Annotated in this window: 106 protein-coding genes, 1 tRNA gene and 1 pseudogene (2 of these 108 cut by a window edge); 40 read left to right on the forward strand and 68 right to left on the reverse strand. The window is 60.2% G+C overall.

All coding sequences use genetic code 11. The features are described 5' to 3' along the window. Positions 1 to 1,125, forward strand: the 3' portion of a protein-coding gene (locus tag BT204_RS14055) for a virulence factor family protein (RefSeq protein ID WP_034128631.1). 156 nt of this gene lie to the left of the window's left edge; only the last 1,125 of its 1,281 coding nucleotides appear in the window; its start codon lies beyond the left edge, outside the window; it ends in the stop codon at positions 1,123 to 1,125. A gap of 135 nt (positions 1,126 to 1,260) precedes the next feature. On the opposite strand, the gene recJ is transcribed toward BT204_RS14055, so the two are convergent. Further along, the gene (recJ, locus tag BT204_RS14060; RefSeq protein ID WP_072447182.1) at positions 1,261 to 2,970 is read right to left on the reverse strand and encodes a single-stranded-DNA-specific exonuclease RecJ; all 1,710 of its coding nucleotides are present in this window, start codon (positions 2,968 to 2,970) and stop codon (positions 1,261 to 1,263) included. A 156-nt stretch (positions 2,971 to 3,126) separates the two neighbouring features. Next, the gene (locus tag BT204_RS14065; protein WP_003193952.1) at positions 3,127 to 3,669 is read right to left on the reverse strand and encodes a YaeQ family protein; all 543 of its coding nucleotides are present in this window, start codon (positions 3,667 to 3,669) and stop codon (positions 3,127 to 3,129) included. Between the two features lie 137 nt (positions 3,670 to 3,806). Between BT204_RS14065 and BT204_RS14070 the strand changes: the two genes are divergently transcribed. Next, a complete protein-coding gene (locus tag BT204_RS14070; RefSeq protein ID WP_072447184.1) occupies positions 3,807 to 5,006 on the forward strand; it encodes a CaiB/BaiF CoA transferase family protein in 1,200 nt (399 codons plus the stop codon). A 172-nt stretch (positions 5,007 to 5,178) separates the two neighbouring features. Here BT204_RS14070 and BT204_RS14075 read toward each other — a convergent pair whose 3' ends face one another. Then, positions 5,179 to 5,463: a DUF3509 domain-containing protein gene (locus tag BT204_RS14075; protein WP_020301357.1), complete on the reverse strand. Its 285-nt coding sequence runs from the start codon at positions 5,461 to 5,463 to the stop codon at positions 5,179 to 5,181. A gap of 207 nt (positions 5,464 to 5,670) precedes the next feature. On the opposite strand from BT204_RS14075, the gene BT204_RS14080 reads away from it, so the two are divergent. Continuing rightward, entirely contained in the window at positions 5,671 to 6,333 is a 663-nt protein-coding gene (locus tag BT204_RS14080) for a response regulator (RefSeq protein WP_034128635.1), read from the forward strand. Here the strand turns inward: BT204_RS14080 and BT204_RS14085 are convergent. The 6 genes from BT204_RS14085 to xerD form a co-directional block, all read right to left on the reverse strand. Next, on the reverse strand, positions 6,302 to 7,546 hold the full coding sequence (locus BT204_RS14085; RefSeq protein ID WP_072447186.1) for an EAL domain-containing response regulator: 1,245 nt from the start codon (positions 7,544 to 7,546) through the stop codon (positions 6,302 to 6,304). The two genes, BT204_RS14080 and BT204_RS14085, sit on opposite strands and share 32 nt — an antisense overlap. 273 nt (positions 7,547 to 7,819) lie before the next feature. Further along, on the reverse strand, positions 7,820 to 11,392 hold the full coding sequence (locus BT204_RS14090; protein ID WP_054918323.1) for a transporter substrate-binding domain-containing protein: 3,573 nt from the start codon (positions 11,390 to 11,392) through the stop codon (positions 7,820 to 7,822). Positions 11,393 to 11,657: 265 nt separating this feature from the next. Continuing rightward, a complete protein-coding gene (gene thrC / locus BT204_RS14095; protein WP_072447188.1) occupies positions 11,658 to 13,067 on the reverse strand; it encodes a threonine synthase in 1,410 nt (469 codons plus the stop codon). Between the two features lie 67 nt (positions 13,068 to 13,134). After that, a complete protein-coding gene (locus tag BT204_RS14100) occupies positions 13,135 to 14,439 on the reverse strand; it encodes a homoserine dehydrogenase (protein WP_003193959.1) in 1,305 nt (434 codons plus the stop codon). A 128-nt stretch (positions 14,440 to 14,567) separates the two neighbouring features. Next, the gene (locus tag BT204_RS14105) at positions 14,568 to 15,299 is read right to left on the reverse strand and encodes a thioredoxin fold domain-containing protein (protein ID WP_072447190.1); all 732 of its coding nucleotides are present in this window, start codon (positions 15,297 to 15,299) and stop codon (positions 14,568 to 14,570) included. A gap of 148 nt (positions 15,300 to 15,447) precedes the next feature. Further along, entirely contained in the window at positions 15,448 to 16,344 is an 897-nt protein-coding gene (gene xerD / locus BT204_RS14110; RefSeq protein WP_072447192.1) for a site-specific tyrosine recombinase XerD, read from the reverse strand. A 107-nt stretch (positions 16,345 to 16,451) separates the two neighbouring features. Between xerD and BT204_RS14115 the strand changes: the two genes are divergently transcribed. After that, positions 16,452 to 18,260, forward strand: a complete 1,809-nt coding sequence (locus BT204_RS14115) for a cation:proton antiporter (RefSeq protein ID WP_072447194.1) — start codon at positions 16,452 to 16,454, stop codon at positions 18,258 to 18,260. Here BT204_RS14115 and BT204_RS14120 read toward each other — a convergent pair whose 3' ends face one another. The 6 genes from BT204_RS14120 to ffh form a co-directional block, all read right to left on the reverse strand. Next, a complete protein-coding gene (locus BT204_RS14120) occupies positions 18,261 to 18,674 on the reverse strand; it encodes an acyl-CoA thioesterase (protein ID WP_003193963.1) in 414 nt (137 codons plus the stop codon). Between the two features lie 82 nt (positions 18,675 to 18,756). After that, positions 18,757 to 19,107, reverse strand: coding sequence for a 50S ribosomal protein L19 (gene rplS, locus BT204_RS14125; protein ID WP_003175895.1), 351 nt, complete (start codon positions 19,105 to 19,107; stop codon positions 18,757 to 18,759). Positions 19,108 to 19,152: 45 nt separating this feature from the next. After that, positions 19,153 to 19,926, reverse strand: coding sequence for a tRNA (guanosine(37)-N1)-methyltransferase TrmD (gene trmD / locus BT204_RS14130; RefSeq protein ID WP_153475158.1), 774 nt, complete (start codon positions 19,924 to 19,926; stop codon positions 19,153 to 19,155). Next, on the reverse strand, positions 19,908 to 20,444 hold the full coding sequence (rimM, locus tag BT204_RS14135) for a ribosome maturation factor RimM (protein WP_072447195.1): 537 nt from the start codon (positions 20,442 to 20,444) through the stop codon (positions 19,908 to 19,910). Before rimM ends, trmD begins: the two co-directional genes overlap by 19 nt. A gap of 5 nt (positions 20,445 to 20,449) precedes the next feature. Continuing rightward, positions 20,450 to 20,701, reverse strand: a complete 252-nt coding sequence (gene rpsP, locus BT204_RS14140; protein WP_003175899.1) for a 30S ribosomal protein S16 — start codon at positions 20,699 to 20,701, stop codon at positions 20,450 to 20,452. Between the two features lie 251 nt (positions 20,702 to 20,952). Beyond that, complete coding sequence (gene ffh, locus BT204_RS14145; protein WP_003193965.1) at positions 20,953 to 22,329, reverse strand: signal recognition particle protein; 1,377 nt, start codon at positions 22,327 to 22,329, stop codon at positions 20,953 to 20,955. Positions 22,330 to 22,570: 241 nt separating this feature from the next. Here ffh and ccsA point away from each other — a divergent pair, with 241 nt between their 5' ends. The 3 genes from ccsA to BT204_RS14160 all read left to right on the forward strand — a co-directional run bounded on the left by ccsA (position 22,571) and on the right by BT204_RS14160 (position 26,301). Then, the gene (gene ccsA / locus BT204_RS14150) at positions 22,571 to 23,374 is read left to right on the forward strand and encodes a cytochrome C assembly family protein (protein WP_169918754.1); all 804 of its coding nucleotides are present in this window, start codon (positions 22,571 to 22,573) and stop codon (positions 23,372 to 23,374) included. A gap of 12 nt (positions 23,375 to 23,386) precedes the next feature. Continuing rightward, positions 23,387 to 24,625 (forward strand): transporter associated domain-containing protein, encoded by a 1,239-nt coding sequence (locus BT204_RS14155; RefSeq protein WP_072447197.1) that lies wholly within the window; start codon positions 23,387 to 23,389, stop codon positions 24,623 to 24,625. Between the two features lie 365 nt (positions 24,626 to 24,990). Further along, on the forward strand, positions 24,991 to 26,301 hold the full coding sequence (locus BT204_RS14160) for an MFS transporter (RefSeq protein ID WP_003193968.1): 1,311 nt from the start codon (positions 24,991 to 24,993) through the stop codon (positions 26,299 to 26,301). Between the two features lie 121 nt (positions 26,302 to 26,422). Here BT204_RS14160 and purT read toward each other — a convergent pair whose 3' ends face one another. From purT to BT204_RS14185, 5 genes are all read right to left on the reverse strand, one after another. After that, a complete protein-coding gene (purT, locus tag BT204_RS14165; RefSeq protein WP_054918313.1) occupies positions 26,423 to 27,604 on the reverse strand; it encodes a formate-dependent phosphoribosylglycinamide formyltransferase in 1,182 nt (393 codons plus the stop codon). Between the two features lie 70 nt (positions 27,605 to 27,674). Continuing rightward, the gene (locus tag BT204_RS14170; RefSeq protein ID WP_003193971.1) at positions 27,675 to 28,142 is read right to left on the reverse strand and encodes a preQ0 transporter; all 468 of its coding nucleotides are present in this window, start codon (positions 28,140 to 28,142) and stop codon (positions 27,675 to 27,677) included. 148 nt (positions 28,143 to 28,290) lie between these two features. Beyond that, complete coding sequence (locus BT204_RS14175) at positions 28,291 to 28,506, reverse strand: DUF1289 domain-containing protein (RefSeq protein WP_072447199.1); 216 nt, start codon at positions 28,504 to 28,506, stop codon at positions 28,291 to 28,293. Next, a complete protein-coding gene (locus tag BT204_RS14180; protein ID WP_034115859.1) occupies positions 28,503 to 29,027 on the reverse strand; it encodes a gamma carbonic anhydrase family protein in 525 nt (174 codons plus the stop codon). Before BT204_RS14180 ends, BT204_RS14175 begins: the two co-directional genes overlap by 4 nt. Before the next feature lie 35 nt (positions 29,028 to 29,062). Next, positions 29,063 to 29,665: a CoA pyrophosphatase gene (locus BT204_RS14185; protein ID WP_072447201.1), complete on the reverse strand. Its 603-nt coding sequence runs from the start codon at positions 29,663 to 29,665 to the stop codon at positions 29,063 to 29,065. Between the two features lie 147 nt (positions 29,666 to 29,812). Here BT204_RS14185 and BT204_RS14190 point away from each other — a divergent pair, with 147 nt between their 5' ends. The 7 genes from BT204_RS14190 (at position 29,813) to nagE (ending at position 38,310) form a co-directional block, all read left to right on the forward strand. Beyond that, on the forward strand, positions 29,813 to 30,361 hold the full coding sequence (locus BT204_RS14190) for an NUDIX hydrolase (RefSeq protein ID WP_057975073.1): 549 nt from the start codon (positions 29,813 to 29,815) through the stop codon (positions 30,359 to 30,361). A 36-nt stretch (positions 30,362 to 30,397) separates the two neighbouring features. After that, positions 30,398 to 30,901: a L,D-transpeptidase family protein gene (locus BT204_RS14195; protein ID WP_014719790.1), complete on the forward strand. Its 504-nt coding sequence runs from the start codon at positions 30,398 to 30,400 to the stop codon at positions 30,899 to 30,901. A 262-nt stretch (positions 30,902 to 31,163) separates the two neighbouring features. Beyond that, positions 31,164 to 31,910 (forward strand): GntR family transcriptional regulator, encoded by a 747-nt coding sequence (locus BT204_RS14200; RefSeq protein ID WP_072447202.1) that lies wholly within the window; start codon positions 31,164 to 31,166, stop codon positions 31,908 to 31,910. Between the two features lie 22 nt (positions 31,911 to 31,932). Continuing rightward, entirely contained in the window at positions 31,933 to 33,039 is a 1,107-nt protein-coding gene (nagA, locus tag BT204_RS14205) for an N-acetylglucosamine-6-phosphate deacetylase (RefSeq protein WP_054898909.1), read from the forward strand. Continuing rightward, positions 33,020 to 34,042, forward strand: a complete 1,023-nt coding sequence (locus tag BT204_RS14210; protein WP_087149524.1) for an SIS domain-containing protein — start codon at positions 33,020 to 33,022, stop codon at positions 34,040 to 34,042. Before nagA ends, BT204_RS14210 begins: the two co-directional genes overlap by 20 nt. Before the next feature lie 30 nt (positions 34,043 to 34,072). Next, positions 34,073 to 36,586: a phosphoenolpyruvate--protein phosphotransferase gene (ptsP, locus tag BT204_RS14215; RefSeq protein WP_072447205.1), complete on the forward strand. Its 2,514-nt coding sequence runs from the start codon at positions 34,073 to 34,075 to the stop codon at positions 36,584 to 36,586. Between the two features lie 26 nt (positions 36,587 to 36,612). Next, positions 36,613 to 38,310, forward strand: coding sequence for an N-acetylglucosamine-specific PTS transporter subunit IIBC (nagE, locus tag BT204_RS14220; RefSeq protein WP_072447207.1), 1,698 nt, complete (start codon positions 36,613 to 36,615; stop codon positions 38,308 to 38,310). 115 nt (positions 38,311 to 38,425) lie between these two features. Here the strand turns inward: nagE and BT204_RS14230 are convergent, their stop codons facing one another. The 3 genes from BT204_RS14230 to purL all read right to left on the reverse strand — a co-directional run bounded on the left by BT204_RS14230 (position 38,426) and on the right by purL (position 43,241). Continuing rightward, entirely contained in the window at positions 38,426 to 38,719 is a 294-nt protein-coding gene (locus tag BT204_RS14230; RefSeq protein ID WP_233453285.1) for a DUF6124 family protein, read from the reverse strand. Positions 38,720 to 39,028: 309 nt separating this feature from the next. Next, a complete protein-coding gene (locus tag BT204_RS14235) occupies positions 39,029 to 39,340 on the reverse strand; it encodes a YqfO family protein (protein ID WP_034128003.1) in 312 nt (103 codons plus the stop codon). A gap of 4 nt (positions 39,341 to 39,344) precedes the next feature. Beyond that, complete coding sequence (gene purL, locus BT204_RS14240) at positions 39,345 to 43,241, reverse strand: phosphoribosylformylglycinamidine synthase (RefSeq protein ID WP_072447211.1); 3,897 nt, start codon at positions 43,239 to 43,241, stop codon at positions 39,345 to 39,347. A 286-nt stretch (positions 43,242 to 43,527) separates the two neighbouring features. Between purL and mltF the strand changes: the two genes are divergently transcribed. Beyond that, positions 43,528 to 44,988 carry a membrane-bound lytic murein transglycosylase MltF gene (gene mltF, locus BT204_RS14245; protein ID WP_072447213.1) on the forward strand — a complete coding sequence of 487 codons (1,461 nt, stop codon included), beginning with the start codon at positions 43,528 to 43,530 and terminating at the stop codon, positions 44,986 to 44,988. A gap of 136 nt (positions 44,989 to 45,124) precedes the next feature. On the opposite strand, the gene BT204_RS14250 is transcribed toward mltF, so the two are convergent. The 5 genes from BT204_RS14250 to treP all read right to left on the reverse strand — a co-directional run bounded on the left by BT204_RS14250 (position 45,125) and on the right by treP (position 52,748). Next, positions 45,125 to 45,403 (reverse strand): PTS sugar transporter subunit IIB, encoded by a 279-nt coding sequence (locus BT204_RS14250; protein ID WP_072447215.1) that lies wholly within the window; start codon positions 45,401 to 45,403, stop codon positions 45,125 to 45,127. A gap of 2 nt (positions 45,404 to 45,405) precedes the next feature. Continuing rightward, positions 45,406 to 47,940 (reverse strand): phosphoenolpyruvate--protein phosphotransferase, encoded by a 2,535-nt coding sequence (gene ptsP, locus BT204_RS14255; protein ID WP_072447216.1) that lies wholly within the window; start codon positions 47,938 to 47,940, stop codon positions 45,406 to 45,408. A 209-nt stretch (positions 47,941 to 48,149) separates the two neighbouring features. Then, positions 48,150 to 49,370 (reverse strand): maltoporin, encoded by a 1,221-nt coding sequence (locus BT204_RS14265; protein WP_054918301.1) that lies wholly within the window; start codon positions 49,368 to 49,370, stop codon positions 48,150 to 48,152. Between the two features lie 166 nt (positions 49,371 to 49,536). Next, positions 49,537 to 51,183, reverse strand: a complete 1,647-nt coding sequence (gene treC, locus BT204_RS14270) for an alpha,alpha-phosphotrehalase (protein WP_054918300.1) — start codon at positions 51,181 to 51,183, stop codon at positions 49,537 to 49,539. 122 nt (positions 51,184 to 51,305) lie between these two features. After that, complete coding sequence (gene treP, locus BT204_RS14275) at positions 51,306 to 52,748, reverse strand: PTS system trehalose-specific EIIBC component (RefSeq protein ID WP_054918298.1); 1,443 nt, start codon at positions 52,746 to 52,748, stop codon at positions 51,306 to 51,308. A 254-nt stretch (positions 52,749 to 53,002) separates the two neighbouring features. On the opposite strand from treP, the gene treR reads away from it, so the two are divergent. Continuing rightward, on the forward strand, positions 53,003 to 53,707 hold the full coding sequence (gene treR / locus BT204_RS14280; protein ID WP_054918297.1) for a trehalose operon repressor: 705 nt from the start codon (positions 53,003 to 53,005) through the stop codon (positions 53,705 to 53,707). Between the two features lie 129 nt (positions 53,708 to 53,836). Beyond that, on the forward strand, positions 53,837 to 54,148 hold the full coding sequence (locus BT204_RS14285) for a hypothetical protein (protein ID WP_054897803.1): 312 nt from the start codon (positions 53,837 to 53,839) through the stop codon (positions 54,146 to 54,148). Positions 54,149 to 54,289: 141 nt separating this feature from the next. Here BT204_RS14285 and guaA read toward each other — a convergent pair whose 3' ends face one another. The 4 genes from guaA to BT204_RS14305 all read right to left on the reverse strand — a co-directional run bounded on the left by guaA (position 54,290) and on the right by BT204_RS14305 (position 59,142). Beyond that, positions 54,290 to 55,867, reverse strand: coding sequence for a glutamine-hydrolyzing GMP synthase (gene guaA, locus BT204_RS14290; protein ID WP_014719806.1), 1,578 nt, complete (start codon positions 55,865 to 55,867; stop codon positions 54,290 to 54,292). An 80-nt stretch (positions 55,868 to 55,947) separates the two neighbouring features. Next, positions 55,948 to 57,417, reverse strand: coding sequence for an IMP dehydrogenase (gene guaB / locus BT204_RS14295; protein ID WP_034128014.1), 1,470 nt, complete (start codon positions 57,415 to 57,417; stop codon positions 55,948 to 55,950). A 271-nt stretch (positions 57,418 to 57,688) separates the two neighbouring features. Next, positions 57,689 to 58,237 (reverse strand): hypothetical protein, encoded by a 549-nt coding sequence (locus BT204_RS14300; RefSeq protein WP_005791157.1) that lies wholly within the window; start codon positions 58,235 to 58,237, stop codon positions 57,689 to 57,691. A gap of 137 nt (positions 58,238 to 58,374) precedes the next feature. Then, complete coding sequence (locus BT204_RS14305; protein WP_072447220.1) at positions 58,375 to 59,142, reverse strand: sulfite exporter TauE/SafE family protein; 768 nt, start codon at positions 59,140 to 59,142, stop codon at positions 58,375 to 58,377. Between the two features lie 100 nt (positions 59,143 to 59,242). Between BT204_RS14305 and BT204_RS14310 the strand changes: the two genes are divergently transcribed. From BT204_RS14310 to BT204_RS14325, 4 genes are all read left to right on the forward strand, one after another. After that, positions 59,243 to 60,133, forward strand: coding sequence for a LysR family transcriptional regulator (locus BT204_RS14310; protein WP_072447223.1), 891 nt, complete (start codon positions 59,243 to 59,245; stop codon positions 60,131 to 60,133). Positions 60,134 to 60,143: 10 nt separating this feature from the next. Then, positions 60,144 to 61,523, forward strand: a complete 1,380-nt coding sequence (gene xseA / locus BT204_RS14315; protein ID WP_072447225.1) for an exodeoxyribonuclease VII large subunit — start codon at positions 60,144 to 60,146, stop codon at positions 61,521 to 61,523. A gap of 3 nt (positions 61,524 to 61,526) precedes the next feature. Beyond that, the gene (locus BT204_RS14320) at positions 61,527 to 62,348 is read left to right on the forward strand and encodes a M23 family metallopeptidase (protein WP_034128018.1); all 822 of its coding nucleotides are present in this window, start codon (positions 61,527 to 61,529) and stop codon (positions 62,346 to 62,348) included. 330 nt (positions 62,349 to 62,678) lie between these two features. Then, a complete protein-coding gene (locus tag BT204_RS14325) occupies positions 62,679 to 66,692 on the forward strand; it encodes a dermonecrotic toxin domain-containing protein (protein WP_175550970.1) in 4,014 nt (1,337 codons plus the stop codon). Between the two features lie 133 nt (positions 66,693 to 66,825). On the opposite strand, the gene BT204_RS28150 is transcribed toward BT204_RS14325, so the two are convergent. Continuing rightward, on the reverse strand, positions 66,826 to 67,047 hold the full coding sequence (locus BT204_RS28150) for a hypothetical protein (protein ID WP_229999534.1): 222 nt from the start codon (positions 67,045 to 67,047) through the stop codon (positions 66,826 to 66,828). 43 nt (positions 67,048 to 67,090) lie between these two features. Here BT204_RS28150 and leuA point away from each other — a divergent pair, with 43 nt between their 5' ends. Further along, complete coding sequence (gene leuA / locus BT204_RS14335) at positions 67,091 to 68,770, forward strand: 2-isopropylmalate synthase (RefSeq protein WP_014719812.1); 1,680 nt, start codon at positions 67,091 to 67,093, stop codon at positions 68,768 to 68,770. A 168-nt stretch (positions 68,771 to 68,938) separates the two neighbouring features. Here the strand turns inward: leuA and BT204_RS14340 are convergent, their stop codons facing one another. From BT204_RS14340 to trmJ, 21 genes are all read right to left on the reverse strand, one after another. Next, a complete protein-coding gene (locus BT204_RS14340; protein ID WP_054897810.1) occupies positions 68,939 to 69,730 on the reverse strand; it encodes an amidohydrolase in 792 nt (263 codons plus the stop codon). Then, complete coding sequence (locus BT204_RS14345; RefSeq protein ID WP_072447227.1) at positions 69,718 to 70,866, reverse strand: pyridoxal phosphate-dependent aminotransferase; 1,149 nt, start codon at positions 70,864 to 70,866, stop codon at positions 69,718 to 69,720. The genes BT204_RS14340 and BT204_RS14345 overlap by 13 nt, the downstream gene beginning before the upstream one ends. A gap of 135 nt (positions 70,867 to 71,001) precedes the next feature. Continuing rightward, positions 71,002 to 72,471, reverse strand: a complete 1,470-nt coding sequence (gene der, locus BT204_RS14350; protein ID WP_016977675.1) for a ribosome biogenesis GTPase Der — start codon at positions 72,469 to 72,471, stop codon at positions 71,002 to 71,004. A gap of 139 nt (positions 72,472 to 72,610) precedes the next feature. Beyond that, positions 72,611 to 73,762, reverse strand: a complete 1,152-nt coding sequence (gene bamB, locus BT204_RS14355; protein ID WP_057975060.1) for an outer membrane protein assembly factor BamB — start codon at positions 73,760 to 73,762, stop codon at positions 72,611 to 72,613. Then, the gene (locus tag BT204_RS14360; RefSeq protein WP_014719816.1) at positions 73,755 to 74,396 is read right to left on the reverse strand and encodes a YfgM family protein; all 642 of its coding nucleotides are present in this window, start codon (positions 74,394 to 74,396) and stop codon (positions 73,755 to 73,757) included. The genes bamB and BT204_RS14360 overlap by 8 nt, the downstream gene beginning before the upstream one ends. A 41-nt stretch (positions 74,397 to 74,437) precedes the next feature. After that, a complete protein-coding gene (gene hisS, locus BT204_RS14365) occupies positions 74,438 to 75,727 on the reverse strand; it encodes a histidine--tRNA ligase (protein WP_034128022.1) in 1,290 nt (429 codons plus the stop codon). A 23-nt stretch (positions 75,728 to 75,750) separates the two neighbouring features. Continuing rightward, positions 75,751 to 76,860, reverse strand: coding sequence for a flavodoxin-dependent (E)-4-hydroxy-3-methylbut-2-enyl-diphosphate synthase (gene ispG, locus BT204_RS14370; RefSeq protein ID WP_003175952.1), 1,110 nt, complete (start codon positions 76,858 to 76,860; stop codon positions 75,751 to 75,753). 2 nt (positions 76,861 to 76,862) lie between these two features. Then, positions 76,863 to 77,849 carry a RodZ domain-containing protein gene (locus BT204_RS14375; protein ID WP_034128023.1) on the reverse strand — a complete coding sequence of 329 codons (987 nt, stop codon included), beginning with the start codon at positions 77,847 to 77,849 and terminating at the stop codon, positions 76,863 to 76,865. Continuing rightward, positions 77,849 to 78,607, reverse strand: a complete 759-nt coding sequence (gene pilW / locus BT204_RS14380) for a type IV pilus biogenesis/stability protein PilW (RefSeq protein WP_034128024.1) — start codon at positions 78,605 to 78,607, stop codon at positions 77,849 to 77,851. The genes BT204_RS14375 and pilW overlap by 1 nt, the downstream gene beginning before the upstream one ends. Before the next feature lie 12 nt (positions 78,608 to 78,619). After that, positions 78,620 to 79,768 carry a dual-specificity RNA methyltransferase RlmN gene (gene rlmN, locus BT204_RS14385; RefSeq protein WP_003194014.1) on the reverse strand — a complete coding sequence of 383 codons (1,149 nt, stop codon included), beginning with the start codon at positions 79,766 to 79,768 and terminating at the stop codon, positions 78,620 to 78,622. Between the two features lie 29 nt (positions 79,769 to 79,797). After that, a complete protein-coding gene (ndk, locus tag BT204_RS14390) occupies positions 79,798 to 80,223 on the reverse strand; it encodes a nucleoside-diphosphate kinase (RefSeq protein WP_003175956.1) in 426 nt (141 codons plus the stop codon). A 92-nt stretch (positions 80,224 to 80,315) separates the two neighbouring features. Next, on the reverse strand, positions 80,316 to 80,516 hold the full coding sequence (gene iscX, locus BT204_RS14395) for a Fe-S cluster assembly protein IscX (RefSeq protein WP_034128025.1): 201 nt from the start codon (positions 80,514 to 80,516) through the stop codon (positions 80,316 to 80,318). Between the two features lie 14 nt (positions 80,517 to 80,530). Continuing rightward, a complete protein-coding gene (fdx, locus tag BT204_RS14400; protein ID WP_032895388.1) occupies positions 80,531 to 80,872 on the reverse strand; it encodes an ISC system 2Fe-2S type ferredoxin in 342 nt (113 codons plus the stop codon). 3 nt (positions 80,873 to 80,875) lie between these two features. Next, positions 80,876 to 82,738, reverse strand: coding sequence for a Fe-S protein assembly chaperone HscA (gene hscA, locus BT204_RS14405; protein ID WP_034128026.1), 1,863 nt, complete (start codon positions 82,736 to 82,738; stop codon positions 80,876 to 80,878). Between the two features lie 51 nt (positions 82,739 to 82,789). Continuing rightward, the gene (hscB, locus tag BT204_RS14410; RefSeq protein WP_034128027.1) at positions 82,790 to 83,311 is read right to left on the reverse strand and encodes a co-chaperone HscB; all 522 of its coding nucleotides are present in this window, start codon (positions 83,309 to 83,311) and stop codon (positions 82,790 to 82,792) included. A gap of 8 nt (positions 83,312 to 83,319) precedes the next feature. After that, the gene (gene iscA / locus BT204_RS14415) at positions 83,320 to 83,643 is read right to left on the reverse strand and encodes an iron-sulfur cluster assembly protein IscA (RefSeq protein ID WP_003209680.1); all 324 of its coding nucleotides are present in this window, start codon (positions 83,641 to 83,643) and stop codon (positions 83,320 to 83,322) included. A 28-nt stretch (positions 83,644 to 83,671) separates the two neighbouring features. Then, positions 83,672 to 84,058 (reverse strand): Fe-S cluster assembly scaffold IscU, encoded by a 387-nt coding sequence (gene iscU, locus BT204_RS14420; protein WP_003175965.1) that lies wholly within the window; start codon positions 84,056 to 84,058, stop codon positions 83,672 to 83,674. A gap of 99 nt (positions 84,059 to 84,157) precedes the next feature. Continuing rightward, on the reverse strand, positions 84,158 to 85,372 hold the full coding sequence (locus BT204_RS14425; RefSeq protein ID WP_003194019.1) for an IscS subfamily cysteine desulfurase: 1,215 nt from the start codon (positions 85,370 to 85,372) through the stop codon (positions 84,158 to 84,160). 50 nt (positions 85,373 to 85,422) lie between these two features. Next, entirely contained in the window at positions 85,423 to 85,914 is a 492-nt protein-coding gene (gene iscR / locus BT204_RS14430) for a Fe-S cluster assembly transcriptional regulator IscR (protein ID WP_003194020.1), read from the reverse strand. A 286-nt stretch (positions 85,915 to 86,200) separates the two neighbouring features. After that, positions 86,201 to 86,986 carry a serine O-acetyltransferase gene (gene cysE, locus BT204_RS14435; protein ID WP_034128028.1) on the reverse strand — a complete coding sequence of 262 codons (786 nt, stop codon included), beginning with the start codon at positions 86,984 to 86,986 and terminating at the stop codon, positions 86,201 to 86,203. 2 nt (positions 86,987 to 86,988) lie between these two features. Next, positions 86,989 to 87,759, reverse strand: a complete 771-nt coding sequence (gene trmJ / locus BT204_RS14440) for a tRNA (cytosine(32)/uridine(32)-2'-O)-methyltransferase TrmJ (protein ID WP_054922019.1) — start codon at positions 87,757 to 87,759, stop codon at positions 86,989 to 86,991. Positions 87,760 to 87,904: 145 nt separating this feature from the next. Between trmJ and suhB the strand changes: the two genes are divergently transcribed. Continuing rightward, positions 87,905 to 88,720 (forward strand): type III secretion system regulator SuhB, encoded by an 816-nt coding sequence (suhB, locus tag BT204_RS14445; RefSeq protein WP_005791195.1) that lies wholly within the window; start codon positions 87,905 to 87,907, stop codon positions 88,718 to 88,720. 206 nt (positions 88,721 to 88,926) lie between these two features. Here suhB and BT204_RS14450 read toward each other — a convergent pair whose 3' ends face one another. From BT204_RS14450 to queA, 6 genes are all read right to left on the reverse strand, one after another. Beyond that, positions 88,927 to 89,469, reverse strand: a complete 543-nt coding sequence (locus tag BT204_RS14450) for a glycine zipper 2TM domain-containing protein (protein WP_003194023.1) — start codon at positions 89,467 to 89,469, stop codon at positions 88,927 to 88,929. 123 nt (positions 89,470 to 89,592) lie between these two features. Next, entirely contained in the window at positions 89,593 to 90,507 is a 915-nt protein-coding gene (gene secF / locus BT204_RS14455) for a protein translocase subunit SecF (protein ID WP_003194024.1), read from the reverse strand. Between the two features lie 9 nt (positions 90,508 to 90,516). Then, on the reverse strand, positions 90,517 to 92,385 hold the full coding sequence (secD, locus tag BT204_RS14460; RefSeq protein WP_003194025.1) for a protein translocase subunit SecD: 1,869 nt from the start codon (positions 92,383 to 92,385) through the stop codon (positions 90,517 to 90,519). A 62-nt stretch (positions 92,386 to 92,447) separates the two neighbouring features. Continuing rightward, positions 92,448 to 92,786, reverse strand: coding sequence for a preprotein translocase subunit YajC (yajC, locus tag BT204_RS14465; RefSeq protein ID WP_003175975.1), 339 nt, complete (start codon positions 92,784 to 92,786; stop codon positions 92,448 to 92,450). A gap of 43 nt (positions 92,787 to 92,829) precedes the next feature. Continuing rightward, positions 92,830 to 93,945 (reverse strand): tRNA guanosine(34) transglycosylase Tgt, encoded by a 1,116-nt coding sequence (gene tgt, locus BT204_RS14470; protein ID WP_175550971.1) that lies wholly within the window; start codon positions 93,943 to 93,945, stop codon positions 92,830 to 92,832. 5 nt (positions 93,946 to 93,950) lie between these two features. Next, positions 93,951 to 95,000 (reverse strand): tRNA preQ1(34) S-adenosylmethionine ribosyltransferase-isomerase QueA, encoded by a 1,050-nt coding sequence (gene queA, locus BT204_RS14475; protein WP_034128030.1) that lies wholly within the window; start codon positions 94,998 to 95,000, stop codon positions 93,951 to 93,953. Positions 95,001 to 95,108: 108 nt separating this feature from the next. On the opposite strand from queA, the gene BT204_RS14480 reads away from it, so the two are divergent. Beyond that, positions 95,109 to 95,193 (forward strand) — tRNA-Leu (locus tag BT204_RS14480). Positions 95,194 to 95,276: 83 nt separating this feature from the next. Next, entirely contained in the window at positions 95,277 to 95,606 is a 330-nt protein-coding gene (locus tag BT204_RS14485) for a hypothetical protein (protein ID WP_072447231.1), read from the forward strand. A 7-nt stretch (positions 95,607 to 95,613) separates the two neighbouring features. Here the strand turns inward: BT204_RS14485 and BT204_RS14490 are convergent, their stop codons facing one another. Then, entirely contained in the window at positions 95,614 to 96,249 is a 636-nt protein-coding gene (locus tag BT204_RS14490) for a LysE family translocator (RefSeq protein WP_054897816.1), read from the reverse strand. A gap of 156 nt (positions 96,250 to 96,405) precedes the next feature. On the opposite strand from BT204_RS14490, the gene BT204_RS14495 reads away from it, so the two are divergent. Then, a complete protein-coding gene (locus BT204_RS14495) occupies positions 96,406 to 96,777 on the forward strand; it encodes a PH domain-containing protein (protein ID WP_014719840.1) in 372 nt (123 codons plus the stop codon). An 80-nt stretch (positions 96,778 to 96,857) separates the two neighbouring features. On the opposite strand, the gene BT204_RS14500 is transcribed toward BT204_RS14495, so the two are convergent. Then, positions 96,858 to 97,433, reverse strand: coding sequence for a PIN domain-containing protein (locus BT204_RS14500; protein ID WP_072447233.1), 576 nt, complete (start codon positions 97,431 to 97,433; stop codon positions 96,858 to 96,860). After that, the gene (locus tag BT204_RS14505; protein WP_054922011.1) at positions 97,430 to 97,900 is read right to left on the reverse strand and encodes a helix-turn-helix domain-containing protein; all 471 of its coding nucleotides are present in this window, start codon (positions 97,898 to 97,900) and stop codon (positions 97,430 to 97,432) included. Before BT204_RS14505 ends, BT204_RS14500 begins: the two co-directional genes overlap by 4 nt. Positions 97,901 to 98,093: 193 nt before the next feature. Between BT204_RS14505 and BT204_RS14510 the strand changes: the two genes are divergently transcribed. From BT204_RS14510 to BT204_RS14520, 3 genes are read left to right on the forward strand one after another with little or no spacing between them, the layout of a single operon-like run. Next, complete coding sequence (locus BT204_RS14510; protein WP_072447235.1) at positions 98,094 to 99,248, forward strand: S-type pyocin domain-containing protein; 1,155 nt, start codon at positions 98,094 to 98,096, stop codon at positions 99,246 to 99,248. Between the two features lie 7 nt (positions 99,249 to 99,255). Then, positions 99,256 to 99,513 carry a colicin E3-like toxin immunity protein gene (locus BT204_RS14515; RefSeq protein ID WP_072447236.1) on the forward strand — a complete coding sequence of 86 codons (258 nt, stop codon included), beginning with the start codon at positions 99,256 to 99,258 and terminating at the stop codon, positions 99,511 to 99,513. Positions 99,514 to 99,568: 55 nt separating this feature from the next. Beyond that, entirely contained in the window at positions 99,569 to 99,976 is a 408-nt protein-coding gene (locus tag BT204_RS14520; protein WP_345769710.1) for a barstar family protein, read from the forward strand. Positions 99,977 to 99,996: 20 nt separating this feature from the next. On the opposite strand, the gene BT204_RS14525 is transcribed toward BT204_RS14520, so the two are convergent. Continuing rightward, positions 99,997 to 100,371, reverse strand: coding sequence for a c-type cytochrome (locus BT204_RS14525; protein WP_034128041.1), 375 nt, complete (start codon positions 100,369 to 100,371; stop codon positions 99,997 to 99,999). Positions 100,372 to 100,401: 30 nt separating this feature from the next. Next, on the reverse strand, positions 100,402 to 100,833 hold the full coding sequence (locus BT204_RS14530; protein WP_072435022.1) for a bleomycin resistance protein: 432 nt from the start codon (positions 100,831 to 100,833) through the stop codon (positions 100,402 to 100,404). Positions 100,834 to 100,995: 162 nt separating this feature from the next. On the opposite strand from BT204_RS14530, the gene BT204_RS14535 reads away from it, so the two are divergent. The 8 genes from BT204_RS14535 (at position 100,996) to BT204_RS14565 (ending at position 110,285) form a co-directional block, all read left to right on the forward strand. Continuing rightward, entirely contained in the window at positions 100,996 to 101,358 is a 363-nt protein-coding gene (locus BT204_RS14535; RefSeq protein ID WP_003194033.1) for a response regulator, read from the forward strand. Between the two features lie 212 nt (positions 101,359 to 101,570). Next, on the forward strand, positions 101,571 to 102,185 hold the full coding sequence (locus BT204_RS14540) for a biliverdin-producing heme oxygenase (RefSeq protein ID WP_054897819.1): 615 nt from the start codon (positions 101,571 to 101,573) through the stop codon (positions 102,183 to 102,185). Next, positions 102,182 to 104,425, forward strand: a complete 2,244-nt coding sequence (locus BT204_RS14545; protein ID WP_057975057.1) for an ATP-binding protein — start codon at positions 102,182 to 102,184, stop codon at positions 104,423 to 104,425. The genes BT204_RS14540 and BT204_RS14545 overlap by 4 nt, the downstream gene beginning before the upstream one ends. A 267-nt stretch (positions 104,426 to 104,692) precedes the next feature. Continuing rightward, complete coding sequence (locus BT204_RS27445) at positions 104,693 to 104,914, forward strand: hypothetical protein (RefSeq protein ID WP_125919832.1); 222 nt, start codon at positions 104,693 to 104,695, stop codon at positions 104,912 to 104,914. A gap of 157 nt (positions 104,915 to 105,071) precedes the next feature. Next, positions 105,072 to 106,970, forward strand: a complete 1,899-nt coding sequence (locus tag BT204_RS14550) for an alkaline phosphatase D family protein (protein ID WP_072447238.1) — start codon at positions 105,072 to 105,074, stop codon at positions 106,968 to 106,970. 137 nt (positions 106,971 to 107,107) lie between these two features. Continuing rightward, on the forward strand, positions 107,108 to 108,121 hold the full coding sequence (locus tag BT204_RS14555) for a sensor domain-containing diguanylate cyclase (protein WP_054922000.1): 1,014 nt from the start codon (positions 107,108 to 107,110) through the stop codon (positions 108,119 to 108,121). A gap of 109 nt (positions 108,122 to 108,230) precedes the next feature. Continuing rightward, on the forward strand, positions 108,231 to 109,484 hold the full coding sequence (locus tag BT204_RS14560; RefSeq protein ID WP_054921996.1) for a 2-aminoadipate transaminase: 1,254 nt from the start codon (positions 108,231 to 108,233) through the stop codon (positions 109,482 to 109,484). Between the two features lie 84 nt (positions 109,485 to 109,568). After that, the gene (locus BT204_RS14565; RefSeq protein WP_034128720.1) at positions 109,569 to 110,285 is read left to right on the forward strand and encodes a hypothetical protein; all 717 of its coding nucleotides are present in this window, start codon (positions 109,569 to 109,571) and stop codon (positions 110,283 to 110,285) included. Between the two features lie 49 nt (positions 110,286 to 110,334). Here BT204_RS14565 and BT204_RS14570 read toward each other — a convergent pair whose 3' ends face one another. From BT204_RS14570 to BT204_RS14580, 3 genes are all read right to left on the reverse strand, one after another. Further along, entirely contained in the window at positions 110,335 to 111,534 is a 1,200-nt protein-coding gene (locus BT204_RS14570) for an MFS transporter (protein ID WP_169918863.1), read from the reverse strand. A gap of 175 nt (positions 111,535 to 111,709) precedes the next feature. Then, positions 111,710 to 112,381: a helix-turn-helix transcriptional regulator gene (locus BT204_RS14575; RefSeq protein WP_219857398.1), complete on the reverse strand. Its 672-nt coding sequence runs from the start codon at positions 112,379 to 112,381 to the stop codon at positions 111,710 to 111,712. A 120-nt stretch (positions 112,382 to 112,501) separates the two neighbouring features. Continuing rightward, positions 112,502 to 113,584 (reverse strand): pyoverdine biosynthesis transaminase PtaA, encoded by a 1,083-nt coding sequence (locus BT204_RS14580; RefSeq protein WP_072447240.1) that lies wholly within the window; start codon positions 113,582 to 113,584, stop codon positions 112,502 to 112,504. Between the two features lie 211 nt (positions 113,585 to 113,795). Between BT204_RS14580 and BT204_RS14585 the strand changes: the two genes are divergently transcribed. The 3 genes and pseudogenes from BT204_RS14585 to BT204_RS28155 form a co-directional block, all read left to right on the forward strand. Next, positions 113,796 to 114,401, forward strand: a complete 606-nt coding sequence (locus BT204_RS14585) for a helix-turn-helix transcriptional regulator (protein ID WP_080757657.1) — start codon at positions 113,796 to 113,798, stop codon at positions 114,399 to 114,401. Further along, a complete protein-coding gene (locus BT204_RS14590; RefSeq protein ID WP_014719862.1) occupies positions 114,388 to 115,251 on the forward strand; it encodes a queuosine precursor transporter in 864 nt (287 codons plus the stop codon). Before BT204_RS14585 ends, BT204_RS14590 begins: the two co-directional genes overlap by 14 nt. Then, positions 115,244 to 115,343 (forward strand): annotated as a pseudogene (locus BT204_RS28155) (outer membrane lipoprotein carrier protein LolA) (its annotated part continues 8 nt past the right edge of the window); the annotation flags it as partial. The gene BT204_RS14590 and the pseudogene BT204_RS28155, both read left to right, overlap by 8 nt.

Here is a 115,343-nt window from a genome sequence, read left to right on the forward strand (position 1 = left end):
GCCAGCAACGCGAAAGCCCGCGTGGCCGTGGCGGTGATGGCCGACGAAACCCTGACCGACAGCCAACTGATTGCCCTGAGCCAGGGCGGTTCAGCGCAACTGGTTCAGGTGGTGCTGCCAAAAGATGACTGCGCACTGCAGGAAAAAGCCCTGCAAGGCGCCCTGGCCCAGCTGAAAGGCCCGGCAACCCTGGTCAGCGGCATCGGCCCTGGCGCCGCACTCGCCTGGCGCTGGCTGGCCACCCAGAACGACGACAAGGCCAACGCCATCTCCGTGGGCTTCGCCCTGAAACAGGAAGGCTGCAACGACCCGCTGCCGAAAACCGCCGCCCATGGCAGCTGGCTGGTGGCGTGGAACGATAACCCCGACGATGAAAGCGCCAGTTTCGTACGCGACACACCGCGCGCCACCACCAGCATCAGCGACTACGACATTCATTACCCACAGGTGCTGAATAACGAACTGCGCAAGCAACTGGTCGGTTCGGACAACGGCGGCCTGGCGATTCCGGTAGTGGAAGTACCCGCCGGCCAAGCCAAGGACACCGTGACCCTGTTCCTCTCCGGTGACGGCGGCTGGCGCGACCTGGACCGCGACGTGGCGGGCGAGATGGCCAAGATCGGCTACCCGGTGGTGGGCATCGACACCCTGCGCTACTACTGGCAGCACAAGACGCCAGAGCAAAGTGCCAAGGACCTCACCGAGCTGATGCAACACTACCGGCAAAAGTGGGGCACCAAGCGCTTCGTGCTGACCGGTTACTCGTTCGGCGCCGACGTATTGCCGGCGATCTACAACCGTATGCCAGAGAACGAACAGCAACGGGTGGACGCGATCATCCTGCTGGCCTTCGCCCGCACCGGCAGCTTTGAAATCGAAGTGGAAGGCTGGCTGGGCAACGCCGGCAAAGAAGCCGCCACCGGCCCGGAAATGGCCAAGCTGCCGCCTGAGAAAGTCGTGTGCATCTACGGCGCCGAAGAAGTCGACGAGAGTGGCTGCACCGACAAGACCGCCGTGGGCGAAGCCATGAAGCTGCCGGGCGGGCATCACTTCGATGAGAACTACCCGGCGCTGGCCAAGCGGTTGGTGGATATTATCGTCAAGCATCAGGCCAAAGCCGAATAATTCCAGCTTAATCCAAGACCCAATGTGGGAGCGGGCTTGCCCGCGATAGCGGTGGCTCAGTCACAGTAGCGTTGACTGACACTCCGTCATCGCGGGCAAGCCCGCTCCCACAGTGGTACGTGGTGTTGATGAAAACTAGCGCGGTTCGATGTGCGCAATCATCAGTTGCACCGTCTCATTGCCACGAAATTCATTCACATCCAGCTTGTAGGCCAATTCCACCCAACGCACCGTCGGGTTTGGCCACACTTCGCGGTCCACACCAAAGGCGATGCCATCGAGCTTCACCGACCCGCATTCGCTCTTGAGCACCACTTTCAAATGCCGCTCACCCACCACCCGCTGCTCCACCAACTGGAATACCCCGTGAAACAATGGCTCGGGAAAGTGCTGCCCCCACGGGCCGGCATGGCGCAGGGCGCGGGCCAGTTCCAGGTGAAACTCTTCCACCGCCAGGGTGCCGTCTGAAAGCAGGCGACCGGTGAGGTCTTCTTCGCGCAGTTGCCGGCGCACTTCGGCATCGAAGGCTTGCGCAAACAATGGGAAGTTGGCCTCGGGCAAAGTCAGCCCCGCCGCCATGGCGTGGCCGCCGTACTTGGTGATCAGGTTGGGGTGCTGGCTGGCGACGACCGCCAGCGCATCGCGGATATGAAAGCCTTGCACCGAGCGTCCAGAGCCCTTGAGCAGGCCATCACCGGCATCGGCGAAGGCGATGGTCGGGCGGAAATAACGCTCCTTCATACGTGACGCGAGGATCCCGATCACCCCTTGGTGCCACTCCGGGTCAAACAGGCACAGACCGTACGGCATCGACTCCACCGGCAGGTCCTTGAGCTGGGCCAGGGCCTCGCGTTGCATGCCTTGCTCGATGGATTTACGGTCCTGGTTCATGCCGTCCAGTTGCGCGGCCATTTCCCGTGCGGCAGCGAAGTCCGTGGTAAGCAGGCATTCAATGCCCAGGCTCATATCGTCCAGGCGCCCGGCGGCATTCAGGCGCGGGCCGAGGATAAAACCCAGGTCGGTGGAGGTGATACGCGCATGATCACGCTTGGCCACTTCCAGGATCGCCTTGATCCCCGGCCGCGCCCGACCGGCCCGAATACGCTCCAGCCCCTGGTGCACGAGGATGCGGTTGTTGGCGTCCAGCGGCACCACGTCAGCGACGCTGCCCAGGGCCACCAGATCAAGCAGTTCACCGATGTTCGGCTGGGGCTTGTTGTCATACCAACCCAGGCTGCGCAACCGTGCACGCAGGGCCATCAATACATAGAAGATCACGCCGACGCCGGCCAGGGCCTTGCTGGGAAATGTGCAGCCCGGCTGGTTAGGATTGACGATGGCGTCAGCGGCCGGCAGTTCATCGCCGGGCAAGTGGTGGTCGGTCACCAGCACCTGCAACCCCGCCGCTTTCGCCGCCGCCACGCCTTCGACGCTGGAGATACCGTTGTCCACGGTGATCAGCAACTGCGGCTCGCGCTCCAGCGCCACCGCGACGATTTCCGGGGTCAGGCCGTAGCCGTATTCGAAGCGGTTGGGCACTAGGTAATCGACATGGGCCGCGCCAAGCAAACGCAGGCCCAGGGTGCCCACGGTACTCGCCGTGGCGCCATCGGCGTCGAAGTCACCGACGATCAGGATGCGCTGACGCTGCTCCAGGGCCGTCACCAGCAAGTCCACCGCGGCGTTGATGCCCTTGAGCTGCTGATAGGGAATCAACCGCGCCAGGCTCTTGTCCAGCTCGGCCTCCGACTGCACCCCGCGTGCGGCGTAAAGGCGGGTCAACAGCGGCGGCAGTTCACCGAGAAAAGGCAGGACGGCGGGCAATGGGCGGGGATCGATACGCATGGGGTGACGGGAGCTTCTCTTCTAATACATCGGTTAAACACAGATAGTGAACGCAACAAGATCAAATGTGGGAGCTGGCTTGCCTGCGATGCATACGACTCGGTACATCAGACACACCGAGTGGATGCCCTCGCAGGCAAGCCAGCTCCCACCTTTTCAACCGCGCTCGCCGACCAGCCATTGCAGTTGCACTTCATGCTGGCCACGGTCATCGGTCACAAAGATCGTGCCTTCGCTGATCATCACGTCCCACTTGATCACCCGCGGCATGTCCTTGGCCAGGGTCTCCAAGACTTCCTGGGGCACGGCAGCGATGTGCACGTTTTTCAGGTTGTTGGCCACCGGCACCACCTTGCCTTCCCACACGCGCAGGCTGCCATAGGCCAGCAGGCTGGTGCGTTCGGTGCGGCGCGAGCACCAGGTCAGGCGGTCGGCATCCGGCTGGCCGACTTCGATCCAGTGCAAAACCCGATCATCCAGGCTCTTTTCCCAAAGGGCCGGTTCGTCCACATCCGACAGGCCACGCCCGAACGCCAATTGCTCGTTGTACCAAAGGGCGTAGGCCAGCAGGCGCACGGTCATGCGCTCTTCGGTTTCCGAAGGGTGGCGGGCGATGGTCTGTTTGACGCTCTCGTACACCGAGCGGTCGAGGTCGGTGAGGTTGAGTTCGAATTTGTAGGTCGTGGACGGCTGGGCCATGAACGGGCTTCTAAAGACAAGGAAAGGCGGCCAGTCTAACCGATGGCGAGGGCATTGAACGAATACTGCGCTGCATCCGCGCGGCTCGCCTATGTTAAAAAGCAGTACATCAACATCCCGCGCTTGTAAGGATCCCCATGTCGCTCACTGCCAAACCACTTGCCGGCCTGAAAGTCATCGAGCTGGGCACTTTGATCGCCGGCCCGTTTGCCTCACGCATCTGCGCCGAATTCGGCGCCGAGGTGATCAAGGTCGAATCCCCGGACGGCGGCGACCCGCTGCGCAAATGGCGCAAGCTGTATGAAGGCACTTCGCTGTGGTGGTTTGTGCAGGCGCGCAACAAGCAGTCGCTGACCCTCAACCTCAAGCACCCTGAGGGGCTGGCGATCCTCAAGCAACTGTTGGCCGACGCCGACATCCTGATCGAAAACTTCCGCCCAGGCGTGCTGGAGAAACTCGGCCTGAGCTGGGAAACCCTGCACGCCCTCAACCCCAAGTTGGTGATGGTGCGCCTCTCGGGCTTCGGCCAGACGGGGCCGATGAAGGACCAGCCGGGGTTTGGCGCGGTGGGCGAGTCCATGGGCGGCTTGCGCTATATCACCGGCTTCGAGGACCGCCCGCCCGTGCGCACCGGTATCTCCATCGGCGACTCGATTGCCGCGTTGTGGGCAGTGATCGGCGCGCTGATGGCGCTGCGTCACCGCGAAGTCAACGGCGGCCTGGGCCAAGTGGTGGATGTGGCGCTGTATGAAGCCATCTTCGCCATGATGGAAAGCATGATCCCCGAGTTCGATGTGTTCGGGTTTATCCGTGAGCGCACCGGCAACATCATGCCTGGCATCACCCCGTCCTCGATCCACACCACCGCAGACGGCAAGCATGTGCAGATCGGCGCCAATGGCGATGCGATCTTCAAGCGCTTCATGCGGGTGATCGGCCGTGACGACCTGGCGAACGACCCTGCACTGGCCAGCAATGACGGGCGTGACGCTCGCCGCGACGAGCTGTACGGCGTGATTGATCGCTGGGTCAATTCGCTGTCGCTCGACCAGGTGATTGAACATCTGAATAAAGCCGAGGTACCCGCCAGTCGCATCTACAGCGCCGAAGACATGCTGGGCGACCCGCAATTCCTGGCCCGGGAAATGTTCCTCAAGGCGCAGTTGCCGGGCGGCAAGGATTTCAAGATGCCCGGCATCGTGCCCAAGCTCTCGGACACACCGGGCAGTTGCGAATGGGTCGGCCCGCAACTGGGTGAACACAACAGCCAGGTGCTCAATGCCCTGGGCTACGACGCGGCGGCTATCACTCGCCTGCGCGAGGATGGCGCGATCTGACAAATCCCAGGCAAAAAGAAACCCCGAGCAGTGGGGAGACAACTCGGGGTTAAACGTGGTCTACAAAAAGACCCGCACAGCAAGCGACAAACACCGGAGCACAATGCCTGCTCTTGCTGTTACAAACTCTGACTGACCACCTTGTAGGAAGGTTCCGAAGAAAAATAATGTTTCATGCCAGTGCGCCGCCACGGGTTTGGGAGGCGTTGCGCAAGGCAGCGATGACTGAAGGTTCCAGGCGCCCTTCGGCGATTTTCAGGTCGCGGAGCAGGCAATCCACCACATCCACCAGCGCGCGCTTGTCGCTCAATTGCGCACGATCGACTTCACGTTCAACCACGATGGCGCCACCGGGGTTCTTCACGGTTACCAGGCAGTCGTCGCGCATACCGGCAGAGGTCAGCGTAACCTGATAAGGGCTCAGTGCTTGGCTGAGCAATAGGTTGATACTTTCCATCTCGATCACCACTCAATCATTCGAAAAAGGTTCGAAAAACAAAAATGTCACGAAGAGGCTGACATTCAAGTGACCCGTGCTCAAAGCAGAAAGTTCTACCTTTTGTGTAATCCACTGCTTGAGGAAAACGAGCATGCACGGAAAAGATGACAGAGAAAAAACAACGGCGCACAGGCTAGAATCCCTGGATTGTCCCGGGAGCCTGCCTTGAGAGCTGCGTCTGAACCGCCCTTGCGTATCGTGATTGCCGACGATCACCCGATTTTCCTGATTGGCCTGCGCGCCGTGCTCGAACGTGACCCGCACATCAGCATCGTCGGCGAGGCCAATTCCCCCCAGGCCCTCAGTGCGTTGTTGCAACACTGTGCCTGCGATGTGGTGGTGACCGACTTCATGATGCCCGTCGAGCCCCAGGCCGACGGGCTGCGCTTGATCGAGCAACTGCGCCGGCACTATCCGCACTTGCCCATTGTGGTGGTGACCATGCTCAACAACGCCGGGTTGTTTCATTCCATCCTGGCATTGGGTGTGATGGGCTTGCTGAGCAAGGCCAGCCTGGCCGATGAGCTGCCCCAGGCGATCCGCCAGGTGCGCCAGCAACGCACCTATGTGGCCCAGACCATCCGCCAGGCGCTGAGCCTGGCCGGGGAAGTCGGCGCTGATCGCCTGCACTCCCAGGAGCACCTGTCACCCCGGGAACTGGAGGTGATTCGCCTGTTGGCCAGTGGCATGACGGTGGGCGAGATCGCCGCGCACCTGCATCGCAGCAAGCAGACCGTCAGCGCGCAAAAAGTCAGCGCCATGCGCAAGCTGGGGCTGGCCAACGATGCCGCCCTGTTTATTTACGTGCAGGAACACGGGCTGGCCTAGCCTGGAACGCGATCCATTGCTTGAGCGCCGCGGCGTCCATCGGCCGGGCGATAAAGCAGCCTTGCAGCCACGCCGCGCCCAGTTCGCCCACAGCGTGATAGTCGGCGGCGGTTTCCACGCCGGTGACCACCACGGCAACGTCCAGGCGCGCCGCCATGTTCATGGCGCCCGCTACCACAGCGGCCTTGCGGTCATCATTGGCCATCCCACAGGCAAACGCCGGTGGAATTTTCAGCTCGGTAAAAGGCAGTTCCAGCAAATGCTGCAGGCTGGTGCCGCCCATGCCGAAGTCGCCGATGGACAACTGGCAACCCAACATGCGCAAGCGCAGCAAGCCGGTGACATGGGCGCTGTCGGTTTTCAAGGTCGAGGTTTCCACCAGCTCCAGCGTCAGGCTATGGGCGGGTACACCGTGCAACTGCAGCAGACCTTGCAGCACCTGGGGAAAGTGCTCGCGCTCCAGCATGCGCCCGGGGATGTTCACGGCCACTGGCAGCACCTGGCCGCTTTCGCCCATCACCTGGTTCGCCAGGCCAAGCGCCTGCTCCAGCACGTGCCAGGTAAACGCCTCTTCCATGCCGGCAAACTCCAGTACCGGCAGGAACTCGTCAGGCAGCAACAGCTCACCGTCCGGCAACTGCCAACGCGCCAGCGCCTCCACCCCTTGCAACACACCGGCCTGACTGACGATGGGCTGGTACCAGACCCGGCCACAGGCAGCGATAGTCGCCTGGCTGACATCCGCCGAGGGCGGCAGTTGTTCCCGCTCGCTCAAGCCCAACAGTTGGCGCACGCGCTCCCAGGACAGCACCGGTGGCCCCGGGCGAAAATGAACCTGGCAATCGCTCAGTAGTTGCCCGATCAACTTGGCCGAAGCCGGCTTGGGCAAACACGCCAAAACCTTGAGCCCCAATTGGCAGGCCATGTTCGCCACACCTTCCAGCACGTCGGGCTCGGCGTTGCTGAGCAGGATCAATACTTGGGCCAGGCGGCGTTCCGCCAACTCGCGGATCAATTCCAGGCCATCGCCCTGCTCCAGGTACAAATCGCAGATGGCGATATCCACCGGGCCTTTGCTGTTCAGAGACTGGCGGGCGGTTTCGACCGTTTCCGCGGCCCGTACATTGAACACGCCGTTGGCATTGAGCATCTGGTGCAGAGCCATCAGTTGAAACGGGTTGTCTTCGAGGATCAGGACGTTCAGGGATCGCATGGGTAAAGATGTCGGTACAGGGAAAGTCCTGCACAGTAGCCACATGCTGTGGTGTACCCCATAGGACGTGTCCTAAAAGCTTGCTTAAATGTGGGAGGGGCAAGTCTTGTCGGTCAAGCGCAGATCTCCTGTGGGAGCTGGCTTGCCTGCGAAGGCGGTGTGTCAGTCGCTACATCTGTTACTGCACTACCGCTATCGCAGGCAAGCCAGCTCCCACATTTGATCGTCGTTGCCTTGAGCATTGCGTTCGCTTAGCTGATCGGCATTAAGGTGTCAGGCATCCAGATAGGGTTGCAGGTCGCGACGAAACGCCTTGAGCACCTCGGACAAGCGCAACCAGGGTTCTTCAAGCTCGGCGCCGCGCTGCTCTCGGGCGCATTGCTCAAGGGCGACACAGGCCTTGGCCAGTGGCAGTGCGTCCACCAGCGAGCAAATGCCCTTGAGCCGGTGCAGCGATGCATTCAAGCGTGCCACGTCGCGCTCGGCCAGGGCTCCCGCCAATACCTCGTGTTCGTGGTCCAGGCTCTTGGCCAGTTCCTGCAACATGCTTTGCAGCACCGGGCCATCGGCCTGGGTCATGGTGCGCAGGGCCTGGATATCGAACGAACGCTGGGGCGCCACGCGGGCCAGCACTTGGGTCCAGTGTTCCAGGGTCACCGGCTTGACCAGCAGTTCATCCATACCGGCGTCCTCGCAGCGGCGTTGTTCATCTTTCATGGCGTTCGCGGTGCAACCCACCAGCGCGCTACGAGGCCGTTGCTCCTCGGCTTCGAGGCGCCGTATCGCCGCACTCAAGGCATAACCGGACATGCCGGGCATCTGGCAATCGGTGACCAGCACGTCAAAACGCTGCTCACGCCAACGTTGCAACGCGGCCTCGGCCGACTCCAGAGCGACCACTTGATGACCGAGGAACTGCAACTGCTGCGCCAGCACCAGGCGGTTGGCCGCCAAATCATCCACCACCAGTACCGACAGGCTACGCCCCGTCGGTGACAACGTCGCGGTGGGCGTTGCCGGCACATCATCGGTGCTGACCCGGTCCAAGCGCAGGTCAATGCACACCACCGTCCCCTCGCCCACCACGCTGTCGAGGTGAATGCTCCCGCCCATCAATTCCACCAGTTGCTTGCAGATACTCAGGCCCAGACCGGTGCCGCCGTGTTGCGCAGCGGTCAGGGCGCTCACTTGGGTAAACGGCTTGAACACCCGCGGCTGTTGCTCGGCGCTGATGCCTGGGCCGCTGTCCTTGACGCACAGGTGCAGGTATTCGCTATCGGTCTCATCCCGTTGGCAGGTCACGCTGAGGTGAACCCCGCCCCGCTCGGTAAACTTGAGCGCATTGCCCAACAGGTTGTGCATCACCTGGCGTAACCGCAGCGGGTCGAACCAGTAATAACCCTGAGCAGCCGGATCAAACGCCAGGGTCAGATGCAGGCCTTTCTTTTGCGCCGTGGCTTCGAACAGGCTCTGGATACCCTCGAAAAAGCGCTTCAACTCAGTGGTCTGTGGCGCCAGTTGCAGGTGGCCGGCTTCGATCTTGGCCAAGTCCAGGCTGTCGCCCATCAGCGCAATCAGCTCGCGCGCCGAACGATGGGCCACCTGCAGCGCCTCGGAAACCGGCTGGCCGCTTGCCAGACAACGCTCTTGCTCCAGTTCGAGCAAGCCAATGATGGCAGTCATGGGGGTGCGAATCTCGTGGCTCAAGGCCGAGAGAAATGCACTTTTGGCGTAGTTCGCTTCGTCGGCGGCCTGGCGAGCGTCCATCAACTGGCGCTCCAGGTCTTTGCGTTCGTTGATATCGATCCAACCGCCCAACAATCCCTGCAGACGGCCCTGGGCATCAAAAAAAGGCACGGTCCACTGGTAGACGTGATAACTGCCGCCGTTGAGCTCCAATTGCCGGTCGACAAACAACGGCTGCTGCGTGGCCAATTGCTCCATGTGGCCTTCGTGCAGCCGCGCCGCTGTGGCGTCGGGCACGACCTTGCTCTCCATCAGCGTCAGGCCCTGGATCAGCTCCAGCCGGGTCGCCAATTGCTGTTCATAACTTTTATTGCAGGTCACCAGGCGCCCGTCCAGGTCGCGGACGAACAGCGGGTTGGGCATGCCGTCGAGCAGTGCGCGCTTGAACGCCAACTGGTCATTGAGCCGTTGCTCGGCCTCCAGCCGTTGGTGAATCTGGCGCTTGAGCCGGCTGTTCCACACCAGCGACACCAACACAAACAGCAGCGCCGTGGCCACCGTCCAATAGGCCCATGGCGGTACCCGTTGCCAGGCCGGCAGCGGAATCGCCACGGCACCGATCCAACGCAAGCGCAAGGCACTCAACTCAGCCACCGGCAGCGCCTCCAGGGCCTTGTTCAGAATGCTCAGCAGCTCAGGCTGGTCCTTGCGCACCGACAGGCAGTTGGACGACCACTTGCCATCGACACTGCGGCCGATACGCAGGCCATCTTCCGGGTAACTCTGCACTTCCACTTCAGTTTGAATGGTAGCGGCCGCCTCGCCCCGTCGTACCAGCTCACGGGCCTGGTTGTAATTGTCCACCAGGCGCAACGTGATGTTCGGATGCGCATGGCGAATATCATTTTCCAATACATGACGTGCCGGCAGCGCCAGCACCTTGCCGTCCAACTGCTTCAAGCCGGTGAGCGGCGCGGCATCGGCACGCTCGACAAACACCCAGCCGGACCCACCATACCCATGGCTGAAGTTGAGCACTGTGCTGCGCTCGCGGTTAACGGCCAGGGTCGTGTTCATCTGCGCCCTGCCTGTTTCCAGCCATTCCAGGGTTTGCGCGGTGGAGTGCACCTCTTCAAAGATAAATTGCAAACCGGTCATGCGCGTGATGCGATGCAACAAATCCACATTCAAGCCAACCCAGTGGCCATCCTTATCCTTGAATATGTACGGAGACATCTGCTGGGCCACCACCACGACATGGGGATGCTCGCGCACCCAGGCCTGTTGCGACGCCGACAACGCAATGCGCTCACCACTGATACCGACGCCGAGCCCGGTGGTCCAGCGCGCGAGGATTTCACGCTGCACCGACTCGTCGAGGCTTGCCAGCGCGCGATTCATCATGGCCCCCAACAACGGATCTGCCTGGCGGGTGGCGAAGGCAAAACCGATGGGCGCCAGCCGGCTCTGCTCCTTGATCTGCAACCCCAGGTAAGGCCGCAGCGATTTATAGGCGCGCACAATCACTTCGTTGCCGATAAACGCATCGACGTCACCTTGCTTCAAGGCTTCGAGGCCGCTGTAGAGGTTAGGGGCGAGCATGATGTGGCTGTCGGGATACGCCGCGTGAACCTTCTGCACGTTGGCGTAGCCGTCGAGCAACACCAGCTTCTTGCCGGCCAGATCGTCGCCTTGGGTATCGTCGCGACGCAGCACCACCACCGAGCGGTCGGGCATGTAGTCCGGGGTGAATTGCAGGCCGGGTACGTCACGCTCGTAACCATTGGCACTGGTGAGTATGTCGATGGTGCCGTTGCGCAGCGCTTCGACCGCCTGAGCGCGCTCGGAAAAGCCCAGCACTTGCATGGGCACACCCAGCCGTGCGCCAACCAGGCTCAAATAATCGGCGCTGATGCCCTGGTAGCGATTGCGGTCACGGGTGATATCGATCGGCTGGTAGTCATCTATCGAGATGCCCACTTTGAGTGTCCGATGCGCCGCCAACCACTGCTGCTCCGTCGGCGCCAGCGGCATAGGTTCAAGCGGGATAAACGCCGGCACCAGTTTGAACGGCAGGCTGACGGCGGCCAGGCTCATGGGCACCTGGATGAGCCACAACAGGCACACCAGCTTCAACGTCCATTGGATCAAAACCTGCACCGGTTGGGTTTCCTTGATTGGGCGACTGGGCAAGTATGGCTCGCCAGAATGAAAAAGCCCGTCACGAGGACGGGCTTGGCCGACTGCAAAAAAGCTGAATGCATACCTGTAGCAGCCTGATATCCGCCTCATGGTCAGCGGGTGAGTTAGCTGAATGTGGGAGCCGGGCTTGCCCGCGATGCAGACGCCTCGGTATTCAGTCGTACCGAGGCGCCTGCATCGCAGGCAAGCCAGCTCCCACACAAACCCGCTACCCCATTCTTGATTAGAGCGGCTTGCCCCGATTGCCATGCTGGCTGACGAACGCCTGCACCGCCTTCAGGTCATTGGCCAACACGGTGCAGCGCTCTTCGCGCTCGAACAGGTCGGTCAAATGTTCCGGCAGATCCAGCGCCTTGCCAATGCCGGCTTTCTCGACCGCTTCCGGGAACTTGACCGGGTGTGCGGTACCGAGGATCACCATTGGAATATCCAGGCTGCGGCGGCATTCGCGGGCGGCTTTCACGCCGATAGCCGTGTGCGGGTCGAGCACTTCGCCGGTCTCGGCATAGACCTGCGCGATGGTTTCGCAGGTCTGCGCATCGTCCACGGCCAGGGAATCGAACAGCTTGCGGGTTTCGGTCCAGCGCTCTTGCTCGACGCTGAAACCGCCACCTTGCTTGAAGCTGTTCATCAACTCGGCCAGGGCTGCGCCGTTACGACCGTGCATGTCGAACAGCAGGCGCTCGAAGTTCGACGACACCATGATGTCCATGGACGGCGACAGCGTGGCGTGCAGGGTTTCCTTCACATACTGGTTGCCGCTCATGAAGCGATGCAGGATGTCGTTGCGGTTGGTGGCGACGATCAACTGGTTGATCGGCAGGCCCATGTTGCGCGCCAGGTAACCGGCAAAAATGTCGCCGAAGTTGCCGGTCGGCACCGAGAACGACACCGAACGCGCCGGGCCGCCCAACTGCAGCGAAGCGTGGAAGTAGTAGACGATCTGGGCCATGATCCGCGCCCAGTTGATCGAGTTCACCGCCACCAGGCGTGTGCCCTTGAGGAAGCTCTGGTCAGCGAAGCTGTTCTTGACCATTTCCTGGCAGTCATCGAAGTTGCCTTCGATGGCGATGTTGTGGATGTTCTCACCGAAGATGGTGGTCATCTGCCGACGTTGCACTTCCGACACGCGCTTGTGCGGGTGCAGGATGAAGATGTCGACGTTTTCGCAGTGCTTGCACCCTTCGATGGCCGCCGAGCCGGTATCGCCGGAGGTAGCACCGATGATCACCACGCGCTCGCCACGTTTTTCCAGCACGTAGTCGAGCAGGCGACCGAGCAGTTGCAGGGCGAAGTCCTTGAACGCCAGGGTCGGGCCGTGGAACAGCTCCAGTACCCACTCATTGCCGTTCAGTTGGCGCAGGGGCGCGATGGCGTTGTGGGAAAACACGCCATAGGTTTCTTCCAGAATCTTCTTGAAGTCCGCATCCGGAATGCTGCCGGTCACGAACGGGCGCATCACTCGGAAAGCCAGCTCGTGATACGGCAGGCCGGCCCAGGAGGCGATTTCTTCCTGGGTGAAGCGTGGCAGGTTTTCCGGCACATACAGGCCGCCGTCGGTGGCAAGGCCTGCCAGCAGAACGTCTTCGAAATTCAGGGCCGGTGCCTGGCCGCGGGTGCTGATGTAACGCATGACTGGCTCCTCTAAAACATTCTCGAACAGGGGCCGCCGAATGGACGGGGCCCCTGGAACAAATCGGTTAGTTCAAGTGCTCGACGCGAATGCGCACCACCGGGCCGACCACGCCTTGCAGGGCTTCGAGGGCATGGATGGCATCGTTGATGTGCTGTTCGAGCACGCGGTGGGTCAGCAGGATCATCGGCACCTGGCCGTTTTGCTCCTCGACTTCCTTCTGCATGATCGACTCGATGTTGATACCGCGCTCCGACAGGATGCTGGCTACCTGGGCCAACACGCCTGGATGGTCCTGGGCCTGGATGCGCAGGTAGTAGGCACTTTCGCAGGCTTCGATCGGCAGGATCGGGTGGGCCGACAGCGAGTCCGGCTGAAAGGCCAGGTGCGGCACGCGATTTTCCGGGTCGCTGGTCATGGCGCGAACCACGTCCACCAAGTCGGCGATCACCGACGACGCGGTCGGCTCCATGCCGGCACCGGCGCCGTAGAACAAGGTAGAACCGGCGGCGTCGCCGTTGACCATCACCGCGTTCATCACACCATTGACGTTGGCGATCAGGCGGTCGGCCGGGATCAGCGTCGGGTGAACCCGCAACTCGATGCCCGCCGGGGTGCTGCGCGCCACGCCCAGGTGCTTGATACGGTAGCCCAGGGCTTCGGCGTAGTTGACGTCGGCGGTGGTCAGCTTGGTGATGCCTTCGGTGTAGGCCTTGTCGAACTGCAGCGGGATACCAAAGGCGATGGAGGCCAGGATGGTCAGCTTGTGGGCGGCGTCGATGCCTTCCACGTCGAACGTCGGGTCGGCTTCGGCGTAACCCAGGGCCTGGGCTTCGGCCAGCACGTCTTCGAAGGTACGGCCCTTCTCGCGCATTTCGGTGAGGATGAAGTTACCGGTGCCGTTGATGATGCCGGCTACCCAGTTGATGCGGTTGGCGGACAGGCCTTCACGGATCGCCTTGATCACCGGGATACCACCGGCCACCGCGGCTTCGAACGCTACGATCACGCCCTTCTCGCGGGCCTTGGCGAAGATCTCGTTGCCGTGCACGGCGATCAGCGCCTTGTTGGCGGTGACCACGTGCTTGCCGTTCTCGATGGCCTTGAGCACCAGCTCGCGGGCCACGGTGTAGCCGCCTACCAGCTCGATAACGATATCGATCTCAGGGTTGGTGGCTACGGCGAACACATCGTTGGTAATCGCAATACCGGTCGTTTCGAACTGAGGCTTTGGCGAACGCGTGGCAATCTGCGCCACTTCAATCCCGCGACCTGCGCGGCGGGAAATTTCTTCAGCGTTACGCTGAAGTACGTTGAAGGTACCGCCACCGACGGTCCCTAACCCACAGATGCCTACTTTGACCGGTTTCACTGAAGAACTCCCCATGAAACGGCCGACGCTAGGTCGGCCGTGAAAACAGCCGCACAACTGCGGCTCTCAATTAATGACTCGCCGACGGTTCGGCGGGCCATGATCGTCAAAGGCTCAACGATAAATGCTTACTTGGCACCCAGTGCCAGTTTGGCAACTTGCGGCGCCGGCTGGTAGCCCGGAATCATCTGGCCGTCGGCCAAAACGATGGCCGGTGTACCGTTCACACCAATGGACTGGCCCAGGGCGAACTGCTTGGAAACCGGGTTGGCGCATTTGGCCGATTTGATTTCCTTGCCGTCGACCATCTTGTCCATGGCCGCTTTCTTGTCGGCCGAGCACCACACCGCCTGCAACTGCTCGTCACCCGGCGAACCCAGGCCCTGGCGCGGGAAGGCGACGTAGCGCACTTCCACGCCCAACTTGTTCAGTGCCGGGATTTCAGCGTGCAGCTTGTGGCAGTACGGGCACGTGGTGTCGGTGAACACGGTGATGTGGGTCTTGGTCTCGCCAATGGCGGGGTACACCACGGTTTCCGCCACCGGGATACCGTTGATCAGCTTCGACACGCCCAGGCGCTCGGCCTTCTCGGTCAGGTTGACCGGCTTGCCGTCCTTGAGCTGGAACAGGTAGCCCTGCACGATGTACTGGCCATCGGCGCTGGCGTACAGCACACGGCTGCCCTTGAGCTTGACTTCATACAGCCCGGCCATGGGGCTGGCGCTGATGCTTTCGATAGGCGTGTCGAGCGCCAGGTTGGCCAGGCTCTTGCGAATGGTTTGCTCGGCCGCATCATCGGCGACCGCAAAGGTGGAAACCAACGCAATGGCTGCGGCGGCAATAATCTGGGTCAAGCGCATGGGAACTCCTGAAGGCAGAGGCAGGGACGGGAGCAGAATACTGATCTGGAACACAACGGGTGCCGTCCCCTTTGCGAACCGGCAAAGCCTACCACAGTTGGGCGGGAGGGCAGACCGCGACAGCTAAAATGGGCCATTTCTGACGGTTTTATCCGCGCGGGTGGTGCTTGGCGTGCATGTCCTGCAAACGTGCGCGTGCCACATGGGTGTAGATCTGGGTTGTGGATAAGTCGCTGTGCCCAAGCAGCATTTGCACTACGCGCAAATCCGCACCGTGGTTGAGCAAGTGGGTGGCGAACGCATGGCGCAAGGTGTGGGGCGACAGCGCCTTGCCGATCCCGGCCACTTTGGCCTGGTGCTTGATGCGGTGCCAGAAGGTCTGGCGGGTCATCTGCTCGCCGCGCTGGCTGGGAAACAGCACGTCGCTGGGGCGCCCACCCAGCAGTTCGTGGCGCGCATCGCGCATGTAGCGCTCGACCCACACAATCGCCTCCTCGCCCATCGGCACCAGCCGCTCCTTGCTGCCCTTGCCCATCACGCGCAACACGCCCTGGCGCAGGTTGACCTGCTCCAGGGTCAGGCTGATCAGTTCGGTGACGCGCAGGCCGCAGGCATACAGCACCTCCAGCATGGCACGGTCGCGCTGGCCGATGGCCTCGCTCAGGTCCGGGGCCGCGAGCAGGGCATCGACGTCGGCTTCCGACAAGGATTTGGGCAACGGCCTGCCGAGTTGCGGCATGTCGATTTGCAGGGTCGGGTCGACGGCAATGAGTTTTTCCCGCAGCAGGTAGCGATAAAAGCCACGCACGCCGGAGAGGAATCGCGCAGTGGAGCGCGGTTTGTAGCTCTGCTCCAGGCGCCAGGCCAGGTGATCGAGGATCAACTCGCGCCCGGCATTGATCAGTTCGAGGTTTTTCTCCTGCAGCCAGCCGTTGAACAGCGCCAGGTCGCTGCGGTACGCCTGGCGTGTGTTGTCCGACAGGCCTTTTTCCAACCAGAGGGCATCGAGGAAGCGGTCGATCAGGGGATGGTCAATGGCAGGCATGGGCACTCAAGCGACTTAGCACAAGGCAATACGCGTATTATTTAAGGAACTGTGACAAGAGCCATTAGTCTTTCATAGCCCGCTATTTCAAGGAACAGGAAGCTTTAATGAACGAACAACAGATTTTGTTGGCTTTTGGCGGCATTGGCGTGGCCGCACTCGGCTGCCAGTGGCTGGCCTGGCGCCTGAAACTGCCAGCGATTCTGTTTCTTCTGCTGAGCGGGATTCTGGCAGGGCCGATACTCGGATGGCTCGACCCGCAAGAAATGTTCGGCCCTCTGTTGATGCCGTTGGTGTCGTTGGCCGTGGCGCTGATCCTGTTTGAGGGCAGCCTGACCCTGCACCTGTCGGAATGGAAGGAAATCGGCAGCGTCGTCCACCGGCTGGTCACCGTCGGCGCACTCTCGACCTGGGCGGTGATCACCTTGGCCACCCACTGGCTGCTGGGTTTCGACTGGATGCTGGCGCTGCTGTTCGGCACCCTGACACTGGTCACCGGCCCGACGGTGATCGTGCCCATGCTGCGTGTGGTGCGCCCCAAAGCCTCCATCGCCAATATCCTGCGTTGGGAAGGCATCGTCATCGACCCGATTGGCGCGCTGCTGGCGGTAGTGGTGTATAGCTTCATCATCGCCAGCGCATCAGGCGACGGCTTGAGCCACAGCCTGCTGACCTTCGGCGGCGTTATCCTTTGCGGCAGCCTGTTCGGCATCGCCGGTGGCTGGGTACTGGGGCAGATCATGCGCCGCCAGTGGCTACCGGAATACCTGCATAACCTGGCGACACTGGCGGGCGTGCTGGGCATCTTCATCGCCTCCAACCAGGCGATGCATGAGTCCGGCCTGCTGGCGGTCACGCTGATGGGCATGTGGATGGCGAACATGAAAGGCGTGGATGTACGGCACATCCTGCACTTCAAGGAAAACCTCAGTGTGTTGCTGATTTCCGGGCTGTTCATCCTGCTGGCGGCACGCCTGGACCTGAACGCCATGATCGCCCTGGGCCCGTTCGTGTTGATCCTGCTGTTGATCATCCAATTCATTGCACGCCCGCTGAACGTGGCGCTTTCGACCTTTGGCTCCGGGCTGAACTGGCGCGAGCGCGCGCTGCTGGCCTGGATCGCCCCAAGGGGAATCGTGGCGGCGGCGGTGTCAGCGATCTTTGCGATCCGCCTGGATGAGGCCGGCCACGAAGGTGCGTTGTTGCTGGTGCCGCTAACCTTCGCGGTGATCATCGGCACCGTGGTGCTGCAAAGCGCCACGGCACGCCCCTTGGCCCGCCTGCTGAAAGTCGCCGAGCCGGCGCCCAGCGGCTTCCTGATCGTGGGTGCGAACGGCCCGGCGCGGGCACTCGGTAAAGCGTTGCAGCAATTGGGCAGCCGCGTGTTACTGACGGATTCCAGCTGGGAAAACATCCGCGCCAGTCGTATGGAAGGCTTGCCTACGTACTTCGGCAACCCGGCTTCCCAGCATGCCGAGTCCCATCTGGACCTGGTCGGCCTAGGGCATCTGCTCGCGCTCTCGCCTTCTGGCGAACTGAATGCCCTGGCCACCATGCGTTTTCGCCATGACTTCGGCCATCGCCTGTTCGCCCTGGCCAGCAGCCAGGAAAACCGTCGCACCGACAAGCACAAGGCCAGCCATGAACACCGTGGCCATTTGCTGGGCAGCCAACCTTTGAGCTACACCAAACTGGCCAGCCTGTTGGGCCAGGGCGCCGAACTGTATAGCACCAACCTCACCGACGGCTTTGGCTGGGAGCAGTACCAGGCGTTGCACGGCGAGCGGGCTACCTTGCTGTTTGCCCGGGACACCAGCGGCTGGGTGCATGTGGTCTCGCCCGAGAGCAATTTGAAGCCTGTAGCGGGCTGGACCTTGCTGGCGGTCATTCAACCGCAGGCCAGCACCACCGAGTAGTCAGTCAACAAAGCCAGGCAGTACCGGGACAGGGCGTTTATCTGCGTCAATCGCGACGAAGCTGAACACGCCCTGGATCGCCTTTTCACGGCCATCAGCGCTCATGCTCTCGACGAACACTTCAACCTCGACCTTGAGGCTGGTGTTGCCGACCTTGATCACCCGACCGATCAGCTCAACGATAGAGCCGGCCGGGATCGCGTGGTTGAAGTCGATACGGTCGGTGGAGACCGTCACCAAAGGCAAGCGACAAAAACGCGTGGCGGTGATGAACGACACTTCGTCCATCCATGCCAGGGCGGTGCCGCCGAACAGGGTGTTGTGGTGGTTGGTGGTGGGCGGGAACACGGCCTTGGTCACGTGAGTGACGGACAGGTCGGTGCGGCGTTGGATTTCTTCGAGGCGGGTGGTCATGGGTCAATACCGGCAGATAGGCAAATTTCAGGCACAAAAAAGCAGCCCGTAGGCTGCTTTTTTCTGCATCGGGAAGCTGGACTTAAGCCAGTTTTTCCTTGATGCGAGCTGCTTTACCGGACAGGTCACGCAGGTAGTACAGCTTGGCTTTACGTACGTCACCGCGACGCTTGACGGCCATGCTGTCGATTTGCGGGCTGTAGGTCTGGAAAGTACGCTCTACGCCAACACCGTTGGAGATTTTACGAACAGTGAAAGCACTGTTCACACCACGGTTACGCTTGGCGATTACCACGCCTTCGAACGCTTGCAGACGCGAACGGTCGCCTTCCTTCACTTTCACCTGAACGACAATGGTGTCGCCCGGGGCAAAGGTAGGGATCTCTTTGGTCATCTGCTCTGCTTCGAGTGCAAGGATGATTTTGTTAGTCATGCTGTGCTCCTAAGGTAAGTCAATGGACCTACCATCGATACGTTGTTAACTATCGTCCCGCGCGAGGATGTATTCCTCGAGCAGCTTCTTCTCTTCTCCAGAAAGCGAGCGGCTTTCCAGAAGATCGGCGCGTCGTTCATAGGTCCGACCAAGGGACTGCTGTAAACGCCAACGCCGGATGTGTGCGTGATTGCCACTTAGCAATACGTCGGGAACACGCTGATCCACATACACCTCCGGACGGGTGTAGTGCGGGCAATCCAGCAAACCATCCGTGAAGGAATCTTCCTCCGCGGAGTCCGCATGCCCTAAAGCTCCGGGCAGCAGTCGTGTAACCGCATCTATCAGGACCATCGCCGGCAGCTCGCCGCCAGACAGGACATAGTCCCCAATCGACCACTCTTCATCGACATGAGCTTCAATAAAACGCTCGTCAATGCCTTCATAGCGACCGGCAATCAGGATCAAACTTTCCTCATTCGCCAGTTCGCGTACCGCCGCCTGTTTCAGCTGACGGCCTTGAGGGGACAGGTAAATTACCTTCGCCTTCTCCCCGGCGGCTGCCTTGGCCTGAACCAACGCGTCTTCCAGGGGCTTGATCTTCATCACCATGCCCGGGCCACCGCCAAATGGGCGATCGTCCACAGTGTGATGTCGATCCGTCGTGTAGTCTCGCGGGTTCCAACAGGTGAGCTGCAACAGCCCCTGTTTCACCGCCCGACTGGTGATGCCGTACTCGCTGATGGCGGAAAACATCTCGGGAAACAAACTGATCACTTCAATGCGCAAATTAGCCACGCTTAGAAGTCCGCGTCCCATTCCACCTTCATCTCGCCCGCGGCCAGGTCGACGGCCAACACGCATTGCTCGGTATAGGGCAATAGGCGTTCGCGATCATCCAGGCTGCCAGCGCAAGGCTTGACCACCATTACATCATTGGCGCCGGTTTCCAGAAGATGATCGATTTTCCCCAGCAATTGCCCGAGTTGATCAATAACCTTCAGACCTTCCAGCTGGTACCAGTAGTACTCGCCGTCGGTCAATTCAGGGAACAGGTTGCGCGGCACGCAGATCTCATAACCGGCCAGAAGACGAGCTTCTTCACGATCATCAAGACCCTTGAGCTTTGCGACCAGGAACTTGTCGCTCCCGCGTCCAATGACCAGCTCGACCTGTTTCACACTCCCTTCGCGCTTGAGCGTCCAGGTTTTGTACTGCAACAGGTTTTCAGTCGGATCAGTAAAGGAATACACCTTCACTTCGCCGCGAACGCCATGAACAGAGTAAATCTTGCCGATAACGATCAAATCATCAGCAACAGCTGGCGTCGCGTTCATATTGCTCAGGCTGCGGCCTTAGCCGAGTCCTTCAACAGTTTTGCAACGCGCTCGGATGGCTGTGCGCCAACGCTCAGCCAGTAGGCTACGCGCTCTTGGTTCACGGACAGACGAACTTCTTGACCACGAGCAACAGGGTTGAAGAAACCAACCTGTTCCTTGTGCGAACCGTCACGCGGGTTGCGGCTGTCGGTTACGGTCAAGTGGTAAAACGGGCGCTTTTTGGAGCCGCCAAGGGCAAGACGGATTGTTAGCATGTGAACATCGTTCCTGTAGTCGGTGCTGCAAATCTAAATGCACAGCGGGCATAGGTGCCCGAAAGGCCGCATATTCTAAGGAATATCCGGACTTTTGCAAATGTCTTTTTCTGGCGCCTATCAGCGTGCCATTCAGATCTGCTATAGAGCCGTCGGTTAAAACGGCGAGTCAGCGCCCGCCAACGGCGGGTTTGCTGGAGATCCCACATCCTTGTGGGGCGGAGCGCAAGCAAGGCTTGCGCTCGAATACTTTACATTTTAGGCATGCCGCCGCCGGGCAACATACCGCCCATGCCGCGCATCATCTTGGCCATACCGCCCTTGGCGGAGAATTTCTTCATCATCTTCTGCATCTGCTTGTGCTGCTTGATCAAGCGACCGATGTCCTGCACCTGGGTGCCGGAACCCATGGCGATCCGGCGCTTGCGCGAACCGCTGATCAGCTCAGGGTCGCGGCGCTCGGCCGGGGTCATAGAGTTGATGATGGCTTCCATCTGCTTGAACTGTTTCTCTGCCGCGCCCTGGGCGTTGCCCATTTGCGCCAGGTTCACACCGCCGATGTTGGGCAGCTTGTCCATCAGGCCGCCGAGGCCGCCCATGTTCTTCATCTGTTGCAGCTGGTCGCGGAAGTCTTCGAGATCGAAGCCCTTGCCCTTCTTCAGCTTCTTGGCCAGTTTGTCGGCCTTGTCCTTGTCGAGCGTGGCTTCGGCCTGCTCGATCAGGCTGAGCACATCACCCATGCCGAGGATGCGCGAGGCGATACGCTCAGGGTGGAACGGCTCGAGCGCTTCGCTCTTCTCGCCCATACCGATGAACTTGATCGGCTTGCCAGTAATGGCACGTACCGACAGCGCGGCACCGCCACGGGCGTCGCCGTCGACCTTGGTGAGGATCACGCCGGTCAGCGGCAGTGCGTCACCAAAAGCCTTGGCGGTGTTGGCCGCATCCTGGCCAGTCATAGCGTCGACCACGAACAGGGTCTCGACCGGGTTGATCGCGGCATGCAGCGCCTTGATCTCGCCCATCATCTCTTCGTCGATGTGCAGGCGACCGGCGGTATCGACGATGACCACGTCGATGAACTTGAGCTTGGCTTCTTTAATAGCGGCGTTGGCGATGTCGACCGGCTTCTGGCTCAGGTCGGACGGGAAGAAGGTCACGCCCACTTCGCCCGCGAGCATTTCCAACTGCTTGATGGCCGCCGGACGGTACACGTCGGCCGATACCACCATCACGGATTTCTTCTTGCGCTCTTTGAGGAAGCGCGCCAGTTTGCCGGCGGTGGTGGTTTTACCCGCACCTTGCAGGCCCGCCATCAGCACGACGGCTGGCGGCACGGCACTGAGGTTCAGGTCTTCGTTGGCCGCGCCCATCAGGCTTTCGAGTTCGGCCTGGACGATCTTCACAAAGGCCTGGCCCGGGGTCAGGCTGCGGGACACTTCGGTGCCGACCGCACGCTCCTTGACCGAGTTGACGAAGTCCTTCACCACCGGCAAAGCCACGTCGGCTTCCAGCAACGCCATGCGCACTTCACGCAGGGTGTCTTTAATATTGTCCTCGGTCAGCTTGGCCTTGCCGGTAACGTGGCGCAGCGTCTGCGAGAGACGGTCAGTCAAGTTTTCAAACATGCGCGATCCTTTCAGGCCCTATTCATCGAAATGCAGGTAGACCGAGGTAATGGCGGCCCAGGCTGGGGGAAATCGCTATTAAAAACAGCGTTCGCCGAGCCTGCGGCGTGGGCAGGTCGCGGATTATAGCGAAGACTGCGCCCATGCACACCCGCTGTCTGGCCCGGGAGTCTTTCGTGCAACGCAGGTGTGTGCCAAACTCAACGCCTTTCGGGCTTGCCTACCAGGATTTATGCTCCCCTTGTCACCCAGTTTGCTACCCAGCCTCGCCGCCGCCATTTTGTATGCCGCTGCGACTCTCTATCAGGGCACTCGTCTGGCCCAAGGCACCAAAGCGGACAAACGTCTGCTCGTCGGCCTTGGCGTGCTGGCCCTGCTAGCCCATGCCGCCAGCCTGTTCACCCACCTGATGACCCCGGTCGGCCTGGGCCTGGACTTTTTCAGCGCCGCCAGCCTGATCGCCGCGGCCGTCATCGCGCTGACGCTGCTGGCCTGCTACCGGATTCCGGTGGAGAACCTGCTGGTGCTGCTATTCCCCCTGGGAATGCTCACGGTGCTGCTGGCGCAGTTCACCCCCACCGGCACCGTACAGGTGATCGACGAGGAGCCGGGCATCCTCGCCCACATCCTGCTGTCGATCCTCGCCTACGGCATGTTCACCATCGCGGTGTTCCAGGCCCTGCTCCTGCTGCTGCAGGATCACCAGCTCAAGCACAAGCACCCGTCCGGGCTGATCAAGAACTTCCCGCCGCTGCAAACCATGGAAAGCCTGCTGTTCGGGTTCCTGTGGGCCGGCTGGACCCTGCTGTCACTGTCGCTGATCTCCGGCTGGCTGTTCGTCGAAAACCTGTTTGCCCAGCACCTGGTCCATAAAACCTTGCTGGCGTGCCTGGCGTGGGTCGTGTTCAGCGTGCTGCTGTGGGGGCGCAACCGCCTCGGCTGGCGCGGGCACAAGGCCATCCGCTGGACCCTGGCCGGTTTCTGCCTGTTGATGCTGGCCTATTTCGGCAGCAAGCTGGTTCGCGAATACATCCTGCATATCTGACGGGCAGTGATCATGGACAACTTGCCCTTAGGGCCGATGCTCGCCGTAATTGCCCTGCTGATTTTGTGGGCGGCGCTGTTTACTGCCATAGAAGCTGCGCAACAACACCTGCTGGCCCTGCGCCCTGGCACCCGCCAGGGCGACAAGGCGGCCGCACGCCTGAGCTTCCCGCGCCATAGCCTGATCCTGTGTAACAGCCTGTGCCGCGCCGCCGTGGTGATTCTCTGCACCCTGCTGGCGATCTATGCCTGGGCAGAGAACGGGCCCTGGCTAGGCTGGCTGATTTCCTGCGCAGGGCTGCTGGTGCTGGCCGACTACCTGCCCCGCACCCTGGCTACCCGTCACCCCCAAGCAGTGCTGGGCTTTGGCAATACCTTGCTGGGCGTGCCGCTGAAAATCCTTTACCCGCTGGCCTGGCTGCTCAATGGCATCAGCCAGCTGTTATTGCGCCCGTTTGCGCGCAAAGCCGGCATGGTGAAAAACAGCGACGAGCCCCTGCCCGACCATGATGACGACCCAGAGCCCGACACCGACGCCGACCGCACTCCCGGCCTGCCCGGTATCCATGCCCTGGACAACATCACGGTCAACGACATCCTGGTGCCGCGCAGCGAAGTGGACGGCATCAACCTTGATGAGTCGATAGAAGACATCATCGAACAGTTGCGCACCTCACCGCGCACCCGCGTGCCCGTGTTCCACAGCGACATCAACCAGGTGCAGGCCGTGCTCAATACCCGGCAGGTCCAACACCTGCTGCCCGACGCCAGCCTGACCAAAGAGGCCCTGCTCGCCGCCTGCCACGAGCCTTACTTCGTGCCGGAAAGCACGCCGTTGCAGCTGCAACTGCTGAATTTCCACAAACAGCAGCGGCGCCTGGGCATGGTGGTGGACGAGTACGGTGAAGTGCTGGGCATTGTCACTCTGGAAGATATTCTGGAAGAGATCGTCGGCGAATTCGAAAGCGATCAGGCGGTGGATAACCCGCATATCGAAGCCCAGCCCGATGGTCGCTACATCATCGACGGCGCCGCCTCGATCCGCGAACTGAACAAAAGCCTGGGCTGGCACCTGCCCAGCGACGGCCCCAAGACCCTCAACGGCCTGGTGACCGAAGCGCTGGAAACCATTCCCGATTGCGCGGTATGCCTGAAAGTCGGCCGCTATCGCCTGGAAATCCTCGAGACCGAGGACAACCGGGTGAGCAAAGTATTGATCTGGCATACCAGCCACGTGCCAGTGGCCGCCTGACCTCAGCAGGCTCAACCCGGTCAATGTGGGAGCTGGCTTGCCTGCGATGCAGGCGACTCGGTCCTTCAGTTGAACCGAGGTGATGCTATCGCAGGCAAGCCAGCTCCCACATTGATCCAGTTCCAGGCCATAGATCCTCACCAGCCCCTTGTTGGATCCTTAGCCCCCTTCCTATAATCCCTGCGGCTTACCCAAGCCCCGCCAGACCGCGTGCTATCCGCACCCAGCGTGTCCTGGCACCGCCTTACCATGTCCGACCGGTGTTTGCTCCCATCCCGAGCCGCCCCGCGCACAACCCTGATCCATGGGTGTTCGACCAATAATAATCCGCGTCCAAACGCGCAATAACCGTCAGGGATAACGTCATGAGCACCACCTACCAAGAGGCTGCGAGCGCCGCACCTGCCAACTCGACCGCCCGCGTCGCCACCGCGAGCATCGTCGGCACCGCCATTGAGTTCTACGATTTCTACATCTACGCCACGGCTGCCGCCCTGGTGATCGGCCCGGTGTTCTTCCCACAGACCTCCGGCACCGCGCAGATGCTGGCATCGTTCCTGACCTTCGGTATCGCTTTTATCGCCCGCCCTCTGGGGTCGGCGTTGTTCGGTCACTTCGGTGACCGTATCGGCCGTAAATCAACCCTGGTGGCTTCACTGCTACTGATGGGTGTATGTACTACCTTGATCGGCTTGCTGCCGGGCTACGACAGCATCGGTGCCTGGGCACCGATCCTCTTGTGCGTATTGCGCTTCGGCCAGGGCCTGGGCCTTGGCGGAGAATGGGGCGGCGCGGCCTTGCTGGCGACCGAGAATGCTCCCAAGGGCAAGCGCGCCTGGTTCGGCATGTTCCCGCAACTGGGCCCGTCGATAGGCTTCCTGGCGGCCAACGGTTTGTTCCTGATTTTGGCCATGAGCCTGAATGACGAGCAATTTCGCAGCTGGGGCTGGCGCATTCCGTTCATCCTCAGCGCCGCACTGGTGATGGTGGGCCTGTACGCACGCCTCAAGTTGCATGAGACGCCGGTGTTCGCCAATGCAGTGGCCAAGGAAAAACCAGTGAAAGTGCCGCTGGTAGAACTGTTCAGCCAGCATTGGCTGCCGGTACTGCTGGGCGCCGCGTCGATGGTGGTGTGCTATGCGCTGTTCTATATCACCACCGCGTTTTCGTTGAGCTACGGCGTTTCCACCTTGGGCTACAGCCGTGAAACCTTCCTCGGCCTGCTGTGCTTTGCGGTGCTGTTCATGGGACTGGCAACGCCATTGGCCGCCTTGGCCAGTGATCGCTACGGGCGCAAGCCGGTGCTGATCGTCGGCGCGGTCCTGGCGATTCTGTCGGGCTTTACCATGGAGCCTCTGCTGACCCATGGCTCGACCTGGGCCGTGGCGCTGTTTCTGGCGTTGGAGCTGTTTTTGATGGGCGTGACCTTCGCACCGATGGGCGCGCTGCTGCCAGAACTGTTCCCGACCCGCGTGCGTTATACCGGTGCATCGGCAGCGTATAACCTGGGTGGGATCGTGGGGGCCTCGGCGGCGCCGTTCTTCGCGACCAAGCTGGTGGCGATGGGTGGTTTGAGTTATGTCGGGGGATATGTATCGGCAGCAGCGTTGCTGAGTTTGATTGCGGTGCTGTGCCTGAAAGAGACGCGGGATAACGACTTGAACAAGGTCGCCTGACCCCATGCTCGTTCCCACGCTCTGCGTGGGAATGCAGTTAGGGACGCTCTGCGTCCCCAAGCGCGACGCAGCGCGTCACAAGAGGCATTCCCACGCAAAGCGTGGGAACGAGCGTGGCGGCTTAGAGCTCTACAACAACTGCTTGGGAAGCACGTGTCGCCTTGGCACGAGCCGCTTCAATCGACTCGTCCCGCGCCAGCGCCACGCCCATACGGCGCTGGCCATTCACTTCAGGCTTGCCAAACAGACGCAACGCCGTATCCGGCTCGCTCAACGCAGCGCCGAGGTTGGCAAACGCCGTCTGGGTCGACTGCCCTTCCACCAGGATCACCGCCGACGCCGAAGGCCCGAATTGACGGATCAACGGGATCGGCAGGCCGAGGATGGCGCGTGCGTGCAAGGCAAACTGCGACAGGTCTTGGGAAATCAGGGTCACCAGGCCGGTGTCATGGGGGCGCGGCGACACTTCGCTGAACCACACCTGATCGCCCTTGATGAACAATTCCACGCCAAACAAGCCACGGCCGCCCAAGGCTTCGGTCACGGCTTTGGCAACGCGCTCGGACTCTGCCAGGGCAATCGGGCTCATGGCCTGCGGCTGCCAGGACTCCTGATAGTCGCCCTTCTCCTGGCGATGGCCCACCGGCGCGCAGAAAGTGGTACCGCCGATGTGGCGCACGGTCAGCAGGGTGATTTCGTAGTCGAAGTCGATAAAGCCTTCGATGATCACCCGGCCCTTACCGGCACGCCCGCCCTCTTGGGCGTAGTCCCAGGCTTTCTGCACGTCGTCGGCGCTGCGCAACAGGCTCTGGCCCTTGCCCGACGAACTCATCACCGGCTTGACCACGCACGGAAAGCCCAGGTCCTGGACGGCCTTGCTGTAATCTTCGAAGGTATCGGCGAAGTGGTACGGCGAGGTCGGCAGGTCCAGCTCTTCGGCGGCCAGGCGACGGATGCCTTCACGGTTCATGGTCAGCGACGTGGCGCGGGCGGTGGGGATCACGGTGAAACCTTCGGCCTCCAGCTCAACCAGGGTCGCGGTGGCGATGGCTTCGATTTCCGGCACGATGAAATGCGGCTTCTCCGCCTCGATCACCGCACGCAATGCGGCGCCGTCGAGCATGTTGATCACATGGCTACGGTGCGCCACCTGCATGGCCGGCGCGTTGGCGTAGCGATCCACGGCAATCACTTCAACGCCCAGGCGCTGCAGTTCGATTACCACTTCCTTGCCCAGCTCACCGCAGCCACACAGCAAAACGCGGGTCGCGGTTGGCGACAATGGAGTTCCGATTCGGGTCATCTCAGGTCCTCAGGGGAGCGGATCATGGGGGAGAAAGGCCGGCATTTTACATGAACTGTAAAAATTGGCCTCAGTTGGCGACAGCCCGCCGGCGGATACGCCAGGCCATGATCAGCCAGACCACGGTGACACCGGCGAACTTGGACACCAACGCCGTGCCCGCCACCGCCGGCGTCAATGCGCCGATCAGGCCGAAAAAGATAAAGGTATCGAGGGGAATGCTCAGCGCCGAACTTATCCACAGGCGGTCATGCAGCGGGCGTTTGGTGATACTGAACACCAGCCAGTCGATGCACTCGGACACGGCGAACGCCGTAGCGCTGGCCAGGGCGATGGAGGGGTCGGAGGTGATATAGGAGAGCACCAGCGCCGCGAGCATGGCGATGATTGCGCCATGGCCGAAGCGGGTTTGCACCATGTCGCGCAGGATAAATACCAGACCACCCCAGGCGGACCAGATGACGTCCAGGTGTGGGGCGGTGGAGAAGGCGAAGTTGATCAGCACGACGCTGCTGATATAGGCGATCAGGAAAAACATGGAGGATGGACCTGTGGGCAATGCCGCACAGGGTACACAATTACAAGGATGTCGTCTGGCAGGGCCTCATCGCAGGCAAGCCAGCTCCCACATTTGAAGGTATTCACACATCAAGGGTGGGAGCTGGCTTGCCTGCGATGGCGGCCTGTCAGGCGCCAGATTTCCCAGGGGTCATCCACACCATCCCACTCGCCACCGCCCGCTCATGGCACAACCCCAGCACCAGCCGGCGCTCGGCGTTGTCCATGCGGCTCCAGCGCGTAATCTCATCCACATTGCGCTGACAGCCGGTGCATATATCGTCGTCGTCCAGCGCGCAAATACTCACGCACGGCGAGGCAACAGGCCGTTCAACCGTACTCATTCTTCCTGCTCAACCAGATCCCGCGCGTAACGCTGCGAGTTATGCACATAGTGCGCGGCGCTGGCTTCGAGCATGCGCTTTTGCGCCTCGGTCAGCTCACGCACCACTTTGCCTGGCGAGCCCATGACAAGCGAGCCGTCAGGAATTTCCTTGCCCTCACCGATCAGCGAGTTGGCGCCGATGATGCAGTGCTTGCCGATCTTGGCGCCATTGAGGATCACTGCGTTGATACCGATCAGGCTGTAGTCGTCAACGGTACAGCCGTGCAGCATGGCGTTATGGCCAATGGTCACGCCGGTGCCGAGGGTCAGCGGGTAGCCCATGTCGGTGTGCATCACGCTGCCGTCCTGGACGTTGCTGTTCTTGCCGATCAGGATCAGCTCGTTATCGCCACGCAACACCGCGTTGAACCAGACGTTGGCGCCCTCCTCCAGCTTGACCTTGCCCACCAGCGTGGCATTCGGTGCAACCCAACTGTCGGGATGGGTCTCGACGCGGGCGTCGCCCAGGCGGTATTTCATGGTTTTTCCTCACGGCATGCCATTTGAACGATGGCTTATAGATTGATGAAGCTCTTGGGCGGCTGGTGCAGGCTGATTTTGGCATCGTCATAGAGCAGGTTGATCAGCTCGACGATCATGATCGCTGTCAGCCCCCAGATTTTGTATTCGCCGAACCTGTAGCTTGGCACGTACCAACTACGGCCCTGGTAATCAATGCGGTGGGTATGTTCGCGTGGGTCCTGTCGGAAAAAATCCAAAGGCACGCTGAAAACGGCGGCAATCTCGGCGTCGTTGGCCAGGTATTCGACGTAATCGGGGATCACACCTACATAGGGCGTTACGCGGATGCCGTGCAGGGAAATCAGCGGGCTCAACGGGCCTATGACCTCAACCAGCCCCGGCGGCAGGCCGATTTCTTCTTCGGCTTCGCGCAAGGCGGTAAAGATCAGGTCCGGGTCTTCGGGGTCGCGGCGCCCGCCGGGAAAGGCCACTTCGCCACCGTGGGTCGACAGGCCGCTGGCGCGCAGGGTCAGGATCAGCTCGGGTTCGTCACTGCGGGTAATCGGCACCAGCACCGCAGCCTCGGGGAAACGCCCGTCGGTTTCCAGGGTGTGGGGGATGTGGTTGCTTACCCGGCGAAGTAGCTCGTCCAGCATGAGTCATCTCGGTCTGTTGGCTACCTTGCATCATGCACCAAAGCTTGCGAGCGCCCAACCCCAAAACCGCAGCGCTGTCGCGAAACGACAACTTGCAGGAACGCCCGGCACCGAGCCAAGATGTGCCCATTGTCCAGGAACCCCAGCATGAATTTCTGCAGCCAGTGCGGCAAACCGGTGACCCAACGCATTCCCGAAGGCGACGCACGCCTGCGCTATGTATGCGACCACTGCTCGACCATTCATTACCAGAACCCCAATATTGTCGCCGGTACCGTGCCGGTGTGGGGCGACCAAGTGCTGTTGTGCCGCCGCGCCATCGAGCCACGCCTGGGTTACTGGACCCTGCCCGCAGGCTTTATGGAAAACGGCGAAACCGTCGAGCAGGCGGCCATGCGTGAAACCCTGGAAGAAGCCTGCGCCCGGGTGCGCAACCTGAGCCTCTATACCCTGATCAATGTGCCGCACATCAGCCAGGTGCATATCTTCTACCGCGCCGAACTGATCGACCTGGACTTTGCCGCTGGCCAGGAAAGCCTGGAAGTGAGGTTGTTCGACGAAGCCGATATCCCTTGGTCCGAGCTGGCTTTCCGCACGGTCGGGCGTACCTTAGAATGCTTCTTCGCTGACCGTCGCCAACAGGCATACCCGGTACGTAGCGAATCTGTGCCACCGCTGTCCAAGCCCGCCCAATAACAAGCCGGCCAATGTCGCCAAAGGGATACCGTTTCAATGCGTTGGTTGCTTGCTCTGATCTGCCTGTCGTTCGCCACGCTGTCCCCAGCCTCCACGGTGCAAACCCTTGGCGGTAAAACGGTCGAGAAAGTCCTGGTGCTCAAGTCCGCCCACCAGCTGCAGCTGATCAACGACGGCAAGCCGTTCAAGACCTATCGCATCTCCCTGGGCAAGAACCCCAAGGGCCACAAGCTGATCGAAGGTGACCGCCGCACGCCCGAAGGCCTCTACTGGATCGACTGGCGCAAGACCAGCGACCGCTTCAACCTGGCCATGCACATTTCCTACCCGAACATCAGCGACGCCGCCCGCGCCCGCCGCGAAGGCGTAAAGCCGGGCAGCATGATCATGATCCACGGCACCCCCGACACCGAAGACTACCCGGAACAGTGGTTCCACACCCTGGACTGGACCGACGGCTGCATCGGCATGCGCAATGTGGATATGCGCGAAGTGTGGAACCTGGTCAAAGACGGCACCCTCATCGAGATTCGGCCGTAATCGCGTGCCGTTCGTAAAATAATTCGAAAATAATTCCTGCCCCAGGCAGCGCCTGCCGGTGAATACCAGTTCACCGCGCGGGACCCTGCACTTGTGCGCGCCACAAAGACCTCTCTAATACCACTTGATACCAAGCCCCATAAAATCGCCCTGAAACCGGGATTTTCACCGTTTTGGCAGCATTGACATGGTATTTAAGTGGTATTAGTTTTCGGCCATTACCGGGCGACAACATTCCAATAACGCATCGGAAACCTGACAGATGAATCCCATCCTGGCCCTGCGCCCCGACGACAAGCAATCCACGCCGCTGTACCTGCAACTGGCCCGCAGCCTTGAAGCAGCGATCCATGCCGGCCAGTGGAAATCCGAACAGGCCCTGCCTTCGGAACGCGCCCTCAGCGAGCAATTGAGCATCTCGCGGGTCACCGCCCGTAAAGCGCTGGAAGTGTTGCTGGCTCAAGGGCTGATCCGTCGCAGCCAAGGCTCCGGCACTTTCATCACGCCGCGCCTGGAACAACCCTTGTCGCGCCTGTCGGGGTTCAGCGAGATGCTGCGGCTCAAGGGGTTTGTGCCGACGTCTCAGTGGCTGGAGCGCGACATCACCCCGCCGACCCATGAAGAACTGATCCGCATGGGCCTGTCGCCCACCGACAAAGTGGCGCGCCTCAAGCGCCTGCGCAAAGCCGACGACACGGTGATGGCGATTGAAATGACCGCCATGCCGGCCTCGGTGCTGCCCCATCCCCAGGCCATCGGCAATTCGTTGTACGAATACTTGGAAAGCATCGGCAAGCCCATCGTGCGCGCCTTGCAGCATATCCAGGCGATCAATGCCTCGGATGAGTTCGCCGCGCTGGTCGGCATCGCCCCCGGCACCGCCATGCTGCTGATGACCCGCGTGGGCTACACCGCCGACAACACGCCGATTGAGATCACCGACACCTACTGCCGCAACGACTACTACGACTTTGTCGCAGAGCTGCGCCGCCATGACTACTCCGCCTGAATGCGAACTTAGAGAACTGCCCATGACTGAAGACAATATCCTCACGCCCAGCGGCTGGATGCGTGGTCGCTTGGTGCATGAGCACGGCAAGGTTGTCGCCATTGACGGCACGCCGTGCGACCCGGCCGACAACGACCTGCCCTACCTGTTGCCGGGCTTTATCGACCTGCATGTGCATGGCGGTGGCGGCGCCGACATCATGGAAGGTGCGAGCGCCTTCGAGACCATTACCCGTACCCACGTGCGTTTTGGCACCACCTCGCTGCTGGCCACCACCATGACGGCGCCGGTGGAAGAAATTTCCCGCGTGCTCGGTGAGCTCGGCACGTTCTGCGAACAGCGGCCAGCCGGCAGCGCCCGCGTACTCGGCGTGCACCTGGAAGGCCCCTACATCAATCCGGGAAAACTCGGCGCCCAACCCAACTTCGCCCACACCGCGTTGATGCAAGAAGTGGAAGCCTACCTGCGCCTGGCGCCAATCCGGGTGATCACCATCGCCCCGGAAATCGCCGGCCACGACGGCCTGATTCGCGCCCTCAGCCAACGCGGCGTGCGCATGCAGATCGGCCACACCCTGGGCAGCTATGAAGAAGGCGTTGCCGCCCTGGCCGCTGGCGCCACCAGTTTCACCCATTTGTACAACGCCATGAGCCCGCTGCATCACCGCGAACCCGGCATCGTCGGCGCCGCGCTGGCCCACGCCCAGTACGCCGAGCTGATCCCGGACTTGCTGCACGTGCACCCCGGCGCCATGCGCGTAGCCCTGCGCTCGATCCCGTGCCTGTATTGCGTCACCGACTCCACCGCCGCCGCCGGCATGCCCGACGGAGAGTACAAGCTGGGCAGCCACACCGTGACCAAATGCCTGGGCGGCGTGCGCCTGGCCGACGGCACCCTGGCCGGCAGCACGCTGACCATGGATCAGGCGCTGCGCAACCTGGTGAAAATCGGCCTGCCCATCAGTGAAGCCTCGCAACGCCTGTCGCAATTTCCTGCGGACTACCTGGGCCTGGAAGAACGCGGCCGCCTGCAACCGGGCAGCTTTGCCGACTGCGTGCGCCTGGACCGCTCCCTGACACTCACCGACGTAATGGTCGAAGGAGACACCATTGACTTCAAAAATGCTTGAAGAGGCCCTGGCCTCCTGCGACGCCGTCGCGGCCCAACTGCAGCGCCTGGACCCGATGCTGGAAGAAGTCGCCGGCCGCCTGCGCCGCCAGCCGCCGCAAGTGGCGATGACCATCGCCCGCGGCAGCTCCGACCACGCCGCCAGTTACTTCGCCTACCTGGCCATGCAACACGTGGGCATTCCGGTGGCGTCGCTGCCGATGTCGGTGGTGACCCTGTTGCAGGCGCCGATGAAAGTCAGCGGCCAGGTAGCGTTTGGTTTCTCCCAATCGGGGCAGAGCCCGGACCTGGTCAACAGTCTGCGCTTGTTGCGCAAGCGTGGTGCCTTGAGCATCTCCCTGGTCAATGCCGAAGACTCACCGCTGGAAGCCGCCTGCGAGTTCCACGTGCCGCTGTGCGCCGGGCCGGAACTCAGCGTGGCCGCCACCAAGAGCTTTATCGCCACCCTCAGCGCCAGTGCACAGTTGATCGGCCACTGGAATCAAGAAGCCGACTTGCTGCAAGCCTGTCAGGCCTTGCCCGAGGGCCTGCGTGACGCCGCCAGACAGGATTGGCGCCTGGCCGTCGACGCCCTCAAAGGCAGCCAGCGCTTGATGGTGATCGGCCGTGGCGCCGGGTTTGCCATCGCCCAGGAAGCCGCGCTCAAGCTCAAGGAAACCTCGGCGATCCAGGCCGAAGCCTTCAGCAGCGCCGAAGTGCGCCACGGGCCGATGGCCTTGATCGACGAGAACTACCCCCTACTGGTGTTCGCCCCCCGCGGCGCCGAGCAGGCCGGCCTGCTGAGCCTGGCCGCCGATATGCGCCAACGCGGTGCTCGCGTGTTGCTGGCTGCGCCGGACGATATCGCCGAACGCGACCTGACGCTGAGCCGCGCCGAACACCCGAGCCTGGACCCGATCCTGGCTATCCAGAGCTTCTACGTGATGGCCGCAGGCCTTGCTGAGGCACGGGGCATGGACCCGGACCAGCCGCGCCACCTGAGCAAAGTCACCCGCACGCACTAAAGCGGCGTTTTCCTGATGAGTACCGTGCCCATGCCCAACAACAATAATCCATTGACCCTTAGCGCCCCCTTGAGTGGGCCGGTGCTGGCCCTGAACCGCGTCCCCGACGAAGTGTTCGCCAGCGGCGCCATGGGCGACGGTATCGCTATCGACCCGTTGAACGATTGCCTGCAGGCGCCCTGTGACGGCGTGATCATCCACGTCGCGCGCACCGGGCACGCCCTGACCATCCGCGCTGATAACGGTGCCGAAGTACTGATGCATGTGGGCATCGACACCGTGGAGCTCAATGGCGAAGGCTTTGCCTTGCTGGTGAAGGACGGCGCACGGGTGAGCGAGGGTCAGCCGTTAGTGCAGTTTGATCTGGACCGCATCGCACGCCAGTGCAAGAGCCTGGTGAGCCTGATCATCCTGACCAACAGTGAGCGCTTTGAGCTGACGCCCGTGGCGCTGAAGGCGGTCAAGGTCGGTGAGCCGTTGTTGCAGATTGCTGCGCGCACCACCGCCACCGCCCAAGCAGCTGTGGATAACTCCAGCTTCGAGGCCAGCGCCAGCGTACGCATTACCCATCGAGGCGGTTTGCATGCACGCCCTGCCGCCCTGATCCGCAAGACCGCCCAGGGTTTCAGCAGCCAGTCGCACCTGCACTTCGCTGATAAATCGGCGTCGTGCGACAGCCTGATTGGCTTGATGGGCCTGGGCATCGGCGAAGGCGACGAAGTGCGGGTGAGTTGCCGTGGCCAAGACGCAGAGGCGGCGTTGCAAGGGCTGGTCGCGGCGCTATCCGTGGCGGTCAGCGAAGCCCATCACGCCCCGGTAGCCACTGCTGCGCCACGTCGCGCCAGTGTGGAAGCTGATGTGCTGCAAGGCGTGTGTGCAGCGCCCGGCCTGGTGTGCGGGCCACTGTTCCGCCTGACCGGCATCGAGCTGCCCGAAGACACCGGTAACCATAGCGCCGACGAACAACAGCAGCGCCTCGACACGGCACTGGAGCAGGTGCGTGACGAAATCCGCAGCACCCTCGAGCATGCCCGCCAACGCAAGAATGTCGAGGAAGAAGACATCTTCGCCGCTCACCTTGCACTGCTCGAAGACCCGGCGCTGCTGGAAGCGGCCACCGACGCCATCGCCCACGGCAGCGCTGCCACCCACGCCTGGCGTGATGCGATCCAGGCCCAGTGCGCCGTGCTGTTGGCGTTGGGCAAGCCGTTGTTTGCCGAGCGCGCCAACGATCTTCGCGACCTGCAACAACGCGTATTGCGGGCCTTGCTGGGTGAGGCCTGGCACTTTGAGTTACCCGCCGGATCGATTGTCAGCGCCCATGAACTGACCCCGTCAGACTTGCTGCAACTGAGTGAACAGCAGGCCGCCGGTATCTGCATGGCCGAAGGCGGCGCCACCTCCCACGTCGCGATACTTGCTCGGGGGAAAGGCTTACCCTGCGTGGTCGCCCTCGGTGCCGAGGTATTGGATGTGCCTCAGGGCCAGCGCGTGGTGCTGGACGCCATCAATGGCCGCCTGGAACTGGCCCCTACCGATGCGCGCCATGCTGAAGTACACCAGATTCGCGACGCGCAAAAACTGCGTCGCCAGCAGCAACAGGCCCAGGCGCAACAACCGGCACGCACCAGCGACGGTGTGAGCATTGAAATCGCCGCCAATGTTGCTTCCAGCAGCGAGGCCCAAGTGGCGTTTGAAAACGGTGCCGATGGCGTCGGCCTCCTACGCACCGAATTCCTCTTCGTCGACCGCCGTACCGCGCCGGATGAGCAGGAACAGCGTCAGGCTTATCAGGCCGTATTGGATGCCATGGGCGACAAGTCGGTGATCATCCGCACCATCGACGTGGGCGGCGACAAGCAGCTCGACTATTTGCCGCTGCCGATCGAGGCCAACCCGGTGTTGGGCCTGCGCGGCATTCGCATGGCCCAAGTGCGTCCGGAATTGCTCGACCAGCAACTGCGTGCCCTGCTGCAAGTCTCGCCGCTGGCGCGTTGCCGCATCCTGTTGCCGATGGTCAGCGAGGTGGATGAACTGCTGCAGATTCGCCAGCGCCTGGATGAACTGTGCGCCGAGTTGGGTTTGAGCCAGCGCCCCGAACTGGGGGTGATGATCGAAGTGCCCGCCGCTGCGCTGATGGCTGAACAGCTGGCCGAACATGCGGACTTTTTGTCCATCGGCACCAATGACCTGTCCCAGTACACCCTGGCCATGGACCGCGACCACGCAGGCTTGGCCGCGCGCGTCGATGCGCTCCACCCGGCCTTGCTGCGACTGATCGCGCACACCTGCGCCGGTGCGGCGAAACACGGGCGTTGGGTCGGCGTGTGCGGTGCGTTGGCTTCTGACCCGCTGGCCACGCCGGTACTGGTCGGCCTGGGCGTCACCGAGCTGTCGGTGAGCCCGCCGCAGGTCGGAGAGATCAAGGACCGCGTTCGCCATCTGGACGCGGCGCAATGCCGGCAGCTGAGCCAGGAACTGCTCAACCTGAGCAGCGCCCAGGCCGTTCGCCAAGCCTGTCAACACCACTGGCCGCTGAGCTGAAAACAACAAGAATAGGGAGACACGCCATGTACCAACACTTTATCGAAGGCCTGCAACGCCTGGGCCGTGCACTGATGCTGCCGATCGCGATCCTGCCGATTGCCGGGCTCTTGCTGCGCCTGGGCGACACCGACTTGCTCAACATCGCGGTGATGCACGACGCCGGCCAGGCGATCTTCGCCAACCTGGCGCTGATCTTCGCCATCGGCATCGCCGTGGGTTTTGCCCGTGACAACAACGGCACTGCGGGCCTGGCCGGGGCGATTGGTTACCTGGTGATGGTCTCCACGCTCAAGGTGATGGACACCACCATCAACATGGGCATGCTCGCCGGTATCGCCAGCGGCTTGATGGCCGGTGGGCTGTACAACCGCTTCAAGGACATCAAGTTGCCGGAGTACCTGGCGTTCTTCGGTGGGCGGCGGTTTGTGCCGATTGTCACCGGGTTCAGCGCGGTGGGCCTGGGCGTGATTTTCGGCCTGATCTGGCCCCCGATCCAGCACGGCATCAACAGCTTCGGCGTGCTGTTGATGGAAAGCGGCAGCCTCGGTGCGTTCGTGTTTGGCGTGTTCAACCGCCTGCTGATCGTCACTGGCTTGCACCACATCCTCAACAATATGGCGTGGTTCGTGTTCGGCAGCTTCACCGACCCGGTAACCGGCGCGGTGGTCACGGGCGACCTGACCCGCTACTTTGCTGGCGACCCCAAAGGCGGCCAGTTCATGACCGGCATGTTCCCGGTGATGCTGTTCGGCTTGCCGGCTGCCTGCCTGGCGATGTACCGCAATGCGTTGCCTGAGCGGCGCAAAGTGATGGGCGGGATTTTCCTGTCGATGGCGCTGACCTCGTTCCTCACCGGGGTGACCGAGCCGATTGAATTTGCCTTCATGTTCCTGGCGCCCTTCCTGTACCTGATTCACGCGCTGCTCACCGGCCTGTCGATGGCGGTCACCGACCTGCTGAATATCCACCTGGGCTTTACCTTCTCCGGTGGGTTTATCGACATGGTGCTGGGCTGGGGCAAGTCCACCAATGGCTGGTTGGTGGTACCGGTAGGCCTGGCCTACTCGGTGATCTACTACACGGTGTTCAGCTACTGCATCCGCCGCTTCAACCTGAAGACGCCGGGCCGTGAAGACATCCAGGTGGTGCAGGCTGAAGCGATGAGCGATAACCAGCGTGCGACGGCTTATATCCAGGCGTTGGGTGGTGCGCAGAACCTGCTCAGTGTCGGCGCTTGCACTACGCGCCTGCGCTTGGACATGGTGGATCGCAACAAGGCGGTGGATGCAGAGTTGAAAGCGCTGGGTGCCATGGCTGTGGTTCGGCCGGGTAACGGCGGCAGTTTGCAGGTAGTGGTCGGGCCGATGGCCGATAGCATTGCTGATGAAATTCGCTTGGCGATGCCGGGGTTTGTTGCTGCAGCGCCTGTAGCGGTTGCACCTGTGGATAAGCCGGTGACGGTGAATGTGCAGGAGGCCGAGAAATGGCTGAGTGCGCTGGGTGGCCGAGAGAATGTGCGCCAGCTGGAAGCGGTGGCTATGACCCGGTTGCGGGTGGAGTTGGGGGATGATTCGAGATTGTCAGAAGCTCAGCTCACTGCGCTGGGTTGCCAGGGTGTGAGTCAACTTAAAAGCGGTGTTTGGCACTTGTTGATGGGTGACAAGGCGTCCGGGTTGGGTGAAGCGTTGGAGCGGTTGGTGACTCGCCCGATCAACGCCTGATTTCCCCTGTGGCGAGGGAGCTTGCTCCCGCTGGGCTGCGCAGCGGCCCCAAAAATCCTGGGAGCGCTTCGCACTCCAGCGGGAGCAAGCTCCCTCGCCACAGAGTGTGGTGTATTCAGTTACTGGTGGGTACTTCGTGTAGATCCAGTACTCGATCCACCATCAACTGAATGCCCTCCACTATCCGATGAATCCCCAGCACCGCATCACGGTGCGGGCCGTCGATTTCAAAAGCCAGATTACCCGCCAGTGCCTGTACGGATGCCAGGTCTTGGGAGGCATTAGCGAGCAGGGTTTCGGTGTTCAGACTGGGTAGTACGGTGAAGATCTGGTCGGACGGTGAATCACCAGCTTGGCGGGACTCGGCTTGAGATGAGATTGAACCAGTTAGCAAGTTGTCGCTGATCATCATTAAACTCCATATGGAATAGGCTCCTAGTGACTTTTCAGGCTTGCAGTCCCGGTCACTGAATTGGCAGCGACTCGAGAAGGTTAGTTGTGCGAGTTCCGACGGACAACCTGAAAGGCTTGTCGGAAAGTTCTGAGGCGCTTGCGCCGACGCCATCGCAGGCAAGCCAGCTCCCACATGGGATTGATGTACGGTCTGACAACGGGGTCAAATGTGGGAGCTGGCTTGCCTGCGATTGGCACTTAAAACCAACAAAAAACCCGCTGACCAAACTGGCCCAGCGGGTTTCTTGTTTACACAATCAACGAATCAAAAATCCGCCAACTGCCACACCTCATACGCCGGAGTCTCATACGGGTGACTGAGTTTCAAAGCAGCCACAGCGGCCACGATCAATTCATCTGCCACCACCAACTCAACCTTCCACTCTTCAACTAGTTCAACCTGGCCCACCTGCCCGATAAACGGCTGACTGCCGTCCAACGCGCGGAATTGGCCCTGGCCCAGCACTTGCCAGGCGCAGCTGTCGTAGTCGCCGATGCGCCCGCCGCCGGCTGCGAAGACGGCGGTTTTTACCGTCTCCACATGGCTGTCGGGCACGAAGAAGGCGAGCTTGTACACGGCCTTAGTTCACCCACACGCGAGCGTTGCGGAACATGCGCATCCAGGCGCCGTCTTCGTTCCACTCTTCCGGGCGCCACGAGTTTTGCACGGCGCGGAATACGCGTTCCGGGTGCGGCATCATGATGGTAACGCGACCGTCGCGACTGGTAAGGCCGGTGATCCCGCGTGGCGAGCCGTTCGGGTTGGCCGGGTAGCTTTCGGTGACCTTGCCGTGGTTGTCGACGAAACGCAGGGCTACGGTGCCGGACAGGTCGGCTTCGAGCAGCGCTTCTTCGCTGCTGAATTCGGCGTGGCCCTCACCGTGGGCGATGGCGATTGGCATGCGCGAACCGGCCATGCCCTGCAGGAAGATCGAGTTGGACTCCTGCACCTGCACCATGGCGACACGGGCTTCGAACTGCTCGGAACGATTACGCACAAAGTGCGGCCAGAACTCGCTGCCCGGGATCAGTTCGCTGAGGTTGGACATCATCTGGCAACCGTTGCACACACCCAGGGTGAAGCTGTCGTTGCGTTCGAAGAAGCCCTGGAACGCGTCGCGGGCACGGCTGTTGAACAGGGCCGACTTGGCCCAGCCTTCACCGGCACCCAGCACGTCGCCGTAGGAGAAACCACCGCAGGCTACGAGACCTTTGAACTCATTGAGGTCGACGCGACCGGCGAGGATGTCGCTCATGTGCACGTCGATCGCATTGAAGCCGGCGCGGTCGAACGCTGCTGCCATTTCCACCTGGCCGTTGACGCCCTGCTCACGCAGTACGGCAACCTGTGGGCGAATGCCCTTCTTGATGTAAGGCGCGGCGATGTCCTGGTTGACGTCGAAGCTGAGCATGGTGCTCAGGCCCGGGTTGTCTTCTTCCAGGATCACGTCGAATTCCTGCTCGGCGCAGTCGGCGTTGTCGCGCAGACGCTGGATCTGGTAGCTGGTCTCGGCCCACTGGCGTTGCAGCAAGCGGCGCTGACCGGTAAAGACCGTGTCGCCGTTGAAGGAGATATTGACTTCGCCGTTGTTGATCGGCTGGCCAATCACCGCCACGCACTCGGCCAGGCCAGCGGCGCTGAACTGCGCGAGCACGTCTGGGGTAGCGTCCTGACGCACCTGAATCACTGCACCCAACTCTTCGTTGAACAGGATGCCGTTGATTTCGGCAGCATCCTCGGCAACGCTGTCGAGCACGATGTTCAGGCCGCAGTGACCGGCGAAGGCCATTTCGACAACGCTGGTCAGCAAACCACCGTCGGAACGGTCGTGGTAAGCCAACAGGTGGCCGTCGGCGTTCAGGCCCTGGATCACGGCGAAGAAGGCTTTGAGGTCTTCGGCGTCATCGACGTCCGGGGCCTGCTTGCCCAGCTTGCCGTGGGTTTGCGCCAGGATCGAGGCGCCCATGCGGTTCTGGCCACGGCCCAGGTCGATCAGGATCAGGTCGGTGGTGCCCTTGTCCATGCGCAGTTGCGGGGTCAGGGTCTGGCGGATGTCAGTGACCGGCGCGAAACCGGTAACGATCAGCGACAGCGGCGAAGTCACGCTCTTGTCGGTGCCGTCTTCGTTCCAGCGGGTAGCCATGGACATGGAGTCCTTGCCCACCGGAATGGTGATACCCAGTTCCGGGCACAGCTCCATGCCGACGGCTTTGACCGTGTCGTACAGGCGCGCATCTTCACCCGGGTGGCCGGCAGCGGACATCCAGTTGGCCGACAGTTTGATGTCGGACAGCTTGCCGATACGCGAGGCCGCGATATTGGTGAGGGTTTCACCGATGGCCATGCGGCCCGACGCCGGAGCGTCCAGCAGGGCCAGCGGTGTGCGCTCGCCCATGGCCATGGCTTCACCGGTGTACACGTCGAAGCTGGTGGCGGTGACGGCAACGTCGGCCACCGGCACCTGCCATGGACCGACCATTTGGTCACGGGCAACCAGGCCGGTGATGGTGCGGTCGCCGATGGTGATCAAAAAGCTCTTGCTCGCCACGGCCGGGTGGTGCAGCACGCGTTCGATGCTGTTGGCCAAGTCCAGCGTGCTTGGGTCGAAATCATCGCCCAGCTCGCTTTCACGTACCGCCGAACGGTGCATGCGCGGGGCCTTGCCCAGCAGCACTTCCAATGGCATGTCCACCGGGCTGTTGCCGAAGTGGCTGTCGGTGACGGTCAGTTGCGGCTCGGCAGTGGCTTCGCCGACCACGGCAAACGGGCAACGCTCGCGTTCGCAGATGGCCTGGAAGCGTGCGAAGTCTTCAGGACCGACGGCCAGTACGTAGCGTTCCTGGGATTCGTTGCTCCAGATTTCGTGCGGGGCCATGCCCGGCTCGTCGTTTGGAATGTTGCGCAGTTCGAAACGGCCACCACGGTCGCCATCGTTGACCAGTTCCGGGAAGGCGTTGGACAAACCACCGGCGCCGACGTCGTGGATGAAGCTGATCGGGTTCTTGTCACCCAACTGCCAGCAACGGTCGATGACTTCCTGGCAGCGGCGCTCCATCTCAGGGTTTTCGCGCTGTACGGAAGCGAAGTCCAGGTCGGCCGAGCTGGTGCCGGTGGCCATGGAAGAGGCCGCACCGCCGCCCAGGCCGATCAGCATCGCCGGGCCGCCGAGCACGATCAGCTTGGAGCCGACCAGAATCTCGCCTTTCTTGACGTGTTCTTCACGGATGTTGCCCATACCGCCAGCCAACATGATCGGCTTGTGGTAGCCGCGCACTTCATCGCCACGCGGGGTGGTGATGGACTGCTCGAAGGTCCGGAAGTAACCGGTGAGCGCCGGGCGCCCGAATTCGTTGTTGAACGCGGCGCCGCCCAGCGGGCCTTCGATCATGATGTCCAGCGCGGTGACGATGCGCTCAGGCTTGCCGTACGGCACTTCCCACGGCTGTTCGAAGCCCGGGATCTGCAGGTTGGACACGGTGAAACCGGTGAGGCCCGCCTTGGGCTTGGCACCACGGCCGGTGGCGCCTTCGTCACGGATTTCGCCGCCCGAACCGGTGGCTGCGCCCGGGAACGGGGCAATCGCGGTCGGGTGGTTGTGGGTTTCAACCTTCATCAGGATGTGCACCGGCTCCTGCACCGCGCCGTACTGGCGGGTTTCCGGGTCCGGGAAGAAGCGACCGGCGACGGAGCCGACGATCACCGAGGCGTTGTCCTTATAAGCCGACAAAACGCCTTCGCTGTGCATCACGTAGGTGTTCTTGATCATGCCGAACAGGCTTTTTTCCTGGCTTTGGCCGTCGATGTCCCAACTGGCGTTGAAAATCTTGTGACGGCAGTGCTCGGAGTTGGCCTGGGCGAACATCATCAGTTCGATGTCGTGGGGGTTGCGCTTCAAGCCGGTGAAGGCGTTGACCAGATAGTCGATCTCGTCTTCGGCCAGGGCCAGGCCCAGCTCGGTGTTGGCCTTCTCGAGGGCGGCGCGGCCACCGCCCAGCACGTCAATCGCGGTGAGCGGCTTGGGTTCGGCGTGGCTGAACAGGCCGGCAGCCTGTTCCAGCTGGCTGACGATGATCTGGGTCATGCGGTCGTGCAGGCTGCTGGCGATCAGCTCGGCCTCGGCGTCGCTGAACTGCCCGGCGACGTAGAAGGCGATCCCACGCTCCAGGCGCTGGATTTTATCCAGGCCGCAGTTGCGGGCGATGTCGCTGGCCTTGCTCGACCAGGGCGAGATGGTGCCGAACCGTGGCAGAACCAGGAACAAGCGGCCAGTCGGCTCTTGAACGGGAACGCTTGGGCCGTACTTCAGAAGGCGTGCCAGCACTTGCTGTTCGTCGGCGGTCAAGACGCCGGTTACGTCGGCGAAGTGAGCAAATTCAGCGTACAGGCCTGTAACAGCTGGAACCTTCTGGCTCAGTTGCTCAAGGAGTTTGCTGTGGCGAAAGGCAGAAAGGGCAGGAGCGCCGCGCAGGATCAACATCTTCGGGACAGCCTCGGGAAGGGGTGTGCTTTGAGGCCGTGCATTCTAGCGTAAACCTTCGCCAACGGCACCCGAAACGCTACCGGTGGCCGCCGCCGAACGTCAGTTGGCACGCTTTGCCTGCGATCACGGCCTTATCCAGGGAATTGGGCGCAGTTATTTTAACCGTCACAATCGCTCGCCAAGCCCCGTTTCTGCGGGCTGCAGCACAGTTTTACGCTGGCTAGCAGACAAGCGCGCCGCTGTCGAGATATGGCGCCGTGAGCCGTTTGCGTATACTGCGCAGATGTTCTTCCCAACTGTTTCGCGCCTGCGATGCGCCAAATGGCTCATCGCCACCTTGCTCTTCCTGATGCTCAGTGCCTGTGTTGATAAACCCAGCACACTGGAGCGAATCAAGGAGGATGGCGTATTGCGCGTGGTCACTCGCAACAGTCCCGCTACGTATTTCCAGGATCGCAACGGTGAAACCGGCTTCGAATACGAACTGGTCAAGCGCTTTGCCGACGACCTGGGGGTGAAGCTGGAAATCGAGACGGCCGACAACCTCGACGACCTGTTCAGCCGGCTGGGCAAACCCAATGGCCCGGTACTCGCCGCCGCCGGCCTGGTGAGCAGCGACCAGCGCCAGCAGCAGGTGCGCTTCTCCCACCCGTACCTTGAAGTCACCCCGCAGATCATCTACCGCAACGGCCAATCGCGCCCGACCAACGCCGCCGACCTGGTGGGCAAGAAGATCATGGTGCTCAAGGGCAGCACCCACGCCGAGCAACTGGCGGCGCTGAAAAAACAGAACCCGGCGATTGAGTACGAAGAATCCGACGCGGTGGAAGTGGTGGATTTGCTGCGCATGGTCGACGAAGGGCAAATCGACCTGACCCTGGTGGACTCCAACGAAGTCGCCATGAATCAGGTGTACTTCCCCAACGTGCGCGTGGCCTTCGACCTCGGCAATGCCAGCAATCAAAGCTGGGCCGTGGCAGCAGGCGACGACAACAGCCTGCTAAACGAGATCAACAGTTACCTGGACAAGGTCGAGAAGAATGGCACCTTGCAACGCCTGAAGGACCGCTACTACGGGCACGTCGATGTCCTCGGCTATGTCGGCGCCTACACCTTTGCCCAGCACTTGCAACAACGCCTGCCCAAGTACGAGAAACACTTTCGCGCCTATGCCAAGGCCGAGAAAGTCGATTGGCGCTTACTGGCAGCCATTGGTTATCAGGAATCGCTGTGGCAACCCACGGTCACGTCCAAGACCGGCGTGCGCGGCCTGATGATGCTGACCCAGAACACCGCGCAAGCCATGGGCGTGTCCAACCGCCTGGACCCAAAGCAGAGCATCATGGGCGGCGCCAAATATTTGGCCAGGATCAAGGATGAGCTGGACGACAAGATCGCCGAACCCGACCGCACCTGGTTCGCCCTCGCCGCCTACAACGTAGGCACCGGCCACCTGGACGACGCGCGCCTCCTGGCGAAGAAAGAAGGCCTGAACCCGAACAAGTGGCTGGACGTGAAGAAGATGCTGCCACGCCTGTCGCAGAAGCAGTGGTACAGCAAGACCCGCTACGGCTACGCCCGCGGCGGCGAGCCGGTGCATTTTGTGGCGAACATCCGGCGTTACTACGACATCCTCACCTGGGTGACCCAGCCGCAGCTGGAGGGTAACCAGGTGGTGGAAGGCAACCTGCATGTGCCGGGCGTGGACAAGACCAAGCCTGCGCAAGACACCCCTCAACTCTGATCACGACAGCCCGCACACTGCAAATCCCTGTGGGAGCCGGGCTTGCCCGCGATGGCGGCCTGACAGTCAAGGTATTCGGCGCCTGACACACCGCTATCGCGGGCAAGCCCGGCTCCCACATGGGATCATCGTCGTCTTATAGGCCGATGAGCAGATGGACCACCCCACCCGTCAACACCATCACTGCGGGTATACCCGCCGCCTTCAACGCCGACTCATCCAAACGCCCCGCCTCGCGCAATTGCACGCGCACCCGCGTGAGTGCCACGCGCTGCTGTGACGTGACGTTCCCCTCCCCGCCCAATGCACTCACCACATCGGCCGACAACAGGCTCGGCGTCGTCGGTGCGACCGTCTCGGCCACCAAATCAGGCGTCAGGGCTTTCCAGAACGCCCGCTGCAATTTCTCGAACATGCTCAGTGCTCCACGACAGGTGAGGTTTCAACGGTGGCCGCGTGGTACAGGCGCAGGGCCTCGCGCACTTGGTCGGCTTCTTCCAGGCCCAGCACTTGGCGGGCAATGATCTGGCAGTCGTGCAGGTCCAGTTCGCGCACGGTGGCCTTGATGGTGGGGATCAGCGGCACGCTGACCGACAGCTCATCCACACCCAGGCCGATCAACGCCGGCACAGCAAGGGTTTCGGACGCCAGCGCACCACATACGCCCACCCACTTGCCATGGGCATGGGCCGCCTTGACGGTGATGTCGATCAGGCGCAGGACGGCCGGGTGAAAACTGTCGGCCTGGCTGGCCAGGCGCGGATGGTCGCGGTCCATGGCCAGGGTGTACTGGGTCAGGTCGTTGGTGCCGATGGAGAAGAAATCCACATGGGGCGCAAACACATCCGCCATCAGCGCTGCGCTGGGGACTTCGATCATGATGCCCAGCTTTGGTAACTCGGCCAGCCCGAGGGCCAGCGCCTCTTCTTCGAGCATCTTGCGCGCCAGATGCAGCTCCGACAGCAGGCTGACCATCGGCAACATGATATGCAGCCGCGCCAAGCCTGCACTGGCAAGAATCGCACGCAACTGTTCACGCAGCAGTTCGGGGCGTTCCAGGCACAGGCGGATACCGCGCAGGCCAAGGAATGGGTTGGTCTCGCTTTCCATCGGCACATAGGCCAAGGGTTTATCGCCGCCCACATCCAGGGTACGTACCACCAGATTACGCTCGGGGCCGAGGGCGCGGGCGATGGCGCTGTAGGTGTCGGCCTGCTCCTCTGCGCTCGGGGCACGGTTGCGTTCCAGGTAGAGGAACTCCGAACGCAGCAGACCCACGCCTTCAGCGCCCAGGGTCAGTGACTGTTCCACTTCCTGCAATGAGGCGACGTTGGCTGTGACCTCGACGTGGTGACCGTCGCGGGTGACCGCCGCCTGTGAGGCCTGTGCCACTTCACGCTGCAGCCGTAGCTTTTGCTGTTGACGAACCGCCTGCAGTTGCTCGATTTCAGCCAGGTTCGGCTCCAGCTGCAGCTCGCCTTTGTCGGCGTTGAGCAGTACCCGCTTGCCGTTGGCCAAGGCCAATACTTGACTGGGTACGCCGCAAAGGGATGGCAGGCCGAGGGCCCGTGCGAGGATGGCCACGTGGCTGGTAGCGCCACCGGCGACCGTGACGAAGCCCAGCACTTTGCTGGTATCCAGGCCGGCGGTTTGTGAGGGGGTCAATTGTTCGGCGACCAGAATGGCGCACTCCGGCAGCTCCATGGAACGCTCCGGCACCCCCAGGATCAACTTGAGCACGCGCTGGCCGACGTCGGCCAAATCCGCCGCACGCTCAGCCAGCAGCGTTTTACCCAAGCCTTCGAAGAGCCTGGCGGTCGCCACCGTGGCCGTATTCCAGGCAAAGGCCGCGCTCTTGCCTTCGGCCAGCAGGCTATGGGCTTGTTCAAGCAGGGTCGGGTCTTCGAGCAGTTCCTGGTGGGCGCGGAAGATCTCGGCCTGGGCACTGCCGGCCGCCTTGGCCTGCAACGCTTGCAGCGCCTCGTTTGCCGCCCGCAGACCACGGGCCAATGCGGTACGTTCGAAGGTTTCTCCGGCACCGGCTTCGGGAATCTCAAGCGCCGGTTCAGCCACTTGGACAACCTGGCCGAACGCCGAGCCCGGCGACGCACAGACGCCTCGCAACACGGACGCCGAAGACGCAGGCGTAGCGGGCTCGTTGATCGCCTCGACCGTTACCGGCAGCGTCTCGCCACAGCCGTCGAGCAACAACGCCACCAGCGCCTGGATTGCCGCCTCGGCATCTTCCCCCGCCGCGCTCACTTGCACGCTGTCGCCCTGGGAGGTCTGCAGCGCCATGATCGCCACAAGCGACTTGGCATTGGCGCTCAGGGTTTGCTTGTGCAGGAAAATGCTGGAACTGAACCCCTTCGCCGCCTGGGCAAACACCGCCGCAGGGCGGGCGTGCAGGCCGCTGGCATTGGGCAGTGTCACTGGCTTGGAAAACAGCGCATTGCCCTCTTCCTCGTCCACCTCAGCGGGCATCGGCCCCGGTGAGACCTGCACCAGAGGCTGGCCGGACTCGACCAGCGCCTGACCGGCCACCAATGGCACAAACGGCTCGCCGCTCACAATGAGCATCAAGGTCAGCAGGCTGCGTGCATTGAGCGCCACATAATCGGCATCGAACTCGATCAGCGGCTGCCCGGCCTCCACCCGCTGGCCCTCCTCGACCAGCCGGGTGAAGCCCTGGCCTGCCAGGTTCACGGTGTCCAGGCCAATATGCAGCAGCACCTGCACTCCGTTATCGGCGGTGACACTGACGGCGTGTCCGCTGTCCTGAATATTGCTGATCACCCCGGCCAACGGCGCGCAGAGGGTGTGCGAGGTAGGGTCGATGCACAGGCCATCGCCAATCACGCGGCCGGAAAATACCGGGTCGGGGACCTGATCCAGCGCCAGCAAAACCCCGGACAAGGGTGCCAGCAGTTCCAGGGGTTGAGATGTGGTCATGACTTCACCTGTATGTGTTGTTCTTTAAAAATCATTGAGCCGATGCAAGGTTGAGGATGGCGAAGATCAAAGGTGGGAGCGGGCTTGCTGTGGCGAGCAAGCTTGCTTGCGCTGGGGTGCGAAGCGCCCCCAAAAGCCTGCGACTGCTGCGCAGTCGAGCGGGAGCAAGCTCCCTCGCCACAGCAAGCCCGCTCCCACACGAGCCCGGCTTACTTCCACCAATATTCGACCTGCACACCGACGTTCGACCCATGCCGCGCCGTGCCATAGGCGCCGGTGTCGGACAACGCCGAGCCCGCCGCCAGCTCATTGGCCGCACGCTTGGCCGCTTTGTTCCAGGACGCATAGGTGTAATACAACCGCACTTCCGGCCGCGCCCAGAACTCAGGACCTTTGGGCGACCAGGTCGGGGCGAAGGTAAATTTGCTCAATTTGCGCGTACCGCCGGTGGCCTCGACCTGATCGTGCCCCAGCTCAGTGACCAGTTTGAATTGCTCGCTGAGCGCATACGCAGGACGCACACCGAGCGACATCCAGTTCTGGTCCTGACGCCCTGGGCGCACATCTTTCTGGTACACCGCCTCGACTTGCCCGCCGAAACGCGGGGTCACTTGCCAATCAAAGAACTCCACGGCGCGGTAACTTTTGCTGCTTTTGTCCAACGTGGTATTGCCGGTGTAACCCAGACCGGTGCCGGGGCCTTCGCCGTACTGCAGGGCAAACTTGTTCTTGCCACCCAGGAAGGCCGCTTGTACATGCTGCGCCGTCAGCGCCCAGCCACTGTTGGTGTCACGCCCACCGGCCTTGGCGATGTAGCTCAAGCCAAGTTCCAGTTCGCCACCGGCGTTGGTCTTGAAACCTGCGACGTTGAAGTCGTGACGGGTGGCGTACTCCTTCTGGTACAGGTTGTCCTTGCGCGACAGGGCGTAGCTGTATTTCAAGCCGCCGATCAACACGTCCTCGATCCCTCCACCGGTGGCGCTCTGGTTCCAGTAGTAGAAGTCGGAAATATGGATGTCGTTACGTTTGTAGTAACGCCGCCCGGCCCACAGCGAACCGCCATTGAGACTGGGCAGGTTGGACCATTGCGCATACATCTGCGGCATGCGCGCCGAGCCATTGTTTTCACCCTGGAACTTCAGGGCACGGTCGTACTTGTTATAGAGGGAAGCCATGGCATCGACGCTGAACACCGAACCGTCATCGAGGGTCAGCAAATCCTGACGCAGTTCCAGCTCGGCGTACTGCTCGCATTCGTTGCCCAAGCGGTACTTGGTTTGCGCACCCGGCAGTTGGAAACATTGCTGCTTGCCGCTGCCCGTTGACGTGCCCGCGCCGCTGCGCAAATACCCGGCAAATTCCAGGGCCTGCGCGCCAAAAGGCACCGTGAGGCAGGAAGCAATAAGGCCCAGTTTTATTGTTGTTTTCATGAAGTGCTCCTTTTATTTTTATTGTTTTTTCTTGCTGTCTTGCGTGACGCGATCACCTGTAGGAGCGAGCTTGCTCGCGAAGAATTTGCAACCTCCACGCAACACCTGGAGGGGCGCGTTAGCGTTGGCGATCTTCGCGAGCAAGCTCGCTCCTACAGGGGGCATTTCAACCAGTCAGGTGCAGCACGAAGGATTCATAAGGGCGTAGCACCATCGTGCTTGTGCGCAGCGGGCAATCGGGGTAGTTGCTGATCAGAAGGCGTTGCTCGTTTGCGGCGTTGATCACGCCTTCGGGCAGTTGGATCTCGCACGACGATCCATAGAAGTTGTTGAGTACCAACAGGCGCTCGCCATGACCTTCACGCAGGTACGCCCAGACCTGGAGATGGTCTTGCAGCAACGCACGGTAAACGCCTTGCTGTATCAGCGGCTCGCGACGGCGCAGGTCGATCAGCCTGCGGTAGTGATGCAGCACCGAATCCGGGTCATCCATCTGGCTGTTGACATTGATCTGCGCAGCATTCGCGGGAATGCCGATCCAGGGTTCACCGCGGCTGAACCCGGCGTTCGCTTCGGTGCTCCACTGCATGGGCGTACGCCCGTTATCGCGGGACTTCTGCATGATCGCCGCCATGCTCGAAGCTTCGGACTCTCCCGCGTCGCGCTTGAGGCGGAAGATGTTCAGGGTTTCCACATCGCGGTATTGCGAAATGCTGTCGAAGCCGGGGTTGGTCATGCCCAGCTCTTCGCCCTGATACACATACGGCGTGCCCTGCAGAAAGTGCAGCGCCGTGGCGAGCATCTTGGCCGAGACCACGCGGTATTCGCCGTCGTCACCAAAGCGCGAGACCACCCGTGGCTGGTCGTGGTTACACCAGAACAACGCGTTCCAGCCGCCACCGGCCTGCATGCCCACCTGCCAGTCGGAGAAAATCTGCTTGAGTTGCAGGAAATCGAAATCGGCCTTCACCCACTTCTGCAGGTTGGGGTAATCGACTTTCAGGTGATGGAAATTGAAGGTCATCGACAGCTCTTTCGACGCTGGATTCGAGTAGCGAATGCAGTGTTCCAGGCGGGTGGATGACATCTCGCCCACGTTGATCAGGTCATGGCCTTCAAAGACCTCGCGGTGCATTTGCTGCAGGTATTGGTGCACGTTCGGGCCGTCGGTGTAGAAACGGCGACCGTCGCTGTTGTCTTCGGGGAAATCGGCGGGCTTGGAGATCAGGTTGATCACATCCAGGCGGAAGCCGCCCACGCCTTTGTCGCGCCAGAAACGCATCATCTTGAACACTTCGGCGCGCACCTTGGGGTTGTCCCAATTGAGGTCGGCCTGGGTATGGTCGAACAGATGCAGGTAGTACTGGCCAGTCTGCGCTTCGTATTCCCAGGCCGAGCCGCCGAACTTGGATTCCCAGTTGTTCGGCTGGTCACGCCAGATGTAGAAGTCACGATAGGGATTGTCGAGGCTGCTGCGCGCCTGCTGGAACCATTCGTGTTCGATGGAGGTGTGGTTGACCACGATGTCGAGCATCAGCTTGATACCATGCTTGGCGGCTTCGCTGATCAGCAGGTCGCAGTCGGCCATGGTGCCGTAGCTGGGGTCGATGGCGTAGTAGTCGCTGATGTCGTAGCCGTTGTCGCGCTGGGGCGAGCGCAGGAACGGAGTAACCCACAGGCAGTCCACGCCCAGCCACTTGAGGTAATCGAGTTTGTCCACGATGCCCAGCAGGTCACCGGTGGCGTTACCCGCGTGGCTGTGGAAGCTTTTGGGGTAGATCTGGTAGATCACCGAGTGTTGCCAGGTTTGCATGGTGGATTCCTTCAGTAGAGTTGGGTGTTGGCCCTTCCGGCCTCATCGCAGGCAAGCCAGCTCCCACATTTGAATGTGTTCACACATCACTGTGGGAGCTGGCTTGCCTGCGATAGCGATCTTCAGGCGACCCGGTAACCAGGCCGAACGATCTTCATGCTCAACATGCACGTCAGCGCAAACGGCACGACCATCGCCACGACCATGCCAATCACGAACATCGGAATGGCGCTCGGTACGATCGAGATAAACCCGGGTAGCCCACCGACGCCGATGGCCGAGGCCTGCACCTTGTTCAACGACAGGAAAATGCTGCCCAGCGCCGAGCCCAGCAGAGCGGCATAGAACGGGAATTTGAAACGCAGGTTCACCCCGAACATCGCCGGCTCAGTGATGCCGAAGTAAGCTGAAATGGCCGAGGTCGAGGCCATGCTTTTGTCCCGCGCATTGCGAGTCATGTAGAACACCCCGAGCGCGGCGCTGCCCTGGGCCAGGTTGGACATGACGATCATCGGCCAGATAAAGGTGCCGCCCTGGGTGGAAATAAGCTGCAGGTCGACGGCCAGGAACATGTGGTGCATACCGGTGATCACCAGCGGCGCATAGAGCAGGCCGAAAATCGCGCCGCCGACCATAGGTGCGATTTCAAACAGCGTGACCAGGCCTTCGGTAATCAGGATGCCGAGGTGACGCGTCACCGGGCCGATGATTGCCAGGGCCAGCACACCAGTGACCACGATGGTGGTGATCGGCACCACCAGCAGTTGAATGGCATTCGGCACCCGCGCCCTCAGCCACTTCTCGATCACGCTCATGACAAAGGCCGCCATCAGGATCGGCAGGATCTGCCCCTGGTAACCCACCTTCTCGATCTGGAACCAGCCGAAGATATCGAAGTACGGCAGGCTCTGGCCGTCGAGGCCGGCGACCGCCTTGCCGTAGTTCCAGGCGTTGAGCAGGTCCGGGTGCACCAGCATCAGGCCCAGCACGATGCCGAGGATTTCACTGCCGCCGAACCGCTTGGCCGCCGACCAGCCCACCAGTGCCGGCAGGAACACGAAGGAGGTGTTGGCCATCAGGTTGATCAGGCTCCACAGGCCATCCAGATTCGGGTAGGCCTCCAGCAGCGTCTGGCCTTCGATGAACATGCCCTTGGCGCCCATCAGGTTGTTCACGCCCATCAACAGGCCGGCAATGATCAGCGCGGGCAGGATCGGCATGAACACATCGGAGAACACCCGCACCAGGCGCTGCATGGGGTTGGCCTTGTCGCCGCCGGCTTTCTTGACGTCGGCAATGGTCGAAGCGGCAAGGCCGGTCAGTTCGCGCAGGGCGGCGTAGACCTTCTCCACTTCGCCGGGACCGATCACCACCTGGAACAGGCCGCCGGTAAAGAACGAACCCTTGACCAGATCGACCTGGTTCAGGGCACTGCTGTTGACCAGGCTGGGGTCCTTGAGCGCCAGGCGCAGGCGGGTCACGCAATGGGCAGCCTGCTCAAGGTTTTCGCGGCCTCCGAGGTTGTCGAGGATCTCGCGGGCAATCGTTGAATAGTCGTGGCTCATGCTCGTTTTCCACTGTGATTGTTTTTATGGGTGGCAGTCGTTGGCAGCACGCCGAGGAGGGAAAAGTACTCGTCTGTACGAGTTAAATCAACAACTCGTCTGTACGAGTTACACTTTTGTTTATTCATACGATCTTTCCGTCAGGTTTTTCACCTACGGGCACGGGTGTCCAATGGACAAACCCAACCTCTGCCACTAAGGTTCCTGCCTTGAACGCGCAGTCCACCTTCATAACGCCGGGCAAGAGCCATCCCATGAGCAAATACAACCAGATCTATACGGATCTGCTTGCCAGCATCACCACCGAGCGCCTGCAACGCGGTACGCGCCTTCCCTCCGAAACCGAACTGATGGACGCCTACCAGGCCAGCCGTGGCACCGTGCGGCGCGCCATCGAGCAGTTGCAGGAGCGTGGCTTTGCGCAAAAGATCCACGGCAAGGGCACCTTTGTGTTGTCGCCCAACCCGATCGAGTTCCAACTGGGCGGCATCGTCAGCTTCCACGAAACCCACGCTGACCTGGGCGATGATGTACGTACCGACGTGGTCGAGTTCACCCAGATCCCGTTGGAAGGCTCACTGCTGCAACACATCGAGGCCGAACCCGGCACCCTGATCACGCGCATCAAACGGGTGCGCCGCATCGGCGGCAAACGCGTGATTCTGGACATCAACCACTTCATCAGCGACCTGATTCCCGGCCTGGACCGCGACATCGCCGAGCAGTCGATCTACGCGTTTATCGAGCAAACGCTGCAGCTGCAGATCAGCTACGCGCAACGCACCATCGAAGCCCTGCCACGCAGCAAGGACGACCAGGCGCATCTGGATCTGGAGGGGCAAAGCCATGTGATTGTGGTGAGTAACCAGACGTTTTTGCAGGATGGAAGGCAGTTCGAGTACACCGAGTCGCGGCATACGTTGGATAAGTTTTACTTTTCGGATATAGCGCGGCGGTAAGCGTAAGCCGTGAAACCCACTGACACCACGAAAAATACCCTTCACGAAAAACCTTCTTCGTAGTGACTGCATTAACTGTTGCGCAGACGCCGTACACATTATCCGAGTCAAACCAAGGGAGAGAATACGATGTTCAGGAAGAGCCTGGTGTCGAGTATGTACGCGTTGCTATTGATCGGCTGCACCGGCAGAGGCTTTCAACCACCGCCGCCGGAATTTACCAATTGGAAGAAGATCGGGGTGTCTGAAGAGGGCGTCAAACACGCCATGACCGCATGCGGCTATACCAACCTGATAGGGACGGGCGACAGAACCCCGATTGACCAGGTGCTCACGCGGTTTTATTGCATGAAAGACGCAGGTTTCAAGCGCACAGATAACATTGACCTTTGCAAGGAAGGCCGCATCGGCGAATCACCCGTTTGCGAAGGCCGCCGGTAATCCGTCAGCGAAAAGACACAAGGTGCTTGGCGATGCACAAAGCTGCCAGAATTTGCCAGACCCAAAAAGCCAAAAGCCCGCAATTACGCGGGCTCCAGGGCATTTCTTGCTAGATCGTGCCGGACAATGCCGGACGTCCCATCATTCCCACTCAATCGTCGCCGGCGGCTTGCTCGACACGTCATACGTCACGCGCGAGATACCTTCGATCTCGTTGATAATCCGGCCGCTGACCGTCTCCAGCAGTTCGTAAGGCAGGTGTGCCCAACGCGCTGTCATGAAGTCGATCGTCTCTACGGCACGCAACGCAACAACCCATGCGTAACGACGACCATCGCCTACAACGCCAACCGATTTCACCGGCTGGAATACCACGAACGCCTGGCTGACCTTGTGGTACCAGTCGGCCTTGCGCAGTTCTTCGATGAAGATGTGGTCGGCGCGACGCAGCAGGTCGGCGTATTCCTTCTTCACTTCACCCAGGATACGCACGCCCAGGCCCGGGCCTGGGAATGGGTGGCGGTAGACCATGTCGTACGGCAGGCCCAGTTCCAGGCCCAGACGGCGGACTTCGTCCTTGAACAGTTCGCGCAGCGGTTCTACCAGCTTGAGGTTCATCTCCTCAGGCAGGCCACCCACGTTGTGGTGGGACTTGATCACGTGGGCCTTGCCGCTCTTGGCGCCGGCCGACTCGATCACGTCGGGGTAGATGGTGCCCTGGGCGAGGTACTTGATGTTGTCCAGTTTGTTGGACTCGGCATCGAACACGTCGATGAAGGTGCGGCCGATGATCTTGCGCTTCTTCTCCGGGTCGGACTCGCCGGCCAGGTTGTTGAGGAACTGGTCCTCAGCGTTGGCGCGGATCACCTTGACGCCCATGTTCTCGGCGAACATGGCCATCACTTGCTCACCTTCGTGCAGGCGCAGCAGGCCGTTGTCGACGAATACGCAGGTCAGCTGGTCGCCAATGGCCTTGTGCAGCAAGGCGGCCACAACCGAGGAGTCAACGCCGCCGGACAGGCCAAGCAATACGTTGTCAGTGCCGACCTGGGCGCGCACTTGGGCGATGGCGTCTTCAGCAATTTTCGACGGGGTCCACAGGGCTTCACACTCGCAGATGTCGAGGATGAAACGCGACAGGATGCGCCCGCCTTGCTTGGTGTGGGTCACTTCCGGGTGGAACTGCACCCCGTAGTAGCGACGCTCATCGCTGAACATGCCGGCAATCGGGCAGCTCGGGGTGCTGGCCAGGATGTGGAAGTCTTCCGGCATTTTGGTGACCTTGTCACCGTGGCTCATCCAGACGTCGAGGCCGAACAGGCCGTCGGCGTCGATGTGGTCTTCGATGCCGTCCAGCAGGCGGCTCTTGCCGACCACGTCCACACGGGCATAACCGAATTCACGCAGCTCGGAGCCTTCTACCTTGCCGCCCAGTTGCTCGGCCATGGTCTGCATGCCGTAGCAGATGCCGAATACCGGCACACCCAGGTCGAATACCGCTTGCGGGCAGCGCGGACTATTGGCTTCGTGAACGGACTCGGGGCCACCGGCGAGAATGACGCCTTTGGGTGCGAATTCGCGGATCGCTTCATCGTCCATGTCGAACGGATGCAGTTCGCAGTACACGCCGATTTCACGCACGCGGCGGGCGATCAGCTGGGTGTACTGGGAACCGAAGTCGAGGATCAGGATGCGGTGGGCGTGAATGTCGAGGGCCATGAAGTCAGTCTCGTCTAATGAATCAGAAACAACTCGGGGCTGAAGAACAGCCCCGGTTACTTAACATTTTGCTGGAAGCCTCAACCTACACGGTAGTTTGGCGCTTCCTTGGTGATCTGCACGTCGTGGACATGGGATTCAGCCATGCCGGCGCCGGTGATCCGTACGAACTCTGGCTTGGTGCGCATTTCTTCGATGTTGGCGCTGCCGGTGTAGCCCATCGAGGAACGCAGGCCGCCCATCAGTTGATGGATGATCGCGCTCAGGGTGCCTTTGTACGGCACACGGCCTTCGATGCCTTCCGGTACGAGCTTCTCGGCGCCTGCCGAAGAGTCCTGGAAGTAACGGTCGGAAGAGCCTTGCGCCTGGGACATGGCGCCCAGCGAACCCATGCCACGGTAAGCCTTGTACGAACGGCCCTGGAACAGTTCGATCTCGCCCGGTGCTTCTTCGGTACCGGCGAACATCGAGCCCATCATCACGCAGGAGGCACCGGCTACGATGGCCTTGGACAGGTCACCGGAGAAACGGATGCCACCGTCGGCGATCAAGGGTACGCCAGTGCCTTCAAGGGCAGCGGCGACGTTGGCGATGGCGCTGATCTGCGGCACGCCCACACCGGCGACGATACGCGTGGTGCAGATGGAGCCTGGGCCGATACCGACCTTGACTGCGTCGGCGCCAGCTTCGGCCAGGGCCTTGGCGGCAGCGCCGGTGGCGATGTTGCCGCCGATCACCTGCACTTCAGGGAAGTTCTGCTTGACCCAACGCACGCGGTCGATCACGCCTTTGGAGTGGCCGTGGGCGGTGTCGACCACTACCACGTCAACACCGGCAGCGACCAGCGCCGAGACGCGATCACCGGTGTCTTTACCGGTACCGACAGCAGCGCCAACGCGCAGACGACCTTGGTCATCCTTGCTGGCCAGTGGGTAAGCCTTGGCTTTTTCGATGTCGTTGACGGTCATCATGCCTTTGAGGGCGAATTTGTCGTCGACGATCAGCACGCGCTCGATGCGGTGCTTGTGCAGCAGTTCGCGCACATCGTTCTTGTCGGCGCCTTCCTTGACGGTGACGAGGCGCTCTTTAGGCGTCATCACTTCGCGGACGGTGACTTCAAGGCGGTTCTCGAAACGCACGTCACGGGAAGTGACGATGCCGACCAGGTCGCCATCGTGCAGCACCGGGACGCCGGAGATGTTGTGCATACGCGTGAGTTCGAACAGGTCACGCACGGTGGCGTCAGCTTCGATGGTGATCGGATCTTTCACCACACCGGCTTCGTAACGCTTGACCTTGCGCACTTCGGCAGCTTGCTGCTCGATGGTCATGTTCTTGTGGATGATGCCGATGCCGCCTTCCTGAGCCATGGCAATGGCCAGACGGGCTTCGGTGACGGTGTCCATGGCAGCGGAAACCAGGGGAATATTCAGCTCGATGCCACGGGTTAGGCGGGTCTTGAGACTGACTTCGTTAGGAAGCACCTCGGAATAACCGGGCACTAGGAGAATGTCGTCGAATGTCAGAGCTTCTTGGCTGATACGCAGCATCGCGGGGGCTCCCGAGCGGGAAAATGGAAGCGCGCCATTATATACATGCACCCTGCCGGGCTCAATGTAAAACTCTGACAAACTTGGTAATACTGATAGATGGGTAATTTCATCGCCCCGATCATTCCCATGCTCGGCGTGGGAATGCCTCTGGTGACGCTCCGCGTCGCCTTGGGGCAGGATTCAAAATCTCCGACAACAACGGGACGCGGAGCGTCCCATGCGGCGTTGCCCACGCGGGAGCGTGGGAACGATCGTGTTCGGCAAAAAGTTACAGTTCGACTTTGACCCAGCTCATTTTTTGATCGAGCCAATCGGCAAACTCGTCGATAAAGCTCTGTTTAAAGCCCGCCTCCGCCCAGTTGTTGAAAATGAATCCCAGGTTGGAAAACCCGCATTCCTGCAGGAACAGAAAGCCATTGATGTCGTCTTCATGCCCACATAGCGGGCAGGTGAAGTTATCGGTGTGGCCAGGCATCCAGTCTTCCAGGCTTTCAAACAGCGCCTCGCCGACTTCCTTGAGGCACTCCGGGCAGCCCGCTTCTTCGAGGAACCCCTTGGCCGGGGTATAGATGCAACGCTTGTAGATGATCTCCAGGCCATTGACCGGCTCGTTGAACGGCAGCGCTTCGGGGTGCAGCACCACCGCGCGGGCACCATCGGCCAGGGCGTAGCCCATGCGGTTGCCGGTACGCCCGCAAGTGGTGAGCTCTTCCTTGATGATGTTCTTGCGCACCAGCCAGCGCACAATCGCCCGGGCGCGGGGTTCGTGGACCGGCAAGGTGGAGATTTTCGGGACAAGGATGCTTTGGGAGTTCATGGGAGTCCTGCGGTGTGGCTATTGGCGCCATCGCGGGCAAGCCCGGCTCCCACAGGTGATCGCATTCCAATGTGGGAGCCGGGCTTGCCCGCGATGACGCCCGGGAGGACGGCAGCTTAATCCCTGAAAAAATCAGGTCAAGTACTCAAATACCGTCCGATCAACGCAATACCGCTGGCCAATACCAGCCAGGTCACCAACCGCACGAACGCCTCACGGGACAGCCGCATCGTCAGCCTGCGCCCACACCACAACCCCAGGGCCATCGCCAGCAACAGGCAAACCGCCAACATCAATAACGGCAAATCTGCATACACCCCGGCAATCAGGAACAGACTCAAACGCACGACCGTGCTGCAACTGATCAGCGCGCTTTGCGTAGCCCGCGCAGCGTCCTTGGGCAAACGGCTGTTCAGGTAAATCGCATATAAGAAGCCGCCACTGCCGAATAGCGCCCCAAACAGGCCGCCAACGGTGCCCATGGGAATCGACCAGCCCGCCGCCAGCTGAGTCGGTCGTGCTTTCACCGCCAGGCTGTAAATCGCGTAGGCACTGATAAACAGCCCCATCAATAGCAGCAACAGGTCCGAATGCAGGTTGAGCAAAAACACTACGCCCAGGGTGCAGCCGATAGCCATGCAGGGCAGCAACCGCAACAGTTCCGGCTTGTTCACATCGCGCCGCGTTTGCAGCAGGCCGCCAAACGCCGCGACAAAGTCCAGAAGCACCAGCAACGGGATGATCTTCGACAGCGGCATGAATAAAATCAGGATGGGCCCCGCCACCAGCGCCGTGCCGAAACCGGCAATGCCGAACACGATATAAGCCACCGTCACGCCCAGGCCGATCACCAGCCAATCAATACCGCCGAAAGTCCACTGGCTCATCAGCTCAACGGGGCTCATGACTTATTCCTTCTATTGAGATGCCGTTCACTTTAGCCATCGGCAAGGGTTGCGACTAATATCTTCCAGGCTCACTACTCATCTCAAAAAGGCATGACTCTTGATCTCCACCCGGCAACTGCGTTATTTCGTCGAAATCGCCGACAGCGGTAGCTTCAGTGCTGCCGCCGAGCGCCTGTTCGTGGCGCAATCAGCCTTGAGCCGGCAGATCAAGGAGCTTGAATCTCAACTGCAAACCCCACTGTTCGAACGCACTGCACGCCAGCCAAGGCTGACGGCCGCCGGCGAAGCCTTCTACCCACGGGCGCGCAACCTGCTGAGTGAGTTGCTCAAGGCCAGCGACCTGGCGACACAAGTGGGCCAGGGCCAACTCGGCACCTTGCGCCTGAGCCATTCGAGCACCGTGCCGATGAGCGGCGCGTTACTGCAAGGCATCAGCACGTGGCTGGAGCGCTGCCCGGGTGTGTCGATGGATATCGTCAAACTCTCCTCCGAAGCCCAACTGGAGGAAATCGCCGAGGGCCGCCTGGACGTCGGCCTGCTGCGGTTGCCGGTGTTGCGCCAGCGCGAAGGCGTGCGCGTGGTGCCTTGGTACACCGAGCCGTTGGCGCTGGCAGTGCCTGCGGGTCATCCCTTGGCACGCGGCAACGCAGCGGTCGAGTTAATGCAACTCAAGGACGAGGCGTTTATCTCGATCCCCCACCCTCAACGCGGCGGGCTGAGTTATCTGTCGGCTGAATTGTGCATGCGTGCAGGTTTTTTCCCCAAGGCGGCGCGGGTGATGTCGCGCAAGACCACGCAGTTGCAATTGGTCCAGGCCGGTTTCGGTATTGCCTTGCTACCAAAATCCATGCAGGACATCGCCCCGCCCAACGTGCAATTTTTGCCCTTGGCCGACCCTGACTGCGACAGCACCGTAGCCCTGGCCTGTGCGCAAGCGCCAAGCGCGCTGGTGGAGCAATTCTGTCAAACCCTGCACGAATGCCTATAAACTGCCGCCCATGATTAAAGATCCTTTTGCCCGTTTGGGCCTGGACCGCGAAGTCCTGACTGTCAGCCAGCTCAACGGCCGTGCGCGGGTGTTGCTGGAAGACGTGTTCACCAATATCTGGGTGGAAGGCGAGATCTCCAACCTCGCTCGCCCAGCCTCCGGCCATGTGTATTTCACGCTCAAGGACAGTGGCGCCCAGGTGCGTTGTGCGCTGTTTCGCAACAACGCTGCACGCGTACGCCAGGCGTTGAGGGACGGGCTGGCGGTGAAGGTGCGCGGTAAGGTCTCGTTGTTCGAGGGCCGCGGCGATTACCAACTGATCCTCGATACCGTGGAGCCGGCCGGTGATGGTGCGCTACGCCTTGCCTTCGATGCACTGAAGGAAAAGCTGAGCGCCGAAGGCCTGTTCAGTGCCGAACGCAAAGTGGCGCTGCCGGTGCATCCTCGGCGCATCGGCATTATCAGCTCGCCCACCGGCGCGGTGATTCGCGACATCATCAGCGTGTTCCGCCGCCGCGCGCCGAATGTTGAACTGACCCTGATCCCTACCGCCGTGCAAGGCCGCGAAGCAATCCCGCAGATCGTGCGGGCGCTGAAACTCGCCGACGCCCGGGGTTTCGACGCGCTGATCCTGGCCCGTGGCGGTGGCTCCCTTGAAGACTTGTGGTGCTTCAACGAAGAGGTGGTGGCCCGCGCAATTGATGCTTGCGTTACCCCTATCGTCAGTGCCGTTGGTCATGAAACCGATGTGTCCATCAGCGACTTCGTGGCGGACGTCCGCGCCCCTACTCCCTCCGCCGCCGCCGAGTTGCTGGCTCCCGACGCCAGCCATCTGGTGCGTCAAGTGGAAAACCTGCAGCGCCGCCTGGTGATGCTGATGCGCAACCGCCTGAGCCACAGCCGCCTGCGCCTGGAAGGCATGGCCCGGCGCCTGCGTCACCCGGGCGAGCGCTTGCGCCAGCAGGCCCAGCGCCTGGATGACCTGGACATGCGCTTGCGCCGCGCCTTTGAGCGTAGCCTCAATACCCGTCGCGAGCGCTTGATCCGCCTGGAAACCCGCCTCGCCGGCCAGCACCCCGGCAGTCAACTGGCACTGTTGCGCCAGCGCCTGGACAGCTTCGCCGAACGCCTGCCCCGCGCCATGCGTGAAGGTCTCAAGGCTCGGCGTCTGCAACTGCAGAGCCAAGTGCAGACATTGCAGGTGGTCAGCCCGCTGGCGACCCTGGGCCGCGGCTACAGCATCCTGTTGGACGAGCGCGGCCAGGCGATTCGCAATGCCGCACAAACCCACACCGGCCAGCGCCTCACCGCGCGCCTGGGTGAAGGCCAATTGCAAGTGCGGGTGGAAGACAACCACCTGACACCCGTCACCCTTTCATTATTGGATTGATCGATGCCACGCCTACTGAGCCTGTTGATACTGTTGTGCCTCACATTTAATGCCCACGCCGACAGTTACATCACGCGAACCCTGAACAAACCGGTGCCAGGCGGCGTGGCCGTCGTCGAACTAGGCCCTTCGGCCACGGCGCCGAAAGCCACCTACCAGGGCAAGCCGGTGCTGGTGGTCAAGGAGCAGGACAACTGGCTGGCGATTGTCGGTATCCCGTTAACGGTCAAGCCTGGCAACGAGCGCATCAGCAGCGGGGGGCGCAACCTGCCGTTTATCGTCGGTTACAAGAAGTATCCGGAACAGCGCATTACTTTGAAGAACAAGAGCCAGGTCAACCCTGACCCGGCTCAGCTCAAGCGCATCGAAGGCGAACTGGCAGTGCAGCTCAAGGCTTACCGCAGCTTCAGCCCGAACCTGCCTAGCAACCTGGTGCTGGATAAACCGGTGAACGGGCCGCTTTCGAGCAAATTCGGGGTGCGCCGCTTCTTCAACGGTGAAGAACGCAACCCGCATTCGGGCCTGGATTTCGCCGTACCGGCCGGCACACCGATCAAGACACCCGCCAATGGCAAGGTGATTCTGGTCGGCAATTACTTCTTCAACGGCAATACCGTGTTTGTCGACCATGGCCAGGGCTTTATCAGCATGTTCTGCCATATGTCGAAGATCGATGTGAAGGTGGGTCAGCCACTGGTGCGCGGTGCGGTAGTCGGCAAAGTCGGCTCGACAGGCCGGGCCACCGGGCCGCATATGCACTGGAACGTCAGCCTGAATGATGCACGGGTAGATCCGGCGATTTTTATCGGCGCGTTTCAACCCTGAATACCGTGGCCGTGAGGGGCGTCAGTGATTTCCTGCGCTGGCGCCTGATCTGCCGGAGGTTCGCTGCAATGCATTGTGATCTTCTTACACTTTTGCGATGAACCATCCGACACCCGAGACTCACTCAACCAGCGATTTACACGGACGTAATGAGCAGGACCTGAGCATTGGAGATCCAATTCCCATGAGACTCTTTCCATGTCACTTACCCCAGCACTGTCAGAGCGACATTCGCAAAACCTCCTGACCTCATCTCACGCCTCACCCGGTACCCCCCCGACCAGCCCGCCTACACCACCCGCAACTCTGCAACAACCTGCATCAGCCCCCTTGCCCGCCGCCGCCAATTACGCCCCCGATGACCCGCCTACTCCCGCCTCGTCAGGTATAACCCCGGCGAAAATGCGATACCCGCAGTTGGTGAAGCATTTCAAACCCAGCAATGAAACACAGTTCACCGCTGAACACGCGTTGCTGACCGAAGACAAGCAACGCCTGCATAGCCAGCAACCCGGCTTCAAGGCCTTTGTACAGTCGCAACTTGAGGAGGCCTTCCCCGCGATCAGGCCGCTGAATCCGGACATGTTCAGTTTCAATCGCTACAGAGTGGGCGATGGACGCGAATCACTGGCCTCTTCAGAGCCCCTGATGGCTGCACTGGCCAGGATGATCCGCGACATCCAGGCCAACCCGAATGCGTTGATGCGCCCGGAGCGAGGCATAAGCACTGAATTCACTTATCGACGAACCATTGCCGACATGGCGGTACCGGCCTTTACCGAAGGCACGCTGCAATCCATTGCTCGCAGCATTGCCACGCAATACCCGCAGGCGCTTGAAGAATACTGGAGCACACCGCGGCCGGTGGAAAATCAGCCGACTCTCCAGATGTCGCCGCAAGAGCAACTGTTGTTCCTGCACAAAAAACAGCTGTCGATCCTCGCCTCACTGCGCCTGAGCGATGGCACCCTGAGCGCGACCGGCAAAGGCCTGATCGACTCCGCGTTGCGCTACCCCACCCTGCAAGACCGGGAAAAACGCTTCACCGACGGTGATCGCTTAGGGGTGTACCCCGTTACTGTGGATGACCAAACGGAACATGGCGCGATGCTGCCAGGGGCCTTTCTCATCACCCGAAAAGACGGCTCCTATGCTACGCCGCCCACCTGGCCGAATGGGCGCGCACTTGCGCTCAACGATGACAATGGCCCCGTCGTGATGTACACGCCCAGCGAAGGTTTCGAGGAATTCGCAACGCCGGCCCAGGCGCGCCAGGCTTTGGCCAGCCGCCTGGACCAGGGAGGTGTCGAGGCCAAGTTGCTGCTGCAAGGCCTGCCCCCGGCTCTGCAAAACAGGCCCGACCCTATTACCGGAAAAGATCTGATGTCCAGTGTCGAGCCATCGGCCGGGGATGTGTTGGCGCAATCCATCCCCTGGATGCTCAAACGCCAGCGGGCAGACATTAATACCCACCTGAGCACAGCATTGGCGCCAGGCAAAACCGTCAACCCCCTTCTCGACAGTGCCACATTGGAAGGTATCGATAATGCGGCCGACTGGTCGTACCTCACCGATGGCACCAACGCCATGCTGGCCCGGGACGCCAAACTGACCGACAAACTCCAACCCGAATGGTTGAAGAATCTAAGCCACTTTCAAGAAGCCTTGTTTTTGCACTTGGACAAGGCGCAGGAACGGAGCCTGGATGCGCTGACGCCCCTGCTTGAAAAAATCCCGGCGCTGAACACCTTCGCCCGTGACCGCCTGAATGCAGCCATCAAACAGCGATACCCGGCAGCAGAAATCGATGCGGATCAACTCATGGTGCAGGTCCACACCCGCACCGCCATCCACGGCGGCAGAGGGACTGGCCAACCCCTCTATTCGAAACAAGACGCGGTGTCCCTGACCGACTTGGCGCTGAAGAATCCCAGTGGCTTCCCTGCCGTCGAAAGAGGTGTATACACCGATGAGAAAATGACCTTGCCTCTGCGCGACAAGCACGGCAAGCCCGTACGAGACCTGAGCGGCAAGCCGGTTACCCTGGATACCGACGATCTCAAGGCACTGGTCAATACCGCCGATGTCGGTGGCGAATACACCAAACTGCTCAAACAGGAAATGGCCCCAGATGCCCAATCGGGGAGCGCTGTGCACTTGCGCACAGCGTGGAAAGCTCATCTGGCAGACGCGATGGACAAAGAGGCGTTTCTGGCAGAACTCAGCCCCGACGCCTATACGGAACTGGCCAGCGACAACATCCATAAACGCGCGGCGCAGTGGGCGGATGCGGTACTGACTCACCCCGACCCGGCCACCCGCCCTCAAGTCGATGGGAAAACCATCGTCGCCAACAGCCTGCTCCACAGGGGGCTAGCGGTGCAGGGCGTGATGGTGATCGGCAACCAGACAGATCCATCGCTGGTGCTGTACACCCCCAAGGCTCCCGACGGCATTACTTATCGCGAAGTCGCGGACCACAAGGCCCTCGACACCCTCCTGGAGAAAAAAGAGTGGGCAACCTATATCGCGCAAAGAAAATCACCCGTCAGTAAAGATGAGGTCGATCAGTTCAAGGGAGCGCTTAAAGAAGCTGCGTACAGCCCAACGAAATTGATGTCACCCGAGCTGGCGGTCTCGTCGATCAAGCTGCTGGGAGGCGCCACTCGCCTTGAGCCCATAAAAGGTGATTTCCAAGACCATCTGTACAAGCAACACGTACAGATGGCGATCGACCGAGCGGACCACCAGTCCGTAAGCAGTGCGGAGGTCGCACGGCAATCGCTCAAGAACAAAATCGAGTTCGGCATTGAAGTGGCATTGATCTTTACCGACCTGATACCGGTGGCTGGCAAAGGCGTGTCTGCGGGTTTTCGTCTGGGCAAAGCCGGCATCAGCGCACTGCGCGCCAACAGCAGAGTGTTGCCGCACCTGATCAAAAGACCCGGCCTGGGACGGGCGATCTACAGTGATTTCACCCTGTCTGCGGCGGGTATCTCCAATGTTCGCGCGGCCCCCCTACGCCCGGTATTCAAGTCGTCGACGGCGACAGGCGCGATTACCCCGCGCCCAGGGCCAAGAGCACTGCCTGCGCCCGTCAGCCCAGTGCCGGCACGACCCTTAGCCAGCACCGGCAACACTATCGCTGGCTCACGCACGCCCAACGACGCCGTCATTCCCGAGCGCGACTTGAGTGCGTACGCCAGGCCTGGCGATATGATCAACGGCCGGACGCTAAGGAGTGACGGTACCTATAACGTTGGCGACGAGTGGTTCATCCGATTTACCGACAGTACCCGCGTGAGCAGGGTTTATCAGATCGATTCAGCCTTTCACGCTCGCAGTGGCTGGGTCAATATCATCGACCCGAACGTCCCAGCAACTGCGCCCAAAAGCAGCAGAATCGTCGCCTCTGTACAACATGCGGGCAACGGTGAATGGCGCCTGAACCAACTGCCCGGTGGAGCCCCCACGCCGACACCGGGAGCTTCGACGACAGGCGCCGAGGCCCCTGCCCGACCAGCGTTACCAGACGCCGAGTATTTCAGCCTCAACAGAGGGCGGCTGGTCGAAGCAGACTTCACCCCGAAAACCCTGCCACTGGCCAGGTATTGGTTCAGGCGGGATTTGTATAACTTCTACAAGAACATGCTCACTCAAGGCCAGATGCCGCCGCGCCCGTCCCGGCTGGAGCTCGCACCCGGCACCTCGCCGGCCGACCTGTTGCGTAAGGCCTACGAAATCACTGATGTGGTGGTACTGGGCGAGCGCCATAACGAAATCGCCAGTTTCCAGATGCTCAAAGAGAATATGCAGGCCCTCAAAGAGTCGGGGGTTACCACGTTTTATATTGAAGGTGTCGAAACCAATGCCGCGGGCCAGCTCATGGATGTGGGCATGGGTGGCCACCGTCCTCAAGGCGCGTCTCCCACGCTCTCGGAACTGGTTCAACTTGCCAGTGACAATGGAATCACCGTCAAATCCCTCGAGCACCACTACTTGACCCGCCGATCGGATATGCCCGATTTCTACAAGTACGTTGGGGACAACGACAACGGCATTACGCGCCTGCAAGAATTCAATTACTTCGCGACCCGTATCTTGGAAACACGCAAGCCGGGCGAAAAAGTACTCGCCTTGGTAGGCCGGGCCCATATGAACACAGCCCGAAACGTTCCAGGTCTGGCGGAACTCACTGGAGGGGTGGGCATAGGCGTTTACCCGGACAAAGCATTCAACAAGAGTGTTGCCATCAGCGGCCCGTCAATACCAAGGGATCCCGGGGCCAACGTCACGGATAGCTTTACGGCAGGGGATTATCAGATCTTCCATAAAGTGATTTGAGTAATCACCGTCGTGCGTTGTTTGCGCGATGGTGAGCCCTTCACTGCCGCATGCGGCGCCACGGGAAAACCTCATCACCAAAATTGCGCCACCACCTACAGCAGCGCAACAATGTGAAGAAAACAAGACACTGTTAGCAATAAATATTCATAAAGCTTGTTTTATACAGAAAATCTATCAATTTTTCCTGACCACCTTGCCATCTCACTTGGCCACGGTTAGGGTTGGGCTTATGAAAACCTCTCACACCCTCATTCAGCTCCGCCAGCACCGCAGCCTGTGCCTTGTCAGCGCACGACTGCCAGGCTGAATCGATCTGCCTCGCCCTCAGTTTTATCCCCAATAACAGTTCCACGGCAGGCCGCCTTTTCTCGGCCCCTACAACCAAGGATTTCCCGATGAGCATGCTCAAAGACCCGTCTTCGAAGTACCGCGCGTTCCCCACCATCGACATTCCGGACCGTACCTGGCCGTCGAAAACCATCACCCAAGCGCCTATCTGGTGCAGCTCCGACCTGCGTGATGGCAACCAGTCGCTGATCGAGCCGATGGACGCGGTGAAAAAGCTGCGCTTCTGGAAGACCCTGGTGGCCGTTGGCGTGAAGGAAATCGAAGCCTCGTTCCCGGCCGCGTCGCAAACCGACTTCGACTTCGTGCGCACCCTGATCGAAGACAACCACATCCCCGAGGACACCACCATCCAGGTGCTGACCCAGGGCCGTGAAGACTTGATCGCACGCACCTTCGAATCCCTGCGCGGCGCCAAGAAAGCCATTGTGCACTTGTACAATGCCACCTCGCCGTCGTTCCGCCGCATCGTATTCAACCAGGACAAGGACGGCATCAAGGCCATCGCGGTCAACGCCGCCAAGCTGTTCGTCAAATACGCCGCCCAGCAGCCGGAAACCCAGTGGACCTTCGAATATTCCCCAGAGACCTTCAGCGCCACTGAGCTGGAGTTCGCCAAGGAAGTCTGCGACGCGGTGATCGAGGTGTGGAACCCGACGCCTGAGCACAAGATGATCCTCAACCTGCCAGCCACCGTCGAGTGCGCCACGCCGAATATCTATGCCGACCAGATCGAGTGGTTCGGTCGCCATATCAACCGTCGCGACAGCGTGATTATCAGCCTGCACACCCACAACGACCGTGGCACTGGCGTGGCGGCCACCGAGTTGGGCCTGATGGCCGGCGCCGACCGTGTGGAAGGCTGCCTGTTTGGCAACGGCGAGCGCACCGGTAACGTCGACTTGGTCACCGTGGCACTGAACATGTACACCCAGGGCCTGGACCCGCAGTTGGACTTCTCGGACATTGACGGCGTGCGCAAAGTGGTCGAGGAATGCAACCAGATCCAGGTGCACCCACGCCACCCCTATGTGGGCGACCTGGTACACACCGCGTTCTCCGGTTCACACCAGGACGCGATCCGCAAAGGCTTCTCGCAGCAGAAAGACGATGCGCTGTGGGAAGTGCCGTACTTGCCGATCGACCCGGCCGATATTGGCCGCAGCTACGAGGCGGTGATCCGCGTGAACAGCCAGTCGGGCAAAGGCGGTATCGCCTACCTGCTGGAGCAGGAATACGACATCAGCTTGCCGCGTCGCATGCAGATCGAGTTCAGCCAGGTGGTGCAGGCCGAAACCGACCGCGTGGGCCTGGAGATGACCGCGCCACAGATCTACGCCTTGCTGCAGCGTGAATACCTGCAAGCCAACACGCCGTATGCGTTGGTCAGCCACCGCCTGCAGGAAGAGAACGGCAACAGCTTTGTCGAGGTGGAAGTCTCCGGCAAAGGCCAGGGCGAAACCAACCTGCATTGGAAGGGCAAAGGCAACGGTGCGTTGGAAGCGCTGGTAGCGGGCCTGCCGATTGGCGTGGAGATCATGGACTACAACGAGCACGCGATTGGTGCGGGTACCAATGCCAAGGCGGCGGCCTATATTGAACTGCGCGTGAACGGCGAACGCCCGGTGCATGGTGTGGGGATCGATGAAAACATCACTACCGCCAGCTTCAAGGCGCTGTTCAGTGCGCTGAACCGTTCGTTGAGCCAGTTGGAAGCCAAAGCGGCGTAACCGACTGCTGAAATGCAAAAGGCCCCTGGGTGAGAATCCAGGGGCCTGATCGTTCCCACGCTCTGCGTGGGAATGCAGCCCTGGACGCTCTGCGTCCGCCCTTAGAAGCGGTACGCAGAGCGTCCCAAGAGGCGTTCCCACGCAGAGCGTGGGAACAATCTAAGAGCCTTAGACTAACTGAAAGCTATCGGCATCCAGATTCGCCGGGAATCGTGTACGGTAAGCCGCCAGCTCCGCCGCATCCAGGATCACCTGGAACACCCCGTCCGCTTCCCCTGCACTCAGCAAGGTTTCACCCTGGAAATCCAACACCTGGCTATCGCCGGTGTAGGCAAACCCCTTGCCGTCGGTGCCCACCCGGTTCACCGCCGCCACGTAACACAGGTTCTCAATGGCCCGCGCCGGCAACAGCCGATTCCAATGCTGACGCCGAGCGCCCGGCCAGTTGGCGGTGTACAGCAGCAGGTCCGTATCCTGGGCGTCGCGGCTCCACACCGGGAAGCGCAGGTCATAGCAGATCAGCGGGCGAATGCGCCAACCCTTCAACTCGAACTGCACCTGACGTTCACCTGGGGTGTAGTGGTCATGTTCACCGGCCATGCGGAACAGGTGGCGCTTGTCGTAATGCAACACCTCACCATCCGGCCGCGCCCACAGCAGACGGTTGCGGTGGCTGCCATCGGCGGCCTGGATGATCACACTGCCGGTAATCACGGCCTGATACTTTGCCGCCTGGGCCTGGAGCCAATGATGGGTGGGGCCGTTTTCCGGCTCGGCGAGAGCTTCTGATTCCATCGAAAAACCGGTGGTGAACATCTCTGGCAGCACGATCAAGTCGGCGCCTTTGGCCTGCTCCAGCAGCAACTCGAAGTGTTCGAAATTGGCATGCCGGTCATGCCAGGCCAGGCTCGTCTGCACCAAGGCAATGTTCAGATTGGGCAGTACACTCAGATCACGCATAGTTTTTCCGCCGCTTGTCGCAACGTCTCCTCGCGTTTGGCAAAGCACAGGCGCACCAGGCGCTGGCCTTGGGGTGGGTGCTGGTAGAACACCGAAACCGGAATGGTCGCCACGCCATGTTCGCGGGTCATCCACAGGGACATGGCGACGTCATCCAGGTCTGGGCGTATCTGCGAGTAATCCACCAGTTGGAAGTAAGTGCCGGTCACCCGGGTAAAGCTCAAGCGCGATGGCGCCAACAGGTCGCAGAAAAGGTCCCGCTTGGCCTGATAGAAGGCCGGCAGTTCTTCGACATGTTCCGGGTGTTCGGCCATGAAGTCCGCCAAAGCGTACTGCAAAGGGGTGACGCCGCAGAAGTTGACATATTGATGCACCTTGCGCAGTTCGGCGCTGAGGGCCGGTGTCGCGACCACGTAGCCGGTCTTCCAGCCTGTGACGTGATAGGTCTTGCCGAATGAGCTGACCACGAATGCGCGCTGATACAGTTCCTGATGGGCCAATACGCTGACGTGGGGCACACCGTCGAATACCAGGTGCTCGTAGACCTCATCGCTGACCAGGTAGATATCGCGGTCGCGGATCAGTTCGGCCAACTGGTCCAGCTCGACACGGCTGATCAATGCACCGGTGGGGTTGTGCGGGCTATTGAGGATGATCATGCGCGTACGCGGTGAAAGCGCAGCCTTGAGTTCCTCGAAGTCCAGGGCGAAGCCTTGCAGGCTCAGTTGCACATGCACGCAGCGGCCACCGGCCAGTTCAACCGAAGGCTCGTAGCTGTCATAGCTGGGGTCGAACACGATGACTTCATCACCGCTGCGAATCACCGCCTGAATGGCGCAAAAAATCGCCTCGGTGGCGCCTGGCGTGATGGTCACTTCAGTGTCGGCATTCACCGTGACGCCATAGCTGCGGGCGATCTTGGCCGCCACTTGCTGACGCAGCACCGGCAGGCCTGTCATGGGGGCGTACTGGTTATGACCGAGGGCGATGTGCTTACCCACTGCATCGAGCAAACCCTGCGGACCATTGAAATCGGGAAAACCCTGGGACAGATTGAGCGCGCCGGTTTCGGCGGCGAGTTGCGACATGGTGGTGAAAATGGTCGTGCCGACGTTTGGCAGCTTACTGGTGATCATGGGAGCCCCCTTCGGGTGAGCTGCAAGTTTTAAGCTGCAAGCTGCAAGCAGGTCAAGGGGCAAACCGTCAGGCACAAAAAAGGGCTCCAAAGGAGCCCTCTCTTGCAGCTTGTAGCTTACAACTCGAAACTGCCGTTATTTTTTATCACGGCGCTTCTTGTCGGCCTTCTTGTGGTGAGTCATCAAACGACGCTTCTTGTTCACCTGACGGTCAGTCAGTGTGTTCTTGTTGCCTTCGTATGGGTTCTCGCCACCCTTGAACTCGATACGGATCGGCGTACCGACCAGTTTCAAGACACGGCGGTAGGTGTTTTCCAGGTAACGCACATAGGACTTGGGCACCTTCTCGATCTGGTTACCGTGGATCACGATAATCGGCGGGTTGGCACCACCCAAGTGGGCGTAACGCAGTTTGATCCGGCGGTTGTTGACCATCGGCGGCGCGTGCTCGCCCACCGCATCTTCCAGGATCTGGGTCAGGCGGTTGGTCGGCCAGCGGGTAACCGCGGACTTGAACGAGTTCTGTACGGACGCGTAGAGGTTGCCCACGCCGGTGCCGTGCAGTGCCGAGATAAAGTGGATATCGGCGAACTCGACGAAGAACAGCCGACGTTGCAGCTCGATCTTGACGAAATCACGCTCGCTCGGTGTCATGCCGTCCCACTTGTTGATCGCGATGACCAGGGCACGACCGGCTTCCAGGGCAAAGCCCAGCAAGTTGAGGTCGTGGTCCACCACGCCTTCGCGGGCGTCCATCACGAAGATCACCACGTTAGCGTCTTTGATCGCCTGCAGTGTTTTGACCACGGAGAACTTTTCAACTTCTTCGTGGATCTTGCCGCGCTTGCGCACACCGGCGGTGTCGATCAGCGTGTACTTTTCCTCGTTGCGTTCGAACGGGATGTAGATGCTGTCGCGGGTGGTACCGGGTTGGTCGTAGACGATAACGCGGTCTTCACCGAGCATACGGTTGACCAGAGTCGACTTGCCGACGTTCGGGCGGCCGATGATAGCGATCTTGATACCGTCTTTTTCGCTCGGGCCAGGAATGCGCTTGGCTTCCTCGCCTTCAGCGACGATCTCTTCCTCGCCCTCTTCTTCCTCGACATCATCCTTTGGGAAGTCGCGCAGGGCGATTTCCAGCATCTGGGTGATGCCGCGGCCGTGAGCACCGGCGACCGGAATCGCATCGCCCAGGCCCATCGGGCTGAATTCAGCACGGGCGGCCTCAGGATCGATGTTGTCGATCTTGTTGGCGACCAGATAGGAACGCTTGTTGCGCTTGCGCAGGTGCTCGCCAATCATCTGGTCAGCGGCGGTATAGCCCGCACGGGCGTCCACCAGGAACAGCACCACATCGGCTTCTTCGATAGCGAGCAACGACTGCTCGGCCATCTTTTCGTCCATGCCATGCTCGTCACCGGAGATACCACCGGTGTCGACAATAATGTAGGAGCGCCCTTGCCACTTTGCCTCACCGTATTGGCGATCACGGGTCAGACCGGACAAGTCGCCGACAATGGCGTCGCGAGTCCTGGTCAGGCGGTTGAACAAGGTGGACTTGCCGACGTTAGGTCGGCCCACCAGGGCGATTACGGGAACCATGCGGCTCTCCACTTCGTTATTTCAGAAAATACAAAAGCCGCTGCAGGGCAGCGGCTGGTGCTCGGGGCAGCATCGTCAGATGCCGCATGCCCCGCCGAAGCAGGGCCGCCTGGGGGTTACCCCAAGCATAGTCAAACCTTTACTTGATGGTCAGGGCTTCCAGCTTGCCGCCGTTGCCATACACATAAAGCATGTTACCCACCACCAGCGGACGCGCACGCAGGCCGTCGCTGTCGATACGCTGGCGACCGACAAAACGACCATCCACCTGGCTCAGCAGGTGCAGGTAGCCTTCAAAGTCACCGACCGCGACGTAGCTGGAGAAGACTTCCGGTGCCGACAGTTGACGGCGAGCCAGGGAGTCATTGCTCCACAGTGCAGTGGTGGAACGCTCATCCACACTTTCAACGGTGCCGGATGCCAGGCTCACATAGACGCTGCCAAACCCTTGGGCGACACCCGCATAGCTGGAGGCATCACGCTGCCAGTTGATGCGACCGCTTTGCAGGTCCAGCGCGGCAACACGCCCCTGGTAGGTGGCGACGTAGAGGGTTTCACCCGACAGCAGCAAGCCGCCGTCGATGTCTACAACGCGATCCAGTTCGGAACGACCTTGCGGGATGGCCACACGAGTTTCCCAGGCCGGCACGCCGTTCTGGGTATTCAGGGCAACCACTTTACCGGTCGACAGGCCAGCAACGGCCAGGTTGTTGGTCACAATCGGACCACTGGTACCGCGCAGGGTCAACACCGCAGGGGTGCTGTCGTACAACCAGCGTTGGTCGCCGGTGGAGGCATCCAGGCCGATCACGCGGTCGTCCTGGGTTTGCACCACGACGATATCGCCGTTGGTCGCCGGCGCCGAGAGCACTTCACTGGTCACGCGAGCGCGCCACTTCTCTTCACCGGTGCTGGAGTCCAGCGCGACCACGTCACCCTTGAGGGTACCGATCAGCACCATGCCGTAGCCGACGCCCACACCGCCGGAAACCGGCAGTTCGAGGTCTTTCTTCCACTTGACGTCGCCGTTCATGCGATCCATGGCAACCACGACACCAGTGGAATCAGTAGCCACGATGCTGTCGCCGTCAATCGCCGGCTGCAACAGGTTGTAGAGGTCGCCCTGCCCATCACCAATGGATTGGCTCCATTGTTTTTGCAGGACCACTTCTTCCTTGAAGCTGGTCAGCTCGGCAGGAGGCAGTTCTTTTTTGCTGTTGCTGCTGCAACCCGCGGCCAAAACGGCCAGAGCCAGCAATGCTGCATGTTTCCAACGGATCACGTCACGCATCCCCTTTGGCCAAGTCGTCGAGCTTGATTTGTAAGCCACCGACCGCCGCTTCATCAGACAGCGCCGCCTTGGCTTTTTGGTACGCAGCATGGGCTTCGTCGGTACGACCCAATTGGACCAACAGGTCGCCCTTGAGCTCTTCGCGAGTGGCCACGAATGCCTTGTCAGCATCGCCGTCGAGCAGTTTGAGTGCTTCGTCAGCCTTGTTCTGTGCCGCCAATACCTGTGCCAGGCGCTGACGTGCGATTTCACCCAGGGTCGGGTTGGTCGGCTTGTCGGCAATGGCCTTCAGCTCGGTGACGGCGTCATCCAGCTTGCCGGTATCGACCGCGACTTTCGCGACGAACAGGCTGCCGTACTGGGCGTAGGTGCTACCGCCGAATTCGTTCTTCAGCTTGCCGGCCAGGTCCGCCACCTGCGCAGGGTCAGGCTTGCCGTCCGGCGTCAGGGTAGTTTCCAGCAATTGCTGATAAACGATCGAAGCGCCCTGGGATTGGTTGGCCTGATACTTGGTCCAGGCTTGCCAGCCGAACACCACCACTAAAGCCAGCAGGCCGCCAGTGACCAGGGGCTTGCCGTTACGCTGCCACCAGTCCTTGAACTCGGCCAGTTGCTCATCATCAGTACTCGACACCCCAATACTCCTTAATCGCTAAATTCGGCTGTTCGACAGCTTCAACCCTGCACGACGCAGGTGGCCAAGTGCGCAGCGAGCGCATCAAAGGCAATGTTCTGTTGTTCACCCTGGCCACGCAGGGGTTTGAAACCTACCACTTGCTGGGCCAGCTCGTCATCGCCGAGGATCAGTGCGTAAAGCGCACCGCTCTTGTCGGCCTTCTTGAACTGGCTCTTGAAGCTACCAGCGCCGGCATTGATCTGCAGGCGCAGGTTGGGCAGTTGGTCACGTACTTTTTCGCTCAAGGCCAGGGCCGCCAGTTCGGCAGCCTCGCCGAAGGCGCACAGGTACACGTCCACCTGACGGGAAATTTCTTCCGGGACCTGCTCCAGGGTTTCCAGCAGCAGGATCAGCCGCTCGATGCCCATGGCAAAGCCTACGCCCGTGGTCGGCTTGCCGCCCATTTGTTCGACCAGGCCGTCGTAGCGACCACCGGCACACACGGTGCCCTGGGCGCCGAGCTTGTCGGTGACCCACTCGAACACGGTCTTGCTGTAGTAGTCGAGGCCACGCACCAGCTTGGGGTTGATCACGTAGGGAATACCGGCTGCATCCAGACGAGCCTTGAGGCCCTCGAAATGCACCCGGGACTCGTCGTCCAGGTAATCAGCCATTTTCGGCGCATCGACCAGCACGGCCTGGGTGTCGGCGTTCTTGGTATCCAGCACGCGCAACGGGTTGGTCTTCAGACGGCGTTGGCTGTCTTCGTCCAGCTTGTCCAGGTGGGCCGACAGGTACTCGACCAGGGCTTCGCGATAGCGACCCCGGGACTCGCTGGTGCCCAGGCTGTTGAGTTCAAGCTTGACCGCATCGCGGATGCCCAGTTGGCCCCACAGGCGCCAGGTCAGCACGATCAGCTCGGCGTCGATGTCCGGGCCGTCCAGGTTGAACACTTCGCAACCGATCTGGTGGAACTGGCGGTAACGGCCTTTCTGCGGGCGCTCGTGGCGGAACATCGGGCCGATGTACCACAGCTTCTGGGTCTGGCCACCACCGGTGATGCCATGTTCCAGTACGGCGCGAACGCACGCGGCAGTGCCTTCCGGGCGCAGGGTCAGGGAGTCGCCGTTACGGTCTTCAAAGGTGTACATCTCTTTTTCGACGATGTCGGTCACTTCACCGATGGAGCGCTTGAACAGCTCGGTGAACTCGACGATCGGCATGCGGATCTGCTTGTAACCGTAGTTATCCAGCAGGCGCGCGACAGTGCTTTCGAAGTAGCGCCACAGTGGCGTCTGCTCCGGCAGGATGTCGTTCATGCCACGAATGGCTTGCAGAGACTTGCTCACATCAGATCCTTAAATTCGTTCAATCAGCCGCGAGCGATCAGCGCTGCGTCAGCGGCGACCTTCTCGGCCGCTTTCTCGCGGATCAGCTTTTCCAGCTCATCCACCAGATTGTCATTCGTTAGCTTCTGCGACGGTTTGCCGTCGATGTAAATCAGGTTCGGTGTGCCACCCGTCAGGCCCACGTGGGCCTCTTTGGCCTCACCCGGCCCGTTGACCACACAACCGATCACTGCGACATCCAGCGGCACCAGCAGGTCTTCCAGGCGCAACTCCAGGTCGTTCATGGTTTTCACCACGTCGAAGTTCTGCCGCGAGCAGCTCGGGCAGGCGATGAAGTTGATACCACGGGAACGCAAACGCAGGGACTTGAGAATGTCGTAGCCGACCTTCACTTCCTCTACGGGGTCTGCCGCCAGGGAGATGCGGATAGTATCGCCAATCCCTTCGGCGAGCAGCATACCGAGACCCACAGCAGATTTCACTGTGCCTGAGCGCAAACCGCCCGCTTCAGTGATACCCAGGTGCAGCGGTTGCACGATTTCCTTGGCCAGCAGGCGATAGGCTTCTACGGCCATGAACACGTCCGAGGCCTTTACGCTGACCTTGAAGTCTTGGAAATTCAGGCGTTCAAGGTGTTCAACGTGGCGCAGTGCCGACTCAACCAGCGCCGCCGGCGTGGGCTCGCCGTATTTCTTTTGCAGGTCTTTTTCCAGGGAGCCGGCGTTGACGCCGATGCGGATCGGAATACCGCGATCACGGGCAGCGTCCACCACGGCACGCACGCGGTCTTCACGCCCGATGTTGCCGGGGTTGATACGCAGGCAGTCCACACCCAGTTCGGCCACGCGCAACGCGATCTTGTAGTCGAAGTGAATATCGGCAACCAGTGGGACCTTGACCAACTGCTTGATACGACCAAAGGCCTCGGCTGCGTCCATGTCCGGAACGGACACCCGCACGATGTCCACGCCAGCCGCTTCCAGACGATTGATCTGGGCAACGGTGGCAGCCACATCGTTGGTGTCACTGTTGGTCATGCTCTGCACTGCAATGGGGGCGTCGCCACCCACCGGCACCGAGCCGACCCAGATCTTGCGCGATACGCGACGTTTGATTGGAGATTCGCCGTGCATGACTATTGTCCCAACTTGAGGCGAGCAGTCTCGCCACTGGTGAACGGCGCCACGTCTACAGGCTGGCCGTTGTAGGCCACTTGCGCGCCACGGGCAAAGCCCAGACGCAGCGTCAAAGGAGGCTTGCCGCCCTGGTCAAGCGTATCGCCCTTACGCTTCAAACCGCTGAACAGCACTTTGCCGTTGCCATCGGTAACTTGCGTCCAGCAGTCAGCGATGAAGGTAATTTGTACGCGCCCGTCACCGGCGATCAACGCCGGAGTGGTGGGAGGCGACATCGCCGGCGCTGCGGGTGCGGCTGGCGCAGGGGTCGCAGGTGCAGGCGTCGGAACCGCCGGAGCCTGGGCCACAGGTGCTGCCGGAGCGGTCGGAACAGCCGGAGCCGGTACCGCAGCAGGGGCCGTGCCGGCGTCTGGCGCGGGTTGTTCGGCAGTGGCCGGCGCTTGCGGCGCAGCTTGCCCCTCTACCACGGCCTGGTCTTCCGGCTCGTCCAGGGGGTGAATCTGGGTGGTGCCGTCGGCGCTTTCGACTTCGACATGTTCCATGGCGTTGCTGGTCAGGTCTTTGTTGCGCTGGGAGGTCTGGTCTTGCCACCAGACAAAACCGCCGCCGACCACGGCAATCAGCAACAACAGGCTGACAATCCGCAAAATGGTATGGGAAACGCGCGTAGGCTCTTCGATGCGCCCCAACCCATGGACATTACTGCCCTGGGCATCGGTGCCGGTGAACTGGTCGAACTCCTGGACCAGCACGGCCTGGTCGATACCCAGCAATTTTGCATAAGCGCGGATATAGCCGCGGGCAAAAGTGTGCCCAGGCAGCTTGTCGAACGCGCCGGCTTCCAGATTGGCCAACGAGGTACTGGTCAAATTGAGCTTGAGGGCCACTTCAGCCAGCGACCAACCATTGCTTTCGCGGGCCTGGCGCAAGGTTTCGCCTGGGTTGACGCGATTAGCTGCTACATCTTCCGGGTGCGCGGCTTTCATCATTGCTCCGACAGGTATTGCTGATATTCCGGCGTACCGGGATAGAGTCGTTCGAGTTGCTGGCCAAAACGTGCGGCCGTGTCGTGTTCTTCATGAACCGTCGCCAGGCGCACACCGAGCAATAGACTACGTGCATTTTGCCCGCTGAGCAGGCTAAAACGCTCGTAATAGTCACGTGCTGGCACATAATGCCTGTCTTCGTAAGACAACTCAGCCATTTCGAGCAATGCCCGTGGCTGGCGACTGTTGAGGTGCAGGGCTTTTTCCAACTGCTGGCGAGCGCTGTCGCGCTGACCGAGGCGCATCGAGGTCACACCGAGGTTCTCGAACACCCGCGAACGCTGCGGGTAGAGGGTATCGGCGGCGGCTTGCTGAAAATAACGTGACGCCAGGTCGTACCGTTGCTGCTCGAACAGGAAACTGCCGTAGTTGTTCAGCAGCCGCGGATCGGCAGGGCGGGAGGCCAGGGCCTTGTGGAAATAGCGGTCGGCCAGCTCGGGCTCGGCCTGAGCCTGAAACACCAAAGCCAGCGCGGCGTTGGCATCGGCATCATCGGCGTCCAGCTCAAGGGCCTTCTTCAACGGCACCTTGGCCTGCTCGCTCATGCCTTGGCGCAGATACCCCAAACCCAGTTGCACATAGGCAACTCGCGCCTCATCACGGCCTTTATCAGTGCGCAACGGGCTGTCATGACCCGATGAAACGCAACCGGCCACGAGGCCGGTAAACAGTAAAAGCAGCGCAAGGCGCAAGGGCATAGAGATCCTCTCTCAGATTCGATTCACAGCGATTTGCGGCAAATCTTCAGCGGCGTTAAGTTCGCGCACGGCGATATAACGTTCACTGCGGCGGGTGCGGTCCATCACCTGCCCTACCAATTGGCCACACGCGGCATCGATGTCTTCACCACGAGTGGTTCGCACAGTGACGTTATAGCCGGCCTGGTGCAGTTGATCCTGAAAACGACGGATGGCGTTGTTGCTCGGCCGCTCGTAGCCAGAATGAGGAAACGGGTTGAACGGGATCAAGTTGATCTTGCACGGGGTGTCCTTGAGCAATTCGATCATCTCGACCGCATGCTCCAGCTTGTCGTTGACGTCCTTGAGCATGGTGTACTCAATGGTCAGCACACGCTTCTCACCCAGGGTCGCCATATAACGCTGGCACGATTCGAGCAGCATCTTAAGCGGATATTTCTTGTTGATCGGCACCAATTGGTTACGCAATGCGTCATTAGGTGCGTGCAGCGACAACGCGAGGGAGACGTCGATGTGCTTGGCCAGCTCATCGATCATCGGTACCACGCCGGAGGTCGACAGGGTCACACGGCGCTTGGAGATGCCGTAGCCCAGGTCGTCCATCATCAGGTGCATGGCCGCAATCACGTTGTCGAAGTTCAGCAGCGGCTCACCCATGCCCATCATCACCACGTTGGTGATGGCACGGTCGACGGTCGCCGGGACGCTGCCAAAGGATTTGTTGGCAATCCACACCTGGCCGATGACTTCGGCGGCGGTGAGGTTGCTATTGAAGCCTTGCTTGCCGGTGGAGCAGAAACTGCAGTCCAGGGCACAGCCTGCCTGGGACGAAACGCACAAAGTGCCACGTTTGCCCTGGGGAATGTACACGGTCTCGACACAGCTACCGGACGCCACGCGCACTACCCACTTGCGGGTACCGTCGCTGGAAATGTCCTCGCTGACCACTTCGGGACCACGCACCTCGGCAATGGCCTTGAGCTTGTCGCGCAGGGCCTTGCTGACGTTCGTCATGGCGTCGAAATCGTCGACGCCAAAGTGGTGAATCCACTTCATTACCTGACCGGCACGGAAACGCTTCTCCCCGATTGAGTCGAAGAATTTCTCCATTTCCGGCTGAGTCAGACCCAGCAGGTTGGTTTTAACAGTCGATGTAGTCATGGATTCACCCTCACTCTTTAAGCCGATGCTTAGCGAGCGGTTACTTCAGTAGCAGCGAAAAAGTACGAGATTTCGCGAGCAGCAGCAGCTTCGGAGTCCGAGCCGTGAACAGCGTTGGCGTCGATGGATTCAGCGAAGTCAGCACGGATGGTGCCAGCAGCAGCTTCTTTAGGGTTGGTAGCGCCCATCAGCTCACGGTTCAGAGCGATAGCGTTTTCGCCTTCCAGAACCTGGACAACAACAGGACCGGAGATCATGAAGGCAACCAGGTCGCCGAAGAAGCCACGAGCGCTGTGCTCAGCGTAGAAGCCTTCAGCTTCAGCCTTGGACAGTTGCTTGAGTTTCGAAGCTACAACCTTCAGGCCGGCTTTTTCGAAACGAGTGGTGATCTCGCCGATGACGTTTTTTGCAACAGCGTCAGGCTTGATGATGGAGAAAGTACGTTGAACAGCCATGGTGTAACTCCAGAAACGGTAATTTACGAAAAATTAAACCCGCGAATTATACGCGGGTTATTGGGTATTGCCTAACTGCGTAAAAAGGCGGCTCAGTCTGCTTCTTCGATCCACAGGCCTTGAATCGCCTCAAGGACCTTTTCGCCACCCCGGTCAGGGATGTCGTCGAAATCCGGCAGTGCCATTACGAGGTCGCGCAGCTTGACGAAGTTCACGGTAAGAGGATTGACCTCAGGATGAGCTTCAGCAAGTTGTATAGCGATTTCTTGTACATCAACCCATTTCAGGCTCATGACATTTCCTTGAATCAATGCGGCGCTTCGGCTGCATGGTTGAGCGAATATTTCGGGATTTCGACGGTGAGGTCTTCAGTCCCCACTTTCGCCTGACAACTCAGGCGCGACGTCGGCTCCAGGCCCCACGCCCGATCAAGATAGTCTTCTTCCAGGTCGTCAGCCTCATTTAGGCTATCGAAACCTTTACGAATGATGCAGTGACAGGTGGTGCAGGCATTGACGCCGCCACAGGCACTTTCGATCTCGATGTGGTTGTCATGGGCGACGTCTAGCAGGGACTTGCCGGTCTCAGCCTCCACGACCATGCCCTCAGGGCAATGTTCGGCGTGCGGTAGAAAAGTGACCTGCGGCATCAGTTATTCCTCAATTTCATTCAGGTTGCGGCCCGCCAGCGCGGCTTTAACCGTCTGATCCATACGGCGGGCGGCAAAGGCATCAGTCACTTGCGACAGGCGCTTGGTCTGTTGCTCGATGGCGTAACCATCGTTGCCTTTCATCAGTTCGGCCAGTTCCTGCATCTGCAGGTCAATGACCATGCGTTCTTCGGCATCCAGCAGGCGCTCGCCGTCGGCTTCAAGGGCGCCCTGCACCGCTTCGAGCAGGCGCTGGGCATCCACTTGTTGCTCGCGCAATACGCGGGCGACCTTGTCGTCACCGGCATACTGGAACGAGTCCTTGAGCATCTTGGCGATTTCGCCATCGGTGAGGCCGTAGGACGGCTTGACCTGGATGCTGGCTTCAACGCCAGACGCCAGTTCGCGCGCAGCGACACTGAGCAGGCCATCGGCATCGACCTGGAAGGTCACGCGAATTTTCGCTGCGCCCGCCACCATCGCCGGAATGCCACGCAACTCAAAACGCGCCAGGGAACGGCAGTCGCTGATCAGCTCGCGCTCGCCTTGCAGCACATGAATCATCATGGCTGTCTGGCCGTCTTTGTAGGTGGTGAAATCTTGGGCACGTGCGACGGGGATGGTGGTGTTGCGCGGAATCACCTTCTCCATCAGGCCGCCCATGGTTTCCAGGCCCAGGGACAACGGGATCACGTCGAGCAAAAGCAATTCGCCGCCATCACGTTTGTTACCAGCCAGGGTATCGGCCTGGATGGCAGCGCCGATGGCGACGACTTGATCCGGGTCGATTTCGGTCAGTGGTTGGCGCCCAAAGGCTTCGGCTACCGCTTCACGCACGCGCGGCACGCGGGTGGAACCGCCTACCATGACCACTGCGCCAACGTCTTCCAACTCGATACCGGAATCACGCACAGCACGACGGCAGGCTTTGAGGCTGCGGGCAACCATCGGCTCGATCAGCGTATCAAAGGCTTCGCGAGTCAGTGGCGCCGACCAGTTACCGTAGCAAACGTCAACAGAAGCAGCGTCAGTCAGCGCCTCTTTGGCCGCACAGGCAGTTTGCAGCAGGTTGCGCTGCGCGCCTGGGTCCAGGTCGGCCGACAAGCCGGCACTGCTGATGATCCAGCCAGCAATGGCGTGATCGAAATCATCGCCACCCAGAGCGCTGTCGCCGCCGGTCGCGAGCACTTCAAACACACCGCCGGTCAGGCGCAAGATCGAAATATCGAAGGTGCCGCCGCCCAGATCATAAATAGCGACCAGGCCTTCAGCGTGCTGATCGAGGCCGTAGGCCACAGCCGCCGCAGTCGGCTCGTTGAGCAAGCGCAGCACGTTCAGGCCGGCAAGTTTCGCCGCATCCTTGGTGGCTTGACGCTGGGCATCATCGAAATACGCCGGAACGGTGATAACCGCCCCTACCAGCTCACCACCCAGGGTGTTTTCCGCACGCTGGCGCAGCACCTTGAGGATATCGGCCGACACTTCCACCGGGCTCTTGGGCCCCTGGACAGTGTCAATGAACGGCATATGGGACTCGCCGCCGACAAAGCGGTACGGCAGTTGGTCACCCAATTGCTTGACGTCGGACAACCCACGACCCATCAAGCGCTTGACCGACAACACCGTGTTCAAGGGGTCTGCGGACGCGGCGAGCTTGGCCGATTCGCCCACTTCAGTGCGGTCGGCGTGATAACGCACGGCAGACGGCAGGATCACCTGCCCATCGGCGTCGGGCAGCGGTTCGGACAGGCCGCTGCGCAAGGCAGCAACCAGGGAATTGGTGGTGCCCAGGTCAATCCCGACCGCCAGGCGACGCTGGTGCGGTTGAGGGCTTTGGCCGGGTTCGGCGATTTGCAGTAGAGCCATGGTAATCAGGTCTTATCTGTCTATCAGGCGTGCATCACGGGCAGCACTGGGTTAATCGTCGAGGCGCTCTTCTAGCTGGCGCACTTCGTAGGTGAGCTTGTCGAGAAACTGCATGCGCCGCATCAGGCGTTCGGCCTGTTCGCGTTGCGCCGCATCATCCCAACAGGCTGCGAAGCTTTCGTTGAGCTCATCCTGGGCGGTTTTCAGACGACGCTTGAAGACCGCAACACCGGCTATATCGGCTTCGTCCTGCAAGTCTTCGAGCTCTTCGCGCCACTGCATCTGCTGCATGAGGAAGTCCGGATCGTGCACCGTAACTTCCAACGGCAACTCGCCACCGTTCAGGGCGAGCAGGTAACGCGCGCGTTTCGCGGGGCTTTTGAGCGTCTGATAGGCTTCGTTGAGGCTGGCCGATTGCTCAAGGGCCAAGCGCTGCTCACGCTCGGAAGCGTCAGCGAAGCGGTCCGGATGCACCCCACGCGCCAATTCACGGTAGCGCGTGGCGAGCTGCTCAAGGTCCAGCCGAAAGCTCGGCTGCAGCTCGAATAAAGCGAAATGACAAGGAGTACCCACGAGTAGCCTCAGATGTTGAAGCTTTCGCCGCAGCCACATTCACCGCGCACGTTAGGGTTGTTGAACTTGAAGCCTTCGTTCAACCCCTCCTTGACGAAATCGAGTTCGGTGCCGTCCAGGTAGGTCAGGCTCTTGGGGTCGATGATCACTTTCTCGCCGTGACTTTCGAACACCTGATCCTCTTCAACCACCTCGTCGACAAACTCCAGCACGTAGGCAAGGCCGGAACAGCCCGTGGTGCGTACACCCAGACGAATCCCCTCACCTTTACCGCGCCCATTCAGGGAGCGGCGAATGTGCTGCGCAGCCGCTTCTGTCATGCTGATAGCCATCGTTGACTCCTTACTCGTCGCCAAATGCTTAGATCAAGCCTTTCTTCTGCTTGTAGTCGCGAACGGCTGCCTTGATGGCATCTTCAGCGAGTACGGAGCAGTGGATTTTCACCGGCGGCAACGCCAGTTCTTCGGCCAGCTGGGTGTTGCTGATAGTGACAGCCTCATCCAGGGTCTTGCCTTTCATCCATTCGGTCGCCAGGGAGCTGGATGCGATGGCCGAACCGCAGCCGTAAGTCTTGAATTTGGCGTCTTCAATAACGCCAGCATCGTTGACCTTGATCTGCAGGCGCATCACATCGCCGCACGCCGGGGCGCCGACCATGCCGGTGCCGACATCTGGATCTTCCGCGTTCATCTTGCCGACGTTGCGCGGGTTTTCGTAGTGGTCGATGACCTTTTCGCTGTAAGCCATGGTACTGAATCCTCACTCATCAGGGCCGCTCTGGAACCCTGTAGAAACGCCTGCGTTTTCCGCCACGTTCCTACAGAGCTTGGGTGGCGGCTTCTATAGTTAGTGTGCCGCCCACTCGATCTTGGAAATATCGACACCGTCTTTGTACATGTCCCACAGTGGCGACAGAACGCGTAGCTTGTTGACGGCTTCGCAGACCTTCTGCGCGGCGTAGTCGACTTGCTCTTCAGTGGTGAAGCGGCCGAACGTAAAGCGGATAGAGCTGTGAGCCAGTTCGTCGTTGCGGCCCAGGGCGCGCAGTACGTACGAAGGCTCAAGGGACGCCGAGGTGCAGGCCGAACCGGACGATACCGCCAGGTCCTTGAGCGCCATGATCAGCGACTCGCCTTCAACGTAGTTGAAGCTCAAATTCAGGTTGTGCGGTACACGGGCGGTCATGCTGCCGTTGATGTACAACTCTTCAAGGTTTTCGACCTGCTTGTAGAAGCGATCGCTCAGGGCCTTGATGCGCACGTTTTCGGCAGCCATGTCTTCCTTGGCTACACGGAAAGCTTCGCCCATACCGACGATCTGGTGGGTCGCCAGGGTGCCCGAACGCATGCCGCGCTCGTGACCGCCGCCGTGCATGGTGGCTTCGATGCGCACGCGAGGCTTGCGGCTCACGTACAGCGCGCCGATGCCTTTGGGGCCGTAAGTCTTGTGGGCCGAGAACGACATCAGGTCGACTTTCAGCTTGGACAGGTCGATATCGACCTTGCCGGTGGACTGAGCAGCGTCGACGTGCAGCAACACACCCTTGGAGCGGGTCAGCTCGCCGATGGCGGCGATGTCGTTGATCGTGCCGATTTCGTTGTTCACGTGGATCACCGAAACCAGGATGGTGTCTTCACGCATCGCAGCTTCGATCATGGCCGGGGTGACGATACCGTCGGTGGTTGGCTCAAGGTAGGTGACCTCGAAACCTTCACGCTCCAGTTGGCGCATGGTGTCCAGGACAGCCTTATGCTCAATCTTGGTGGTGATCAGGTGTTTGCCTTTGGTCGCGTAGAAATGCGCCGCGCCCTTGATAGCCAGGTTGTCGGACTCGGTGGCACCGGAGGTCCAGACGATTTCGCGCGGGTCGGCATTGACCAGGTCAGCGACCTGGCGACGAGCGTTCTCGACCGCTTCCTCGGCTTTCCAGCCGAATACGTGGGAACGGGAGGCCGGGTTGCCGAAGTTTCCGTCGACCAGCAGGCATTCGCTCATTTTTTGCGCGACACGCGGATCAACCGGGGTGGTCGCTGAGTAATCAAGGTAAATCGGCAATTTCATGGACTTTCTCCTAAATCAGGCTGGCTGGCGTGCCGTTAGCTCTTCGGCTGTCACTCGACGGCGGACGCTTCGATCTTGTCCAGACGCGGCGCCTTGGTGTTGCAACGGCGCTGGTCCTGACGCTGGGCTACTTCTTGCACCTCACGGCGAGTCACAAGATCAGCCAAGCTGATACCACTCAAAAACTCATGGATCTGCAGGCTCAAGTCACACCACAAGTGGTGTGTCAGGCAGGTGTCGCCGGCATGGCAGTCACCCAAACCCTGGCATTTGGTGGCATCGACGGATTCGTTGACCGCGTCGATCACCTGGGCCACCTGAATACCCTGCATGTCGCGGGACAGCTGATAGCCGCCACCCGGACCGCGAACGCTGGAAACCAGATTGCTACGGCGCAATTTGGCGAACAACTGCTCGAGATAGGACAGGGAAATGCCTTGGCGCTCGGAGATATCGGCCAGGGACACCGGCCCAGTTTGCGCGTGCAAGGCCAAGTCGAGCATGGCGGTCACCGCGTATCGGCCTTTTGTAGTCAGTCTCATGGACAAGTACCAAGGTGTTTCAGAATGGGAGCAAGTATGCGATTCCCGAGTATTTAAGTCAACTATAAGACCTAGTACTTTAGTCAGGATTACCCGTAAAAAGGGCGCGCGAATCATAGCAGGATGGGGTAGGATCGAACAGCGCAACCAGGCCTGCTGCAAGACCACCGAGCCAATGGAGATCAAATGTGGGGCTGGCTTACTTGCGATAGCTGTCTATCAGCTTGCTTATAGGTTGCTGGCCCACCGCAATCGCAGGCAAGCCAACTCCCACAAGAGGCCGCGTTCAGCCTGCCTTGGTGGTAGCGGCTTCGTCCTTGATTTCAGCAAAATCTTCCTCACGCAGTTCAGGCAAGTCTTTGGCACAGTACGGGCTGCCCAACTCCTTCAGCGCCCCGCACATACCCTCCAGCTTGCCGTCCACCGCCTGCAAATGATCAAGCAATTGACCAATCGCACGAGCCACCGGGTCGGGCATATCTTCACTGACGCCATAGGCATCGAAACCAATCTTCTCCGCCATCGCCTTGCGCTTGGCCTCTTGCTCATCACCGACTTGCGGCTTGACGATGATGCGGCCAGGAATACCCACAACCGTAGCACCCGGCGGCACAGCCTTGGTCACTACCGCGTTGGAGCCAACCTTGGCGCCGGCACCCACGGTAAACGGCCCGAGCACCTTGGCGCCCGCCCCTACTACCACGCCATCGCCCAGCGTTGGGTGGCGCTTACCCTTGTTCCAGGTGGTGCCGCCGAGCGTCACACCTTGATAGAGGGTGACGTCATCGCCGATCTCGGCCGTCTCGCCAATCACAATACCCATGCCGTGGTCGATAAAGAACCGACGACCTACCTTGGCACCCGGATGGATCTCAATACCGGTCAACCAACGCCCAAAGTTCGATACCAGCCGCGCCAGCCACTTCCAGCCCATGCCCCACAGGGCGCCGGACAAGCGGTGGATCCAGATCGCGTGCATGCCCGGGTAGCAGGTCAGCACTTCAAAGGCGTTGCGCGCCGCCGGGTCACGGTGGAAAACACTTTGGATATCTTCTCGCAAACGCTCGAACATTTTTAATCCTTCCGCTCAAGAAGCTCACCACGGGCCGCTTTCTGGGTTTCCGTGAGGATGCCACGCAATATGTTCATTTCAGCCCGGCTCACCGAGCTGCGGCCGTACAAACGACGCAGGCGCGCCATCAAGTGCCGTGGCTTTTCAGGGTCGAGGAATTCGATGGCGACCAGGGTTTGCTCCAGGTGCTCATAGAACCGCTCCAGCTCGTCCATGGTGGCCAACTCGCCACTTTTGGTCGATGCAACCTCTTCCTTTTCCATTTTGCTCGGCTGGCCAGCAGCGGCCAGCCAGGCCATGCGCACTTCATAAGTCAGCACCTGCACCGCAGCCCCGAGGTTCAGCGAGCTGAACTCAGGGTCTGAGGGAATATGCACGTGGTAATGACATCGCTGCAGCTCTTCGTTGGTCAGGCCGGAGTCTTCACGGCCGAATACCAAGGCGATTTCAGCACCGCCAGCAGCCTCTTCCACCATTTTGGTGCCGCATTCACGCGGATCCAGCAGCGGCCAAGGGATACGACGATCACGGGCGCTGGTGCCGAGCACCAGATTGCAGCCGACCAAGGCATCCTCCAAGGTGGCGACCACTTGGGCATTTTCAAGCAAGTCATTGGCGCCGGACGCACGGGCATCAGCCTCGTGGTGCGGGAATACCCGCGGTTCGACCAGCACCAGGCGCGTCAGCCCCATGTTTTTCATGGCTCGCGCCACCCCGCCGATGTTGCCGGGATGACTGGTATTGACCAAGACGACACGAATGTTTTGCAGCAAGGGAGGCGCTCGCGGACACAGGAAAGGGGAGCAAATCTTACAGAACCGCCTAAGGTTATGCCATGAAAGCGAACGTCGTCCTTCACCTGAGGAAAGTTTCTGCTAGAATGCTCGGCTTTCTTTAACAACCTTAGGTGACCTATCCATGCAGCCCATGCTGAATATCGCGCTGCGCGCCGCCCGCAGCGCCAGTGAATTGATCTTCCGCTCCATCGAGCGCCTGGATACCATCAAGGTCGACGAAAAAGACGCCAAGGATTATGTATCCGAGGTGGATCGCGCCGCCGAACAGAAAATCATCGACGCCCTGCGCAAGGCCTACCCTACCCACGGCATCCTCGGTGAAGAAACCGGCCTGCACAAAGGCAGTGGCGAAGGTGAAGACTACCTGTGGATCATCGACCCACTGGATGGCACCACCAACTTCCTGCGCGGCATCCCGCACTTTGCCGTGAGCATCGCCTGCAAATACCGTGGCCGCCTGGAACACGCCGTTGTGCTGGACCCGGTTCGCCAGGAAGAATTCACCGCCAGCCGTGGCCGTGGCGCCCAACTGAACGGCCGCCGCCTGCGTGTCAGCGGCCGCACCAGCCTGGAAGGCGCCCTGCTGGGTACCGGCTTCCCGTTCCGTGACGACCAGATGGACAACCTGGAGAACTACCTGGGCATGTTCCGCGCCCTGGTTGGCCAGACCGCCGGCATCCGCCGTGCCGGTGCAGCCAGCCTGGACCTGGCGTATGTAGCCGCCGGTCGCTTTGATGCGTTCTGGGAGTCGGGCCTGTCCGAGTGGGACATGGCAGCAGGCGCCCTGCTGATTCAGGAAGCAGGCGGCCTGGTGAGCGACTTCACCGGTGGTCATGACTTCCTGGAGAAAGGCCACGTCGTGGCTGGCAACACCAAATGCTTCAAGGCAGTACTGACGGCGATCCAGCCGCACCTGCCGGCTTCGCTGAAGCGCTAAGCGAGCGAGCACAAAAAAGCACCCCGCGGGGTGCTTTTTTTATGCGTGGGATTTAGCAAAAAACCAATTCCAACTGATTCAATACAATCCAATCTGGGAGCTGGCTTGCCTGCGATGGCGGGCTGCCAGCCAACTGATTAGTTACTGACCCACCGCTATCGCAGACAAGCCAGCACCCACATTTGGATCGAAACCAGACCTGGGGATTACTGCTGGTTCTGACCCAGGATCAGACGACCTTCCTTATCCACCGGGATCTGGCTACCAGGGTCGCGCTCCATACGCACGGTACCTTCCTTGCCGTCCAGGTTGTAACGCACGTCATAACCGACCACCTTGTCACTGATGTCGTTAACGGTGTTACAGCGAGTTTGCGTAGTGGTGTAGGTATCGCGGTTCTGCATACCTTCCTGAACCTTGTTACCGGCGTAGCCACCACCGACCGCACCGGCCACGGTGGCCAGCTTCTTACCGTTACCGCCACCAATCTGGTTGCCCAGCAGGCCACCCGCAAGGGCACCCACCACGGTACCGGCGATTTGATGTTGGTCCTGCACCGGACGCTGCCGGGTCACGGTGACGTCCTTGCAGACCTCACGCGGGGTTTTGATCTGGGTTTTAACCGGCTGCACCGCCAGTACTTGCGCATACTCAGGGCCGCTTTTTACCAGGCTGTAGGTGGCAACAGCGCCTCCGGCAGTCACACCGACAGCACCCAATACCGCACCAACCAGCAACGACTTGTTCACATGAACCTCCTGACCATCACAAGCGGACCGAAAGATCCGCGCTATACCCAGCCTTGGAGCAAAAAAAAAGGCGCGAGTTCAATACTCGCGCCTTTCTTGTAACAGCGGATCAACAAACGCCCATCAAGGACGGTCGTCGACCTCCTTGTCGGTAGCGGCAGGAGGGATCAAGTCTTCGCTGTTGAGGTTCAGCCAGATCAGCACCACGTTGGCGATGTAGATCGACGAGTAGGTACCCGCCAGAACGCCGATAAACAGCGCCAGGGAGAAGCCCCACAGGTTGTCGCCACCGAAGATCATCAACGCAGCAATCGCCAGCAAGGTGGAGATCGACGTCGCCATGGTCCGCAGCAGGGTCTGCGTGGTGGAGATGTTGATGTTCTCGATCAACGTCGCCTTGCGCAGCACGCGGAAGTTCTCACGAACCCGGTCGAAGACCACAATGGTGTCGTTGAGCGAGTAACCAATGATCGCCAGCACAGCCGCCAGTACGGTCAGGTCGAAGGTGATCTGGAAGTAGGCCAGGATACCCACGGTCACGACCACGTCGTGGATCAGCGACACAATGGCGCCGACACCGAACTTCCACTGAAAGCGGAAAGCCAGGTAGATCATGATGCCGACCAGCGCCATCAGCATGCCGAGGCCGCCCTGGTCGCGCAGCTCTTCACCCACTTGCGGGCCGACGAACTCGACGCGCTTGACCGATGCCGGGTTGTCGCCACCCACCTTTTGCAAGGCCTCGGCTACCTGGTGACCCAGTTGCGGGTCTTCGCCAGGCATGCGCACCAACAGGTCTGTGGTGGCGCCGAAGCTCTGCACAACGGCTTCGTGATAGCCGGCCTTGACCAGCTCGCTGCGCACCAGGGTAACGTCGGCCGGCTTCTCGTAGGTCAGCTCGATGAGCGTACCGCCGGTGAAGTCCAGGCCGTAGTTCAGGCCCTTATGGAACCAGCTGAACAACGCCAGAACGGTAAGGAGCACGGTGACGCCGAACGCAACGTTGCGAACGCCCATGAAGTTGATTGTACGTAACATGGCAGCCCCTTAAATCCACAACTTCTTGAAGTCACGCCCGCCAAAGATCAGGTTGACCATTGCGCGGGTCACCATGATGGCCGTGAACATCGAGGTAAAGATCCCGAGGGACATGGTCACCGCAAAGCCTTTCACCGGGCCCGTGCCCATGGCGAAGAGAATCCCGCCGACCAACAAGGTGGTCAGGTTGGAGTCGAGGATCGCGGTAAATGCCCGGCCGAAGCCTTCGTTGATTGCACGCTGTACGGTCATGCCGGCGGCGATCTCTTCACGAATCCGCGAGAAGATCAGCACGTTGGCGTCCACCGCCATACCCATGGTGAGTACGATACCGGCGATACCTGGCAGGGTCAGTGTGGCGCCCAGCAACGACATCAAGGCCAGCAGCATCACCATGTTGCCCGCGAGGGCGACAGTGGCGATCACACCAAAGAAGCGGTAGATGGCGATGATGAACAGCGACACGAACAACATACCCCACAGCGCCGCATCGACACCCTTGGTGATGTTGTCGGCACCCAGGCTCGGGCCGATGGTACGTTCTTCAGCGAAGTACATCGGTGCCGCCAGGCCACCGGCACGCAGCAGCAACGCCAGCTCGGAAGACTCGCCCTGGCCGTTCAGGCCAGTGATACGGAACTGAGCACCCAGCGGCGACTGAATGGTCGCCAGGCTGATGATCTTCTTCTCTTCCTTGAAGGTCTGCACTGGCACGTCTTTCTCGACGCCATTGACCATCTGCTTGGTGTAGGTGGTCACCGGGCGTTGCTCGATGAAGATCACCGCCATGCTGCGACCGACGTTGCTGCGCGTGGCGCGGCTCATCAGTTCGCCACCGTGGCCATCCAGACGGATGTTCACTTCAGGCGTGCCGTGCTCGCCGAAACCGGCCTTGGCGTCGGTCACCTGGTCACCGGTGATGATCAAGCCACGCTCGATCAGCGCTGGAGGGCGGTTGCCTTCGCGGAATTCGAATTCTTCGGAAGTGGCACGCGTAGCGCCTGGGTCTGCCGCGAGACGGAACTCCAGGTTGGCGGTCTTGCCGAGGATACGCTTGGCTTCAGCGGTGTCCTGTACGCCTGGCAGCTCAACCACGATGCGGTTGGCGCCCTGGCGCTGCACGATCGGCTCGGCGACACCCAGCTCGTTGACGCGGTTACGGACCGTGGTCAGGTTCTGCTTGATGGAGTATTCGCGGATTTCAGCGATCTTGGCCGGGCTCATCGCCAGACGCAGCACCGCTTGACCATTGAGGTCGGCCGGTACGATGTCGAAGTCATTGAAGTTCTTGCGGATCAGCGCACGGGCCTGTTCGCGGGATGCTTCGTCAGCAAAGCCCAGCTGGATGGCGCCGTTGAGCTGCGGCAGGCTGCGATAACGCAGCTTCTCTTTGCGCAGCAGGCTCTTCACGTCGCCTTCGTAGACCTTCAGACGTGCGTCCAGGGCCTTGTCCATGTCGACTTCCAGCAGGAAGTGCACACCACCGGACAAGTCCAGACCCAGCTTCATCGGGTGCGCGCCAATGCTGCGCAGCCATTGTGGCGTGGTCTGGGCCAGGTTGAGCGCGACAACGTAGTCGTCACCCATGGCCTTGCGTACGACATCCTTGGCCGGCAATTGGTCTTCTTGCTTGGTCAGGCGCAACAAGCCGCCTTTGGAACCAGCCGCCAAGGTTGCCGCTTTAACCTGGATGCCCGCGTCGTTGAGCGCTTTGCTCGCACGGTCCAGATCAGCCTGATTGACCTGCAGCGAAGTGCTGGCGCCAGAGATCTGGATCGCCGGGTCATCAGGATAGAGATTGGGAGCGGAATAAATAAAACCGATCGCCAGCACCGCCAGGATCAGTACGTATTTCCACAGAGGGTATTTGTTCAGCATCACGCCGCCCGCTTATAACGCGGGGCGCCTTGCGCGCCCCGTCGATTGGTAAAGGTTGTTACTTAGATCGCTTTGAGCGTGCCTTTAGGCAGCGTGGCGGCGATGGCGCCCTTCTGGAACTTCATTTCCACGGTGTCGGAGACTTCCAGTACCACGAAAGCATCGGAAACCTTGGTGATCTTGCCGGCGATACCGCCAGTGGTCACGACTTCGTCGCCTTTTTGCAGGCTGCCCAGCAGGTTTTTCTGCTCTTTGGCGCGCTTGGCCTGTGGACGCCAGATCATCAGGTAGAAAATGACCAGGAAGCCGACCAGGAAAATCCACTCGAAACCACCGCCCATAGGGCCGGCAGCAGCAGGCGCAGCGGCGTCAGCCATGGCGTTAGAGATAAAAAAGCTCATTTAGCACTCCAGTTGCAAATAGTGAATCTTAGGGTCGGAAAACTCAGTCCAAGGGCGGCACAGGGAGGCCACGCTTGGCATAGAAGGCATCGACGAAGGCGGCCAATGTACCCTGTTGAATAGCCTCGCGCAAACCAGCCATCAGGACTTGGTAATGACGCAAATTGTGGATGGTATTCAACATGCTACCCAGCATTTCCCCACACTTGTCCAGATGGTGCAGATAAGCACGGGAGAAGTTCTGGCAGGTGTAGCAGTCACAGGTAGGATCCAGCGGCGAATCATCATGGCGATGGAACGCGTTACGGATCTTCAGCACGCCTGTATCGATGAACAGATGCCCATTGCGGGCATTACGGGTTGGCATCACGCAATCGAACATGTCCACACCGCGGCGCACACCCTCTACGAGATCTTCCGGTTTGCCAACGCCCATAAGGTAACGAGGTTTGTCTGCGGGCATCAGGCCTGGCAGGTAATCGAGCACCTTGATCATTTCGTGCTTGGGCTCGCCCACCGACAGACCGCCGATGGCCAGGCCGTCGAAGCCGATCTTGTCGAGGCCTTCCAGCGAGCGTTTGCGCAGGCTTTCATGCATGCCGCCCTGGACAATACCGAACAGCGCCGCCGTGTTATTGCCATGGGCGTTCTTCGAACGCTGGGCCCAACGCAGCGACAGCTCCATGGAGATACGCGCCACGTCTTCATCGGCCGGGTACGGTGTGCACTCGTCGAAAATCATCACGATGTCCGAGCCCAGGTCACGCTGCACCTGCATCGACTCTTCCGGGCCCATGAACACCTTGGCGCCGTCGACCGGCGAGGCGAAGGTCACGCCCTCTTCCTTGATCTTGCGCATGGCGCCCAGGCTGAACACCTGGAAACCACCAGAGTCGGTGAGGATCGGGCCTTGCCACTTCATGAAGTCATGCAGGTCGCCATGCTTCTTGATCACTTCCGTGCCCGGGCGCAGCCACAGGTGGAAGGTATTGCCGAGGATAATCTCGGCACCGGTGGCGACGATGTCGCGGGGCAACATGCCTTTGACGGTGCCGTAGGTGCCGACCGGCATGAAGGCCGGGGTCTCCACAGTGCCGCGCGGGAAGGTCAGGCGGCCGCGACGGGCTTTGCCGTCCGTAGCGAGCAATTCAAACGACATACGACTCATAAGTTGTCCTCAGGGCCGCGCGGCGCCGGGTTACGGGTGATAAACATCGCATCACCGTAGCTGAAAAAACGGTACTCGTTAGCAATGGCGGCCTGGTAGGCAGCCATGGTTTCCGGGTAACCGGCAAATGCCGACACCAGCATCAACAGCGTGGATTCCGGCAAATGGAAGTTGGTGACCAGGCAATCGACCACATGAAAAGGTCGCCCTGGAAAAATGAAGATATCGGTGTCGCCACTGAACGGCTTGAGCACGCCATCACGCGCTGCACTCTCCAGCGAACGCACACTGGTGGTACCCACGGCAACCACTCGACCGCCACGTGCCTTGCACGCCGCCACCGCATCCACCACGTCCTGGCTGACTTCCAGCCACTCGCTGTGCATATGGTGGTCTTCGATGTTATCCACACGCACCGGCTGAAACGTACCGGCCCCCACGTGCAGGGTCACATAGGCCGTGTCGACGCCCTTGGCGGCAATCGCATCCAGCAGTGGCTGGTCGAAATGCAGCCCGGCAGTCGGGGCGGCGACGGCGCCGAGGCGCTGTGAGTACACGGTCTGATAGCGCTCGCGGTCCGCGTCTTCGTCGGGGCGGTCTATATAAGGAGGCAACGGCATATGGCCGACGCGCTCCAACAGCGGCAACACTTCTTCGGCAAACTTGAGCTCGAACAAGGCATCGTGGCGCGCGACCATCTCGGCTTCGCCACCGCCCTCAATCAAGATGCTCGACCCCGGTTTGGGCGATTTGCTGGAGCGCACATGGGCGAGCACGCGGTGGCTGTCCAGCACCCGCTCCACCAGGATTTCCAGCTTGCCGCCGGATGCTTTCTGGCCAAACAGCCGCGCCGGAATCACCCGGGTATTGTTGAAAACCATCAGATCGCCTGGGCGCAAATGCTCAAGCAAATCAGTGAATTGACGGTGTGCGAGGGCACCGCTGACCCCGTCCAGGGTCAGCAGTCGACTGGCGCGACGCTCGGCCAAAGGGTGGCGAGCGATCAGCGAATCAGGGAGCTCAAAAGTAAAGTCAGCAACGCGCATGATGGGGTTCGTCTAGCAGGGCCGGGAAGTCTAGCGGAAATAGTGAAAATAGACCATGAAACGTGATTGACCAACGGTAATCTCATCTCTATACTTCGCCGCCATTGAGCCCTGATGGCGGAATTGGTAGACGCGGCGGATTCAAAATCCGTTTTCGAAAGGAGTGGGAGTTCGAGTCTCCCTCGGGGCACCATCTTAAAGAAAGACCTTGAAATTCAAGGTCTTTTTTTTCGCCTGCAAAAAAGTGCCAGGCGTGGCAGTGGAGGGAGCGGGACCATGGAGTTGACGCTTGAAGCGGTTGCGTTGTTTGCGTTGAAGCTGGTGCATGAGACTGACGACGGCAGCCCGTTGCTGCGCGATGATCCCGTGATGGAGGGCTATGATCGCGAGGTGTTTGGGTTGTTGGTGCGCCAGGGAAACCTGGCCGAGATCCAAGTGAAGCTCGATGAATGCCTGTCTCTGGCACTCGACACCCTGGGTGGCGCCGATACCGTCATGGGTCGCGAGTTGCAGCGGCTCGCAACGAACGTGCGCGAAGCACCGACCCTGGAAATACTCGACGCCCCGCTCCACGCACTCAAGGGTTACCTGAAAGCCATCCTGTGACGTGGACTTACTTGCGCCCTTCCACCGCCATCCGCACCGCCAAGCCCATCAATACCGACCCCATCAGCCAGCGCTGCAGCACCTGCCAACCAGGCCGGGTGACGAAGAACACCGCGATGGAACCCGCCATGCAGGCAATCACCGCGTTGACGCTCACGCTGATAAGAATCTGCAGGGAGCCCAGCGCCAGGGATTGCACCAGCACACTGCCATGACCGTTCGGGTCGATGAACTGGGGCAGCAACGACAAATACATCACCGCCACTTTGGGATTGAGCAGGTTGGTGACCAGCCCCATGGTAACCAACTTGCGCGGGCTGTCCTTGGGCAAGTCGCGCACCTGGAATGGCGAACGCCCACCCGGCTTGACCGCCTGCCAGGCCAGGTACATCAGATACAGCGCCCCGCCGAGCCGCAGCGCGTCGTAGGCAAACGGCACCGCCATCACCAACGCCGTGATACCCAGCGCCGCGCACACCATATACACCACAAACCCCAGCGCCACCCCGCCCAGGGAAATCAACCCGGCCGTGCGCCCCTGGCAGATGGAGCGGGAAATGAGGTAGATCATGTTCGGCCCCGGTGTCAGTACCATGCCGAGTGAAATCAGGCCGTAGGCGAGCAAGCTGGACATATCAGGCATGGATTGGCTCCTGGTTTTTTAAGCTGCCAGCGTGAAATCCTTCGCCGACGCGGTCGTGTTGAGCGTCATGCTAGGGGCTTGCAGGCCCAGGCGTTAGATACAGATCCGCAAGCAAAACGTCATACACCGACGGCACCACTTACCCAGGACAGGCACATGATCGACTTCAACAACAAAGGCTTCTTCAAGCTCAAGCAAAACAACGAATACGCCGAACGCGTAGCGGCCCTGCTGCTGGACGGCGAAGAAGTGGTCGACGCGTACAAGGCCATGCGCGACGGCGTCGTGTTCACCACCAAACGCATCATCGCGGTTAACGTGCAGGGAATTACCGGCAGCAAGAAGGACTTCACCTCATTGCCGTACAAGAACATCGTGGCGTACTCGGTGGAAACGTCCGGGACGTTTGATCTTGATTCGGAGTTGGAGATTTACTTTTCGTCGTTGGGGAAGGTGAAGTTCGAGTTCACTGGGAAAACTTCGATCGTGGAAATCTCGCGTCTGATTTCCAAGCACCTGCTGAGTTGATCCGCAGGCATAAAAAAGACATTGGCGTTTCAAGGTATTTTTTATTGTGGTTCAACTGACGTACACCGGGCTCATCCTGCTCACAGCATCATTTCATAAGGTCCCATTGCCTTGCTAGTCTGCACCAAGCCCTGCCGCATCAACATTTCGAGATAGCTTCCCGCCTCCATCGCGGGCTTCTTCAACGCCCTCCTCTGCTTCTGCGCTGCTCCCAACAATGCCGCCTGATCCAAATCCCAGAGATCCGAAATAAAGTCATCCGGATGCATCGGTTCAATGTCATAGGCAGCCAATACATGCGGTGGAAAGTCTTTCAAATTGAAGGTCACGATAACCTCAGCTTTACTTCGAATGGCCGCTGCCAACACATGCCGGTCATCCGGATCTGGTAAATCCAAACTCGAACACAGGTCCTCATATCCGGTCACCAGAGCGTCAGGTATCGCAATGTCCATAAGCGCCGACGTGCAGTCCACCTGAGCCGCCGTAAGATCGGGTCGGTTCTTGAGTACGTTGCGCTTCCACTCATCCTGAATCTGGGCAGTCCATCGCGCTCGATACAAACCAGACAAACCAAGCCACATGAGTAAGTCCCTAAGTGCCGCAGGATAGAGAACACAAGCGTCGTATACCGCAGTAAAGGGCGAACACCTCATCCGTCATACCCCATTCCCAACTCCTGGGCCTGTTGAACCAGCGCTTCCATTGCCTCTTGGCTTTGCTCGTCACGCCGTTGCTTGAACGCCATCAAATCCGAAAAGCGGACTCGCCGATGTCGACCCGTTTTTGTAAAAGGGATAGCGCCGTCCTCGAGCATTTTGACCAAATGCGGGCGTGACACATTAAGCAGGTCGGCCGCCTCCTGCGAGGTCAACTCGGCATGAACCGGCACTACCTTGACGGCATTGCCGAGCGCCAATTCGCCCAGAATATCGACCAGCAGGCGCAGTGCGGAGGTTGGGAGTACAAGCCTGTGTGGCTTATCTTCTTTGTCGAAGATGTCGATGCGCTGGGTTTCAAATTTGGTCGACAATAGGGACGCTAATTCACGCTGGCCTTGCACTGCCGCCTCGACTTCTTTTTCCAGCGGAAGGATCGTTTTTGGAAGGTTGTTGATGGTCATGATGCAACTCCGGTCTTGCGCAATTCAGTTGAGGCCAACGCTAAACGAAACAAACGAAAATCGCAATATTCGAAACAATGCCGGCGACTCACGTACCAGTCAACTTTTCCCACATCAACTGAAAATTGAGCTGATATCGGTTCCTGACTCCCCCTCATAGGCTCACTCCCTCGCGCAAGGAAGTGAATCGGTCATGTCAGAACGCTTTTATCCACCCACCGAACAAGCGTTACTCAAGCGACGAATCCTCACCCGGCAACCGTCGCGTATGCCGTATTCGCCTACTGTCGATTTTTTCGAGCCATCCCCTGCCCCGCCACCTACACCAGCCAAACCTCCCAGCTGCGTCTTCATCAAGCCATGCCAACTGCCTGACGGTATCGCCCATTACTCGAGCCCCACCGGTTTTGTTCCACTGGAACTGATCAAGGAGTACAGCCATTTAAGTCTGTTGGGCGGGCGCGAAGTGGACGCCCGAGGCGCGGTTGCCTTGCGCAAGATCAGCGGCAGTGCACTGCCAGCCGGCTTAGGGCAGTTGGCATTGCGTACAGCGTTTTTGGAATCGGCGGCCACAGTCAGCGCATCCGTCGCTGGTAGCCTGTTGACAGGGTTGGTAGCGCTGGCTTGGCCGTCGGATCTAAGTGATAGCGCGCTCTACAACGAGGAACAATTGCGTTCGCTGCAACGAGCGCGTTCGCAGATGCGGCTGCATATCGAGCAACGCGACGACGGCACGCTCAAGGGGTATGGGTTTTACACAGGTAACAATGCCGATTGGCAGATGATTGATGTGGTGCAATTTCAAAACCGCAGTGGCCAGTTAGTAGCAGATTTGAATAATGGCGTAGAGCTGATCTGGACGCCCTCCGTTGATCCAAATGACACCTTAGGTATTCCGGCATTGGAGGCTGCGCCGCAAGCACCGGTGATCTGGATCTACCCACCGACGGGAACGGCGGCGCAGATTCTGGTTAACCCTATTTACCCACCGGACTATCGGGATTTTATTCTGGTGTTTCCGGCGGAGTCGGGGGTTCGGCCGCTGTATGTGGTGGTAGGTGCCAAGGCTGGGGATCACAAGTACCACAAAGCGCCTGACACTGAACAAATAACTGGCTTTGAAAAACTGATAAAAGCAAAACCCAAGACTCCCAGACAAGGAGGCGCCGGGCTGAGAGAACGCTGGATTGAGGAAAAAGGTCGGAAGATCTATGAATGGAACTCTCAGCACGGGAAGCTGGAGGTTTATCTAGCAAGTGATGGGAGCCATATAGGTGCGTTCAACCACATAAGCGGCGAGCAGCTAAAAGGGCCGATCAAAAAACGAAACATCAAAAAATATTTGTGAGGACTACATGGGACTAAAAATAAGGTTGGAATGGTTCGACAGAACCACAGAGAGGCTAAGAGGAACGGAAAGTTCAGCGGACTGCGGAGATGACTATTCGGTGATTTCCACGCTCGGGTTGTTGAGCGCAGCGGAAGTCAATAACGGCATGTTTGAATTGCGCAGGGAATGGCTATCAGTGATACAGCCGCGCTTTTCTCATGAAATTGCTCTTTCAGAAAGTGACTACTTCATCGCATTTGATTACGAAGTTTCAAACGACTAATGACTCAAAGAATTCAGCCTGAGCTATAGCAGATGAAAAAGCAAATGGTGCACAAGTGACCCGTTCATCCCTCTTCAAAATTGACCTTAGCCGCATCCAGAACCACAAAGAACTTCACGCCACGCTGTGCACTTCACTCAACTTTCCCAACTGGTATCGCCAAAACTGGGATGCTTTTTGGGACGCCATCACCGGCTTGGTAGAAATGCCTGATACGCTTGAGTTTTCTGATTGGGATATTTTTTCAGAGCACCTACCCCGCGATGCCAAGATGCTATGGGAGTGCTTGGCTGAACTCGCGACCCTTTTACCCGGACCTTGCGTCGCGGGTTCAGCAAGGCTTTTTTGTAGGAGCGAGCTTGCTCGCGAAAACGTCAACGATCACGCGTGCTTCCTGAATGAATGCGACGCCTGTGAGCTTTTCGCGAGCAAGCTCGCTCCTACAGAGGACAGAGGACGGTGATGCGTGCCAGCCTGGGCATCTCACTTGGGCTGGAATGTCTCCAAATACGCCAGGATATTTTCAATCTTCTCCTGGTCACTGATCCCCCAGAAGATCATCCGCGTGCCACTGACCACCGATTTCGGGTCTTCAATGTAGGCCGCCAGTTTTTCCCGCGTCCACACCACGCCCGAGTTCTTCATCGCATCCGAATACTGATAGTCCTGAGTGGTACCGGCAGGCCGGCCAATGATGCCGTTCAGTTCCGGGCCAAAACCACCCCGCGCGCCTTCACCAATGCTGTGGCAGCCGCCGCAGGTCTTGGTGAACAATTTGCCGCCCGCCTCGGCGTCGCCCGCAGCGAACGCGGGTGCGGCGATAACGGTCAGGGCGAGGGTCAATAACACATACTTCATTCACGTCTCCCTATCGGCTGTTGCCTTGGATTATGCCTGTTCGACCGGCCTTTCTCCCAGCCGCTGCACCAGACGCACCAGATACCCGTCCGGGTCTTGCACGATGAACTGGCGCTGCCCGGCCTCCACGTCACCGGCTCGGTACCAGGCGTCCTCTACATCGCGGAACAAGGGCCAGCCGATCTGCGCCAAGCGTTGCAGGATGGGTGCTACGGCGGGCACATCGATTTGCAGGTTGATGCCGCGCCCGAATGGGGGCTGCAACGGTGCGGTAAGCCACTGGCCGGCCTCGGGGTCGTATTGTTCGAGCATGATTTGCGCGCCGTTAAGGTCGAGGTAGGCAAAGCCTTCTTCTGCGCGCTGATAGGCAATAGCGAAACCTAACTGTTCGATCCAGAACGCCAGGCTCGCGCCAAGGCGGGTGACGATCAGTTCAGGCACGAGTGGGTTACGGTTGAACATGGCATTCCTTGGAGGGCAGGGTGGCGTTCACCTTAACGGATTGTCGTGCCCATGGCTCACAAGCAGCCAAATGACCACCCATCGTTTAAAAAACATCCAATCGAACCTATATACCCAACCCCTACTCCACCTTACTGAACCCCTGATGGTGGAGTAAGGATCATGGCTCAGCCATCGATTTTGGTATTGGAAGACGACGAGATCATTCGGGCGTTGATGGTGGATGTGCTGGAAGACTTTGGTGCGGTAGTGACATCGTTTGCATCGGCAGACGAAGGGATGATTTACCTGGAGCGCGGCGATGACCCGGTGGATTTGATTGTCAGTGATATTCAAATGCCCGGCTTGCTCAATGGTTATGACTTGAGCCGTGTCGTCGCCCACCGGTGGCCTGAAGTACAGGTAGTGCTGACCTCAGGTAATACGAAAATCGCCGCCGAGCTGGGCAGTTCCGTGCGGTTTCTGCCCAAGCCCTGGAGTACCGACCACTTGCTTGAGTGCGTGCAGACAGCATTGACGCACTAGGGCCAGTCCCGGGATTGATAGCAGCGCGATATCATTTCAACCGAACTTGAGGGCTAGTTCTGCGGTCATGTAAGGTGCAGGGAGCGACTTTTCTGATCCGCTGGTCAGCCTTTTCGCTTCTGCGTTCAGCTGACGACAATGAGTCGTGTAGAATCGTCGCCCATTTTCACGCGTCATTCATGGCCGACAGGCCCACAGTTCGAGCTCATTGAATGCATTCACAGGCCCATGACGTTAGTGCGCCCTCCTTGTTGGAAACGTTGCGCACGGGCACGGGCCTGCTGCATGTGGCGTTGGAACAGCGCCTGCCGTTTTTTTCCGAGCGCCTGGATGCCCAGTGGTATCGGCGCTTGCTGCAGGCGTACCACGGCTTTTATCAGCCAATGGAAGCGGCGCTGTATGACAGCGGTTTGATTCCCGACGGATATGAGTCTGCGTTGCGTGTGAAAACGCCAACCCTGGTCCATGACCTGCACGCGCTCGGCCTGACTGAGCACGCCATCCATGCCCTGCCTCGCTGTACCCAGCTCCCCCTATTAGACACACCGGCTGCGTGCCTCGGCGCCCTGTATGTGCTGGAAGGCGCCACCCTGGGCGGCCAAGTGCTGCGCCGGGAAATAGCCCTGCGCCTGGATGTGAACGCCGACAACGGCGGTGCCTTTCTCAATGTATACGGCGCCGAGACCGGACGGCGCTGGAAAGATTTCCTCGATTATCTGGGCCGTCAGCCACTGGATACAGATGCCGCCGTGCGCGCGGTGATGGCGGCCCGCTCGACATTCAGCGGCTTTGAGCAATGGCTCGACAGCCAGGAGGTATTGCTATGAAACCCGAAGATTTTGAAGAGCTGCTTGCCAACTGCGCCGACGAACCCATTCGTTTTCCGGGGGCCATCCAGCCCCACGGCGTGCTGCTGACCTTGTCGGAACCTGGCCTGAACATCATTCAGGTAAGTGCCAACGTCGGTACGTTGTTCGGCCACGCCCCCGAGGCGCTGTTGGATCAACCGTTGCACAGATTGATTGGCGAGGAGTACGCCCAGGCCGTGCAAACCATGGCCGAGGACAGCGCATTCCTGGACTCGCCGCCCCTGCTGATAACCTTCAAGGGTGAGCAGTTCGAAGGCCTGTTGCATCGCCATCAGGGCGTGTTAGTGCTGGAATTCGAACCACGGCTCAAGGATTTCAAACCCCGAGCGCACAGTGGCCGCACCAGCGACCTGGGCAAGATGCTGCACCGCCTGCAATCGGCAAAGACCTTGGAGGCGCTCTACGCCATCACCGTCAACGAAATCCAGGCCATGACCGGTTATGACCGGGTGCTCATCTATCGCTTCGAAGAGGAAGGCCATGGTCAGGTGATCGCCGAGGCCTCGGCGCCGTCCATGGAATTGTTCAACGGGCTGTTCTTCCCCGCGTCCGACATCCCCGAGCAGGCTCGCGAACTGTATCGCACCAACTGGCTACGGATCATCCCGAATGCATCCTACGAACCGGTACCGCTGGTGCCCAAATTGCGCCCGGACACCGGGCAGCCTCTGGACCTGAGCTTCGCCACCCTGCGCAGCGTGTCGCCGATTCACTGCCAGTACATGCAGAACATGGGCGTGTTGTCGTCCATGAGTATTTCACTGATGAAGGGCGACAAACTCTGGGGCCTGATCAGTTGCGGCAACCGTGAGCCGCTGCTGGTGCCCAACGACCTGCGCATGGCCTGCCAGACCATCGGCCAGGTGTTGTCATTGCAGATCAGTGCCATGGAGGCCCTGGAGCTGAGCCGCCAGCGCGACGAGAAAGTCGAAGCGCTGGCGCTGCTGGATCGGGCGATGAAAGCCTCTGCCAATAACGTATTCGACGGCTTGGCCCAGCAAGGCCGACTGCTGATGGACCTGACCCTCTCCGGCGGCGTGGCGATCATCGAAGACAAGCAATTACACCGCTACGGCAACTGCCCGGAACCGGCGCAGATACGCGCGCTGCACAAGTGGTTGCAGGGCGACGGCGCACCGGTATTTTCCAGCCATAACCTGGCCTCGGTTTATCCGCCGGCCGCCGAATACCAGAGCGTGGCCAGCGGCGTGCTCGCCATGAGCTTGCCCAAGCCTGTGGATAACGGGGTGCTGTGGTTTCGCCCGGAAGTCAAAGAGAACATCCACTGGAGTGGCGACCCGCAGAAGCCGCTGAATCTGGAAACCTGCGACGCGGGCATGCGCCTTCGCCCACGCACCTCGTTTGAAATCTGGAAAGTGGAAATGGCTGGTATCTCCACCAAGTGGAGCCATGGCGACCTGTTTGCCGCCAACGATTTGCGCCGCTCGGCCCTGGAGAACGACCTGTCCCGCCAAGTGCTGCGCGAGCAACAAGCGGTGCGTGCGCGGGACGAGCTGGTCGCGGTGGTTTCCCACGACCTGCGCAACCCCATGACCGTCATCTCCATGCTCTGCGGCATGATGCAAAAAGCCTTCAGCTCCGATGGCCCCCACACTTCACGGCGCATTTCTTCCGCCATTGACACCATGCAACAGGCTGCCGGGCGCATGAACGTGTTGCTGGAAGACTTGCTCGACACCTCGAAAATCGAGGCCGGGCGCTATGTGGTCAAGCCGGTGGCGCTGGACGTCAGCCAGATTTTTGAAGAGGCGTATTCGCTGCTGGCGCCCCTGGCCTCGGAAAAGGGCATCGACCTGTCGTTCAATGTCGAGCCTGGCCTGCAAATCAAGGCCGACCCGGAGCGCTTGTTCCAGGTGCTGTCGAACCTGATCGGCAATGCGATCAAGTTCACTCCGCGCCAGGGCAACATCGGCATCAGCGCCATGAGCGCCGGCGAGGAGATTGTATTTTCGGTGCGCGACTCCGGTGAGGGCATTGCGCCGGACGATTTGCCCCATGTGTTCGATCGCTATTGGACCCAGACTGAAAACAACCCCACCGGCAGCGGGCTGGGGCTGTATATCACCCAAGGCATCGTTAAGGCGCATGGCGGCAGGATCGAAGCCGAGAGCAAGCAGGGTCAGGGCAGCGAGTTTCGATTTACCGTACCGAAGGTGACGATTGAGGCAAACAACTGAGCCATTTGCCGGCAGGGGCAACCATATTGCCCCTGCTGCCCCATAACCGAGGACGGAAAACCAAACATATACTCATACAACATTGCATTTCTTTAACAAAGTTTCAAAATAAAACAACCAAAATTCAACAATAAAACCAACTCACCCATCACAAACAGAAACATAGAACACCTCGCAAAAAACACCGAACTCCACTAACTTACGCCGAGCACTGTTACAGGGAAGAACATGCCATGTAAACCATGCCATTAATAGTGAGGCGTTACCGTGTTCAATTCTACCGGCTTTAATCCCGTCAATACTTACATTTCCCAATCCGCCCCCGACCAAGACACCCAAGCCAGCGAGAAGGTCAACTCACGCTCGAAACGAAGCCTCGATCAAATCGCTCCCGATAATTCGATTAATGACAATGGGGTCACCGCAGACAGAGGCGGCAGACGTAATGGTGGTGGCTTGGACAGTCTCGGCAAAGGCCATGTTCTTTGAGTAAACTTACTTAAGCGCAACTACTAAATAAGTAGCGCCCAGGGCGCTGCTTATTCATTAATAGCCACAACATATTACTGTCTGACGTTCGTTGACGAAATGCCGACATTTTCAGCGTTATACTGAGTGCTTGTCTTGTTAGTGAGCCGATCGCGTCATGCCTGAACTGCAGTCACTTCCCCCCGTACTTGCCGGCCCGTTGCTGCGCCGCCTGGAACCAAAGCGTGTGGTGCTATGGCTGGTGGCGAGCCGGGAACTGAAGCTGGTTATGAGGCTGCAGCACGCTCAGGGATCAACGCTGGATATTCACCTTCATGCACATTGTCAGATCGTTCCCGTCGGGCGCCATTCGTTTATCCACTTGATCTATGTGCCCCTGACTGACGCCCTGCCTCTGGATGTAAACATCCACTATGACCTGTTTATTGACGGCTGCGGAATAGCCCAGTGGGCACCCCATCTGCTGTACGCAGGCGCCACGCTGCCCGATTTCGTCGTGCATGGGCGCATCCACCAACTGGTCCACGGCTCCTGCCGCAAGCCTCACCATCGCGCTGATGACGGGTTGCTGTGCATTGATCGTCTGCTGGCGCAAGCTCCCACCGTGGCACAACGCCCCGCCTTGCTGATGATGAGCGGCGACCAGGTCTACGCCGACGACGTCGCGGGGCCCATGCTGCGGGCAATTCATGAATTAATCGCGCGCCTGGGCCTGTTCGACGAATACCTGGAAGGGGCCGTGGTTGACGACAGTGCCGCCCTCTACGGGCATCGCGCCAGCTATTACCATCGCGCCGACCTGCTCCCCGCGCTGGACAGTAACGAGACCTTGCGTGAGCGCTTTTTCGGCGGCGTGAAGAAACCGATTTTCACCAGCAGCACCGCCGATAATCACCTGGTGACCTTTGCCGAAGTGATCGCCATGTACCTGCTGGCCTGGTCGCCCACACCGTGGACACTGATCTCCCCCCAACCGCCGCAACTGAGCGCGCAAGAACAGCAGCGTTATGCCCGCGAACAGATACAGATCGATCAATTTCGCAGTGGCCTTCCAGGGGTCGCCCGGGTATTCGCCCACCTCTCGACCCTGATGATCTTTGATGATCACGACATCACCGACGACTGGAACCTCAGCGCCCAATGGGAAGAAACTGCCTACGGCCATCCCTTCTCCAAACGCATCATCGGTAATGCGTTGATGGCCTATCTTTTATGCCAGGGCTGGGGCAACCAGCCCAAGGTGTTTGGCGAACTGGTGAGCCAAACCCAGGCACTTGCCAACCAGGCGCAAGACAACCACCTGGACGCCACACAGCAGGATGAGCTAGTCACCACACTGCTGAAATTCCAGCAGTGGCACTACGTATTGCCCACCACCCCGGCGCTGGTGGTACTCGACACCCGCACCCGACGCTGGCGCAGCGAGTTCACCCTCAAGCAACCTTCCGGCCTGCTGGACTGGGAAGCCTTGAGCGAACTGCAACAAGCGCTACTGGACCACCCGTCAGCCATCATTGTCTCGCCCGCGCCGGTCTTTGGCGTCAAGCTGATCGAGACGGTGCAGAAGGTTTTCAGCTGGTGTGGCTTCCCACTGCTGGTGGACGCCGAGAACTGGATGGCCCACCGCGGCGCTGCCCAAGTGATTTTGAATATCTTCCGCCACTCGCGCACACCGGGTAACTACGTGATCCTTTCCGGTGATGTGCATTACTCGTTTGTCTACCAAGTGCTGATCCGCCACCGCAACGGCGGCCCCAATATCTGGCAAATCACCAGCAGCGGCATCAAGAACGAGTTCCCGCCGCGCCTGCTGGAATGGTTCGACCGCCTCAACCGCTGGCTCTACTCCCCGCGTTCGCCGCTTAACTGGTTTACCCGCCGCCGCACCATGCAGGTGGTGCCCTATATTCCAGAGCACGCCGAAGCGGGTGAGCGGTTGTGGAACTCGGCGGGCATTGGCCAGGTGTTTTTCAATGAGCAGGGCCAACCGCAAGCCATTTACCAGCACAACGCTGATGGGAAGCCTCGAACAAAGATGATGGCGCCAGAAAAATAGCGTTTCGCCACTCGTCAAAAGCAGCACACCTGCCCTATTCAAAGCGCGCAAGCGCCGATGTACAGTAGCGCCAGCCACGGAGTATCGGCGTCAACCATGACTGGCCTTGGGCGCCAGCCCCCGCAGGAAGCGTGCAGATGGACGATACATCCGGCAAAGAACCGCTACGCCATGAGGTTTCCGACCTTAACGTAGACCTGTTGCACGCCATCATGGAACTGGTCAGTGACGGCATCTGGGACTGGAACGCCAATACCGGCTTCGTCTACCGCAATCCCGGCTGGTACGAAATGCTTGGATACTCCCACCACTCCCTGGAAAACAGCGTCTTCACCTGGGAGAACGTGATCCACCCCGAGGATTACCCTCGCGTGATGACGGTGTTCGATGACTACATCAGCCAACGCGCCGCTCATTACCGGGCCGAATACCGTTGCCGAAAAGAAGACGGTACGTACCTCTGGATCGAGGACCGCGGCTACGTCATTGCCCGCAACCCCGACGGTTCCGTGGCGCGCATGGTCGGCGCACACCGCGATATCCATACGCGCAAATGCTCCATCGAACAGTTGCAAAAGCGCAACCAATCCCTGGAAGCGCTGGTCGCGGAGCGCACGCTTGAGTTGTCGCGCGTCAACCAGCAACTGCAATTGCAACTGGACGAAAACCGCTCTTTGGCCGAGCGGGACGCCCTGACGCGCATCGCCAACCGGTACCGCCTGGAAAAAGTGCTGCTGGAGGAATGCGACCGCGCCGAACGCTTCCGCCTGCCCCTGGCACTGGTGGCCATGGATGTCGATGACTTCAAGCCAATCAATGACCAATACGGCCATGGCGTCGGCGACCAGACCCTGATACGGGTAGTGGAACATCTGGAAGCCTGCGTGCGTAAAAGCGACTTGCTGGCGCGCTGGGGCGGCGATGAGTTTATGGTGGTGCTGCCCAAAAGCAGCCTGGACGAGGCCAAAGAGTTGGCCGAAAGGATTCGCCATAAAATCAAGGAGGCGGCCCCCTTGGGCGCCTTGAACGTTACCCTGAGCCTGGGCGTGGTGGAGCGGCGCATGGGCGAGTCCCCGGCTGCGCTGATGGCGCGGGCCGATCAAGCCTTGTACCGATCCAAGGCGGCGGGCAAGGATGGGGTGTCGGAATAGTCGCAGCTCCTTCCAAGGTGGAATGACACGGCGACTTTATTTCGTTTGCGGCAAGGCCGGGCGCGCGGCTTAGATAGCGCTGCGCCCACCACTGCCGAGTCCCAGAGCCATGAGTCACGCTAGCATCAGCCAGTCGATTTCCATCGTTCACCCCATCAGCCTCAGTCACGGTAAAAACGCCGAGGTCTGGGACGCTGCAGGCAAGCGTTACATCGACTTTGTCGGGGGTATCGGCGTGCTCAACCTGGGCCATTGCCACCCGGCCGTGGTGGCGGCCATTTGCGAGCAAGCGGCCCGGCTCACCCATTACGCGTTCAACGCCGCACCGCATACGCCCTACATCGAGTTGATGCAACGCCTCAGCGCCTTTATCCCGGTGGGTTACCCCGTCAGCGGCATGCTCACCAACAGCGGTGCAGAAGCGGCAGAGAACGCTTTGAAGATCGCCCGTGGTGCCACTGGTCGCACGGCGGTGATCGCCTTCGACGGTGCCTTCCATGGGCGCACCCTGGCGACCCTCAACCTCAATGGCAAGGTCGCGCCCTACAAGCAGAAGGTCGGCGTACTGCCCGGCCCTGTATATCACCTGCCCTACCCCAGTACCGATAACGGCATGACCTGCGCCGACGCGCTGAAGGCGATGGAGCGTCTGTTCAGCGTGGAAATCGACATAAACGATGTGGCCTGCTTCATCATCGAGCCGGTGCAGGGCGAAGGCGGTTTTCTAGCCTTGGACACTGAGTTTGCCCAAGTCTTGCGACGCTTCTGCGACCAGCACAACATCCTGCTGATCATTGATGAAATCCAGTCGGGTTTTGGTCGCACCGGCCAGCGTTTCGCCTTCTCGCGCCTGGGCATCGAGCCGGACCTGCTGCTGCTCGGCAAAAGCATCGCCGGCGGCATGCCGCTGGGGGCAGTGGTCGGGCGCAAGGCGCTGATGGACAACCTGCCCAAAGGCGGCCTGGGCGGCACCTACTCCGGTAACCCCGTCGCCTGCGCGGCGGCGCTGGCGACCCTTGAGGTGATGAGCGACAAAAACCTGCACGCCTGGGGCGTCGCGCAGGAGGCCGCGATTGTGGGTCGCTATGAAGCCTGGCGCGCGCAGCAACTGTCGCCCTACCTGGGCCGCCTCACCGGTGTCGGCGCCATGCGGGGCATTGAACTGGCCCACGCCGACGGCACACCCGCTCCCAAGCAACTGGCGCAACTGCTGGAGCTGGCGCGAGAGGCTGGCTTGCTGCTGATGCCCAGCGGCAAGTCGCGGCACATCGTGCGCTTGCTGGCCCCGCTGACCATTGAACCTGCGGTGTTGGAGGAAGGCCTGGATATCTTCCAGGCGTGCCTCACACAGCTGGACGAATAGCGGGCTGCCTTGACCTGATCCCCTCACCCGCTGAAAATGCCCGACGTTTTTTTGTCTCTCCGCATACTACGCAGTGAAATTTTAATGTCTGATTCCTACACCGAAAAATCCGCCGAAGAATCCGTAGTCGCCCTGTACGCCAAAGCCGAATACGAAAACGCCATCAATCTTTCACAGCATGTGCCAGCCGCCAAGATCATCAGCGAGATGGTGCTGGACGCGTTTCATACCTCCAAGGAAAGCGACCAGATCCGCGAGCTACGCGTTGCCATCCGCCAGGCCCACGATGCCTTCGACGATGACAAAGCCTATGACCTGATGGGCCAGCTCAAACAATTGAAAGACGCCGAAGCCGCAGACAACGCCGCCCTGGAACACCTGAGCAGCCAGTTCTCGATCAGCCGCATCCTGTCCAGCTTCAAGGACGATCCCGAGTTCCAGGAATTGGTCTATGGCCTGGCCCTCAAAGTGCTTAACCAGTCGCACCAGGCCATCAGCAACCCGAGCGCCGGCAAGGGCAAGGCTGCACGCGCCAAGAAAGACACCGAAGTGTTTGTGATCAGCAAGGATGGCATCAGCGTCACCTTGCCGCTGCGCACGCCGCGCTCCAAGCTCAATGTGGACCGCGAAGCGCTGGAGTTCCTGGGTTTCACCTTTGTGGGCGAAGGCAGCGAGGCGGAACTTGCGAGCGAAACCTTCATCGACAACAGCGGCGCCGAGCAACCGGTCACGCGCAAGAGCATCGTGACCGCGCTGCAACAGCAAAGCGCCTTTGACGGCTACGCCATCGCCGCCCAGTAAGTAGCTGACGCAACCAGGCGCGCGCGCAAGGCGCAGCGCCGGTTGCCGTCTACGCCTCTTTATTCCACAACACCGCCGAGCTTTTCATCATCCCCACGGCGATTGCGAACAGCAACAACACACAGCCTGCCAGCAGCCACGGTGACGGCAAGGTTGGCCGGGCCAGCAACATGAACGCCAACGAGGGCGCGATCATCACGCCGATGTTGACGCCCGCCGAGTAGTAGCCAAGGTTGCGGCCCACGCTGTCGCGGCTGGAAATGCTGCTGACGTAGTGGGTGATCGCGGGGAACACAATCATCTCGCCCAGGCTCCACAACACCGTAGCAAGCACCAACAGCGCGCCGACCTGACCAAAGCCCATCAAGAAGAAACCGCAGCCTGCCAGCAACAGGCCAATGATCAGCGAGCGACTGCTCGACAAGTGCGCCATGCGCAGGTTGATCGGCACTTCAAACACAATCACTAGCAACGCATTGATAAAGAAGATGATGCCCACGTAATAGGCCGGCAATTGGGTGTAGTTGATGATGTACGCCGACAGAAAAGTCGGCGGCAATGCGTAAGCCACGTGCACCGGCAGCGCTGCCAACAGGATCACCAGCAGTCGCGAACGCTCATGAGCCGCCACCTCGGGCAAGCCCTCGCCTTTGACGGCGACAGGTACGCCTTGGGTGGCCTGCCGAGACCGACCAAACCGCAGGCAGGCGGCGAAGGCCAGCAGGGACAGCACGGCATTGATGTAGAAGACCGCATCGGCATTGCTGAGGAAGATCAAGCTGCCCAGTAGCGGCCCGATGGCCATGCCGATGTTGATCGCCAATCGGTTGCAGGAAAACGCCACTTTGCGTGACTCAAGATTACTGTGAGCCACTGTCTCGGAGAACGCGGCCGGTGTGAAGGCTTCGTAACAGGCCCCCCAGAGAAACGACAACAGGAACAGCGCGAGCAGGTTATCCACCGAGGGAATGACCAGCAGCAACACCGCGTTGAACAACAACGAACCGAGAATGACCCGGTTGGCCGAAAACCGCTTGATCACGGCGCCGATGATCAGGTCGGTACACAGGGCGCCCGCGCCATACACGCCGACCAACAGGCCTGCCGTACCTGCCGATATCGCGTGTTGATGAATCAGGTACGCCGCGTAAAAAGGAAACGCCAGGGTGCCCGTGCGGAACACCAGCGTGATCATGAACAATGCTTGCAACCGCGCATTAAGGCCGCGCAAGGCGTGAAAAGTACCCATCAGCGCAGCACGCTGGCACAGGTGTGGAGCAAAGCTGCAGAGCGGCTCATCCGGATGTCCTTTCGCAATGGCGGCGCCGGTGTGTCCGGCGCCAAACTCCATAGCTGGGCAAACTAATGCAGCACTGTGCGGCGAACAAGCTACCCATTTGGACAGGTAGGCGGTGATTGCGGCCTCAGGCCGGGTGGCGGATATAGCCCAATTGCAGGGCCTTGCCGATTGCTGATTTGCCGTTGCTGACCTGCAATTTGCCGAAGATATTCTTCATATGAAACTTGACCGTATGGGAGGTCATCGACGTCAGGAGTGCCACTTCGTTGTAGGTCTTGCCCAGGCTGACCCAGGACAATACTTCGGTTTCCCTTGGGGTCAGCACCGTCTGTTGTTCGACAGGCGCCGCGTGATCTTCCAGGGCCTCGTCGTACATCGAGACCAACAGCATCTGCAGTTCACTTTGATGGGCCAGCACGGTCTCGCGAAATTGCCGATGTTCGCCGAAGCTGCACAGATTGAGCACCGAGTAGAAGCCACGATTGCCATGCACGATAAAACTGGCGCCCTCGCCAACGGGTTTGTAGGGGCCCGGCACCGGCACCGCCTCATCGGCCACGGCCAGCAGGTGTTCATCACTCCAGAAAAATGGTTTGATCCGCGTACGGGTCAATGAAACCAGCTCGCCACGCCGGTAGAAATCGTCGGCCGTGTCGGAAGGCTCCATGGCCTCGGGGTAATTGGACACAATCTGCGCTTGGTCCAGCGTCGGCCCACACTGGTAGACCTCGAAGTGTCCCAGGCCACGGCGGCTCAGCTCGGTATCGAGCAAGCGGCGCATATCCTCGGGCAGCATGGGCGATTTTTTATCGGGTTGGCCATTAGGTCGCACAGGTGTCTTCCTTGATCATTCAACCCGGTCGAGCATGCAGCATGCCTGGCTTACCTGTCCAGGCAACGGATGCAAACCCAGGGGCTAGACCTGCGCCGCGAACGCCTCGCGAAAGCGCTCCATCTCCTGCTCATTGCCCACCGTCACCCGCACCCACTGCGGCCAGTCCTTCCACACCCGCCCGACCAGTACATTCCGTGCCGCCAACTGCTCAATCACCTGCTCTGCCGGGCGCTTCACGTCGATCATGAAGCAGTTGCTGTGGGAAAAGGTGCAGGTAAAGCCTCGGCCCTTGAGCCAGGCGATCGTCTCATCGCGCAACCTGGCATTGAGCGCTCTGCGTTGGCCCACCAGTTGCGCGTCTTCCAGGCTCGCACGGGCGGCCAGCAAGCTGGCGCCGGCCGGGACGTTGTCGCCGCCGAACACGGCCAACCGCTCCAGTAGCGCCGGGTGGCCGATCGCCAGGCCCAGGCGCGCACCGGCCATGCCATAGATCTTCGAGAAGGTACGCAGTACCAGCAGGTCGTGGTGTTCCCTGACCCAACTTACGCAACTGGGGGCGTCGCAGAAGTCGATATAAGCCTCGTCCACAACCAGCACGCTGCCCTTGGGTTTATTCACCAGAGCGTGGCGGATAGCCTCGGTCGAGGTGAGCGTACCGGTCGGGTTGTTGGGGTTGCACAGGTACAGCATGCCGGCCTGTGGGTCCGCGGCGAGCATGGCGTGCACATCGTGGGCATGCTGGGCGTCGAGGTTAACTTCATGCACCGGCGCCTTGATCGATTCGGCCGCCTGGCGCGGTACTTCGTAGGACGGCGTGGCCATCACCAGGCCGCGGGTCTGGCTGGCGAACGCCAGCACCGCGTAACGCAGGGCAGCCATCGAGCCGGCAAATACCCCGATGTTTTCTTCGGCGATGCCCTGTTGCTCGGCAAACAACGCGGCCAATGCATACATGTCCGGGTAAGGGTAACGCCCGGAGGCTGCAATCGCGCGCTGCATCGCCTGGCGAGCCGCGTCTGAAGGGCCGTAGGGGCTTTCGTTGTAATTGAGTAGTACCTTGTCAGATTTCGTCGGCGCCGGGCTGGCAAGCGCCCAATTGAGCTGCCCCAACACAGGCAGGGCCGCGCCCAGGGCGAGAAGGGATCGACGACTGACACGCACCATGGTGACTACTCCTTGTAGAGGCGCGAGGGATTCGCGCTGGCCGTTCAGAAGAGTATGACGAGAAAGCCGTTGCCTGATTTACCACCGAGGCGTATCCCTGCACTCAGTACTTTATTGTTGTAGCGGGCGCATGCAACACTTTCACTGCCGCGAACCCTCAAGAACGGGTTCTGCCGGCATGGACTGATGACTAAATGGAAGTGGTGAGCACTTGATACACAGACGGGAAAAAACCGAGCACTTGAAGAGCAACATCAAGTACTTGATCAAGAGTCGTGGCGAAACCCAGCTTTCGTTAAGCAGTGCCGCCGGCCTGACCAGGACCACCATCTATAACATCCTGGAAGGCAAGGTCGTTAACGTACAGCAGTCGACGATACGCAAGATCTCTGACTTCTTTGGCGTCTCCTACGAAGAAATCGAGACGATCAGTTTTGAAGCCAAGGAAGTCATCGAGAGCAATGTTTCCCCACTGGGTAACAAGAACCCGGCGGCAGTGCCTGTGCTCAAGGAAAGCCTGCTCATGCAAAGCCTGGGCAAGCGCATCGGTGAGCTGGCCACGCTTCATCCGCTGACCTACTACTTTGGCAGCGCCTGCAACCTGATCGGCGTGCGCCTGGAGCACGGGATTCCCGGCCTCAATGAACCGGGGGACTTGCTGATCGTGCAGAAAGGCTCGTCGAGCGACGATAAAGAAAAACTGGTGTACGACCGCGCCACCAAGAAGCTGTTCATCACCCTCGAACCCTGCGGGAACTCAGAGCGTTTGTGTGTCATCGGCGACATCCTTGAGGAGCGCTTCAATGACAACGTCTGAGGGCGCCGTGGAAAACAGCAAATACAAGTTGCTGGGCTTTGAAAACGACAAGCGCCTGGCGGTGATCATGGTGATCGCCACGGGCAAGGTCCTCAAGATCAAGCTGAGTGAAGTGCTCAGCAGTGAAATGATGGACAACTTCAACAAGATGGAAATCAAGAACCTGTACAAGAAGTTCTACTCCCAAGGCGGAACGCTGACCGCCTACGATATAAACGACCGCAATGAAAACTCCTGGATGATCTACATCATCCTGAACTTGCTGCTGTTCACCTTCTATATCTTCACCAGCATTGCCGCGACCAAACCGATTTACCTGGAGTCGTTGGGCATCATCGTCACGCCGGGCACGTTCCTGTACCCGCTGACCTTCTTGATCGTGGACTTGCTCAACGAGAATTTTGGCTTGCGCCTGGCCAGGCGAGCCATTCTGTTTGCGTTTGCCAGCAACGCGATGATCATCATCCTGCTGTATGGCTCCACGTTCCTGCCAGGGCTACCGGGCTGGAAGCTGGATGGGCCTTATACCGACGTGATCCTGCAAGTGTCGTCGGTGCTGGTGGCCTCTTCGGTCTCGTTCCTGGTGTCGGAGAATATAAATTCCTACTTGCTGTGCAAGATCAAGGAGCTGACCAACTCCAGGTATCTATACCTGCGGATATTCCTCAGTACGTTCTTTGCGGTGATTATCGACAGCTTCCTGTTCTGCTTTATCGCCTTCTACGGGGCGATGCAGACCAGCGACATCCTCAGCATGATCTATGTACAGATCGCGATCAAAGTCGGCTTTGCGTTCTTCAACATCCTGCCGGCCTACGGGGCACGTTCATTGTTCAAGCGCTATCAATAATCCTGTAGGCGCGAGCTTGCTCGCGAAGAACGTCAACGATCACGCAGCGCATCTGGTGGAACGCGGCGCTCTCAGTTTTTTCGCGAGCAAGC

It is taken from the genome of Pseudomonas sp. NFPP02 (genome assembly GCF_900119355.1).
Classification (GTDB): Bacteria; Pseudomonadota; Gammaproteobacteria; order Pseudomonadales; family Pseudomonadaceae; genus Aquipseudomonas; species Aquipseudomonas paracarnis.

Coding starts and splice junctions, on each gene's coding strand:
- nagA (WP_054898909.1), top strand. CDS start 31,933: ATGACTGAAGACAATATCCTCACGCCCAGCGGCTGGATGCGTGGTCGC.
- BT204_RS14085 (WP_072447186.1), bottom strand. CDS start 7,546: ATGCGATCCCTGAACGTCCTGATCCTCGAAGACAACCCGTTTCAACTG.
- BT204_RS14340 (WP_054897810.1), bottom strand. CDS start 69,730: ATGCGTGATCTGAGTGTACTGCCCAATCTGAACATTGCCTTGGTGCAG.
- xerD (WP_072447192.1), bottom strand. CDS start 16,344: ATGCCTGCCATTGACCATCCCCTGATCGACCGCTTCCTCGATGCCCTC.
- BT204_RS14070 (WP_072447184.1), top strand. CDS start 3,807: ATGTCGCTCACTGCCAAACCACTTGCCGGCCTGAAAGTCATCGAGCTG.
- iscA (WP_003209680.1), bottom strand. CDS start 83,643: ATGGCTATCAGCATGACAGAAGCGGCTGCGCAGCACATTCGCCGCTCC.
- BT204_RS14300 (WP_005791157.1), bottom strand. CDS start 58,237: ATGAACTCCCAAAGCATCCTTGTCCCGAAAATCTCCACCTTGCCGGTC.
- mltF (WP_072447213.1), top strand. CDS start 43,528: ATGTTCTTCCCAACTGTTTCGCGCCTGCGATGCGCCAAATGGCTCATC.
- BT204_RS14530 (WP_072435022.1), bottom strand. CDS start 100,833: ATGTTCAACCGTAACCCACTCGTGCCTGAACTGATCGTCACCCGCCTT.
- BT204_RS14515 (WP_072447236.1), top strand. CDS start 99,256: ATGGGACTAAAAATAAGGTTGGAATGGTTCGACAGAACCACAGAGAGG.
- BT204_RS14285 (WP_054897803.1), top strand. CDS start 53,837: ATGTTCAGGAAGAGCCTGGTGTCGAGTATGTACGCGTTGCTATTGATC.
- trmD (WP_153475158.1), bottom strand. CDS start 19,926: ATGGGACGCGGACTTCTAAGCGTGGCTAATTTGCGCATTGAAGTGATC.
- BT204_RS14120 (WP_003193963.1), bottom strand. CDS start 18,674: ATGACCACCCGCCTCGAAGAAATCCAACGCCGCACCGACCTGTCCGTC.
- rimM (WP_072447195.1), bottom strand. CDS start 20,444: ATGAACGCGACGCCAGCTGTTGCTGATGATTTGATCGTTATCGGCAAG.
- rpsP (WP_003175899.1), bottom strand. CDS start 20,701: ATGCTAACAATCCGTCTTGCCCTTGGCGGCTCCAAAAAGCGCCCGTTT.
- der (WP_016977675.1), bottom strand. CDS start 72,471: ATGGTTCCCGTAATCGCCCTGGTGGGCCGACCTAACGTCGGCAAGTCC.
- BT204_RS14425 (WP_003194019.1), bottom strand. CDS start 85,372: ATGAAATTGCCGATTTACCTTGATTACTCAGCGACCACCCCGGTTGAT.
- BT204_RS14105 (WP_072447190.1), bottom strand. CDS start 15,299: ATGCGCTTGACCCAGATTATTGCCGCCGCAGCCATTGCGTTGGTTTCC.
- BT204_RS14200 (WP_072447202.1), top strand. CDS start 31,164: ATGAATCCCATCCTGGCCCTGCGCCCCGACGACAAGCAATCCACGCCG.
- leuA (WP_014719812.1), top strand. CDS start 67,091: ATGAGCATGCTCAAAGACCCGTCTTCGAAGTACCGCGCGTTCCCCACC.
- BT204_RS14570 (WP_169918863.1), bottom strand. CDS start 111,534: ATGGGTACTTTTCACGCCTTGCGCGGCCTTAATGCGCGGTTGCAAGCA.
- ndk (WP_003175956.1), bottom strand. CDS start 80,223: ATGGCTGTTCAACGTACTTTCTCCATCATCAAGCCTGACGCTGTTGCA.
- rlmN (WP_003194014.1), bottom strand. CDS start 79,768: ATGACTACATCGACTGTTAAAACCAACCTGCTGGGTCTGACTCAGCCG.
- thrC (WP_072447188.1), bottom strand. CDS start 13,067: ATGCGTTACATCAGCACCCGCGGCCAGGCACCGGCCCTGAATTTCGAA.
- treR (WP_054918297.1), top strand. CDS start 53,003: ATGAGCAAATACAACCAGATCTATACGGATCTGCTTGCCAGCATCACC.
- BT204_RS14505 (WP_054922011.1), bottom strand. CDS start 97,900: ATGACCATCAACAACCTTCCAAAAACGATCCTTCCGCTGGAAAAAGAA.
- BT204_RS14580 (WP_072447240.1), bottom strand. CDS start 113,584: ATGGTGCGTGTCAGTCGTCGATCCCTTCTCGCCCTGGGCGCGGCCCTG.
- purL (WP_072447211.1), bottom strand. CDS start 43,241: ATGTTGATCCTGCGCGGCGCTCCTGCCCTTTCTGCCTTTCGCCACAGC.
- BT204_RS14175 (WP_072447199.1), bottom strand. CDS start 28,506: ATGAGTACGGTTGAACGGCCTGTTGCCTCGCCGTGCGTGAGTATTTGC.
- pilW (WP_034128024.1), bottom strand. CDS start 78,607: ATGCCCTTGCGCCTTGCGCTGCTTTTACTGTTTACCGGCCTCGTGGCC.
- BT204_RS14115 (WP_072447194.1), top strand. CDS start 16,452: ATGAACGAACAACAGATTTTGTTGGCTTTTGGCGGCATTGGCGTGGCC.
- BT204_RS14065 (WP_003193952.1), bottom strand. CDS start 3,669: ATGGCCCAGCCGTCCACGACCTACAAATTCGAACTCAACCTCACCGAC.
- ffh (WP_003193965.1), bottom strand. CDS start 22,329: ATGTTTGAAAACTTGACTGACCGTCTCTCGCAGACGCTGCGCCACGTT.
- BT204_RS14535 (WP_003194033.1), top strand. CDS start 100,996: ATGGCTCAGCCATCGATTTTGGTATTGGAAGACGACGAGATCATTCGG.
- BT204_RS14490 (WP_054897816.1), bottom strand. CDS start 96,249: ATGCCTGATATGTCCAGCTTGCTCGCCTACGGCCTGATTTCACTCGGC.
- secD (WP_003194025.1), bottom strand. CDS start 92,385: ATGCTGAACAAATACCCTCTGTGGAAATACGTACTGATCCTGGCGGTG.
- BT204_RS14170 (WP_003193971.1), bottom strand. CDS start 28,142: ATGTTTTTCCTGATCGCCTATATCAGCAGCGTCGTGCTGATCAACTTC.
- ptsP (WP_072447205.1), top strand. CDS start 34,073: ATGCCCAACAACAATAATCCATTGACCCTTAGCGCCCCCTTGAGTGGG.
- guaB (WP_034128014.1), bottom strand. CDS start 57,417: ATGCTGCGTATCAGCCAAGAAGCTCTGACATTCGACGACATTCTCCTA.
- BT204_RS14320 (WP_034128018.1), top strand. CDS start 61,527: ATGCCACGCCTACTGAGCCTGTTGATACTGTTGTGCCTCACATTTAAT.
- BT204_RS14590 (WP_014719862.1), top strand. CDS start 114,388: ATGACAACGTCTGAGGGCGCCGTGGAAAACAGCAAATACAAGTTGCTG.
- tgt (WP_175550971.1), bottom strand. CDS start 93,945: ATGTCGTTTGAATTGCTCGCTACGGACGGCAAAGCCCGTCGCGGCCGC.
- BT204_RS14190 (WP_057975073.1), top strand. CDS start 29,813: ATGAATTTCTGCAGCCAGTGCGGCAAACCGGTGACCCAACGCATTCCC.
- suhB (WP_005791195.1), top strand. CDS start 87,905: ATGCAGCCCATGCTGAATATCGCGCTGCGCGCCGCCCGCAGCGCCAGT.
- bamB (WP_057975060.1), bottom strand. CDS start 73,762: ATGCGTGACGTGATCCGTTGGAAACATGCAGCATTGCTGGCTCTGGCC.
- BT204_RS14185 (WP_072447201.1), bottom strand. CDS start 29,665: ATGCTGGACGAGCTACTTCGCCGGGTAAGCAACCACATCCCCCACACC.
- BT204_RS14550 (WP_072447238.1), top strand. CDS start 105,072: ATGCCTGAACTGCAGTCACTTCCCCCCGTACTTGCCGGCCCGTTGCTG.
- BT204_RS14265 (WP_054918301.1), bottom strand. CDS start 49,370: ATGAAAACAACAATAAAACTGGGCCTTATTGCTTCCTGCCTCACGGTG.
- BT204_RS14495 (WP_014719840.1), top strand. CDS start 96,406: ATGATCGACTTCAACAACAAAGGCTTCTTCAAGCTCAAGCAAAACAAC.
- BT204_RS14555 (WP_054922000.1), top strand. CDS start 107,108: ATGGACGATACATCCGGCAAAGAACCGCTACGCCATGAGGTTTCCGAC.
- yajC (WP_003175975.1), bottom strand. CDS start 92,786: ATGAGCTTTTTTATCTCTAACGCCATGGCTGACGCCGCTGCGCCTGCT.
- BT204_RS14510 (WP_072447235.1), top strand. CDS start 98,094: ATGTCAGAACGCTTTTATCCACCCACCGAACAAGCGTTACTCAAGCGA.
- BT204_RS14540 (WP_054897819.1), top strand. CDS start 101,571: ATGCATTCACAGGCCCATGACGTTAGTGCGCCCTCCTTGTTGGAAACG.
- BT204_RS14250 (WP_072447215.1), bottom strand. CDS start 45,403: ATGTTCGAGAAATTGCAGCGGGCGTTCTGGAAAGCCCTGACGCCTGAT.
- queA (WP_034128030.1), bottom strand. CDS start 95,000: ATGCGCGTTGCTGACTTTACTTTTGAGCTCCCTGATTCGCTGATCGCT.
- BT204_RS14565 (WP_034128720.1), top strand. CDS start 109,569: ATGTCTGATTCCTACACCGAAAAATCCGCCGAAGAATCCGTAGTCGCC.
- iscR (WP_003194020.1), bottom strand. CDS start 85,914: ATGAGACTGACTACAAAAGGCCGATACGCGGTGACCGCCATGCTCGAC.
- BT204_RS14180 (WP_034115859.1), bottom strand. CDS start 29,027: ATGAAATACCGCCTGGGCGACGCCCGCGTCGAGACCCATCCCGACAGT.
- iscU (WP_003175965.1), bottom strand. CDS start 84,058: ATGGCTTACAGCGAAAAGGTCATCGACCACTACGAAAACCCGCGCAAC.
- cysE (WP_034128028.1), bottom strand. CDS start 86,986: ATGTTCGAGCGTTTGCGAGAAGATATCCAAAGTGTTTTCCACCGTGAC.
- secF (WP_003194024.1), bottom strand. CDS start 90,507: ATGTTACGTACAATCAACTTCATGGGCGTTCGCAACGTTGCGTTCGGC.
- BT204_RS14560 (WP_054921996.1), top strand. CDS start 108,231: ATGAGTCACGCTAGCATCAGCCAGTCGATTTCCATCGTTCACCCCATC.
- treP (WP_054918298.1), bottom strand. CDS start 52,748: ATGAGCCACGACTATTCAACGATTGCCCGCGAGATCCTCGACAACCTC.
- BT204_RS14195 (WP_014719790.1), top strand. CDS start 30,398: ATGCGTTGGTTGCTTGCTCTGATCTGCCTGTCGTTCGCCACGCTGTCC.
- BT204_RS14305 (WP_072447220.1), bottom strand. CDS start 59,142: ATGAGCCCCGTTGAGCTGATGAGCCAGTGGACTTTCGGCGGTATTGAT.
- BT204_RS14230 (WP_233453285.1), bottom strand. CDS start 38,719: ATGATCAGCGACAACTTGCTAACTGGTTCAATCTCATCTCAAGCCGAG.
- xseA (WP_072447225.1), top strand. CDS start 60,144: ATGATTAAAGATCCTTTTGCCCGTTTGGGCCTGGACCGCGAAGTCCTG.
- guaA (WP_014719806.1), bottom strand. CDS start 55,867: ATGGCCCTCGACATTCACGCCCACCGCATCCTGATCCTCGACTTCGGT.
- BT204_RS14545 (WP_057975057.1), top strand. CDS start 102,182: ATGAAACCCGAAGATTTTGAAGAGCTGCTTGCCAACTGCGCCGACGAA.
- BT204_RS14525 (WP_034128041.1), bottom strand. CDS start 100,371: ATGAAGTATGTGTTATTGACCCTCGCCCTGACCGTTATCGCCGCACCC.
- treC (WP_054918300.1), bottom strand. CDS start 51,183: ATGCAAACCTGGCAACACTCGGTGATCTACCAGATCTACCCCAAAAGC.
- BT204_RS14485 (WP_072447231.1), top strand. CDS start 95,277: ATGGAGTTGACGCTTGAAGCGGTTGCGTTGTTTGCGTTGAAGCTGGTG.
- iscX (WP_034128025.1), bottom strand. CDS start 80,516: ATGAGCCTGAAATGGGTTGATGTACAAGAAATCGCTATACAACTTGCT.
- rplS (WP_003175895.1), bottom strand. CDS start 19,107: ATGACTAACAAAATCATCCTTGCACTCGAAGCAGAGCAGATGACCAAA.
- recJ (WP_072447182.1), bottom strand. CDS start 2,970: ATGCGTATCGATCCCCGCCCATTGCCCGCCGTCCTGCCTTTTCTCGGT.
- hscA (WP_034128026.1), bottom strand. CDS start 82,738: ATGGCTCTACTGCAAATCGCCGAACCCGGCCAAAGCCCTCAACCGCAC.
- BT204_RS14160 (WP_003193968.1), top strand. CDS start 24,991: ATGAGCACCACCTACCAAGAGGCTGCGAGCGCCGCACCTGCCAACTCG.
- BT204_RS14500 (WP_072447233.1), bottom strand. CDS start 97,433: ATGAGGTGTTCGCCCTTTACTGCGGTATACGACGCTTGTGTTCTCTAT.
- BT204_RS14575 (WP_219857398.1), bottom strand. CDS start 112,381: ATGCTGCCCGAGGATATGCGCCGCTTGCTCGATACCGAGCTGAGCCGC.
- fdx (WP_032895388.1), bottom strand. CDS start 80,872: ATGCCGCAGGTCACTTTTCTACCGCACGCCGAACATTGCCCTGAGGGC.
- BT204_RS14345 (WP_072447227.1), bottom strand. CDS start 70,866: ATGATCACCAGTAAGCTGCCAAACGTCGGCACGACCATTTTCACCACC.
- nagE (WP_072447207.1), top strand. CDS start 36,613: ATGTACCAACACTTTATCGAAGGCCTGCAACGCCTGGGCCGTGCACTG.
- BT204_RS14075 (WP_020301357.1), bottom strand. CDS start 5,463: ATGGAAAGTATCAACCTATTGCTCAGCCAAGCACTGAGCCCTTATCAG.
- ispG (WP_003175952.1), bottom strand. CDS start 76,860: ATGCACGGCGAATCTCCAATCAAACGTCGCGTATCGCGCAAGATCTGG.
- purT (WP_054918313.1), bottom strand. CDS start 27,604: ATGACCCGAATCGGAACTCCATTGTCGCCAACCGCGACCCGCGTTTTG.
- BT204_RS14375 (WP_034128023.1), bottom strand. CDS start 77,849: ATGAAAGCCGCGCACCCGGAAGATGTAGCAGCTAATCGCGTCAACCCA.
- ptsP (WP_072447216.1), bottom strand. CDS start 47,940: ATGACCACATCTCAACCCCTGGAACTGCTGGCACCCTTGTCCGGGGTT.
- BT204_RS14155 (WP_072447197.1), top strand. CDS start 23,387: ATGGACAACTTGCCCTTAGGGCCGATGCTCGCCGTAATTGCCCTGCTG.